This window comes from Acinetobacter sp. AYS6 (assembly GCF_025630795.1).
GTDB lineage: Bacteria > Pseudomonadota > Gammaproteobacteria > Pseudomonadales > Moraxellaceae > Acinetobacter.
In genome coordinates this window covers 57,672-173,014 of sequence record NZ_JAOTNV010000011.1, presented here as the reverse complement: position 1 = coordinate 173,014, position 115,343 = coordinate 57,672, and the positions used below count along the sequence as shown (strand labels likewise).

Below are 115,343 nucleotides of genomic sequence, written 5' to 3'. Positions count from 1 at the left end.
GTAAAAGATTTCCGTCACCAATAGTCAAAGTAACAGGTTCTTCACGGTTACGTGTATTATCGATTTCTACACCATTTTCAATAGCGACAGAAAAGTGTAGATCGACTTTAGAGCCGTCTGTAATGCGAATTTCTTCGTTAGGTTGGATAATTTCGGTCATATTATGCATCCGAATTTTGGTTGCGTTGCTTCTCAAGGAAGAATGTATCGATGAGTAGCAAGATGGTACCTAAGGTAATGGCACTGTCCGCAATATTAAAAGCTGGAAAGTGATGATTTTGGTAATAAACATGAATGAAATCGACAACATAACCTAGGGTAATACGGTCAATTAAATTGCCTAAAGCTCCACCTAAAATTAAAGCGATGGCTACAGGTAGCACCACCATTTTTTTAGGCATACGAAGCAACCAAAATACAAAAAGGATTGAAACTAAGCCTGCTAAAGATGTGAAGAAATAGCGTTGCCATCCTCCTGCATCCGATAAAAAGCTAAAGGCTGCACCATAGTTATGTAATAGTGTCCAGTTTAAAAATGGAAGCACAGGCACAGGATCTGCGTAGTTCAGATGTGTACTTGCAATCCATTTTGTCCATTGATCCAAAACAATGGCAAGGACAGAAAGTCCAAGCCAAATGAGATTGTGGGGATAAAACTGGAATAAGCCTTTTTTAGCTTGTGAATTAGGCATATTTTCTCACTTCGCCACGACCAGTGACGTTCACAATACAACGACCACATAAACCAGGATGATCGGCATGTGTATTTACATCTGGAAGGACGTGCCAGCAACGTGCGCACTTTTCACCTTCAGCTGCAGATATTTGTACACGTAAGCCTTCCATTTCAGTTGCTTCACCTTGCTCAGCAAATGGATGTACTACTACTTCTGAAGTAATTAGAACAAAACGGAGTTCATCAGCCAGTTGGTTTAAAACTGTTTGTAATGATTCACTAGCCCAAAGTTCAACTTTGGCTGAAAGATTACTGCCGACAAGTTTAGCGTTACGAGCTGCTTCAATCTGTTTATTTACTGCAGATTTTACGCTAATCAATGTTTGCCAATCTTCTTCAGAAAGCAAGTTTGCTTTTGATGAAACAGGCAAGTCATACCATTCTGAAGTAAATACATACTTTTCAGTTTGTTCTGGAATCAGTGGCCATGCTTCTTGAGCGGTAAAGCTTAAGATTGGGCTCATCCAACGGATAAATGCTTGAACAATATGATAAAGCGCTGTTTGTGCAGAGCGACGTGCTTGTGAGTCAGCCTTAGTCGTATATTGGCGATCTTTAATAATGTCTAGGTAGAAACCACCTAAGTCATTAATACAGAAGCTTGTTAACGCGCTACACACTACATGGAAGTTCATTTCTTCGTAAGCAGTGATAATCGTTTGTTGTACTTCATTCGCGCGTTGCAAGATGTATTGATCAAGAGCGATGAGGTCATCTACTGCTAAAGCATCTGTGCTTGGTTTGAAACCATTTAGATTCGCAAGCAAGAAACGTAGCGTATTACGAATACGGCGGTAGCTATCACTTACACGGTTAAAGATTTCTTTAGATGCTGCAATTTCATAGCGATAGTCGCTAGAAGCTACATATAGACGTAAACCATCAGCACCAAGCTGTTTGATGATTTCTTCAAGCGGAATGTAGTTGCCTAAAGATTTTGACAACTTACGACCATTTTCATCCACTGTAAAACCATGTGTTAACAAGGCTTTATATGGTGCACGATTGTGAATTGCCATAGACGTTAATAAAGAAGATTGGAACCAACCACGGTGTTGGTCTGAACCTTCTAAATATAAATCAGCAGGGCTTTGTAATTCTTCACGTTGTTCAAGTACAGCGTAATGTGTTGTACCAGAGTCGAACCATACATCAAGCGTATCGCGAACGGCGTTGTATTGTTCAGCATCTTCACCTATGAAGTCTTTTGCTTCACGTTTGAACCATGCTTCGATACCTTCTTGTTCGATCAGTTGAGCAACTTCTTCGATGAGTTCAGGTGTACGAGGATGTAATTCATTCGTATCTTTATGAACGAAGAAAGGAATTGGAACACCCCAAGTACGTTGACGTGAGATACACCAGTCCGGACGACCTTCGATCATTGACTCAATACGGTTTTTACCCCAATTGGGTACAAACTCGATGTCATTTTCAATCGCGTTAAGCGCGCCTTCACGTAAACCTTTTTGGTCCATGCTAATGAACCATTGTGGTGTAGCACGGAAAATAATAGGAGTCTTATGGCGCCAGCAGTGTGGGTAACTGTGTTTAATTGGTTGATGAGCCCATAAACGGCCTACAGCACCCAAAGCTTCAATAATCTTTGGATTGGCTTTATAGATGTGTTCACCAGCATAGATTGGAGCAGTTGGTAAATAAACACCATTACCACCGACTGGATTGTCTACTTTAAGGTTGTATTGAAGACCTACTTTATAGTCGTCTGCACCATGGCCAGGCGCTGTATGTACTGCACCTGTACCGCTTGTTGCAATAACGTGTTCACCCAAAATCACTGGGACTTGACGATCGGTAAGTAAAGGGTGTTGTAAAGTAAGATTTTCAAGAGCTGAACCTGTAAAGTCAGCTAAAACAACTGGGTTTTCAAGCTTGTAACGCTCAATTGCTGAAGCAACTAAGTCTTTAGCAAGAATGAAGTTTTGCTTGCCACGCTCAGTAGTCACTTGTACCAATTGATATTCAATTTCGGCATGCAAAGCAACAGCTTGGTTAGCTGGTAATGTCCACGGCGTAGTCGTCCAGATCACGATATCTGTCGGGTCTTGAACTTCTACGTTTAAACGGGCACTTAAATCTTTTAGATCTACAACACCAAAACCAACGTCAATTGCGTCAGATTTTTTATCTTCATATTCAACTTCAGCTTCAGCAAGTGCTGAACCACAGTCCATACACCAGTTCACTGGCTTTAAGCCCGGCTGGATATGACCATTTTTTTGGATTAAGCCTAAAGTACGAACAATATCGGCTTCTTGTTTATAGTTCATGGTGAGATAAGGATTATCCCAATCACCTAAAATACCCAGACGTTTAAAGTCAGTACGCTGTAAATCAATTTGTTTTAGAGCATATTCACGGCAAAGTTTACGGAAAGTAGCTGCGTCAACTTTTTCGCCAACTTTACCCACTTTTTCTTCAACTTTTAGCTCGATTGGCAAGCCATGACAGTCCCAACCCGGAACATAAGGTGCATCAAAACCTGCCAAAGTACGGCTTTTTACAATCACGTCTTTGAGTACTTTATTAACTGCGTGACCTAAGTGAATTGTACCGTTCGCATATGGAGGGCCATCGTGCAAAATATATTTTTTCTTGCCAATACGCGATGCACGAATCTGCTGATAAATGTTGTCGGTATACCACTCTTCTAACCATTTCACTTCACGTACTGCCAAATTTGCTTTCATTGCAAATTGAGTATCCGGCAGGTTTAGCGTGGCTTTGTAGTCCACTGCATTCTCAGGAGTTTGCTTATCGCTCATGCAAGTTTTCATCCAGTTTAATCAGCTAGGGAGCCGACATGTTTTACAATCAAAATTCGAATTAAAAAGGAAATTGTGTCGTGTCGTTACGGTATTGTCGTAACTGCTGCACGTCATTATCAATTCCTGCCTTAAGTGCCTCAAGCGAAGGGTAGTTCAATTCACCATGAAGATAGTGAAGGAAAGTCACCCGCATAAATAAGCCATACAGATTAGCAGAAACATCAGGGAAATGTACTTCTAATCTCCACTCTGGATGTTCTTGCTGAATGGCTGGACGTGTACCGACATGTCCTGCGCCATATAGGCTGTTTTCATGATATCCGGCAATTCCCGGTTTTTCGGGTGTATCTTGACGCACTTTTTGAGTAAGTGAGGTTGTTTCACAAATGACTTCAACACCATAAATACCATTTAAACACGGCTTGTGGCGGTTGAGGCGAACGTTAATCGTTGGAAAATCCAGAGTTCGGCCAATCTGGTCGCCATATTGAACTCGTCCAGTAATACTGTAAGGACGACCTAATAATTTAGCAGCTAAGGCAAGATTTCCTACCTGAAGCACTTGGCGAATACGAGTTGAACTTACGCGTTCACCTTCAAGTTCAATTGTATGTAAATTTGTGACCCCAAATCCGTAATCTTTTAAAAATTCGCTGTTGCCTTGGCGGTCTTTGCCGAAATGAAAGTCATCTCCTAAAACCAAAGACTGCGCGTTTAATTTGTCTTTTAATAAATCAGCAAATTCAGTAGCACTCATGCTACGGAAGTGCTGATCAAATTTAGCAACCGCAATGTAATCTACTCCAAGTTCGGCTAGGTATTCGACTTTTTCCCGTAATGAATTAATACGAGGAGGGGCATCATAACCTTGAAAGAACTCAAGAGGTTGTGGCTCAAAAATCATGACCAATGTTTTTAAGCCTTGTGCTGCAGCAATTTTTTTGAGTTGAGCAATCATCGCTTGGTGACCTAAATGGACACCATCAAAATTACCAATAGTTACCGCTGTTTGAGGTAACTGAAAATTGGGCGATAACGCATTAAGACGAAGCAGTTTCATGAACTTAAAATATGGCTATTTTTGCAAGGGCTATATATTGCCATAATCTCACAGATTCGTCTTGTTGTTGTGTTTTTACTCAGTTATTTTTCAACATGAATATTTGTATATTTAAAATATTGATGAATTAAATAAAAATAAATCAATTTTTCTTATTAATAGTTTGCTCTACTATATCTTTATCCACTCTTTGATTAGAGAACCAAGATGAAAAAACCCTTTTACCAATTAAATCATAGCAAAGATGTTATACGCCATTTTACTCCAAATTGGTTTACAGCGACTATGGGTACTGGCGTGGTCAGTATGATTTTAATTCAGCTTCCATTTGCTCAATCATTTTTATTCACGCTAGCAACTTTGTTATGGCAATTTAATATTATTTTATTCAGCGTTTTTTCAGGTCTTTATTTATTGCGGTGGTTTCTTTTTCCTCATGAAGCGAAGCAAATATTTAACCATCCCAATATGAGCTTGTTTTTAGGGGCTATCCCGATGGGGCTCGCAACGATATTAAACGGGTTTCTAAGCTTTGGTGTGGGGCTTTACGGTGAAGTTGCAATTCATATTGCTCAGGCTTTATGGTACATCGATGTCTTTTTAGCATTCGCAATCGCATGGATCGTACCGTTTTGTATGTTTAGCCGTCAGAACCATCAGCTACATACCATGACCGCAATCTGGCTTTTACCTGTGGTTGCGTGCGAAGTAGCAGCAAGTTCTGCGGGCATGTTAGTCACTCATTTACCAGCAGATTTGCATAGCTTTCATTTATTAATGGCTGGCTACGTACTTTGGGGAATTTCTGTTTTACCCGCATTCGCTATTTTGACGATTTTAATGCTGCGTATGGCTTTACATCAGTTACCGGAAAAAGAAGTCGCAATTTCTAGCTGGTTGTCTTTAGGTCCAATTGGAACAGGTGCTTTAGGTCTCTTGTTGCTAGGAGAGCAGGCACAAAGAGTAGCGCCAAACGTAGGATTTCACCAATTTGCGAATGTCTTTCAAGCTTTAGGAGTTATAGGTAGTCTGGTGCTTTTAGGCTTCGGTTTATGGTGGCTCGGTCTTGCGATTTTAACAACGCTTCGTCACGCAAAGACAGGTATTCCATTCAATTTGGGTTGGTGGGGCTTAACCTTTCCATTAGGCGTATTTATTCTTGCACTGTTTAATTTAGGACATCAGGTTGAAATTGTATTTTTACAATACGTTGCTGTGGCATTGAGTCTTTTATTATTGACAATGTGGGGTGTGGTAATGAAGAAAACGCTAGCAGGCGCATATAGCGGCCAACTGTTCTTTTCTCCGTGTTTAATCGCCTTACAACAAAAAATGCAGTAGTGGTAAAAAGGTGCAAAAAAGCTTTTGCACCTGATTTATACTTATTTTCTAATTTATTTAATTTTGATCTGAGCTTTTTGAATGAACGCTGATATTGCTTTAATTATGGCACTTCCTAATGAATCTAAAGGTTTGTTTGAGCAGGCAGGTGTTGAAGTCCATTACAGCGGGATTGGTAAGATTAATGCTGCCTTTAAAGCATTTGAGGTTATTCAAAAAACTGGCTGTAAAACTTTAATTAATCTAGGTACGGCCGGAAGCTCTGCATTTAATCGACATGATTTAGTCGAGGTGAAGACTTTTGTACAACGGGATATGGATGTTTCACCGCTAGGGTTTGAAGTAGGTGTAACGCCGTTAGATGATCACTTGGCGGCAGAGATTCATCTTCAACCACATTTTGCTGATTTGCCAAAAGCAGTTTGCGGAACTGGAGATTCATTTGAAACGGGTCAGCCCAAAGTAGCTTGTGATGTGGTAGATATGGAAGGGTATGCCTTAGCCAAAGTCTGCCATAAGTTAGGTGTACGCCTGATTTCGGTGAAGTATATTACTGATGGGGCAGATGACACTGCACATGTGGATTGGGAAGAAAATTTATTATTAGGCGCCCAAAAACTTTTGGCGCTTTATCAAAATCATTTCTAAAAAAAGATCGGCAAATTTGCCGATCTTTTTTCGGTTTTAACGAGGCAATACGCCGTAGAGCATTAGGTGGACTGTATGCTCAATTGAGCGTTGGAACATGCTGCGGTTACGCAGTGTTTTCCCAGTCACCATTTCCATTTGGGTTGCAAAATCTGCATAGTTTTGCGTAAGACCCCAAATGTTTAAGATTAGTAATTCGGGGTCGATATCTGGTGAAATTTTCCCTTCTTCCTGCCACGTCTGAATGACTTTAGCTTTTCGTTTAAATAGTTTTTTTAATGGCCCTTTGAGAATAGGTAAAATATGTGGAGCGCCTTGAATTATTTCTAATGCAAATAATCTAGATGCTTTCGGTTGGCTACGAGACAGTTCGATTTTTTGTATTAAATAGTGAGATAAAGCTTCGGCTGGTTCTAATTCAGCTTCTAAAGTTTGTAAGGGAGCCAACCATTTTTGTAAAACAGTTGTGAGCACTTCTACATATAAAGACTCTTTATTTTCGTAGTAATAGAAAATATTCGACTTATGCATGTCGGCGAGTTGGGCAATTTCATCCAGACTTGCGCCAGTGAACCCATAGACTGAAAATACGTCAAGGGCGGCAGCAAGAAGCTGATTGCGCTTTTGGGTACTCTTTTTTTGTTCCATCTGCTGCATAATTAAAAAAATAATATTCCCATTGTAAGGGAAATTGTTTGATTTGTGCACAGGTGTCTTGCTTTTTTAATCAAAAAACGGCTAGTTATTTGCGTAATAGATATACTATTGTGCAAAAAATACAGAGATTCACTAGTTTATTGTTATTCTTAAAAATATTTTTTAAATTTCGCCCTAAAAAAGAGCAATAAAACAGCAGATTTATTGCTCGTAAATTGGGCATTTTTCGGTTGAACAGTTCTCATTACTCATCAGAACCTTAAGTTGCCAAAACCGCATCAAGTACTTGTTGCTCAAGTTGAGCAAAACTAATACTTTTTTTACGTGGGCGTGGCAAATTAACTTGGAAACTTTGAGCAATCTGGCCTTTATCTAATAAGATAATACGGTCAGCCAATTGCACTGCTTCACTTACGTCGTGTGTCACTAAAATGGCAGTAAAACCTTGCTCTTTCCACAAGCGCTCAATCAAGCTTTGCATTTCAAGACGGGTTAAAGCATCTAATGCACCCAAAGGCTCATCAAGCAGTAAAATGCGTGGCGTATGCGATAGGGCACGTGCTAAAGCAGTACGTTGGCGTTGTCCACCAGAGAGTTGTGAGGGCCATTGTCCCGATTTTTCTTTTAAACCAACTTTTTCCAGTAATTCTTCTGCTAAAGCATGTTGGGCTTTAGGTAAACCCAGTTGAACATTTTGAAGAATATTCCTCCAAGGAAGTAGGCGTGGGTCTTGGAACATTACTCGAATATCATCGTTAGTAATGCCCTCACGCAAATGTCGGGCAGATTTAAATTTAATTTCCCCAAAACTGGCTTTATCAAGTTGGGCAATTAAACGTAATAATGTACTTTTACCACAACCACTTCGACCAACAATTGCTAAAAATTCACCAGGCTGGATGTGTAGGTCAAGATCTTCAAGAACCTTGACCTCGCCATAGAATTTATAAAGTTGCTCAATCAGAATTTCTGCACCTAATATAGGTTCTTGAGATTCTTTTGGATCTTCCGGAATGAGCTGCACTTCATTCTGATTAATATTTAAATTCAGATTTGTCATGTTCTAAGCTCCCTTATTTCTGATATCCAGAGTGCCAACGTAGTAAATAGCGTTCTAAAAGCTGTGCTAAAACATCTGCCAGTTTGCCTAATAAGGCGTAAAGAAGAATACCGACCAGAACCACATCTGTTTGTAAAAACTCTCGTGCATTCATGGTCATATAACCAATACCTGCTTGAGCTGAAATGGTTTCAGCAACAATGAGCAATACCCAAACTAGACCTAGAGCAAAGCGTAAACCCACTAAAATAGAAGGCATTGCACCTGGCAAAATAATTTCTTTGTAAAGCTGCCAACGTGAAAGTCCGTAGCTTTTACCCATTTCAATAAGCTGTGGGTCAACCGAACGAATACCGTGATAGGTATTAATATAAATCGGGAAGAAAACACCTACTGCAACTAAAAATAATTTTGCTGTTTCATCAATGCCGAACCACAAGATGACGAGTGGGATAAGTGCTAATGCTGGGATGTTGCGAATCATTTGCAGCGTCGTATCGAGCAGGGTGGAGGCGAAGCGCGAAGAGCCATTCAGTAAACCTAATAGCAAACCTAAACCGCCACCAATCAAAAGCCCCAGCAAAGCACGACCAGCACTTACCTTAACGTGATGCCATAATTCTCCGCTAACGAGTAAGTGCCAAAAAGCAGAAACAACAGCAGTTGGTGCTGGTAAAATGCGGCTTTCTAAAAGACCCGAACTTGAGGCAATTTGCCAAACAACCAGTAGAACAATGGGGAAAATCCAAGGCAGCAAATGCTGCCCGAGTTGTTTTGTTCCACGTGAAACAATACTTTCACCTTTACTCATGCAGGCTCCTTGACGGAACTATTTTGCTTCTTCTCGTCTGGAACATAGTTATTGGCAATAATTTCACCGAATGGACCGGTTAAATTTGGCTGAGCAAGTTTAGCTCGGGTCTCGATTGGTAATAATGGGAAGACCAACTCTGCAAAGCGGATTGACTCTTCAAGATGTGGATAGCCTGAGAAAATAAAAGTATCGATACCTAAGTCAGCATATTCTTGAATGCGGGCAGCAACTGTTTCTGGGTCACCTACAAGTGCTGTACCCGCACCACCACGGACTAAGCCAATACCTGCCCAAAGGTTTGGAGATACTTCAAGCTTGTCTCGGTTGCCGCCGTGGAGAGCTGCCATACGCTGTTGACCTACCGAATCCATCTGCGCAAACTTTTTCTGTGCAGCTGCAATAGTCGCATCATCAAGATATTGAATAAGCTCGTTCGCTGCTGCCCACGCTTGTTCGTTGGTTTCACGCACAATTACATGTAAGCGAATACCATAAGTTAATTTACGACCTTTAGCCTCAGCTTTGGCACGAACGTGTTCGATCTTTTGTTTGACTGCTGCTGGTGGTTCACCCCAAGTGAGATAAGTATCGACTTGCTCAGCTGCAAGATCGACAGCGACATCTGAAGAACCGCCAAACCAAAGTGGTGGATAAGGCTTTTGAACAGGTGGGTAAAGTAGTTTTGCATCATCTACTTGTAAGCGTTCACCGTGGAATGTAAAAGCTTCACCCGTATGTGAGCGTGTCAAAATTTCACGCCAAATTTTTACATATTCATTAGCAGTTTGATAACGTGTTGAGTGATCCTCATATAAACCATCGCCGCGTAGTTCAGCTTCATCGCCACCAGTCACTAAGTTGAGTAACACACGGCCATTTGACAAGCGGTCAAATGTTGCAGCCATACGCGCAGCCAAAGCTGGTGTTGTTACACCCGGACGTAACGCAACTAAAAACTTAAGGTGTTGAGTTGCGTCAATGAGGCTAGCCGCTACAATCCATGGGTCTTCACATGAACGGCCCGTTGGAATAAGTACACCTTCATAACCCAAATTATCTACTGCCACAGCAATTTGCTTCATATAGGCATGGTCAACCTGACGAGCGCCTTTACTTGTACCTAAATAGCGACTATCACCGTGGGTAGGAATAAACCAGAAAATTTTCATGTGCATTACCTATATGTCTATTGAAATTACTTGGCAATCCAAACAGCTTGTTTGATGCTGATTGGTTTTGGAATGATGCCTTGTTGAGTAAAGATGTCTGCGAGTTGCTGCTGTTCAGCAATCACTTTGCTGTTTAGCGGAGCGGCTGATGAAGGGCGCGGGCGGCGTTTAATAAATAAGTCACTGGTTGCAGGCTTTAGTCCTGTGCTTTGGCCAATGGCTGTTGCCGTTTCTGCTTGATGGTTTTGAACCCATTTGTCAGCTTGATTGATTTGTTTGATGAGTCCAGAAACAGCTTTCGGATGTTGTTTAACAAAGTCTGGAGCGGCTAAATAAAATGTATAGTTCGGGCTTAAGCCTTTACCTGATGCAAGAACACGAGCTTGATCTTCTAGTTGTGCTGAAGCGAAGTAAGGGTCCCAAATGGCCCATGCATCAACGGCACCTTTTTGAAATGCTGCGCGAGCATCGGCTGGAGTAAGCCAGATTGGCGTAATGTCGCCCCAGTTTAGGCCTGCTTTGCGTACGGCTTGTACGAGCAAGTAATGCGAACTCGAACCCTTTTGCAGCGCGATACGTTTACCTTTAAGGTCTTTAAGTTGTTTTAGCTGCGAGCTCTTAGGAACTAAAATTGCTGATGCTAGTGGTTTAGCTGCTTCATAGGCAATGTAATATAAAGGCTTTCCAGCTGCTTGTGCGTAGACTGGAGGAGTGTCCCCAGTAACTCCGACATCAAGCGAACCGACAGCCAAAGCTTCTAAAATTTGTGGTCCAGCAGGGAACTCATTCCAAGTAACTTTGGCATTTGGAAATTCTTGTTCAAATAGTTTTTGCTGTTTTGCAATCGCAAAGTTAATTGAACTTTTTTGGAAACCAATACGAAGTTCTTTTACAGTTGGATCAATTGCCCAAGCTGGTGCTGCGATTGTTAAACCTAATACGGTGACTGCACTGATGCGTTTAGCGAATTGTGCCCACTGACTCTTATTAAATAATGACTGATGTTGCATATTGATATCCTTGTTCCCCTTGAGGTTAGGCACAGCATTTATATGATTATTTAAGCTGTGCCCAAGCTGGGTTTATTTCAGTTTTAAAATGGCATCTTGAATGGTGAGCTTGTTAGGAATGAGCTTTTGCGCATAAAAGGCATCAGCTACTTGTTGTTGTTCTTGTGCCACCTTGTCAGAGATTGGCTGAACTCCAAAACCCATACGTGAAATGGAAGTTTTCAGTACATCAAACTCAAGTGCTGTAGGTTTTTCGAGTAGTTTGGCAGCTTCATCCTGATGTGAACTCACCCATTCAGTTGTCTGGTTAAGGGTTTGCACAACTGTATTGAGAACTTTTGGATTATTTTCTGCAAATTTACGGTCAGCTAGATAGAACTGATGATTGCTTACTAAATTTTCACCTGTTGCTAAAACTCGAGCTTGAATTTGATGTTCAGCTGCTGCAAAGAACGGATCCCAAATGACCCATGCATCTACTGCACCTTTTTCAAAGGCAGCACGAGCGTCTGATGGCGGTAAATAAACAGGTTGAATATCACTTAAGCTTAAGTTGTTGGCCTCTAGAACTTTTAATAATAGGTAATGAACATTCGAACCTTTATTAAGAGCAACACGTTTGCCTTTTAAATCTTTAATAGAGTGGATTGGAGAGTCTTTTTGTACCAATAATGCTTCGGCTTTTGGCGCAGCAGGTTGGTTTGCGACATAGACTAAATTTGGATTGGCTGCTTGAGCAAAAATAGGTGGTGCTTCACCTGCTTCACCGAGTGAAACGCTCCCTACATTTAAGCCTTCAAGCAATTGAGGGCCAGCAGGAAACTCGACCCATTTTACTTGCACGCCTTGATCTTTTAGTACTTTTTCTAGGTCACCACGGGCTTTCAAAATGGGCAGAATGCCATATTTTTGATAGCCAATATTTAAAGTTGTGGTGGCGTGTTCTTCTTTTTTGGCACAACCACTTAGCATCATCACTCCTGCAAGGCTGGCTGCGATGACTGAATATTTTGCCCATGAAGTGGTGTTGAAAAGTGCCATGAGATTTCGTGCTCCCCGAAAGAGAAAAATAAAAAATAATTGGATGAGCAGATACCCTAAAGGGATTTTTATTTCAGAAAAAATAAGTATTCGGTCTTTATTTATGCAAAAAAAAGCTAAAAACAATAGGCTATAAACTTATGCAAAAAAGTGATTTATCTAAAAGAAATATATTTAATAAATTGTGATTAAGTTGATGTAAATAAAATAAAAAATATTGAAGTACTAAAAAATAGAGATTTAAAAAAAGTACAACCATAAATTAATAGCGTTTATGGGTGTACTTTTTTAACTAAGCTTATCTGAAATAAGAATATCTTAAAAAGAGCAAAGGCTAGGGAAGCAGTTTCTTAAAGACTAAAGAATTCCTTTGATAGTTATAGAGTGCTTGACGAGCATTCGGTAACTCATCAACACTGACCTGATGAAAACCATGTTCCAAAAACCAATGAGCGGTACGCGTTGTTAAAACGAATAACTGACGAATACCTTGTTCTTTAGCTTTTTCTTCAAGGAATTGCAAAATTTGGCTACCACGATTTGATTTACGATAACTTGGATGTACTGCAACACAAGCAATTTCTGCAGAACGAGTTTCGTTAAATTCGGTTGGAATTGGATAAAGCGCAGCACACGCTAGAATCATACCGTCACGTTCAATAACCGCAAACTGGCTGATTTCTTGCTCTAAGCGTTCACGTGAACGATAAACCAAGATGCCTTCTTCTTCTAAGGGGCGTAATAAATTCATTAAACCGCCCACATCTTTAATATGGGCTGTGCGAACTTCTTCATAATGCGCATCGGTAATCATGGTCCCTATACCATCTCGAGTAAATAACTCTTCGAGAAGGGCACCATCATAGGCGTATGAAATAAGATGAACGCGGTGTACGCCTGATAAAGACGCTTTTTTGGCTTGTTGCAAATGTAAGGTCAGTGTTGGACTAATGGTTTGGTATTGTTGGATATAGTAGTCCAGTTGATGTGGGCTCAACTCACGTAATATTTGTTCATCTTCATTAAGAAGACCTTGTTGCTCCCCAAGAAAAATGAGTTTATCTGCTTTTAAATAAGTTGCAGTTTTGGTGGCAACTTCTTCTGCTCGCAAGTTAAATACTTCGCCTGTAGTGGAATAACCTGTCGGCCCCAGTAGCACAATATTATGATTATCGAGGTGTCGTTCAATTGCATCGGTATCAATAGAACGAACTTCACCTGTAAGTTGGAAATCCATGCCATCACGAATGCCATAAGGTTTAGCAGTCACAAAATTACCTGATACGACATCTATTCGAGCGCCGTACATGGGGGAGTTCGCTAAGCCCATAGAAAGCAATGCTTCAATTTCTAGGCGAATAGAACCTACAGCACTCATGACACAGCTTAAAGATTCGCGTGTGGTAATACGGCTGTTATCATAAAAAGGGGTTTCAATTCCTTTCTCTTTAAGATTCTGATTAATTTGCGGACGTGCGCCGTGCACGAGAATTAAGCGAATACCAAGAGAGTGCAATAAAGCAATATCATGAATGATATGTTCGAAATTAGGATGACGGACTGCTTCACCACCAAACATCAATACGAGTGTTTTATCGCGGTGAGCATTAATGTAGGGCGCTGAGTGTCGAAACCAGTGTACATAATGCTGGGTGTTATTATGCGACTTTTCTAAAGATTTGCTTGGCATACCGATCTCGAATCAACAGCAAAAAGATATAAAGATGATTCTAAACAAAAAAGATTAAAGTCGCATGTTTTAGATAAAAAAACACCCAAAACTGAGTTTGGGCGTTTAAATTTTTTAAATTAGTGAACTACTCTAATAATTTTATGGCTTTGTTCATTCACCAGTACATAATTCCCGTTCACTTTGTACCATTTTTGGTAGCGACCCGGTTTAGTCAATTTTTGATGTTGACGGTAGTCAATCACATAACGTGAGTGTTGATATTCACGGGGTACAACTTGACCTGCTCGCCACACATTGTGGTGGTCATCTTTTTTAATCACTTTAACTGTTTTTACTTCATGTGTTCGATAGTTGTCATGATAGTTATGATCATTCGGTCCTGCCATTGCCGTTGTTGCAACTAAACCACTAAGTGAAAGAACAATTGCTGTTGTTAGTTTTTTCATTGTAAACCTCGAATGATGAATTAAATTTCAATAACTAAAGACTAGTGAACAATTACAGATAAATCGTGGAGGCTACGAAGAATAAATGTGAAAACTAACGATGAAATAAGAAGAAATTAAGAAAATATGAAATGTAAGAATATAAAAAAATCTTTTATTTTTAAAATATATACGTAATAAAAAAGGATAAAACCATGAGGCTTTATCCTTCTTGCTCAGCGATAGCGAGGTTCTAACGCTTTAAAAACCGCGAATACTAACAATACTATTAGAATCAGTATCGACTAAAATGTAGTCATTATTGATTTTGTACCATTGTTGGTTTCGGTCTGGTTTTGGCAAGTTACTGTCTTTATAGTCGACTTTATAGCCATTGCCACGATAGTGCTGTGGCATGACATAACCAGGCTGCCAGCGATGCTGTTTTAACCGTTCAAACCCACGTTCTTCGCGCATACGGCGCTCGTCACGGACACGATCTTCATCATGATCACGTCCAAATCCTGGCCCACGATCATTCCATTCACCACGTGGTCCTCCACCTTTAGGACCTTTGGGGCCATGGCCTCGGTCAAAAGGAGGATCAGCAAAGCTCGCCATACTTGTGGTTAATACGGCTATGGAAAGGGTTAAGATTGTGAACAACTTTTTCATGATGCATCCTCGTTTACATCTGATGTCTCTCATGTTGAATACTCTACGCGCAAAATGCAGAGAAACTGTGAAGATCATTTAATGGTTCAATTAAAATTACGGATAGATCAAGAGTTTTTATCAATAATAAAAAAGGCTTGAATATATCTTTTCAGGTATAGGCAAGCCAGATTTGATGATCGGCTGTAATTTCCTTTAGCTTTTCATCTTTAACTTTTAATCCTGTGCATCAATACTTTGACCATTGAGCGCCAAGCTATCTTCACCCATTAAATAGAGATAAGCAGGCAAGATTGACTCTGGTGTAGGTAGTGTTTTCGGATCTTCTTGCGGGTAGGCTTTAGCACGCATTGCGGTACGCGTTGCACCGGGATTAATGCAGTTAAAGCGGATATTCGGATAAGTATGTTCCGCTGCAAAAATTTTGCTCACCGCTTCAATTGCAATTTTTGAGACAGAATATGCGCCCCATAAAGCACGTGCTTCACGGCCTACACCCGAACTGGTAAATACAACAGAGGCATTTTCTGATTTTTGCAAAAGTGGTAATAACGCTTGAGTCAAAGCAAAAGGCGCACGTAAGTTAACCGCCATGACATCATCCCAAGTTTCGGTTGGATAATGTGCGAGCTCAACGCGTTCACCTAAAATACCGGCATTATGCAAAATACCGTCTAGGCGTCCAAACTGCTTTTCGAGCGTATCGACTAAAAAGTCATAATCACGGTCAGACGCACTCGAAAGTTGTAATGGTAAAATTGCTGGTTGCGGTGCACCCAGACTTTCAATTTCATCATAAATAACTTCAAGTTTATTTAAGGTTCTACCATGCAATACAACGGTTGCGCCATGTAGGGCGTAAGTCAGAGCCGCAGCTCGCCCAATTCCATCGCCAGCACCGGTAATTAAAATAATTCGATCTTTGAGTAGATCTGGACGAGGTTGGTATTCTGAATATTTCATTGGTAAACCTCCTTCTTTTTATATTGATAAAACGAATAACCGTTAAAAAAGCCTATAAAACTCTTATGTTAACTTATCATACGCTGATTTTCCTGTAGAGCAGGAAGCTTTTGACGTAACATATCGTGTAATTCTGTCACCGTATTTACAATCGAATCGGCTTGCCATGCAGCAAGATCATCACGATGTTCGATTGGTAAATAGCCATATGCAGCTAAAATAGTATACATATTGGCATTGCGGCCAGCATCAATATCACGTGGATGGTCACCCACATAAATAATTTCATTTGCTGGGATATTTAACTGTTTAGCCGCCAAATACATGGGTTCCGGATCTGGCTTAGTTTTACTAACATCTTCCGGGCACACTAAAACCGCACAGCGTTCGGTTAGATTTAGCTTTGCTAAAAGAGATTCACTTAATCCGCGTGGTTTGTTGGTCACAATACCCCACGGGATTTGTGCAGCTTCTAGCTCTTCTAAAAGCGGATACATACCTTCAAACAGATCTGTATCAACTACGATATTATTACCATACAGATCTAAAAAGTTTTGACGATGTGCCAAGAAAATTGGATTAGTCACATCCAGCTCTGGATAGACCAATTTCACCATCGCACGTGCACCTTCAGAAACCTGAGTGCGAATGAGGTCGGCATCAACAACCGAACGTCTAGCATCACGGCACATTTGCTGAATAATACGAATGAAGTCGGCAGCCGTATCGATAAGAGTACCGTCTAAATCAAATAAAACAGCTTTCATCATGCACCTGTATTTATCGTGTGAACCATATAATTAACATCAACATTTGGCGCTAACCAGTAATGCTTGGTCAGTGGGTTGTAGTGCAGTCCTGTCATTTCTTTTAAAGTAAGACCTGCATTACGAATGTCATGTGCCATTTCAGATGGTCGAATAAATTTATGATAATCATGTGTACCTTTTGGCAACATGCGTAGTACATATTCTGCACCAATAATGGCAAATAAATAAGATTTTGGGTTACGGTTAATGGTCGAAAAGAACACATGACCACCCGGTTTAACCAAAGCCTGACAAGCTTTGACAATAGATGCCGGATCTGGAACGTGTTCCATCATTTCCATGCAAGTCACCACATCGTATTGGCCTGCTTGTTCTTGTGCTAGTTCTTCTACAGGAATTTGGCGATATTCAATATTTTGAACATTGTCTTGTTGAGCATGCAAACGGCCTACGGCGAGCGGAGCTTCACCCATATCAATGCCCAGTACATCTGCGCCACGACGTGCCATGCTCTCGGCCAAGATACCGCCACCACAGCCGACATCAAGTACTTTTTTACCAGCAAGACCGCCTACACGTTCATCGATCCAGTTTAAACGTAGTGGATTAATTTGATGAAGTGGGCGAAATTCAGAATGTTGATCCCACCATTTGGCAGCAAGTGCTTCAAACTTTGCGATTTCTTGTAAATCAACATTCAATTGCGACATGGTGCTACCTCTAAACTTGAGTTATCTTTTTGGATATAGTTCGCCGTTAGTGTAGCGATTATTGGGAAAAAAGCGATAAACCCAATAAAAAACTTCACAGAAGCAAAACGAATTTAGCATATTTGTTTTATATTTAGGGCATAAGCTAATGCATAACAACTTAGAGGAAAAGCTGTAACAATGAAAAAATTGGTTTTGGGTGGTTTGAGTGCAGCAATTATGGCCGTATCGGGTGGTGCAATGGCAGCAGATTTTGTTGCTGGTAAAGACTACACCGTGATTGCCAATCCAGGCAAAGTGGAAGTTCCGGGGAAAATCGAAGTTCGAGAGTTCTTTTGGTATGGATGTCCACACTGTTTTAAACTTGAACCGCATATGCAAACGTGGTTAAAACAGATTCCTAACGATGTGCGTTTTGTACGTACACCAGCTGCAATGAATAAAATGTGGGAACAAGGGGCGCGTACCTATTATACATCTGAGGCATTAGGTGTACGTAAGCGCACGCATTTACCATTGTTCCATGCGATTCAGGTGAATGGTCAGCAAATTTTTGATCAGGCTTCTGCTGCGAAATTCTTTACTCGTTATGGCGTGCCTGAACAGAAATTTAATAGTACTTACAACTCTTTTGCTGTGACTGCAAAAGTTGCCGAGTCAAATAAACTTGCTCAACAGTACCAATTAACAGGTGTTCCTGCGGTTGTCGTTAATGGTAAATATGTCGTGCAGGGTGAAGATGGTAAAGTTACTCAAGTTCTTAACTATTTAATTGAGAAAGAACGTAAAGCAAAATAAGTTGTTTAAGCTTTACTTCAAAAATGGGCTTCATTTGAAGCCCATTTTTATTAAATTAAATCTATATTTACTTTTTTGTTAATTATCACGAAATATTTCAATTAATTTTGCGGGTTTTCATCTTCGATTTGAAAATTTAAAACATCAAAATTAACAGTTTGAGTTGGCAGCGATAACGCCTGATTAATATACAAATTAATTAATTTTTGGCGAGAACCAATAGAGCGCTGGTAATACGTAGAATTTAAAAGCAGTGATGCGCCATAAGTCAGCGACCAGATGTAAGACAAATAGTCACGAATCGACATATCATAATTCAATGATTTTAAATAATTTTCGGTAATATCTTTAATTGCTAAAATACGCTGTTGGCGAATTTCGTAAAGCTCTTCGAAAAGATGCTTCAACTTAGACTCTGTCATCGTCAGATTTTCTTCAAGTTGATGCAATAGAATCGTTTTTCCAGGCGTGAGCAAATGATGAAGCATATAATGAGGAGCGTATTCTTTGAAATCTGTATTATATTTTTTAGAAATTTCTAAAATTTGCTTTTCATTTTGAATAATGAGCTCAAGTAGAAGCTCATTTTTGCTTCTAAAATGCTTATAAAGTGTGCCTTTAGCAATATCTAGCTCGGCCACTAACTCATCTAGAGTAATTTCCTGATTGTTTTCTAGTAACAACTTTTCTGCCACGCTTAGAATTTTTTCTTTGCGCATCAAAAACTGTGTATGACGATCAAGATTCATAGGTATTCCCACACCAGTTTGGCCTAACTAATAATTTACTTCCTGTAAAAAGAAAAAGACTTTTCTCGAAATTTTTAGCCTTTTTCTTTCTCTCTTTACGTATTACCACATAACCTGTTTTTTGTCATTTGCCGCTTCTACCGTTCCCAGTTTGCAATCCCTCTAAAGAGTAAGCGAACTTGTGTAGAGGCATTTTCAATAAAGGCAGTTTGTTGCTGTTTGAGCTGCTCGTCTTGATATTGTTTAGATAGGTTGAGCCACGTCATTGCCCATGTAAAAGACATGTTGGTCAAAATGGTAGATAAGACATTTAAATCTTGAGGGTGCTGAATATGTTTAAAGTTTTCGAGTTTGATGAGATCTGTTGTCAAATCTTCAATCAGAAATTCGATTTCTCGGGCAATGGCTGCACGAACCGTTTCTGAACCACCCCAACGTTCGGAAATCATAAATTGCCACTGCTTAGGGCTATGATTTACCGCCTGGACAAATAGTTCAATGCTGGTCTGAGTTTTAGCAGATTTGTGTTGTAAATAACTTTGACCTAATTGATGTAAAACACTTTTTAAATGTAGCGCGACTTGGTCGACCAGTTCCTTACCGAGTTCATCCATGTCTTGAAAATGACGATAAAACGCTGTCGGTACCAAACCAACTTCACGTGCAACTTCACGCAAACTGATACTACTGAACGAACGTCCAGACGTGCTCAGATGCAAGGCTGCATCAAGGAGTGCCTGACGACTTTGCTGTTTTCGTTCATCCCGTATCGACATTAAAAGAACCTATTTAAACCGTGAGCCAGAGTCTAACAAAAAAGAGCAAACTTTCATAAAAAAAATAGTGAACAAGTGTTGACTGAGTGAACAGTTATAAATATAGTGTACATATGTTCACTATACGAACATGTGTTCACTCAAATAAATAGCCAGATACAAAAGAGGAACGTATGAACGCAACACTTAATTATCAGCCACATTGGGTTCGAGAAGATTTCGTTGATTTTGTTTTGCAAAAAATTAACGTAACTTGGGCTTGGAAACGGGTACTTGCAGAAGTTACCTCAGTTCAGTCTCTTCATACCGATATGGTGCTTCTCAAGCTCAAACCGAATCGTAATTTCAAATTCGATCAGGTACGTGCTGGGCAGAGTATTTTATTAACTCTACTGATAGATGGAGTTTACCAACAACGTAGTTATTCAATTATTGAAGTGACGAATGAAGGTGAAATATCTTTAGGTATTAAAGTACAAGGCTTGGTGTCTAGTGCAGCTCAACTATTACATGTGGGAGAGTGCATTGAGATTTCCCAGCCACAAGGTGATTTCATTTTGCACCAAGGCCAGCAACCTGCAATTTTAATTGCTTCGGGTAGCGGCATTACTGCAATTTATTCACTTTTGCAGCAAGCTTTGAAACAGCAGCTTGAACAGATTCATGTCATTTATTTTAATCGTGCTGAAGTTTTTCATGCTGATTTAAAAGCTTTGGCAGAAAAGCATCCAGAGCTTCAATATTATTTCTTTAATACCACTGAACAAAAGCAGCATTTAACGGAAGAGTTATTGCAAAAGTTGGTTCCTGATTACACGCAGACTGCAACGTATGTGTGTGGACACCACGGCATGATGCAACAGGCAAATGAAATTTATGCTCAGCAAGGTGCTCAGTCACAGCTTCATCAAGAATATTTCCAGCCGCTTCAGGTGACAGGAACACATACTGCCCAGCCAATTGTTTTCCGCCGTGCCCAACACGAGTTTTTTGCTGAAACGAATTTGCTGAGCAGTGCAGAGCAAGCAGGTCTACGTCCGCAACATGGTTGCCGTATGGGTGTCTGCAATAAATGTAGCTGTACTAAAGTCAGCGGAGTCACTCAAAACCTGTTAACGGGTGAAATCGAAGACCAACCAAACCGTCCAATTAAATTATGCGTGAACCAGGCATTAAGCCCAGTCACGATTGATCTATAAAAAGAATTACAGAGGATTAACCTTATGAATATGGCATTAGAATTTTCTACAGTATCTAAATCTGCACATCTCACTCCAGAACAGACTGAGGAGTTTGGACGTCGTGTTGAACAGATCCGCCAAGAGGTGATGCAAAGCCTAGGTGAGCAAGACGCAAAATATATCTACAAAGTGCGTAATTTTGTTCGTTACACAGAAGTGGCTTCTCGTGGCATGTTGATGTTTGGTGGTTGGATTCCACCTGTATGGCTACTAGGCACAGGCTTATTAGGTATCTCTAAAATTGTAGAGAACATGGAACTCGGTCATAACGTTATGCACGGTCAGTTTGACTGGTTAAATGAACCAAGTCTCAATGGTAATACTTATGATTGGGATACCATTGCATCGGGTGATGACTGGCGTGAAACACATAACTATGTGCATCACACCTATACCAATATTGTTGGTAAAGACCATGATGTCGGTTATGGTCTTTTGCGAGTAAGTGATCAACAGAAGTGGGAGCCTCGCCACCTGTTTAATATTCCATTGGGTCTACAGTTAATGTTTTTCTTTGAGTGGTATGTAGGCGTGCAAAACCTACATCTTGAAGATGCGTTAATTTATAAAACCAAGAGCTGGAAACAAGTTTGGAAAGATGCTTCTAAATTCCGTAAAAAAGCGACTCGTCAAGTTTTAAAAGACTATGTATTTTTTCCAGTCATCTCTGGTCCTATGTTTTTACCAGTTTTTGCAGGAAATGTAGTTGCTAATATTATTCGTAATTTGTGGTCATCTGCTGTGATTTTTAATGGCCATTTTACTGAAGATGCTGAAACTTTTGAGCCTGATAATACGGATACAGAGACCAAGGCTGAGTGGTATTTACGCCAGATCCGTGGTTCAAGTAATTTTAGTGGCACAGAGTGGATGCACTTTATGAGTGGTAACCTAAGCCATCAAATTGAGCATCATTTGTTCCCAGATATGCCAGCTAACCGTTATAAAGATGTAGCTCCAAAAATCAAAGCACTCTGTGCAGAATATGGTATTAACTACAATGAAGCGAGCTTTATGCGCCAGTTCTGGAGTGTGTGGGTACGTTTAGCGAAATGTTCACTGCCGAACCCTACCACTGGAAAAGTATTGCAAACCCTGCAAAAGTTAAAAACCAAATTTAAATTTGCCTAATTTAAGACATTCTAAATAGCTCCTTTTAAGGGGCTATTTTTGTTTTTGAGTAATGAAAAGTGCAGACTTACATTTGAAAGTAGGGAATAAACTCAACCTGTCAAAATCCTTTGCTATACTATGCCCAAGTTTGTATTTAAGAGAAGTTAGGAAGGATTATGCGTATTGACCAACGTGCATTAGACCAATTACGTGAAGTGAAAATTACACGAAACTATACCCGTTATGCTGAAGGTTCTGTGCTGGTCGAGTTTGGTCACACCAAAGTCCTTTGTACTGCAAGCATTGATAACTCAGTGCCACGCTTTTTAAAAGGTCAAGGCCAAGGTTGGGTAACGGCAGAATATGGCATGTTACCGCGTTCAACACACTCACGTTGTGATCGTGAAGCTGCTCGTGGTAAACAAACTGGTCGTACTCAGGAAATCCAACGTCTGATTGGCCGTAGCTTACGTGCTATGGTTGATTTGAAAAAGCTTGGTGAAAATACGATTACCATCGACTGTGATGTGATTCAGGCCGATGGCGGTACGCGTACCGCTTCAATCACTGGCGCGGCTGTAGCGTTAGTTGATGCGATGAATGTTTTATTATCTCAAAAGAAAATTAAGCATGATCCGCTTAAAGGATTAGTTGCTGCAATTTCTGTAGGTATTTATCAAGATGAAGTTTTACTTGATCTTTGCTATGAAGAAGACTCGAACTGTCAAACTGACTTAAACGTGGTGATGACACAAGCGGGTGAGTTCATTGAAATTCAAGGTACAGCTGAAGATAAACCTTTTACTCGTGCACAAAGCAATGCCATGTTAGAAATGGCTGAAAAAGGAATTGCCGAGCTCATTAAAAAGCAACAAGAAGCTTTAGGCTGGTAAGTTTAAGTTTTCTAAAAAACGCATCTTCGGATGCGTTTTTTTATGCCTTCATCAAATCGACATAAAAACATCACTTGCCTGTCACTTTTTCGCTTTATTAGTAGTTCGCATTTAAACCGTTTGGAAAAAACCGATGCGAAAACTTTCATTTTTATTAATTACATCTTTAGCACTTATGCTCAGTGCTTGTAACGATGATAACGATTCCGATAATTCATCGCCAACAACACCGCCGACCAGCAATTGTAAAATGCACTGTGCACCATAATAAGAACTCAGGATAAAACTAATGAATCGTCGCGAATTTCTTTTAAACTCTACAAAAACAATGTTTGGAACAGCTGCTTTAGCGAGTTTCCCACTGAGTATTCAAAAAGCGCTGGCTATTGATGCCAAAGTTGAAAGTGGAACAATTCAAGATGTGAAACACATTGTGATTTTGACTCAGGAAAACCGCTCATTCGATAATTATTTCGGTACGCTAAAGGGTGTGCGTGGTTTCGGTGATCGCTTTACTATTCCAATGACAGAGGGCAGGAAAGTATGGGAGCAATATGATGCCAAGAAAAATAAAGTATTGCCTTACCATTTAGACAGCCGCTTAGGAAACGCGCAGCGTGTTTCAGGCACTCCTCACTCTTGGTCTGATGGCCAAGCCGCTTGGGATAATGGTCGCATGAGTGATTGGGTCGCTTATAAAAAACCACAGTCGATGGGCTACTATAAAAAACAGGAAGTCGAATATCAGTTTGCTTTAGCGAATGCTTTTACCATTTGTGATGCTTACCACTGTGCCATGCATGCAGGGACCAACCCGAACCGTAAGTTTATCTGGACTGGAACGAATGGCCCTACAGGAGCAGGTGTTGCCAGTGTGGTAAATGAATTTGATGGGATTGGGCCATCAACAGAAGGTTATGAATGGGTGACTTATCCAGAACGCTTACAACAGGCTGGCGTGACGTGGAAAGTTTATCAAAACATGCCAGATAACTTTACCGATAACCCGCTTGCAGGTTTTAAGCAATATCGCCGTGCAAATGAGCAATCTGGTCAGCCTGTCAGTAACGATACGCTCACTTGTCCAGCATATGATGAAAAGATCGATACGACTCAACCACTTTATAAAGGTATTGCGAATACCATGCCAGACGGTGGTTTTTTAGGAACTTTTAAAGCAGATATTGCTCAAGGGAAATTACCGCAAGTGAGTTGGTTGGTTGCTCCAGCGACCTACAGTGAGCATCCGGGGCCTTCTAGTCCGGTACAAGGTGCTTGGTATATTCAGGAAGTATTAAATGCATTAACTGAGAATCCTGAACTGTGGAGCCAAACAGTTCTATTGGTGAACTTTGATGAGAATGATGGTTTCTTTGACCATATTCCTTCACCAAGTGCGCCGTCTAAAGATGTAAACGGTGTAGTTCAGGGGAAAACGACTTTAAGTGATCAGCAAGTATCTTATGAATATTTTAACCATCCAGCAGTAGCGACCTCAAAGTCCCAGCCTAAACCAGATGGCCGAGTGTATGGGCCGGGTGTACGCGTTCCTATGTATGTGATTTCACCGTGGAGCCGTGGTGGTTGGGTGAATTCTCAAGTCTTTGACCATACCTCTATTTTACAGTTCTTGGAAAAACGCTTTGGTGTGCAAGAACCTAACATTAGCCCGTACCGCCGTGCTGTATGTGGTGATTTAATGACGGCATTTAATTTTAAAACACCGAACCTTCTGCCTGTTGCTGAACTAGATGGGAAGAAAACAAAAGCCGAAGCTGATGCGATTCGTGTTGCTCAGGCTTTATTGCCACAAGTTCCTGTTCCAAGCCAACAGCAATTCCCTCAGCAGGAAATGGGAATTAGACCATCGCGTGCTTTACCTTATATTTTGCACACCAGTGCTAAAGTTGATGCAGCACAAAAGACTGTAAAGCTGATGTTCTCAAACACTGGTAAGCAGGCAGCCGTTTTCCATGTCTATAATCGATTAGATCTTACGGTAGCACCTCGTCGTTATATGGTTGAGGCGGGTAAACAGCTTGATGATGTGTGGAATGCTCCAACTGGGCAATATGACTTGTGGGTACTTGGACCAAATGGTTTCCATCGTGCGTTTAAAGGAGATCTAAACCAAACTAACCAGACTCAAGCATTACCAGAAATTAGAGTTTGTGTGGAAGAGTGTGATGCAAATTTGTATTTGAAAGTTCGTCACGATGGTAATAAGTCAGTCAAGCTCACAATCAAAGCAAATGCTTATCTTGCAAACAAGACATGGAATATAGAAACCGATCATTCTGAAAAAGAACTGGTTTGGGACATGTCTGAATTTGGTGGTTGGTATGATTTCACAGTGACTTTAGCTGATGATGCTACTTTCAGTCGTCGTTTTGCAGGACGTATAGAAACTCAAGAAGATTCAATTTCTGATCCGTATATGGGTTATCTAGAGTCTTAAATTACTGTAATGGATGAATGATTAAGCTGAAGTCTTAGGTTAATAAGTATTTTAAATTAGTTATCACGACGGAGTCTTATCATTTATTCATTCAGTGGAAGTAGCTAATTCGTTACTTTGGTTACGCCCAAAGTAACCAAATGCATTTGTCATCTACAAAACCTGTTCTCTTTCGGCATATATTTGATTTATTGCAAAAACAATATATTTATAGATTTTGGGCAGGTTGTAGATGACATCTCGCACAATCTAATGTTGGGAAATATAAATGAAGAGAGGTAATATCTTGTTGTATAGATGAATAATAAAAATAAAGACTTACCTTTTGTAACAGAATCTCCTAAGCCTGGTCATATTTATCTTTTACCTTGGAACCCTGATTTTTTAAAGTAATGGGGAAAATTTATGCTACAAGGTTTTATTGTATTATTAGCAGTAGTTACATTTGTTTTAATGGCTGCTGACCCACGTGATAGTGGGACACAAGCGACTCAGTCAGCATGGCAAAAAACACAAGCAGCAGACATGACCAAGTCGCAAAAACACACCAATAATGATAGCGATTTTATTTAAGCATTAAAACGCATTGATAAATCAACAGCTCTAACGTCTTTCGTCAGTACGCCCATAGAAATGTAGTCCACACCCGTAGTGGCAACTTCGCGCAAGTTTTCAATGGTGATATTGCCTGATGCTTCGAGCTTACAGCGGCCAGCAACATGTTTTACGGCATCAATCATTTGCTGTTGACTGAAGTTGTCGAGCATAACAATATCTGCACCCGCTTCAAGCGCTTGATTTAGCTCATCCCAAGTTTCAACTTCGACTTCAACAGGTTTACCCGGTGCAATTTGATGTGCTTTTTCAATTGCCTGAGCAATACCACCTGCCGCCATAATATGATTTTCTTTAATTAAGAATGCATCAAACAAACCGAGACGATGGTTCTGTCCGCCACCAATCGCTACTGCATATTTCTGTGCAATACGTAAGCCCGGTAAGGTTTTACGTGTATCGAGAAGTTTTGTGTTTAAACCTTCAAGATGTTGAACATAATCAGCTGTTTTTGTTGCAACCGCAGATAGAGTTTGAATAAAGTTTAAAGCAGGACGTTCTACAGTAAGTAAGCTGCGTGCAGAACCTGCAAGTTTTAAAAAGGCTTCGTTTGCAGCAACACGCTCGCCTTCTTGTTTCAACCAAGTCACCTGTACAGTATTGTCATAAGCTGAGATGAGTGCATTTACCCACGGTTGTCCAGCTAAAACCATATCTTCACGGCTAATAATGGTCGCGGTTGCTTGCTCATCTTCAGGGGTGAGCATAGCGGTAATGTCACCGTCCCCAATATCTTCTTGTAATGCTTGTTGAATATTGATTTGAATTGATTGTTCAAGCAAAGACTGAGGTATGCTCATACGGTTTCCATTCTGTAGATGACCCTAAAACTTGCGATATATTAGCACCGTCGACTTTAAAAATAAGCTGTTTTATAAGATTAATCGCGATAAACAATCGCATTTACTGGTTTGAAAAGTAGATAACTGTTTTAAACTAAAACAATTGGCAAGCAATTTATTGGCGTCTCAATGAAGCAAAACACACCGTATGAAGTTATAGATGGGCAATTAAAAGGGGCGAGACAAATCCCTTCTCCAAATTTTAACCAGCGTCCGACTGGCACCGAAATTCAAATGATTGTGGTTCATAATATTAGTTTGCCGCCGTCTCAATTTGGTGGCGGATATATTGAGCAGTTTTTTCAAAATAAGTTAGATTGGTCAGTGCATCCTTATTTCCAGACTATTGAAGGCATGCAAGTTTCTACGCATTTGCTGATTTTACGTAGTGGGGAAGTCTTACAGTTTGTTAATTTTAATGATCGGGCATGGCATGCAGGGCGTTCGAGTTATTTAGCTAAAGTAGAGTGCAATGATTATTCAATTGGTATTGAGCTTGAAGGAAGCGATGATTTAGCCTTTGAAGAAGTTCAATACGAAGTATTAACTGACGTGGTTACCGCTATTCGTCAGGCTTATCCTGAAATTAAAAACCATATAGCAGGGCATTCAGATGTTGCACCCGGCCGTAAAACTGATCCGGGACCTTATTTTAAATGGCAGCACTTTAGACAACTGTTAGTTCAGAAAAAAAGTTAAGTTCATTCATCATTTCACAACGAAAAGATTTTCTAGTTTCATTACAATAGCGTCTTTCGAATATAGCTGTAGGTGAGTACGATGGCATTGTGGCGATCGACTTTTATTGTCAGTGCAATGACGATGTTGTCACGAGTGTTAGGGCTCGTGCGTGACGTTGTATTGCTCAACGTGTTTGGTGCAGGTAAAGATTTTGATACCTTCGTCGTCGCTTTTCGTATTCCCAACTTCTTTCGACGATTGTTTGCCGAAGGTGCTTTTTCTCAGGCCTTTATTCCAGTATTAACTGAATATAAAACCAGTCGAGCACACGCTGAAGTGCAGATCCTGATTAGTCGGGTATTTGGCTGCTTATTAACAGTCATGACCTTACTGACTTTTGTGGCGATGGTTTTAGCACCTGCAATCATTTATATGTATGCACCCGGTTTCCATAGTGATCCTGAAAAGTTCGATCTAGCAGTCAGCATGTTCCGTCTGACCATCCCTTATTTATTGTTCATGTCACTGACTGCTTTTGCCAGCAGTATTTTAAATAGTTATGGTTCGTTTGCTTCACCAGCTTTTTCACCCGTTTTGCTGAATGTCGCGATGATTGCAGGTGCATGGTGGCTTACCCCGTATATGGCTGAACCGATCAAAGCATTAGGCTGGTCAGTGGTAGCAGCCGGGGTGCTGCAGTTAGCTTTGCAGATTCCAGAATTATGGCGTAAAAATCTACTTATACCGCCTAAAGTTGATTTTAAACATGAAGGTGTAGAGCGTATTTTAAAATTAATGCTTCCAGCATTATTTGGGGTATCTGTTACTCAGATTAACCTGTTATTAAATACGATTTGGGCTTCTTTCATGCAAGATGGCTCTGTGTCTTGGCTCTATAGTGCAGAGCGTATGACTGAATTACCGTTAGGGTTAATTGGTGTTGCGATTGGTACAGTGATTTTACCTTCACTTTCTGCCCGTCATGCAGAACAAGATCAAGCAAAGTTCCGCGGTATGATCGACTGGGCTGCAAAAATTATTGTATTAGTTGGCTTACCAGCAAGTATTGCCTTATTTATGCTTTCGACACCGATTATTCAGGCGTTATTCCAACGTGGCGAGTTTGACCTACATGATACCCAAATGACAGCGCTAGCATTGCAATGTATGAGTGCAGGCGTGATTGCATTTATGCTGATTAAAGTCTTCGCACCTGGTTTCTATGCACAGCAAGATACCAAAACGCCAGTACGTGTCGGTTTAATGTCGGTCGCAGCGAATGCTATTTTAAACGTTGTATTTATTGGTTTCTTTAAGCTGATTGATTGGCATGCAGAGCATATGGCACTTGCATTGGCATCTTCAGGCTCGGCTTTAGTGAACGCAGGTCTACTCTATTTCTATTTACATAAACGTAATATTTTCCGATTTGATTCGCATTGGAAAAAATTAGGACTTCAATATGGTTTGGCTAACCTTGCCATGATTGTAGCGCTATGGTTTGGACTCAATTGGTATAACGGTGAACTTTCACAGTGGTTACGTGTTGCTGAAGTAGTTGGATTATGTGTAGTGGGTGTAGTGGCTTATCTGGTTGCATTAATCATTACAGGGTTTCGTCCTAGAGACTTAAGACACTAAAATAAAAAAAGCGATCTTAAATGATCGCTTTTTTTATATCTAATAAATTTATTTAGGTAAAACTTGTAGTAATTCAATATCAAAAATTAAAGTACTATTGGGACCGATCGTGTCACCAGCACCGACCTCACCATAAGCAAGATTCGCAGGAATAAAGAAACGCGTTTTTCCGCCTTCTTTCATGGTTTGTAGACCTTCTGTCCAACCTGCAATCACTTGGCTAAGCTGAAACTCAACTGGATGATTACGTGCGATTGAGCTGTCAAATACAGTTCCATCAAGTAAACGACCTTCATAATTCACTTTAACACGAGAGGTGGCTTTTGGTTTTTGTCCATTACCTTCTTTTAACACTTGGTATTGGAGACCAGATTTAGTCGTGATTACACCAGATTTCTTTGCATTGTCAGCAAGAAATGCTGCGCCTGCTTGAGCATTTAGTCGACCTGTTTTTTGAAATTCGACGAGTTGTTTGGCTTCTAAGGTTTTCTTATAGTCATTAATCGCTTTCGCCATTTCTTCATCAGTTAAGCGTGCTGTTTTACTTTGAGCGCCTTCTTGGAGACCTTGGTAAAAAATATCAAGGTTCAAATCTGTTAGTGCATCCGTATTATTACGCCCCATTAAATAGCCATAACTATAACTAAATTGTTCTTTTGCTGGACTTTTATTCGTTATAGGAGTTGCAGCAAAAACAGATAAACTCATTGTTGATGTTGCAATAATTAAACCGATTTTTTTCATATCGTTTTCCAAAAAAAAGGAGAGCAGTGTTCTACTCTCCTGAATGTTTTTATTTCACTGAAATAAGTTCTACATCAAAAATCAGTGTACTGTTTGCTGGAATACCAGGAACTTCCTGAGGACCATAGGCAAGATTTGATGGAATGAAGAACGTTGCTTTACCACCTTCTTTCATCAATTGAAGCCCCTCAGTCCAACCTGGAATTACTTGATTGAGTGGAAACTCAACTGGTTCACCACGTTTGTAAGAACTATCAAAAACCTGACCGTTAATTAAACGGCCTTCGTAATGTACTTTAACAACTGACTGAGCTGTTGGCTGTTTGCCAGTACCTTCTTTAGTAATGATATATTGCAAGCCAGAAGCTGTCGTTTTTACACCCGCTTTTGATTTATTTTCTGCAAGGAACTGCGTATCTGCAGATTCAAGATTAGTACCAGCAGCTTGTTCTGGTTTATTTTGTTGCTGCATTTTTTGCTGCAATTCTTTTTCATAAGCTGCTACAGCAGCTTTTAACTCTTCTTGAGTATAAGCACTTGGTTGCTTGCTGCGAGCATCATGAATCCCTTTCACAAATGCTTTTGTATCTAGCTCAGGTGGAGTTTGCTGAGCAACTTCATATCCAAGAACATAACTAATTTTTTCAATTGGAGAGGCATTTTTATTTGCCTTGCTTCCGACTTCTGTGGTCGGATGTTGGCTTGCATAATATACTGGTACAAGTGCAGCACCGCCTAAAACTACAGCGACAGCAATGGGTAAGGCTTTACTCATAAAAGGTTCCAAAAATAATCATTTGAGTCTAAAAGGCTGCTTTTGATCTTAGCATGCTTAAGCATAGAATGTTTAAGAAAAAAAACGAGTGGTTTTTTATATATTTTAGTTAGTTTTGGTAGGGATATACTTAAAAAAATCTTAAATAAAAAACCGGATCATTTGATCCGGTTCTCTTATCACTTTACGATTAATCTTCTTTTTGTGCTTTATAAGCATAGGCATAGTTATAACCATAACCGTAGCCCGCGCTCGCACGTTGAATGTCATTGAGAATAAAGCCGTTAACTTTAACACCCGCTTGTTCAAAGCGATTAAGTGTTAATTCAAGCTCTTTCATTTGTGACTTAGCATAACGGGCAACAATTAAGTTCACACCAGTATATTGCGAAATAATAATACCATCAGTTACTGCCAACACTGGCGGAGTATCAATAATGATGTGGTCATATTGACTTTGTAACTGTTCAAGTAGTTCTTTAAATTGGTTAGAGCTTAAAATCTCTGAAGGATTCGTTGGACTCTTACCACGTGTAATCACATCAAGGTTAGCAACTTGAGTTTTGTGCAATACTTTTTGTAGATCAGCTTGTCCACTCAATAATTCAGAAAGACCTGGCTTCACATCAACATCAAAGTATTTATGCATATAACCACGACGCATATCGGCATCAATCAGTAACACACGTTTATCACCTTGAGCGAAAATCGTTGCAAGGTTGGTCGAAATAAACGATTTACCCACTTCTGGTGAAGGACCGGCAATCATAATGATATTATTTTTTGCATTTGTTAAGGCAAAATGAATAGCGGTACGAATGCTACGTAAGCTTTCAATGGCAATATCATCACTATTTTTAACTGCAAGAATAGGGATACTCTTCTTCTTCTTTAAAATCTTAACGCGACTTTCTTGAATTGGAGAGCGTGGTACTGTTGCATAAACGGGTAAATCTAGTTCATTTTCAATTTGGCCAGAATCTTTAATCCCCGTACGTAGCGTATTACGTAATAGGGCAATTAAAGTTCCAATAAAGCCACCTAAGAAAATAGATAAAATTAAAATTTGTAATTTTCTAGGTTTAATTGGCTCGACGGGTTCAATTGCAGTATCTACAATTCGTACATTGCCAATTTCACCGGCTTTTGCAATACGAAGCTGTTGGTAAGAGTTGAGCAGTGCTGTATAAAGCTGAGTTTTAACTTCAACCTCGCGATACAATTGTAAATATTGGCGTTGTATATCTGGTAGCTGTTTTAATGTAGTATTTAACTCACCGATTTGTTTATTAATGGCAGTAAGTTGCCCATTAATTTCGCGCATTGCCGGATGTTCAGGAGTATATTTTGCTGCCATTTCAGCTTGTTTTTGTTCAAGCGTTGCTTTTTGGGCTTCTAAAGTAACACTTTGAGTTAAATAAAGCTCAGACTCTTTAGTTACATCAACTGTATTATATTGTTGACGGAATTTATTAAATTGACGTTCTGCATCATCAAGTTGTTTCTTAAGGTCAGGAAGTTGTTCATCCAAAAACTTTAAAGTCTGAGCAGATTCTGCCGAGCGACGTTCAATATTTTGTGCACTATATGTCGCTAAGATTGCATTTAAAACTTTGGTAATATGTTCTTTATCTTGACCTTGATAGTTTAGGCCTAATACCCCCGTAAGCTTCCCTTGTTCTGCGACAGAGTAATTTGAACTTATTGCATTCACTGCAGCAGGTAAGGATAAGTTCCTGATATTATAAGTTGTATCAAAGGCATCTTTTGTAAAAATAGCAATTTTCCAAGAGCCATGCGGTCCTGTAATTTGGTTTAACTGATTTAAAGGAGCATTTAATACTACTTCTTCAGTTGTTGGGTCAGTTAAACGTAAAGATTGTTTATCAAAGTTAAGATGTAAGGTTCTATCCACATAATAAGCTGGAACTTCTAATGTATGAATTTCAAAACTTTTTAGACCATCCTTAAAGATGACTGATTTTTTATTATATTCAGTTTTATAGTCAGTATCGCTTAATAAACGATGACTAAGAGTATTTTCTGTGCTTGAAATTTGTATATTTAGATGCAGTTCTTTAATGACAGAACCCAAAACTAAACGAGACTTTAAAATTTCTATTTCAGCTTGAGCGGGGGACTTCTGCTCAATCATATTAGATAGATCGCCTAATAGAGCAGCAGAAGCTCCTTTACTGTCTTCTACTTGAACTAGTGCATCAACGGAGTAAGTATTTGGGGTGACACGTAAGTAAAGTAGAGCACATACAATACTTAAAATAACGCACAGAGCGATAAGCTTCCACTGCGCAATGAGTGAAAAAAACAATTCTTTTAAATCAATTGTATCTTCGGTATTCGTATTTTGGTTCATAAGCTTAAAATCTTGGCGTTAAATATAAGGTTTCCAGTCAGCAATACATTGTTGAATGAGCTGACAGGTTTCATCAAAAATAGCTTGGTCGTGCTGGTAGGGATCAGGCACATTTCTATTCTGCCAATGACCCAAGCGATAAGTTTTACCTTTTGCAAAGGGCCAAGTTTGCTCAATATGTTTTTGCTGGTTGTGACTCATGACCAAAATAAGGTCAGCTTTTTTAATATGTTCAGCATTTAACTTTCTTGCAATATGAGGCTGCATATCGATGCCTAGACGTTGCATACAAAGTTGAGCTTTATTGTCTGCTGAGTGACCTACAAGCCCGGAAATACCTGCAGATTCAATATTTAATTGGGGATATTTTTGTTTTAAAAAATATTCTGCCATCGGGCTACGGCAAATATTTCCAATACAGACCACTAAAATGTTTTTAAATTGCATAACAATTATTGCCCCAAACGGTCTATGTTATATAAAGCATTTGAGAAAGGAATAATCTGGTTAACCACACGCTGCCAGCGAGTTAAGCCAGTCGCATCTACATAGACAATATCGTTGCTACGTAGTTTAAATTGATTGGCTAAGCCAAAGTCACCAATGCTCATTAAGTTTAAATGATAAATTTCTGTTGTATGGTCATTAGGGTTGGTACGTACTACATAAATACGGCTTGCACTCGCCGAAATTGGATTAATTCCTAAGCTTTCACCTAATGCATCAGTTAATGTCATTCCTTGATCACGCATTGGTAAAGCTTGATTTTTTCCTGATTCGCCCATCACATAAATTTTCTGGTTTTCGCGTGTACTTACATAAATTGTATCGTTCGGTTGAACTAGGAGTTTATGTAGTGAATACCCCATTTTTTCTAGTTCAATCGTATTTAAATTATAGGTCTGGCCATTACGAATAAGCTGAATATACGTATTATCACCTTTATCACTAACGCCACCAGCAAGTCCTAAAGCTGTATATACACTCACAGGCTGATCACTTAAATAAAACTGTCCGCCTTTTATTACACTGCCTTGTACCGAAAAACGCTGACCCTCATAGGATAATACACGAACTGTAACATCCGGATTTTTTAAGAAACGGGCTAAATGACTACGTAACTCACGGTTAACTTGAGCCAAAGTTTTACCGGAAGCCTTATAGCGTCCTACTAACGGGAATTGAATATAACCACTCTGGTCAATTGGATAACCATTTGCCTGAACAGATTGCTCATTATTAACATTGTTTACAGGAGGCGTAATTTCAGGATAAGCCCATAGCTGAATTGAGAGCACATCACCTGAGCTTAAACGGTAAATCGGTTGCTGATTTTTAAATAGGGCTGCATAGTCGCGTTGGTAGTCAACCTGAGCAGGTTGTATTGCTGGTAGTGTTTCTTGAGAAATTTTTACAACATTAACGGTAGTTCCTAGGTCGGTTCTATAAACGCCTTCATTCGGAATATCGTAAGTTTGTAAACCGGAAGTAACTGCACAGCTAGCAGCACTTAAACTTAAAGCAAGAACAGAAAAAAACTGACAATACTTCACAAGCAACCCTTTGTGTATTTATCTTTAATTGATACTGTCTGTATCGTTAATCGTATAGCATTAAATGCTTATGTTAGACAGAGATGGTCCGATTCTAGCTGAAAAAAAAATAAAAAACATAGAAAAAAACGTAGAGCTTTGTATGTTTAATTTATATCAATCCACTTTAGTATATAAGAATTAACTTTTATTATTCAATTATAGGTCTGCTGAACAGACTAGTTAGGTTGTCTTAACACAAATTAAGAACTGTAAACACTTTTATACAATTGAATTACGGTTAATAAAAAAAAACTGATATAGTTACGCACGACGATATTCGGTCAACATGTATCATTATTTAATATATACAATTTGTAAGGAATAAGGCTAACTTTTATGCAACTTGCCGATTTAAGAATAGCGATTATAGGTTTAGGTTATGTAGGCTTGCCATTGGCGGTTGAGTTTGGAAAAAAAGGGCCAGTAATTGGATTTGATATTAATCAAAAACGTATTGATGAATTGAAAAGTGGCCAAGACCATACTCTAGAAGTTACATCTGAAGAGTTGCAACAATCACAACACTTAAGTTTTAGTGCAAATTTAGATGACTTAAAGCAAAGTAATTTTTTTATTGTAACTGTTCCAACACCTGTTGATCAGGTTAACCGACCAGATTTAACCCCTTTAAAAAAAGCGAGTGAGACTGTAGGTCAAGCTTTAAAGAAAGGCGGTATTGTTGTATATGAATCTACAGTATACCCAGGGGCAACAGAAGAAGTTTGTATTCCTATTTTAGAAAAAGTCTCTGGATTGAAGTTCAATCAAGATTTCTTTGCTGGTTATAGTCCTGAACGTATTAATCCAGGCGATAAAGTTAATACCTTAACTAAAATTAAAAAGATTACGAGTGGTAGCACACCTGAAGTAGCCAACATTGTAGATGCTGTTTATGCCAGTATTATTACTGCAGGTACTCACAAAGCAACTAGTATTAAAGTTGCAGAAGCTGCCAAAGTTATTGAAAACACACAACGTGATTTAAATATTGCTTTAGTAAATGAGCTTTCGGTTATTTTTGATCGTATTGGTATTGATACTTTAGATGTTTTAGAAGCTGCAGGTAGTAAGTGGAACTTCTTACCGTTCCGTCCAGGTTTAGTTGGTGGGCATTGTATTGGTGTTGATCCATACTATTTAACTCACAAAGCAGAAGAAGTTGGCTACCATCCACAAGTCATTCTTGCTGGTCGTCGTATTAACGATAATATGGCACGGTATGTTGCTCGTAACACAATTAAGCTTATGCTTCAAAATGGTATTGATGTTCCGAGAGCAAAAGTTGGTGTGCTTGGAGTAACTTTTAAAGAAAATTGTCCTGATATTCGTAATAGTAAGGTAGCTGATCTCATTAAAGAGTTAGAGTTTTGGGGAGCGCAGGTTGTAGTTGCAGATCCATGGGCAGATGCAGACGAAGTTAGAAATGAATATGGTATTGAGCTTGGAAAAGTTGATGCTCAAAATCCTGTCGATAGTGTCATTGTTGCCGTAGGTCACAATGAATTCCGTTCACTTTCTGCAAGTGAAATGCGTAGTTATATGAAATATGAGAAACCAGTGCTGGCTGATGTTAAGAGCCTTTTTGACCGTACTGAAATGTCAGATGCTGGTTTTACTATATTCCGTCTCTAATTTTATCTCATTATTAAATTGAAGTTTTGATTATGAAAAAATTTGCACTTATTGGTGCTGCTGGTTATATCGCACCACGTCATTTAAAAGCTATTAAAGAAACTGGTAATACCTTAGCAGTTGCTATGGACGTAAATGACTCGGTTGGGATTATGGATAGTCATTTTCCAGAAGCAGAGTTTTTTACCGAGTTTGAAGAATTTGAAGCTTATGTAGAAGACCAAAAACTAAAAGGTGAAAAGCTGGATTACGTGGCGATCTGCTCACCGAACTATCTTCATGCACCGCATATGAAATATGCCTTGAAAAATGGTATTGAGGTCATTTGCGAAAAACCATTAGTGCTTAATTCAGAAGACTTAAACATGCTTTCTGAATATGAAAAGCAATATGGTGCTAAAGTAAACTCAATTTTACAATTACGTTTACATCCTTCAATTATTGCACTACGCGATAAAGTTCAAGCTGCACCAGCCGATAAGATATTTGATGTTGATCTCACTTATTTAACTTCTCGTGGTAAATGGTATCTAAAATCATGGAAAGGGGTAGACAATAAATCAGGTGGTGTAGCAACGAATATTGGTGTGCATTTCTACGATATGCTGCATTTTATTTTTGGCAAAATTGTTAAAAATGAAGTGCATTTCCGCGATGAAAAAACCGCTTCAGGTTATTTGGAATATGAGCGTGCACGTGTACGTTGGTTCTTATCAATTGATGCGAATAACCTCCCAGAAAACGCGGTACAAGGTGAAAAGCTGACGTATCGTAGTATTACTATTGAGAATGAAGAGCTAGAATTCTCAGGTGGTTTTACTGACTTGCATACACAAAGTTATCAGCGTGTATTGGAAGGCAAAGGTTACGGTGTTGAAGAAAATCGTGCAGCGATTGAGACAGTTGAAGTAATTCGTGTTTCTCCAATTGTTGAAAACCCAGAAAACCCACATCCACTATTGGCAAAGGTGAAAAAAGCATGAGCTTTTATCAACATGAAACTGCCATAGTAGATGATGGCGCACAAATTGGTGATGATTCGCGTGTTTGGCATTTTGTTCATGTCTGCGGCGGGGCGAAAATTGGTAAAGGCGTATCTTTAGGTCAAAATGTATTTGTTGGTAACCGAGTTGTGATTGGCGACCACTGTAAAGTCCAAAATAATGTATCCGTTTACGATAATGTATTTTTGGAAGAGGGCGTATTTTGTGGCCCAAGCATGGTCTTTACGAATGTGTATAACCCGCGTTCTTTGATAGAGCGTAAAGATCAATATCGTGACACTTTAGTAAAAAAAGGTGCCACGCTAGGGGCAAATTGTACGATTGTTTGTGGTGTTACTATCGGGGCTTATGCTTTTGTTGGTGCTGGTGCGGTAGTGAATAAAGATGTACCAGCTTATGCACTAATGGTCGGTGTACCTGCTAAACAAATCGGCTGGATGAGTGAGTTTGGTGAGCAAATTGATTTGCCTTTGCAGGGACAAGCTCAAGCTATCTGTTCTCATACTGGAGCAGTTTATCAACTCGATGGAACGACACTGACAAAGCAGGGTTAATATGATTGACTTTATTGATTTAAAAGCACAACAAAATCGAATTAAAGATAAAATTGATGCGGGTATTCAAAATGTTTTGACTCATGGTCAATATATTTTAGGTCCAGAAGTAACTGAGTTGGAAGAAAAGCTAGCTGCCTATGTGGGGGCTAAGCACTGCATTACTTGCGCAAATGGTACAGATGCCTTACAAATCGCACAAATGGCATTTGGTATTGGTCCAGGTGATGAAGTAATTACTCCTGGATTTACATATATAGCAACGGCTGAAACAGTTGCACTTTTAGGTGCAAAACCTGTTTACGTTGATGTAAATCCGAAGACTTATAATTTAGATGCTGAAAAATTAGAAGCAGCAATTACCTCTCGGACCAAGGCTATTATTCCTGTAAGTTTATATGGTCAGTGTGCGGACTTTGATACAATCAATGCGATTGCTGCAAAATATGGCATTCCTGTAATTGAGGACGCTGCGCAAAGTTTTGGTGCAACCTACAAAGGCCGTAAAAGCTGTAATTTAAGTACAGTTGCTTGTACGAGCTTCTTCCCAAGTAAGCCATTAGGTTGCTATGGAGATGGCGGTGCTATTTTTACCAACGATGATGAGCTTGCTAAAGTAATCCGTCAGATTGCGCGACATGGTCAAGATAAGCGATACCACCATATTCGTGTGGGTGTGAATAGCCGATTAGACACCATTCAGGCTGCAATTTTATTACCAAAATTAGAAATTCTGGATGATGAAATGCAAGCACGTCAAAGAGTAGCTGAAACTTATAATCATTTATTTAATCAAGTAGGTGTTAATACTACTCCTTTCATAGATGTACACAATACGAGTGCTTGGGCACAATATACGATTCAGGTTGATAATCGTACAGAAGTTCAAGAAAATCTAAAAGCGCAAGGTGTTCCCACAGCCGTTCATTATCCAATTCCTTTGAATAAACAGCCGGCTGTGGCTGATGTAAGTGTGGAGTTGCCTGTAGGTGATGCAATTGCTGAAAGAGTTATGAGCTTACCGATGCATCCTTACTTAGATGAAGTCAAAATTATTAAAGTTGTAAATTGTTGGAAATAAAATGAAAATATTAATGCTTGCACCCTATTCTTCACCTATTGTTCAGCGTTTATCTAAAGCTTTAGAAAAATATAGTGAATGTGAGGTGTGGGTTGCAAGCTTTAATGTGGAAACTGATTTAGAAAAAAAAGTAATTAGTTTAGGTGAAATTAATAGTTTTATTGATTATTTCAAATTTTATAAAGTTAATAAATTAGTAAAAAAACTAAATCCTGACATAGTGCATGCTCATATTATTAATCATTATGGGATTATGGCTATATTCCAGAAAAAGCCATTAATAGTAGGTTTATGGGGTTCTGACGTTATGTTGGCACCTAATAAAGGCTCATTTTTAAAGAGAGAAATATTTAAGTTAATTAATGCAATAGTTATAAAAAGAGCAAATTTGATGCATACCTCTTCTAATCATATATTGGAGGAGCTGATAAAAAAACATGGAAAATATATTGAAAATAAAACTAATGTTTTTTACTGGGGGTTTCCCGTAGAAGAGCCTTCACATACTAATTATCAATTGATTCAAGCTATGTTGAATAAGGAATATAATATTGAAAAGGATAATCATTTAATAGTTTTTCCTAGAGGGCTATCAAAAGTATATGATCCAGATAATGTTGTAAAAGTTATTAAAAAACTCTTGAATATTAAAGAATTGAAGATTGTTGTTTTGCGTGGTTTTTCATCTGAGGAAGATGTTAAAAATTTTAAAGATAAATTAGGAGCAGAAGGAGATAAAATAATTTTTATTAATAGATTGCTAAATACAAATGAGTTATACGTTCTTTATAGTCAAACAAAATATCATGTATCTATTCCTATTTCTGATGCTTTAGGAGGAGGAGTGATTGAACCATTCTTAAGAGGAAGTTTTCCGATATTAAGTAATATAAAACCATATAAAAATTTTGTAGAGCAAAATTCAGGTTTTATCTTAGAAGATTATTCTGAATTTAGCTTAAATAATTTGGAGAATAAAATATTAAATGATCAACTTGAAGTAGGAGGCTTGGCATTAAAAAATACTGATTATTCGGCCCAAGCAATAGTAGAAAAATTTAAGAAACTTTATGAAATAGTTTTAAAATGAATATAAAGAAAATTTTACATTTTAGTATTGGGCCTATTGGAGCTGCTGTTTTAGGTATTGTAACAATACCTATGTTAGCTTGGCTGTTTTCTATTGAAGACATTGGTCGGTTTAGTATTTTACAAATTATTTTGAGTTTTTCTTGTATTTTATTTACTTTAGGTTTAGATCAAGCTTATATAAGAGAATATCATGAAACAGATAATCATGGTGTATTATTTAAAACAACATTAATAACATCAATTGCACTTTGTTTAATATGTGTATTTTTTTTCTTATTTAATGTTAAGCTAATAGCACAGTATGCTTATCATATTTCCTCTGCTTTATTGTCATGGATGACGATAATATGTGTGCTTTTAACAATATTTTTGAGATATATATCTTTAACAATAAGAATGCAAGAAAGAGGGTTATTATATTCTATTAGTCAGTTTTCTCCTAAACTAATATTGTTATTAGCAATTCTTTATTTGTATTTTTTTGGCCAAAGTACTTTTGATTTTAAAAAATTAATAATAATACAAAGTTTTTCTTTGTTTTTTGTTTTTTTAATATTTGTCTTTTTTACTAGAAAAGAATTTTTGCAGCTCTTTTATGCAAAATTTAATGTTTCTTTACTGAAAATAATGTTGGCTTTTGGATTACCTCTAGTTGTTAGTGGATTAGTTTTTTGGTTAATGCAATCCTCTTCTCGAATTCTTCTGCTAAAATTTTCTACATTAAAAGAAGTTGGTATTTTTGGAGTAGCAACTAGTGTAGCAGCAGGTTTTAGTGTTTTAACTTCCATTTTTAATACAATTTGGGCTCCATCAGTATTTAAGTTAATTAAAGAAGGAAAAGGTAGAAATGAGGTCGAAAAAGTTAGCGAGTATATTGCCTTATTAATTTCTATTGTTGTAATTTTTATTAGTATTTTAATGCCTATAATCCCTAAGTTTTTACCTAATAAATATTTAGGAATTGAATATATAGTGCTCTTATGCGTTATGCAACCGTTGTTTTATACCTTATCTGAAGCTACCGCAGTGGGTATTTTAGTAAAAAGAAAAACAAAATATTCTGTTCTAATCAGTATCTTAGGTTTGATAGTTAATTTAATTTTATTAGTTATTTTAGTACCATCTTATGGAGCATTAGGAGCAGCTATATCCATATCAGTATCTTTTTGGCTGTATTTTATTTTGCGCACTGAATTCTCTAAAATTGTATGGGAGAGTATTAATAGTAAGAAAATATATTTATCTACATTTTTATGTCTTATTTTTTCGCTAAGTGTAGGAATAATGCATTTAAATTATATTTATACTACTATTGGGGCTTTTCTTTTACTTATTTCAAATGTTGTTATATTTTTAAATATTTTAAAGATGAGTTTTACTTCTTTAATTAATATTTTGAAATGTAGGTAAGATTAATTATTTAAAGGTTTGGTATGAGTAAAGATGATATACTAATAAATCTGGCTTCTTTTGGTCTAGTTTCCTCATTAGTTTTCCCATTTTTTTCTTTTTTTGGTTTTGGTCTATATTTAACTAGTTTAATTTCTATTATTTTGCTTTTTTGTATTTTATTTTACAATGTGAAAGTAGGCTGGTTTACAATTCTTGTTTTTTTATTATGTTTAATTGTCTTTGTTAGTTCTTTATACTCAAATGCTTTTGGTTTTTCTGTTTATAATTTTTCTAATTATTTAGAGGCTTTTAAATATTTTCAATATATTCCGTATATTATAATTTTTCATAGTGTTAATAAATATATTTCATTTGATCTTTTTTTGAAATATATTTATTTTGCTGTATTTATATATTTGTTAATTTTCTTTTTACAATTAATTAATCCATTAAATTTAGGTTATTTAGTTAGTATTTTTTATTTGGGCGGAGCTAGCAGTCCTCATTTACTTGGTATTGAAACAGGTTTTAGGTTGCCAATAACTGGCTCAAATCCTAATGTAGGTGCGGTTATAGGGGTGTTTTTTACTTTATTTTTCTTAATATTATTTGCTTATAGAAAAAGTAAAATAGCTTTAATTATTTTTATATGCTGCTTTATTTCTGTTTTTTATACTCAGAGTCGTACAACTTTAGTTGCTTTAATTGTTTCTTTAGTATTTTATGCTTTTTTATCTAAAATTAGATTAATATATAAAATCTTAGTTCCTATATTTTTGGGGGCAGGAGTCTTTCTTATATTCAAATATCTTGATTTATCTTATATTGTGAATGGATATGAATATGCGAAAGAAGGTGATAATAGTAGTGTGAATGCTCGTTTAGATACATTGGATATGGCTATTAATGTGTTTTATAGTTCACCTATATTTGGTGTGGGTCCATCTAAGGAAGAATACACTACAAATTTTGACTCTGAATATATTCTTATATTAATGAGATATGGAATTTTAGGTTGTTTAGTTTTTTCCTCTTTGATTTTCTATCTCTTAATTAAGGGTTTTAAAAATAGAAATAATGTTGCTGGTTTAACACTGTTTCTATATACCATTGCAACGTTAATTATTATGTTGACTAATAATGCTTATAGTGGATATCAATTAATGTCTATAACTGTATTATTGTATATTATTATATATTGTGATTCTAAACAGAAGGTAAAGCTATGAAAGTTGCACATTTGACTTCTGCCCATCCTCGTTTTGATACGCGTATTTTTGTTAAGCAATGTTGTTCTCTTACCCAAAGCTACGATACTTATTTAGTTGTGGCTGATGGAAACGGGAATGAAGTCAAAAATCAGGTTAATATTCTTGATGTTGGTAAATTTAACGGTCGCAAAGACCGTATGCTTAATGCTCCTAATGCTGTATTTGAAAAAGCACTTGCTTTACAGGCGGAAATTTATCATCTCCATGATCCTGAACTTATTCCAATCGGTTTAAAACTAAAAAAAATGGGAAAAAAAGTTTTCTTTGATGCCCATGAAGATTTACCTAATCAGATCATGTCCAAGCATTATTTGAATCCTATATCTAAAAAGATCATTGCTTTTTTAGTCAAAACTTATGAAAAATATGCTTGTGCTAAATTAGATGGTATTGTGGCAGCCACCCCATTTATTCGAGATAAATTCCTTAAAATTAATAAAAATACAATCGATATTAATAATTACCCAAAATTAGAAGAGTTTAGCTCAATCCCCACAAATGCTTTAAAAGGTAATCAAGTTTGTTATATCGGTGGTTTAGCAGATGTACGTGGAATTGTTGAAATGGTTCAAGCAATTAATTCAACACAAAGTGAAGCAAAATTGGTACTTGCTGGAGATTTTTCAGATAAAAACCTAGAGCAATCTGTAATAGAAATGGAAGGATGGGAAAAAGTTAACTTTCTAGGCTATGTAGGCCGAAATGAAATAAAGAATACCTTAACTTCATCTGTTGCGGGTTTAGTTGTTTTACATCCAACACGAAGCTATTTAGATTCATTGCCTGTAAAAATGTTTGAATATATGTGTGCAGGAATACCTGTAATTGCTTCAGACTTTCCTTTATGGCGCTCTATTGTAAATGACGCGCAGTGTGGGATTTGTGTTGATCCTTTAAAACCTTATGAAATTGCTAAGGCTATCGATTATTTTATAAATAATCCTGATAAGGCTAGACTCCTTGGAGAACAGGGCCGAGCTGCAGTTTTAGAAAAGTATAATTGGAGCATTGAAGAAAATAAACTTTTGAATTTCTATTCAAGTATTTTGGATATTTGAAATGATGAAAAATAAAAAAACTTTTTGGTTTATTAACCAATATAGCTCAACTCCTGAAACAGCAATGGGTGGTCGACACTATTATTTAGCGCAAGAGTTAGCTAAAAAGGGTCATCAAGTTTATGTGATTGCTGGGCGTTATAGTCATTTGCTTCGTAATCCGAAGAAATTTGAGGAACAGTATCTCGTTGAGGAAATTATTCCTAATTTCTCATTTGTATGGGTGAATTTACCAGAATACGAAGAAGCACATAGCAAACAACGTGTATTAAACTGGTTTAAGTTTTCATGGCTCTTGCGTACTTTGGCAAATGTAATTCCAGTAAAACCTGATGTAATTTTATATTCTTCTCCTTCACTTATTGGTTATTTGGGGGCTAAATATTTAGCTAATAAATTTAATATTCCCTTTATCTTTGAAGTGCGGGATATTTGGCCTCTAACATTAATGGAATTAGGCGGTCATTCTCCAAGCCATCCATTTATAAAATTTATGCAATGGATTGAAGACAGGGCTTATAGAAAAGCTGATTACGTATTTTCAAATTTATATAATGCTATTGAACATATGCAAAGTCGGGGTTTAGATAGTAGTAAGTTTCACTGGATCCCTAATGGGATACCTTTAGATGAGGTGTCTCAAAAACAACCTCTAAGTACAGAAGCGTTTACTCAATTACCTCAAAATAAATTTATCGTTGGTTACACAGGAACAATTGGTGTTGCTAATGCTATAGATGACCTTATTGAAGCAGCACAGAGGCTATCAAATAATCCACATTTACATTTTGTTCTTGTAGGTTCGGGAAAGGAAAAAGATAATTTAATACAAAAAGTTAATTCTTTGGGCTTAAAGAATATTACTTTTATTGATGCGATTCCCAAGAAGCAGATTCAGTCAATGCTTGAGCAATTTGATGTTTGTTATATAGGTTGGCAAAAAAATCCACTTTATCGTTTTGGTATAGCACCCAATAAATTACCTGAATACCTATATGCAGGTAAGCCAATTATTCATGCCTTTTCTGGTAAGGGTGATATTGTTCAGCAAGCACAAGCGGGAATTACGATTGAAGCAGAAGATCCTCAAGCAATCGTAGGGGCGGTAGAACAATTATATGCACTTACTGCAGAGCAAAGGCAACAGCTAGGTGCCAATGGTAAACAGTTTGTATTACAAAACCTTGAATATGCCATGATTGCAGAAAAACTCGAAAATATTGTTTTTAAGGATAACTTATGAAACGTTTAGTCGATATTATTATTGCTTCTATAGCATTAATTCTGCTTTCACCTTTATATTTTTATGTTGCATATAAGGTGAAAAAAAACTTAGGTTCACCAGTTTTGTTCCGCCAAATTCGTCCTGGTTTACATGGTAAACCGTTTGAAATGATTAAATTTCGAACTATGAAAGATGCAACAGACCCTCAAGGCAATCTTCTGCCTGATAATGAGCGCTTAACTCCATTTGGCAAAATGCTCCGCGCTACCAGTTTGGATGAAATGCCTGAGCTTTGGAACGTCATTAAAGGTGATATGAGTATTGTAGGTCCAAGACCTTTACTAATGGAGTACTTGCCACTTTACAATAAAGAACAGGCGAAGCGTCATGATGTACGTCCAGGGATGACTGGTCATGCTCAAGTTAATGGACGTAATGCAATTGGCTGGGAAGAAAAATTCAAACTTGATACGTGGTACGTAGAGAACAGATCGCTTTGGTTAGATTTTAAAATTATGCTACAAACCGTAAAAAAAGTAATTGCTAAAGATGATATTAATGAAGTGGGTGAAGCGACGATGAGTAAATTCACTGGTTCAGTAGAGAAGGAGATAGAGAAGAAATGACAATAATTATTGGTGTTTATGGTGCTAGTGGTTTTGGTAAGGAAGTTATGCCTTTGGTGCGTCAGCAGTTCCCAACATTAAGTAAAGAGCAATTTGCTTTTATTGATGATAGCCAAGCTGGAACTATTTTAAATGGATATCCAGTACTAACTTATTTTGAATTTATTAGTAAACCAATTGATCACAAAGCTATAACAATTGCTATAGCAAATAGTGTTATTCGGGAAAAGTTAGTCAGTCTTTTAGAAAAGGATGGTATACGACATTTAGCGGTTCAAGCTACAAATACGGTAATTCTTGATGAGGTTGAGATAGGAGAAGGGAGTTTACTTTGCCCATTTACCTGCTTAACTTCTAATATAAAAATTGGAAAGTTTTTCCACGCTAATATTTATAGTTATGTGGCTCATGACTGCGTAATTGGAGATTATGTTACATTCGCCCCTGGCGTGAAGTGTAATGGCAATATTCATATTGAAGATCATGCATATATTGGTGCAGGAGCAATTATTAAGCAAGGTACACCCGACAAACCATTAGTGATTGGTAAAGGTGCTATTGTTGGTATGGGTGCTGTAGTGACTAAAAGCGTACCAGCTGGTGTAACAGTTGTTGGCAACCCAGCCAGAATTTTAGAAAGTAAGTAAGAAATATTTTTTATTAGGAAATCAAAATGTTAAACACTGCATTTGAACCATGGCCAAGTTTTACCATAGAAGAAGCTGACGCAGTCAAAAATGTATTACTATCAAATAAAGTAAATTATTGGACCGGTCAAGAATGTAGAATTTTTGAAAAAGAATTCGCAGATTTTTCTGATACAAAATATGCGGTAGCTTTGGCAAATGGTACCGTGGCATTAGATGTCGCATTAAAAGCTTTAGATATTGGTGCAGGTGATGATGTTATTGTGACGTCTCGTACCTTTTTAGCTTCAGCAAGTTCAATTGTAACCGCCGGTGCTAATCCTGTTTTTGCCGATGTAGAATTAGATTCTCAGAATATTTCACGACGTACGATTGAAGCTGTCATTACACCAAATACGAAAGCGATTATTTGTGTACATTTAGCTGGTTGGATGTGTGATATGGATCCGATTATGCAACTTGCTGCTGAGCGTGGTATCTATGTTATTGAAGATTGCGCACAGGCTCATGGTGCAAAATATAAAGGTAAAGCTGCAGGATCAATCGGTCATATTTCTGCTTGGTCTTTTTGCCAAGATAAAATTATGACAACTGGTGGTGAGGGCGGTATGGTCACCACAAATGATGAAGCACTTTGGAAAAAAATGTGGTCATATAAAGACCATGGGAAAAGCTACGATAGTATTTATAATAAACAACATCCTCCAGGTTTCCGCTGGTTGCATGACTCATTTGGTACTAACTGGCGCATGATGGAAATGCAAGCTGTTATTGGTCGAATTCAGTTAACACGTATGATTGAATGGACAAAAAAGCGTACTGAAAATGCCGGAAAGATTTTAAAAGCGTTTGAAAACTCTCCTTACTTTAACGTTCATGTCCCTTCTGATGACTATGTACATGCATATTATAAATGTTATGTACAAGTGAATTTAGAGACGTTACCAGAAGGTTGGACACGTGATCGTATAATGCAAGAAATTAATGCCAAAGATGTGCCTTGTTTTAGTGGCTCTTGTTCTGAAGTTTATTTAGAGCATGCTTTTGATGGTACTCCATGGCGTCCAGGAAAACGTTTGGAAAATGCACAGCAATTAGGTGACACAAGCTTGATGTTCTTGGTGCATCCGACTTTAAGCCAAGATAGTATAGCAAAGACAATTAGTGCAATTAATGCAGTTAGTAGAGCTATACAATCATAAAAATGTGAAGCTATTCACATAGCTTTCTTTTGAATTATGATCTGATTTAAAGTTATGTAACCGCTGCGTAAATTTTATTTCTAGTTATATGAGAAATGAGTATAAATACCGCACGGTTACTACAACGATTAGAAGAGTATTGTGAAAAAGATTATTTATCAGTTTGCGTCTGCCCCAAGACTTGCTAAACAATGTTTTTTGGTTCTTGTAGACCTTTTTGCATTTCCTGTTATTTTGTGGCTATGTTACGCCATTCGACTGTTTGATTTAGGCGCGGAAGTTATTCCTGGCATTAACTATGGAGTAGCCATCGTTACTATCGTTGCTATTTTAAGTTTAATGGTAACAGGGGTATATCGCTTTATTGTTCGTACTTTTAACGAAGCCTTTATCGCAAAATTAGCGATTGCTGTTGCATTGATGGTCATCGTTTTATATAGCCTAAATGCATTCTCCGCAGCGTTTGTTCCAACTTCAATTCCATTGATGTTTGGTTTCTTAATGTTTAGTTGGGTCTGGTGTAGTCGTGCATTTATTCGTTTTATTGTAAAGACTACATTACTCACAGGTGAAGAGAGAAAGCGTATCGCAATTTATGGTGCGGGTGATGCTGGTCAGCAAATTGCAGCTGTGCTTTATCGTTCTGACAACCATTTACCTGTTTTCTTCATTGATGATAATAGTTCTTTGCAAGACCATATGGTTGGTGGTTTAAAAGTTTATTCTGTTGAAAAGGCATTACAACGTTTTAGCAAAGATCGTATTGATGAAATTTTACTGGCATTGCCTTCTGTGGGGCGAGTTCGGAAAACAGAAATCATTCAGCAGTTTGAAATTGCCCGCTTAAAAATTACTGAATTGCCTGGTTTGACTCGTCTAGTGGATGGTGAAATTCAGGTCTCAGATATACAAGAAGTTGATATTATTGATTTATTGGGGCGTGATCCTGTTCCGCCAGTTGCTCATTTAATTGCTAAAAATATTCAAAATAAAATCGTGATGGTAACAGGGGCGGGAGGTTCAATTGGTTCAGAATTATGCCGTCAAATTATCAAGAATCAACCAAAAATGTTGGTGTTGTATGAGCTCACAGAATTCGCCTTATATGATATTGATAAAGAGTTAAGACAAACAGCAGCATGTGAAATTGTTCCAATTTTAGGTACTGTTCAAGATCAACAAAAATTAGAACGCATTATTGAACAATATCATATACAAACGGTTTACCATGCTGCAGCTTATAAGCATGTGCCTTTAGTAGAATGTAATCCAATTGCAGGATTAAAAAATAATGCGATTGGTACAGCAAATAGTTTAAATGCGGCAGTGAAGAAAGGGGTTGAAACCTTTGTTCTGATCTCAACAGATAAAGCGGTGAGACCAACCAATGTAATGGGTGCCTCAAAACGTATGGCCGAGCTCTATTGTCAGGCGGTGGCCGAAACCAAACCCACTACGCAAATCAGTATTGTTCGTTTTGGTAATGTGTTGGGATCTTCGGGTTCTGTTGTTCCTCTATTTAAACAACAGATCGCGAAAGGAGGCCCGATAACAGTGACCCATCCTGAAGTAACCCGTTATTTTATGACTATTCCTGAAGCCTCTCAATTGGTGATCCAAGCGGGTGCATTAGGTTCCGGTGGCGATGTGTTCTTGCTTGATATGGGGGAGCCAGTCCGAATTCAAGATTTGGCACGCCAAATGATTAAGCTTAGTGGTTTAAAAGTGAAAGAAACAGGATCATTGGATGGTGATATCGAAATTGCCTATAGTGGTTTGCGTCCTGGTGAAAAACTTTATGAAGAACTGCTTATTGATCAGGATAATACGGAATATACTGAACATACCCGTATCTTACGTTCATTTGAGAAGCATTTTCCATTACAAGAAATTGAGTGTGTATTTAGTAAAATCAATCAAATGACGGCAATTGATCATGATGTAGATTGGGCTTTAACTCAGCTTGAACACTATGTGGATGGGTACAAACGGAGCAGTGAAGTTAGAGTGAACTAAGAGTATTTTGTAGTAAGCAGTTTAATCTAAGTTTAAGCTTGGAGATCTAACATAGCATTGGGATAAGTAAAATTTAATCTATATTTAGAGATAGCAAGCTGTAAATTTAATTTAGCTATTAGAATTCAGCTTGCTTTTTTGTATGATAAAAGGCTAATAGACTGCAATAAAATAGGAAATGATGTTTCCTTCCCTAATTTTATATTTGTTTATTACCTATAAAAAAGAGACGCTACCATGAAAATAGTAAAAAAAAGAACTTATTTTTCATCTATTCTAACATTTTTGGTGGCTACTCTATTCGTATTAAATATAACTACAAATATTACTCATGCAGATACGGTCAATACTGCCAATAGTTGCGGTGGGCTGCATGATCAACAATCTTGGAGTTTATGGGATAGTTATGGCAAAAAACGTATCACAGATACATTAAATATTCGCCTCATAAAGCAAGGCGATACCTATGCACTTTACGATACACAAATTTTATTTAATAATTTATTTGATTTAGCTGTTCGTTGCCATTATCCAGATAGAATTCGAGAATTTGCCGATATTATCCAGATGACCTATCAAAAGTTAGAACCTTTACCTCAAATAGGAGGGCAGGCTGCTGTCTGGGTATGTCGTGGAGGCACTCGTTGTCAAAACGGAAATTTACTAGGGAAAGAAGTTCAGTTAAATAGTGTACAGTTTTTAGGTTTTGCTTCTGAAGTAGCTAATGAGCTAGATCGAGTTTATCCAAAGGATTCACATGCTCAGCAGTTCGTTGTGCAAACGGCAAAAATATCTGTAAATCGATTAAGTGAATGGTCTATGAATACGCTTCCAAATATTTCTAAAAGAATAACAGCAATACCAAATGATATACATAATGGATCTTCTAGTATGTTTACAGATAAAGACTTATGGCAGATCGTAATTTTTAGTAATATCGCAGGTATCGTAGATAGACATCCAGATTATCTTATAAAGATTTTTGGTAATCAGAGTAATTTTGATCAACAAAAAAACTATTTTTCAGCTCTATCTTCTTTAATGAAAGCTAGAGTAAGTAAAAATCCAATCCTATATAATAATAAAAAAATTAGTATTAATGATCTGGATCGAGGTTTTTGGAATTCTATTAATGATAATAAATATGCAGGCTATTCTAGTTTCGAAGTGCCAGTGGCTTGTGACCCTAATAATTCCCAAAAAACTATGGTTGTAGCTAATTTAGGTAATATCAAAAAACAACAAAATCTTGGGTGGGATTTTAGCCATGCACGTAGGTTAACTAATTTGTTCTTTGCCTTGGATAGAAATCGTATAGCAATCAAGAAAGTGTATGGTGACAATATTAGTAGCACTTTACCATCAGATGCTGATAAGGTAGGGTTTATTAACCAGTTAAAATCGAGTGTTTGGAATCAAGATAAGCAATATCCACTATTTTCGAATTATTATAATGGGGCGAATGGGTGGTATAGAGTAGGGTATCATAAGGGGGGGAAGACTTGTGATGAGGGTATTTCTCCTTATGGTTTGAGTAATTCTTATTTAGCTGGTGGTTATATTGTATGGGGAGAGAATGATCCCTTACTTTTACAACTTGGTGAAAATATATATAATTTAATATATTCTACTAATATTCAAGACCAAAAATTTATGAATAAATATTATGCTGGTTATTTACCAAATTCACCAGCATATAAAGTAAATGCTCTTAATTTTTTCCCAACTTTAGTTGTATCAAAATAAATTATTGGTGTAGTGTGGTAAGTGAAGAATATTTGAAATTATTATTAATATATTCTTAGATATAAAGGACCGTCTATCTCTGGAATAGCTTGTCATTTTATTTAATTGGAAAATTAATTATCTAGTGAACTCTTTTTTTATCTTCTGATAATACCGGTTAATAAATAATTAGATATCTATTGATGGTTTTATACATTAAACTTATACAAAGATAGCACCCATCTAATTCGATAGTTAAATTTATATATCAACTCATTCAATAACGCTAGTAGCTAGATATGACTATAGCAAAGAGAGTAATACAATACAGATCAGTACCAGCATCTGCATAGCGCATTAAAACGAAGTCATCAAGAAAGTCCTTGTACAAAAAATGATAGCTAAATGTGTACATTCTCCTGATGCAATTTTATTATTATGGGATAATGTTAAATTGGAACTAGAGATTAAAGGTGTAATTTAACTATACTCAACATAACTTTTAATTAACCACAAATTATTTAATTCTTATGATCAAGAAGGCAGTTTTACCAGTAGCTGGATTAGGTACACGTTTTTTACCAGCAAGTAAGTCAATTCCCAAAGAAATGGTCACAGTGGTTGATCGTCCTGCAATTGAATATGTAGTGCGTGAAGCCGTAGAGGCTGGAATTGAGCAAATTATTTTGGTAACTCATTCATCTAAGGCATCAATTGAAAATTATTTTGATCGAAACTTTGAACTAGAAACGACTCTAGAGCAAAAGAAAAAGTTCGATTTACTTGAAGAAATTACCCAGATTATTCCATCACATGTAAGTGTTGTAAGTATAAGACAGCCCCAACCTTTAGGTTTAGGGCATGCTGTTTTATGCGCAAAAAGTATTATTGGGCAAGATGATTTTGCTGTGTTATTGCCAGATGTATTGGTTCAAGATAACTCAGGACAAAATGATTTATCGCGTATGATTGCACGCTATGGATCAAGTCAAGCTGCTCAAATTATGGTTGAGGCAGTACCAGACCACCTTGTAGATCAATATGGGATCGTTGATGTAAAGCAGATCCCGAATGAGGGTGAAAGTATTGCTATGCAGGGAATTATCGAAAAGCCTGCTATAGGTTCTGCACCTTCTAATTTATCTGTGGTGGGGCGTTATATTCTACCAGCTAAGATTATGCAGCTTTTGGAAAATACACCGAAAGGTGCAGGCAATGAAATTCAGTTAACTGATGCGATCGCGATGCTTCAAGAAACTGATACCGTTGAAGCCTATCGTATGCAAGGCCAAACTTTTGATTGTGGCAGCAAGCTTGGTTATTTAAAAGCTGTACTACACTATGGTGTTGCACACCCTAAGTTAGGATTGGAATTTAAACAGCTGATTCAAGAACTTAAATTATAAAGTTTTGTAGTTCTGCTTAAGTATTTGTAAAAACTACTGAATATAGTAGCTGAGCAGTATATTCTCTTCCTGTAAAAGGAAGAGAAATCTATAAAATACGAAAAAATCAGGTGTGCAATGAAAATCGCAGTATTTGGAACAACGTTACATGCCGGCGTGATGGCAGCGTTATTAGCTGAATATGGTAATCAAATTTACTGGTGTACAAGTGTCACCTGTGAAGAAAATATTTCCGTACTTTCGTATCAAGATCAAGATGTAAATAACTATTTAAATAAGCAGCGGCAAGCTGGTTTCTTAAAAGAGAGTCCTTATTCTGAGATTCCTTTAGATATTGAAGTTTATCTATTCTGTTTTAGCCCCACACAAATTGAACTTGCATTAAAAACAGTTGAGAAGTTAAGTGAACGACCTATTATTCATCCGCGATTAATGATTAATGGCTCTACTTTTGGTTTGCATGGTACAGAGCAATTAAAACAGCATTTACCAAAGGATGAGTGGGTTTACTTTCCTGATGTAATTCAAGAAGGTAACGCCATCAATAGTGTATTGAATGTAAAACATGTCATTGTTGGTGTGGAATCTAGAGATGCAAGTGAAACTATGCAGGAGTTATTGCGTCCTTTTTTCCAATTTAGTTACCAATATTTATTTATGCCGATTTTAGATGCTGAGTTCACCAAACTTAGTATTTCAGGCATGTTGGCGACCCGCATTAGTTATATGAATGACTTGGCGATGGTTGCTGAAAAGTTAGGTATTGATATTGCGAATGTAAAGCATGGTATAGCTGCTGACACACGTATTGGCGCTGCCTATTTATCACCAGGTGTAGGATTTGGTGGTGAAAATTTTTCGCATGATATTTTAACACTTTCGAGTACTGTCTCTGAAACTGGAACAAAAAGTCGACTTTTGGAACAGGTTTGGGCAATTAATGAGCAGCAGAAAGAAATTTTATTTCGTAAGTTATGGAATTATTATCACTGTAGTCTAAATGGTAAAACAGTTGCGATTTGGGGTGCTTCTTTTAAAGAAAACACTTCGAATATACATAACTCACCCATTCATATTTTATTAGCTGCATTATGGGCACAGGGTGTAATAGTACGCCTGCACGACCCTCAAGCTTTAGAAGAAATAGCTGCAATTTATGGGCATCGTGAAGATTTAATTTTATGTACTGATCAATATGAGGCGGTACGAGACGCTCATGCATTATGTCTAGTCACGGCATGGAAGCAATATTGGAGTCCTGACTTTAAGCAACTACAACAGTTAATGAAGCATCCTTTAATTTTAGATGGGCGTAATATTTATGACCCAGCTTATGTAAAGGCGAAAGGTTTTGCTTATGAAGGAGTAGGTCGCTTATGAGTAAATCAATTGAGCAATTTCCAAAGGAATTAGTCTCACCTTTAGCCCAACTTCAAACTTTAGGTGAAAGAAACTCAAAATTACATATAAAAGAGCTATTTGCTTTAGAACCAGATCGTTTTCAAAATTATTCTGTTAAATTTGATCAATTATTTTTTGATTACAGTAAGCATCGAGTAACTAAGGATATTTTAGAACAGCTAGTAGCTCTCGCGAAGAATAAAAATTTAACCCAATGGATTAATCGTCTTTTTTCACAAGATAAAATTAACTGTACCGAACAACGTGAAGCAATGCACTGGGCATTGCGTTTACCAGCTGACTATTCAAAATTTCCAGATTTAACAGAACAAGTTCATAGTCAGTTAGAACGTATGTATGCCTTAGTGGAAAAAATCCACGCAGGACAATATCGTGGTGCTACTGGCGAAGTAATTCAAGATGTTGTCAATATTGGAGTGGGTGGTTCTGATTTAGGACCACAGATGGTGACTCATGCGTTATCTGATTTTAAGGTGAAAACGGCTAAGCCCCTTAACACTCATTTTGTTTCAACGATGGATGGTAGTCAGTTATCAGAACTACTCCATCAACTTCGCCCAGAAACTACTTTATTTATTATTTCTTCAAAATCTTTTGGGACGATTGATACCTTATCAAATGCCCAAACAGTGCGTCAGTGGTTAGAAAAAACGTTAGGGAAACATGCCCGCGTATTAAAAAGCCATTTTATTGGTGTATCTACAAAATCTGACAAAATGTCAGAATGGGGAATCGCGCCTGAAAATCAGTTATTACTGTGGGACTGGGTAGGGGGGCGTTATTCTCTATGGTCTTGTATCGGTTTACCTATTGCTTTGACGATTGGTGTGGAAGGCTTCCAGCAACTTTTGGCAGGAGGTCATGCCGTCGATGAGCATTTTCAAAATACGAGTTTTGATCAAAACATTCCAGTTTTGATGGCATTGTTAGGAATTTGGAATAATAACTTTTTAAATATTCAGACCCATGCGGTATTACCCTATGATGGGCGATTAAAGTATTTTGCAGCTTATTTGCAACAACTGGAAATGGAATCTAATGGTAAATCGGTACAGCGTGATGGTAAAAAAGTTGAACTCGATACGTGCCCAATTGTATGGGGTGAAGTAGGGCCAAATGCCCAGCATGCCTTCTATCAATTGCTACATCAAGGCTCCCAAGCAGTCAGCTGCGATTTTATTGCACCAATTCAACGTTATAATGCAGACCACTTTACCTATGCTGAAAACGCAGATGCCTTAGTTGAGCAACATCATCTCGCTCTCTCTAATTGCTTGGCGCAATCACGCTTATTGGCTTTCGGTAATGAAGCTCTAGACCCAGCTGAATTAGAGAATTTACCAATTTATAAGCAATATGAAGGCAATCAACCCAGTTCTACATTATTATTAGATGAGCTAAACCCGTATAATCTAGGAATGCTGATCGCTTTATATGAACATAAAGTATTTGTTCAGTCTGTGATTTGGAACATTAACCCATTTGATCAATGGGGTGTTGAAAAAGGTAAACAGATTGCTGATCAGTTACTTCCGATTTTAAATGGTATTCAAAGTGATTTTTCAACACTTGATGCCTCGACTCGGGGGTTAATTAAAATATTGTTAGGAAAGGTAGATGGCTAAAATTCTAGTCACTGGAGGGGCCGGTTATATAGGTTCCCATACTTGTATCGAGTTATTAGATGCAGGATATGAAGTCATTGTTTTTGATAATCTTTCGAATAGCTCAGAAGAATCTTTAAATAGAGTTCAAGATATCACTCAAAAAAGTTTAACCTTTGTGCAGGGTGATATCCGTAATGCGGATGAACTTGATCGTGTTTTCGAAAATCATTTAATTGATGCTGTTATTCACTTCGCAGGTTTAAAAGCGGTAGGTGAAAGCCAAGAAAAACCGCTCATTTATTTTGATAATAATATTGCAGGTAGCATTCAACTGGTTAAATCGATGGCAAAAGCTAAGGTTTATAGACTAGTGTTTAGCTCTTCCGCTGCTGTATACGATGAAGACAATATATCGCCTTTAAACGAACAAATGCCAACAGGTATGCCGAGTAATAACTATGGTTACACTAAGTTGATTGTTGAACAATTATTGCAAAAGTTGTCGGCATCTAATCCAGAGTGGTCAATCGCATTGCTACGTTATTTTAACCCAGTCGGTGCACATAAGAGTGGACGTATTGGTGAAGATCCACAAGGTATTCCAAATAATTTAATGCCTTATGTGACTCAAGTTGCTGTTGGTCGCCGTGAGAAATTATCTATTTATGGTAATGACTATGACACGGTAGATGGTACTGGTGTGCGGGACTATATTCATGTGGTTGACTTAGCGAATGCACATTTGTGTGCTTTAAATAACCGTTTACAGTCGAAAGGTTGCCGAGCATGGAATATCGGTACAGGCAATGGTTCATCTGTTTTGCAAGTTAAAGACACATTTGAACAAGTTAATGGCATACCTGTAGCTTTTGAATTTGTAGCACGTCGAGCTGGCGATGTTGCAACATCTTTTGCAGATAATAGCCGTGCAGTTGCTGAGTTAGGTTGGCAGCCGCAATATGGTTTAGAAGATATGCTTGCTGATAGCTGGAATTGGCAGAAGCAGAACCCTAATGGCTATAACTAAGTAAATAACAATAAAAAAGGAGCAAATTGCTCCTTTTTTATTTCTGATTAGCTTTGAATTAACCCAGTCAACTCATCTACATAATATTGCATTGGTTGGGCTTGACGATCTGCACGGCTTTCAATATTGAGACGCAGTAAAGGCTCAGTGTTTGAAGCACGTACATTGAAACGCCATGTGCCAAAGTCAAGGCTTACACCATCGGTACGGTCAATTTGTGGATTTTGATTAGCATAGAAATCGAAAATCTTTTGAATAGTGGTTTGTGTATTAGCTACTTTAAAGTTGATTTCACCACTACAAGGAAACTTGGTAATCATATTTTCAACGAGTGTTGAAAGAGTTTGTCCTGTTTCAGAAAGTAGGGCAACAGTGAGTAACCACGGAATCATGCCACTGTCGCAATAAGCAAAATCACGGAAATAGTGATGGGCACTCATTTCGCCACCATATACGGCATTATGTTCACGCATAACGTCTTTAATGAATGCATGTCCAGATTTTGACTGTACGGCAACACCGTTGTATTGATTAATGATATCAAACGTATTCCACACTAAACGTGGGTCATGAACAATTTTCTCACCTGACTGTTTGATCAAGAAAGCTTGAGCCAATAGACCAACAATATAATAGCCTTCAATGAACTGCCCCTTTTCATCAAACAAGAAACAGCGGTCAAAATCGCCATCCCATGCAATCCCCATATCTGCTTGATGCTCAATTACAGCATTTCGGGTGCTGTCACGGTTTTCAATTAAAATTGGGTTAGGAATCCCATTCGGGAACGTACCATCTGCTTCATGGTGAATTTTAATAAATTCAACAGGTACGTTAAGCGCTTTAAATTTTTCTTCAATGGCATCAATCACGTGACCAGCTGCACCATTACCTGCGTTTACCACCAATTTAAGGGGGCGGATTTTTGCAGGTTCGATATAGGTAATTAGGTGATCAACGAACTCAGGCAAAATGTTATAACTTTGCGTTGTACCTTTTTGGCTAACTTCTTCAAAGTTATTGGATTCTGCTAAAACCTGAATTTCTTTTAGACCTGTATCGGCACTAATTGGACGAGCATTTTCTCGAACCAATTTCATGCCGTTATAGTCCATTGGGTTATGACTTGCAGTAACTTCGATGCCACCTTGTACATCTAAATGGAAAGCGGCGAAGTAAACTTCTTCAGTTCCTGTCATACCTAAATCAAGCACATTCACACCCGCATCATTTAAACCGCGGATAGTCGCTTGTTTTAAATCCTCACTGCTTAGACGAATATCACAACCTACAACCACAGTCTTTGGTTTATAGATTTGTCCATAAGCACGACCAATTTTATAGGCAATTTCTTCATTCAATTCGGTGCCGAGTTTGCCTCGAATATCGTAGGCTTTAAAACACGTTAAAGTAGTCATTATTCAGTTCAGTACAAATGATTTAAGTTTTGAGCATTATTATACATTTCTCAATAAATGATTATGTTTATAGTTTTTATATTCAAGTTTTACGCTTCATTTCTGTAGCTCAGATTTAAATTTATAAGAAAGATTTTTACGACTTTAGTCTAATAAATAAAACCCTAAGTTCGAAGTGGCTTGATTTTAATTAGTACTATTGGTCATACCAATTATAATGGTTATTTAATGATTGATCTTGCGAATAACTATGTTTATGATGCGATCTGTAGTTTATGGAACAACATTTGCACTTAAATTTAAATTGGTAATACCAATTGTGTTAAATGTTTAAAATTTTAAGGTACAAAAAATTCGCCCCGGCATTTCAAGGAGATGACAATGCTCAATATGTGGCAACAACTTTATGACCCTTTAAATAATATTTGGCTGTCCAGTGCGGTTGCATTAATCCCAATTATTTTCTTCTTTTTGGCTTTAGCGGTTTTTCGTTTAAAAGGCAGTATTGCGGGTACGGGTACAGTCATTATTGCATTATTGATTGCTCTCTTTTTCTATCAAATGCCGGGTCCAATGGCCTTTGCGTCAATCATTTATGGTTTCTTCTACGGTCTATGGCCAATTTCATGGATTATTATTGGGGCAGTCTTTCTATATAAAATTTCGGTAAAAACAGGCCAGTTTGAAGTTATTCGTTCAAGCATTTTGTCGATCACCGAAGACCAACGTTTGCAAATGCTATTGGTTGGCTTTGCTTTTGGTACATTTCTTGAAGGGGCTGCCGGTTTTGGTGCTCCTGTTGCGATTACCGCTGCACTACTTGTCGGTTTAGGTTTCAAACCACTTTACGCTGCTGGTCTATGTTTGATTGTAAATACAGCGCCAGTTGCATTTGGTGCAATGGGTATTCCAATTATTGTGGCAGGGCAGGTTTCCGGTGTGGACACCATGGAAATTAGCCAAATGGTGGGCCGTCAGTTGCCGTTTTTAACGCTGATTGTGTTGTTCTGGATTATGGCTATTATGGACGGCTGGCGTGGTGTTAAAGAAACTTGGCCTGCTGTACTGGTGGGTGGGGGCGCTTTTGCGATTGCACAATATCTAACATCTAACTTTATTGGTCCTGAATTGCCGGACATTACGGCAGCAATCGCTTCATTGATTAGTCTGACTGTGTTGTTCCGTTTCTGGAAACCAAAACATATTTTTCGTTTTGAACCTGAAGCTGGCCAAACTCTAACTCAGCAACCTACAACGGTTCAACGTTACAGTATTGGGAAAATTGCTAAGGCATGGTCTCCATTTGCAATTTTAACAGTGATGGTCACTATCTGGAGTGTTAAGCCGTTTAAAGCATTATTTGCAAAAGATGGGGCACTGGAACATTTAATTTTTAAAATCGAAGTTCCGTATTTGCATAAATTGGTCGAAAAGATGCCACCGATTGTGTCAGAGATGAAACCATATGAAGCGATTTATAAGTTTGATTGGTTCTCTGCTACAGGGACTGCAATTTTTATTGCCGCAATCATCACTGCTATTTTCTTAAAAATGAAAGCGAGTGAAGCAGTAACGACGTTCGGTGAAACGCTCAATGAGTTAAAAACACCGATTTACTCCATTGGGATGGTGTTGGCTTTTGCTTTTATTGCGAACTACTCAGGTTTATCTGCAACTTTAGCTTTGGCGCTATCGCATACAGGTCATGCGTTTACTTTCTTCTCGCCGTTTTTGGGCTGGCTTGGTGTGTTCCTTACGGGTTCAGATACATCTTCAAATGCTTTGTTCTCGGCACTACAGGCGACCACAGCGCAGCAAATTGGTATTCCGGAAGTGTTATTGGTTGCTGCCAATACCAGTGGTGGTGTGACAGGTAAGATGATTTCTCCACAGTCGATTGCGATTGCGTGTGCAGCCGTAGGTTTGGTGGGAAAAGAATCTGACTTGTTCCGTTTCACGGTAAAACATAGCATCATATTCACTGTCTTTGTTGGCATCATTATTACGGTTCAGGCTTATCTGGTTCCGTGGATGATTCCATAACTCCAGTGAAGGAAACGCGATGAGAATCTCCGATCAAGTGGTCATGAAATTGCAGGCATTAATTGAAGAGCGGCACATGAAAAAAGGTGACCGTCTACCTGCCGAGCGCCAGCTTGCAACGAGCTTAGGGGTTTCTCGTCCGTCTTTACGTGAAGCGATTCAGCAGCTTAATAGTCAAGGTGTGCTCAGTAGCCGCCGTGGCGATGGGACTTATATTCAGCAGTTACCTGAACAGTGGCCACAGCAACTGATTGTGAACCCAATTAGTAACTTGATTGAAGAAGATCCGCTGTACCGTTTTGATGTGCAAGAGGCGCGGTTATTACTTGAAGGTGGCACGGCATGGTATGCCGCATTACGCTCAACGCCTGAAGATCGCGCCAAAATCCATCATTATTTTAATGAAATTAGTCGACATCAAAATGCAGGTGACTCAGCACAGGCCGCGGTGGCAGATGCCGAATTTCACTTAGCAATTGCCGAAGCATCTCACAATGTGGTGCTGATTCAAATGATGCGTAGTCTGTTTGATTTGCTGCAATACAACGTCTTGTTAGGGCGTAAAAAAGTTTATAACGACCCAGTCAATGGTGACTTGCTCAGCGAGCAGCATTTTCAGGTGATGGATGCTATTGATCGTAAAGATCCCGAGGCCGCACGCCAAGCTGTCTGCGGTCATATTGAATTTGTGATTAATCATGTGCGTTCTCTGGATGAAGACGAAGCTCGCCAGAAACGTGCAAACCGTTTAAATAGAGTTGATTCAAAATGATTATTTCTTCTGGCAATGATTATCGTGCTGCGGCACAACGTCGCTTACCTCCATTTTTATTTCATTACATTGATGGTGGGGCGTATTCGGAATATACCTTAAAGCATAACGTACAAGATTTGTCAGAAATTGCATTGCGTCAACGTGTGCTGAATGACATGTCAGCGTTAAGTTTAGAGACAAAACTGTTTAACGAAACCTTGTCTATGCCAGTTGCATTAGCGCCCGTAGGTTTAACAGGTATGTATGCACGCCGTGGTGAAGTGCAAGCCGCAATGGCAGCCGATAAAAAGGGTATTCCATTTACGCTTTCAACGGTTTCTGTTTGTCCGATTGAGGAAGTTGCACCTGCAATTAACCGTCCGATGTGGTTCCAGCTTTATGTATTACGCGATCGAGGTTTTATGCGTAATGCTTTGGAACGTGCAAAAGCGGCGGGTTGTTCAACACTGGTGTTTACCGTAGATATGCCTGTGCCGGGTGCACGTTACCGTGATGCCCATTCGGGTATGAGTGGGCCAAATGCTGCAATGCGTCGTTATATGCAGTCGATGTTCCATCCACATTGGTCGTGGAATGTCGGCTTAATGGGACGTCCGCACGACTTAGGTAATATCTCTAAATATTTGGGTAAACCGACTGGGCTTGAAGACTATATTGGCTGGTTAGGCTCGAACTTTGACCCATCAATTTCATGGAAAGACCTTGAGTGGATCCGTGAGTTTTGGGATGGCCCAATGGTGATTAAAGGTATTTTAGACCCTGAAGATGCCAAAGATGCTGTACGTTTTGGCGCAGATGGTATTGTGGTCTCGAATCACGGCGGTCGTCAGTTAGATGGCGTGATGTCTTCTGCTCGTGCATTGCCTGCAATTGCTGATGCGGTCAAAGGTGATTTGGCGATTTTGGCTGACTCAGGCATTCGTAATGGTTTAGATGTCGTGCGTATGTTGGCGCTTGGTGCTGATACCGTCTTACTTGGCCGTGCATTTGTTTATGCCTTGGCAGCAGCAGGTGGGCAAGGGGTGTCGAACTTGCTTGATTTGATTGATAAGGAAATGCGTGTTGCGATGACGCTCACAGGTGCGAAATCGATTTCGGATATTAATGCGGATTGTTTAGTACAGGCGATGAAGCTCTAATATTTTCGTATTAACTTTGATGATAACGGTACGGCGGAGTCTTATCGGAAAAGGTTCAATGTAAGTAGTTAATTGACGTTACTTTTTTAAAAAAGTAACCAAAAACCTTTGTTTCGATGACGGTACGTCCTTGCTACCGCATCGAAACAGCGGCATCCCTGCCGCCAACGCGTAGCCAATTTGAATTAAATCTAACGCCTAGAGATTAGTTGCTGGTGCTAAGCGTCACTTACAGCCTGCGTAGTATGAGCAAAGCTTTGTTTTTGCAATATAACTTGAAAAATGGATACACCGAACAGGCTCTGTAAGTGACAGTGCCTTTGGTCTTGCGTGACTTTAGTCGCCACTCAGGGCAAGACCAAAGTAACAGAATGAGCTGCTTACATCGAAGTTTTCCCTGTAAGACTCCGTCGTGTTTCTCTAAATTTAAAAAAGCAAAGTGATATGGATGACCAAAAGGAAACCATCATGCAAACATTTTCTCCTCAAGCAGTGATCGAACGCTTACAAAATATTGTAGGGCGTTCTTATGTTTTGACCGATGATCAAAGCACGCGTCAGTACCGTCAAGGTCGACGTTTTGGTGAGGGGAAAGTACTTGCTGTGGTGGTGCCGGGGAGCTTGCTAGAGCAATGGCAAGTGTTGCAGGCTGCCATTGATGCAGACTGTATTGTGATTATGCAGGCGGCCAACACGGGCCTCACAGGTGGTTCAACTCCATATGGCGATGACTATGATCGTCCTGTTTTGGTTATGAGTACCCGCCGTTTAAAGGGAATTCAAGTCATTCATGATGGTAAGCAAGTCATTTGTTTACCGGGTGCGACTTTAGATAATTTAGAGCAAATTTTAAAGGGTTATGACCGTGAACCGCATTCAGTAATTGGTTCATCCTGTATAGGTGCATCGGTACTTGGCGGCGTGTGTAATAACTCTGGTGGCGCCTTGGTACGCCGTGGTCCTGCGTATACCGAATTGGCGTTATATGCTCAGGTGAATGCTGCTGGTCAACTAGAGCTGGTGAATCATTTAGGGGTGAATTTAGGCTCGACTCCTGAAGAAATTTTGACTCGTTTAGAGAAACAGCAATACCAAGCAGTAGATATTTTAGATGATAGTGAAAAGCAGGCATCGGATCATCGCTATGCACATGATGTGACTCAGGTCGATGAAGATACACCCGCACGTTTTAATGCAGACCCGTCACGTTTGTTTGAGGCTTCGGGTTCGGCTGGTAAAGTCTGTGTGTTTGCGGTACGTCTTGATACTTATGAAAAAGTAGAAAGTAATGTCTTTTATATTGGTACTAATGATGCCGATGATTTAACAGCCATTCGCCGTTACTTATTAACCTCACTACCAAGCTTGCCGATTGCAGGTGAATATATTCACCGAGATGCTTATTTAATTGGTGAAAAGTACGGAAAAGACACATTCTTATTTATTGAAAAGTTCGGCACAGCCAATGTTCCAAAAGCTTTTGCCATGAAAGATAAAGTCGATGGCTTCTTAGAACGATTTAAAATTAAAGGCTTAACAGACCATATTTTACAGGCGATTACGTTTTTTTTACCGAGTCATTTGCCTAAGCGTATGACGGAATATCGAGACCGTTATGAGCACCATTTAGTTTTACGTGTTGAAAATAATTCAAAAGCTCAGACCGAGCAGTTTTTAAAAGAATATTTTGCAGTGCATCAGTCAGGTAGCTATTTCGTATGTAGCGAAGAGGAAGGACGAAAGGCCTTCTTACACCGTTTTGCGATTGCAGGAGCTGCAATTCGTTATCGTGATACGCACCGTAGTGAAGTTGAAGATATTGTGGCACTTGATATTGCTTTACGTCGTAATGACCGCGAGTGGGTGGAGCAACTGCCAGCTGAAATGGAAAATAAAATTCTCCATAAACTCTATTATGGGCATTTCTTTTGTCATGTATTCCATCAGGACTATATTCTTAAAAAGGGACATGACCCATTAGAAATGGAACATCAAATGTGGAAGTTACTCGATGCACGCCGTGCTGAATATCCGGCAGAGCATAATGTTGGGCATCTCTACATTGCTAAACCTGCCTTAGCCAATTTCTACCAAAAACTCGACCCAACCAATAGCTTTAATGTGGGGATTGGGCATACCTCAAAACTGAAATATTGGGGTAAAGCTAAATCTTAATATCGAGACATAAAAAAAGGCGCCGAAGCGCCTTTTTTTATAGATGTATTATGCCGCTTCTGTTGATTTAGCAAGCACTTCTGCAACTGCTTTAGCAACAGTGTAAACATTGTTCATGTTTAAACCAGCAACACAAATACGACCACTGCGTACTAAGTAGATTGCATATTCTTCACGCAAGATATCTACTTGCTCAGCAGTTAGACCAGTGTAACTGAACATACCTTTTTGGTTTACAAGGTAGCTAAAGTCACGGTCTGGTAATGCTTTAGTAAGTTCGTCTTTCAAGATGCTACGCATTTTAATAATACGCTCACGCATCTCTTTCACTTCACCTTGCCATTGTTGGTTAAGTTCAGCGTCATTTAACACTTCATCAACTAACCAAGCACCTGTTGTAGGAGGGCTAGAGTAAATACGGCGTACAGTCGCTTTTAACTGACCGAATGTGCACTGAGCAGCTTCTGCATCGTCACAAACGAAAGTTAAGCCGCCAACGCGCTCGCCATATAAAGAGAAGATTTTAGAGAACGAGTTGCTCACAATGAAGTTTAGACCCGCTTGGTCTAAAGCACGGATTGCATACGCATCTTCTTCCATACCATCACCAAAACCTTGGTAAGCGATGTCTAGGAATGGAATAAGGTTACGGTCTTTTAATACTGCAATCACTTGATCCCACTGCGCTGGGTTTAAGTCAGCACCAGTTGGGTTGTGGCAGCATGGGTGCAATAACACAATGCTTTGCTCCGGCAAAGTTTTAAGTGTTGAAAGCATACCGTCAAAATCTACACCACGCGTTTCGTTATCGAAATATGGGTAGAAATGAGTCTTGATGCCAGCGCCATTGAAAATCGCAACGTGGTTGTCCCAAGTTGGTTGGCTTACCCAAACGTCTGAATTTGGGAAATAAGTTTTTAAGAAATCCGCACCAACTTTTAATGCACCTGAACCACCAAGCGTTTGGATGGTTACAGCACGACCAGCTTTTACTGCTGGGCTGTTTGCACCAAATAAAAGTGCTTGAATTGCTTCACGGTAAGGTTTGAAGCCTTCCATTGGCAAATAAAGTTTGGTTTTACCGTTCTTAGGCTCGATACGCTTTTGCGCTTCAATAATGGTCTCTAACTGAGGAACAATACTGTCTTCGTTATAATAAAGACCAATACTCAAGTTCACTTTTCCAGAACGAGTATCAGCGTTGAACTGTTCCATTAAAGATAAAATTGGGTCGCCTGCGTATGGGGGGATATGTTGAAACATCAAAAAAGTCCTTTCATTCAACAATATGCATAGTGTTCGGTTTTTTCTGTCTCGAAAAATACGCCACAACTATGTCGATGCTCAATAATGTATCAATAAAGCTACCGTGAAGCACCTTATAATTTCACTAATATCGATATTTTCTGGATGAAAATGATAAAAAGATTTAAAAGAAATTACGGTAAATAGATACTAATTTCTAACTCATGCTTTCATTCAAGCAGATTGTCTACAATCTTGCTGTAATACATTGGTTGTAGACTAAAGTTTGAAACAAAAGATTAGCGGTCGAAAAACAACTAAAAAAGTGCCATAAATCTATAGGCAAAATAATATTAAGTAATTGTTTTATAAGTGCTAATTTGAAATTGGTGTAATGCTATAAATATAAGGTGAGAGAACAGGCCAAACGATAAAAATTGACCTGATGCGTTCTGTAAAGTGTCAACAATCACCTTGATTTTTTTCATTCATACCGCTATAAAACTCATAATTGATTAAAAATTGTCGACAATATGCAAGATTTGACCTTCGCACCAGAGCCATTACAAAGTCAGGGAAGAACACTGACCGAGAATGTATTTAAACAAATACAGACGGCGATTGTTTTGGGTCAAATTCCGGCAGGTAGCAAAATTTCTGAGCCTGAACTGGCGCGGACATATGGTATTAGCCGTGGGCCATTGCGCGAAGCGATTCACCGCCTTGAAGGGCAACGTTTGGTTGAGCGAACTGCTCATGTGGGTGCGCGCGTGGTTTCGCTCTCACTGCAACAGTTTAAAGAGCTTTACCAGATTCGCGCGTCATTAGAAGGTTTGGCCTGCAAACTTGCGGCACAGCATATTGATAAAAAGCAAATCTTGGCGCTGCGTGATGTATTGCGTATGCATGCCGAAGATGAAAACTTTAAAGCAGGTAAAGGATATTACTTGCAAGAAGGGCAGGACGATTTTCACTATTGCATTATCAAAAGTAGTGGCAATAAAACCCTAGAAAAAATGCTATGTGATGAGCTTTATCACCTCATCCGTATGTACCGAATTCAGTTTTCAAACACACCCGATCGACCGAGCAAAGCTTGGGACGAACACATCCGTATTTTAGATGCAATTGCAGAGGGCGATGGCGAACTTGCCGAGCTGCTCATGCATCGACATATCAATGCTTCTTACAAAATTATTGAGCAAACACTGCTACAAGCACAAGGAGAACATAACAATGGCTAAACAATCCGCAGGTCAGCTATTTCGCGATGCAGTAGCCCAAGAAAAGCCATTACAAGTGGTTGGAACCATCAACGCCAATCATGCACTTTTGGCAAAACGTGCAGGTTATAAAGCGATTTACTTATCAGGTGGTGGTGTAGCCGCTGGTTCTTTAGGCTTACCTGATTTGGGAATTAGTAACCTTGATGATGTGTTGACGGACGTACGCCGTATTACCGATGTATGTGATCTTCCATTATTAGTGGATGCTGACACAGGTTTTGGTGCTTCTGCATTTAACATTGCCCGTACTACAAAAGCACTTATCAAGTTTGGTGCGGCGGCAATGCACATTGAAGACCAAGTGGGCGCAAAACGTTGTGGTCACCGTCCGAACAAAGCCATTGTGACTCAAGAAGAAATGGTTGACCGTATTAAAGCTGCCGTTGATGCGCGTGGTGATGACAGCTTCGTGATTATGGCACGTACCGATGCATTGGCTGTAGATGGCTTACAAGCTGCCATTGACCGTGCAGGTGCCTACATTGAAGCGGGTGCAGACATGTTGTTCCCTGAAGCAATTACCGAGCTTGATATGTACAAGCAATTTGCTCAGAAGACAGGTGCACCCATTTTGGCAAACATTACCGAGTTTGGTTCTACACCACTGTTTACCACTGAAGAGTTGGCATCTGCCGATGTAAGCCTTGCGCTTTATCCGCTTTCTGCTTTCCGTGCGATGAACAAAGCAGCCGAAACTGTGTATGAAACCTTACGTAAAGAAGGTACGCAAAAGAACGTGGTTGATATTATGCAAACGCGTAAAGAGTTGTATGAACGCATTAACTACTATGCGTTTGAAGACTACTTAGACAACGCTTTTGCTAAAAAGAAGTAATAAATTAAAAAGTTGATTAATTGGAATCTGATACTCGGAGGCGTCATCTGCAACTGTTTGAGACAGGACTACATTTTTTAAAATTGGTTCTGCGATAGATAGGATATTCGATGGTTGTGGACGAGTTTTGCAGATGACAATGGTTTTGCCTATTTTTCCCGAAATGAGAAACATCGTTTCGTAAGGTAGGTCGAACGGAAGGTTAATCCTGAAATAAGAAGTGAAAATGGTACGACTCCGTCGTGCTTAATAAATAAATTCAGATAGATAGGAAAGGACAATCTTATGAGCTCAAATGAAACAACAACAGGCTTCAAACCAAAAAAATCAGTTGCACTGAGCGGACAAGTTGCAGGCAACACAGCACTTTGTACCGTAGGACGTAGCGGTAACGACTTGCACTATCGTGGCTATGACATTCTTGACCTTGCAGCAGGTAGCCAATTTGAAGAAGTTGCTCACTTGCTCGTACATGGCAAATTACCAAACAAAGCTGAACTCAAAGCGTATAAAGCAAAATTAAAAGCACTTCGTGGCTTACCGGCAGCACTGAAAACTGCACTTGAACAATTACCACCGTCTGCACACCCAATGGATGTGATGCGTACAGGTGTTTCAGTGCTAGGTTGCTTAACGCCAGAACACGAAGACCACAACGAAGCGGGCGCAAAAGACATTGCTGATAAATTAATGGCAAGCCTAGGCTCAATGCTGCTTTATTGGTACCACTTCAGCAACAACGGTCGTCGTATTGAAGTTGAAACTGATGACGACTCAATTGCAGCGCATTTCTTACATTTACTTCATGGCGAAAAACCATCTGAAGAATGGATTCAAGCAATGCATACATCTCTTATTTTGTATGCTGAGCATGAGTTCAACGCGTCTACATTTACCTCACGTGTGGTTGCAGGTACAGGCTCTGACATGTACTCAGCAATTACTGGTGGTATTGGCGCACTTCGTGGACCTAAGCACGGTGGTGCCAACGAAGTTGCATTTGTCATTCAACAACGTTACGACAACGCAGACGAAGCAGAAGCAGACATCCGTAAACGTGTTGAAAATAAAGAAGTCGTGATTGGTTTTGGTCACCCTGTCTATACAGTTTCTGACCCACGTAACGAAGTGATCAAGAAAGTGGCGCATGATTTAGCAGAAGCACAAGAGAACACCAAAATGTACCTCATCGCTGAGCGTTTAGAAGCAGTGATGAAAGAAGTGAAAAACATGTTCCCGAACCTCGACTGGTTCAGTGCGGTGAGCTATCACTTGATGGGCGTTCCAACTGCCATGTTCACACCGTTATTTGTGATTGCACGTACAGCAGGTTGGTCAGCGCACGTGATTGAACAACGCCAAGACGGCAAAATCATTCGTCCAAGCGCGAACTACACAGGCCCTGAAAACCTCGAATTTAAACCATTGGCGGAGCGTGGTTAATGAACACAAAATACCGTAAACCGCTGGCAGGCACCCAGCTTGAATATTACGACGTGCGTCAAGCCGTTGAAGATATTCAGCCAGGCGCATACGAAAAACTGCCTTATACTTCTAAAGTACTCGCAGAGCAATTGGTACGCCGTGCCGATGCCGAGAACTTAACTGCATATTTAACGCAGTTGATTGAACGCCGTCAGGACTTGGACTTTCCTTGGTATCCTGCACGCGTGGTGTGTCATGACATCTTGGGTCAAACAGCTTTGGTTGACCTTGCAGGCTTGCGTGATGCGATTGCCGACAAAGGCGGTGACCCATCTAAAGTTAACCCAGTTGTGCCAACACAGCTTATTGTCGACCACTCTTTAGCGGTGGAATATGGCGGTGCTGACCCAGACGCTTTTGCAAAAAACCGTGCTGTTGAAGACCGTCGTAACGAAGACCGTTTCCACTTTATTGAGTGGACCAAAACAGCATTTAAAAATGTTGATGTGATCCCTGCGGGGAACGGCATTATGCACCAGATTAACCTAGAGAAAATGTCTCCGGTGATTCAGGCGCGTGATGGCGTAGCATTCCCAGACACATGCGTAGGTACAGACTCGCACACACCACATACAGACGCTTTGGGCGTAATTTCTGTGGGTGTAGGTGGCTTAGAAGCTGAAAACGTAATGTTAGGCCGTGCATCTTGGATGCGTCTACCAGACATTATTGGTGTTGAGTTTGTAGGTCAGCGTCAGGCAGGCATTACTGCAACAGATATCGTACTTGCTTTAACCGAGTTCTTGCGTAAAGAGCGCGTAGTGGGTGCATACCTTGAGTTCTTTGGTGAAGGTGCTGACAGTATGTCTGTGGGCGACCGTGCAACCATTTCGAACATGACACCAGAATATGGCGCTACGGCTGCAATGTTCTACATCGACCAAAACACGATTGATTACTTACGCCTAACAGGCCGTGAAGATGCTCAAGTGGCGTTGGTTGAACAGTACGCAAAAGAAATCGGCCTTTGGGCATCTGACATGACCAAAGCAGAGTACCCACGTGTACTACGTTTTGACCTATCGACAGTCACACGTAATATTGCTGGTCCATCAAACCCACATGCACGTGTTTCAACCGCGGACCTAAAAGAAAAAGGTATTGCGGGTGTTGTTGAAAACCGTTCTGATGGCTTAATGCCTGATGGCGCAATCATTATTGCGGCAATTACTTCATGTACCAACACTTCTAACCCGCGTAACACTGTGGCAGCAGGTTTGTTGGCACGTAAGGCAAATGAGCTAGGTTTAGTTCGTAAACCTTGGGTGAAATCATCATTTGCACCGGGTTCAAAAGCAGCTGCACTTTACCTTGAAGAAGCAGGTGTTCTAAAAGACTTAGAGCAACTTGGTTTTGGTATTGTGGCTTACGCTTGTACAACGTGTAACGGTATGTCTGGTGCGTTAGATCCAGTCATTCAGCAAGAAATTATTGACCGTGATTTGTACGCAACCGCAGTACTGTCTGGTAACCGTAACTTCGATGGTCGTATCCATCCTTATGCAAAACAAGCATTCTTGGCATCTCCACCGCTTGTTGTGGCGTATGCAATTGCGGGTACGATTCGTTTTGATATCGAAAAAGATGCTTTGGGCCATGACAAAGAAGGTAACCCGATTTACCTCAAAGACATCTGGCCATCTGATGCTGAAATTGATGCCTTAGTTAAGCAAGCCGTGAAGCCTGAACAGTTCCGTAAAGTCTACATTCCAATGTTTGACTTGGGCGAAGTTGAGCAAGCGAAGAGCCCACTTTACGACTGGCGTCCGCAAAGTACTTACATTCGCCGTCCACCATATTGGGAAGGGGCGTTGGCTGCACCACGTACTTTAGCGAACATGCGTCCACTTGCAATTTTAGGTGACAACATCACCACCGACCACTTGTCGCCTTCAAACGCGATTTTGATGGACTCGGCTGCGGGTGAATACCTTCACAAAATGGGCGTACCAGAAGAAGACTTCAACTCATACGCAACGCACCGTGGTGACCACTTGACTGCACAACGTGCAACATTTGCTAACCCGAAACTCTATAACGAAATGGTGGTTCGTTCAGACGGTACCATTAAGCAAGGTTCAAAAGCGCGTGTAGAGCCAGAAGGTGAAGTGATGCGTATGTGGGAAGCGATTGAAACCTACATGAACCGTAAACAACCGTTAATTATTATCGCGGGTGCTGACTACGGTCAGGGTTCAAGTCGTGACTGGGCTGCAAAAGGTGTGCGCCTTGCAGGTGTTGAAGCGATTGTGGCCGAAGGTTTTGAGCGTATTCACCGTACTAACTTGGTGGGTATGGGTGTGTTACCACTTGAGTTTAAACCGGGTGTAAACCGTAAGACGTTAAAACTAGATGGTACAGAGCTTTACAGCGTGATTGGTAATATTGCACCGCGTTCGACTTTAACTTTGGTTATTGAGCGTGCCACAGCGGATGGTAAAGAAGAGATTCTTGAAGTACCTGTGACTTGCCGTTTAGATACAGAAGAAGAAGTTTCTGTATATGAAGCGGGCGGTGTATTACAGCGTTTTGCACAAGACTTTTTAGAAGGCCAAGTGGCTTGATACTTTAGTTAAATATTATTGATATTGTTTAAAAAAAGCCCTATCTTGATGATGGGGTTTTTACTATATATGCAGTGTAAAAAGAGTTGATGGCCTCATAAAAAATTGTATTTAAAATAGATGTTTTTAGAAAAATATCCATATAAAAAAGGATTAAAAATTGGAAACAACAAATAAATTAGATGATCAAGCTGAGAGGAAGTTACCAGTTAAAGCACATTTATTATGCGGCTGGCCACTCATACTTATGTTGGTTGGAGGTGCTATTGGCGGAGCTCTTGGAGCAAGTGCTTATGGTATAAATGTTAAGATCTATAAATCAAACTTATCAAATATCGCTAAAATACTACTCAATTTGTTGACAGGTTTAACAGCTATTATTTTTATGCTTATTGCGGCAAATTTGATTCGAATGTATTTTCTTTAAAGAAGTTGATCATATAAAAAAAGCCCGACATCCTGTCGGGCTTTTTCGTATTTGGTTGCTAGATATGACTCCTGTCGTATCTCACTCTCCTGGTGCATGAACCTATTATTGTTGTTTTATGTTCCGGAACATCCTGTTCCTGTATGAACTCATCTTAGGAAAAAAGCAGGGTGCAGCCAATCCGCAAAATCCCTAAAAGTTTGTAAGATAAATCGTACAAAATGAAGTTGTGGAAGTATTTGCGCTTGCCGTTTGGATACAGGAGAAGAAGTTTCTGTATATGAAGTGGGCAGTGTATTACAACGTTTTGCATAAGAATTTTTAGAAAGCCAAGTAGTTTGGTTAGCAAATTTCTCCTTTCTTTTATAGTAAAAAGAATGAAATAAAGGCTATTGATTATATTGTTAAAAGGACCTATTTTAAATAACGGTATTTATCTTTAATTGGCATTGTTGTGATAGATAGGAAAAGAGTTATTTTAAGCTCAGTTGAAGAGCTTTTTGATAAAGCTTCTTTAGATTATAAAAACTTATCTGTTGGATATTCTGATAATATAAACTTTAGAAAATATTTTGATCTTATTCCAGAAGATTATTTAAGTTTTGCTAAAAAAGATCTAAAACAAAGAGATGAACGAGGTCTTATTAATGCTCTATCTAATGCCAAAAGGGCAATAGATTGTTTGATTGAGAATACATTAAAAAATTTTGATATTAATATAAAAAAACTACCTAAAGTGGCTCTGAATTTTTGCGAGGAGGTTCTGAATGAGGAGGATAAACAAATAAGCCCTTTTTCATTACGTCTATTCTGTGCATTAGGACTTTCTCCAAGTATATTAATTAGTGAGGTCAGAAGTTTAAGAAATAAAGTAGAACACGAATTTAGTAATCCCCAAAAAAAAGATGTATTAAGGGCTTGTGAAGTTGCAGAATTATTAGTTAATAATCTAAAAGCAAAAGAGCTATATTCTTGTGCAATTGATATATCAGATACTAAGAAACATGAAGGACTGTCAGAAGGGAGTGTTACAGGGGTTAGATTTAATTATGTTTATAGTTTTCTAAATAAAAACGAAAGTTTTTATATATATTTTTATGATAAAAATGATACTTTTTATGAGTATTATTTTAGTCCAGAAGATAAAATATACTATTATTTTTTAAAAGCAATGTTTATTGCTGAGTTTGATACAGATGAACTAGAATTATGTATTAAAAGAATTATAAGAGAAATAAGCCCAAATTTAGAATTAGATGAAATAAATATAAGTTTAAGGGTTTAAAAATAGAATATTATTTATTAAAAAAAAGCCCGACATCCTGTCGGGCTTTTTCGTATTTGGTTGCTAGATATGACTCCTGTCGTATCTCACTCTCCTGGTGCATGAACCTATTATTGTTGTTTTATGTTCCGGAACATCCTGTTCCTGTATGAACTCATCTTAGGAAAAAAGCAGAGTGTAGCCAATCCGCAAAATCCCTAAAAGTTTGTAAGATAAATCGTACAAATAACATTTTTTGCATTTATGCCATCATCATCGGGCGAAATGGACAATTGACATTCACTTTAACTGGGTTATATTCCTGTTTAATATCTATACAATTATAGGAATACAATCATGGTAACAGCTGGCGAAAAACCCGGAACAGGCTTCTATTTCTGCGCTCAATGTGGCCAGAGAGTGTTTTTAGAAATTAATACAGATCGTTTACCACCATGCACTAAATGCTATTGCACTGAGTTTAAACGCTAAGAATAAAATAATATTTGCGTTCGCATTTAACAAAAAGCCCTGTCACCCGATGGGGCTTTTTGTTAATTTAAAAATAAGACTTACATAACAAGACCCGTGATGGGCATGAAAAAGGAAACCGTTATGGAAACTATATTAGGTTTATGTATTGGCGTGGGGCTGAGCGCTGCCTGCGGTTTTCGCGTGTTTGTGCCGTTATTGGTCATGAGCATTGCAACAATGATGGGCTGGTTTGAGCCATCGAAAGGTTTTGAATGGTTAGCTCTACCATCGGTTTGTTTAGCTTTAGCTGTGGCAACGGTGTGTGAAGTTGCGGCTTACTATATTCCGTGGGTCGATAATGCCTTAGACACAGTTGCAACTCCTGCGGCTATGATCGCGGGTACGCTAGCGACAATGGCGGTGAGTAGCGGAGAAATGTCTCAGTTTGCCAGTTGGGCGGCAGCGATTATTGTCGGTGGCGGTACGGCTGGTGTGGTGCAAATGAGTACCGTTGCTGCACGTGGTGTTTCAACTGCAACCACGGGTGGCTTGGGTAATTTTGTCGTTGCGACAGGAGAGTGGATTGGGGCAATCTTACTTTCGGTTTCAGCCATGTTGGTGCCTGCGCTTGTGGCAATTGTGGTGTTGATTGCGGTTATTTGGGTGGTGCGTTGGATCCGCCATAAAAAGCAAGAACAGGCGCATAGCCCGCTATAGGTGAGTGTAAATATCATTTTAAAATGAGCATAAAAAAAGCCCAACGTCCTGTTGGGCTTTTTTGTATTTGGGTACTAGATATGACTCCTGTCGTATCTCACGTTCCTGGTGCTTGAACCTATTATTGTTGTTTTGTGTTCCGGAACATCCTGTTCCTGTATGAGTTCATATTAGGAAAAAAGCAGGGAGTCGCCAATCCGCAAAATCCCTAAAAGTTTGTAGGTTAAAGCGTACATTCAGAAATGATTTAACTTTTCAAAGTGAATATGAATAATAACCACCTTGTTACTTTAAGAAAAAAATCAAATGCGTATTAGAAAATCTTCAAGACTATTAGTTCTTAATGAAAATCATCAAATTTTGTTATTTCAGTTTACTCATACAAATGATGCTTTGGCTGGACAATCACATTGGGCAACTGTCGGTGGTGGGCTTGAAGAAGGGGAAACCTTCGAGCAAGCAGCTTGCCGAGAGCTTTATGAAGAGTTAGGTGTAGTCAGGCAAAACGTAGGTGCTCATGTTGCAACACGCAATTTTGAAATGATGTTACCGAGTGCGGAAGTTGTAATTTCTAATGAAAGACTTTTTATTGTTTTTATTAAAAATGAAGAAGTGAATACGTCAAACTGGTCGGAACAAGAAAAACTTGTGATTAGTAAAAGCCGTTGGTGGACGTTTGATGAGCTAAGCCAAACAGCTGAAATTGTTTATCCAAACAACATTCCTAAAATTCTTGCAGAGAGTCTGCCTGAGATTTTTAAACTCTAAAATTTCCCAATATTCAGATATAAAAAAAGCCCAACATCCTGTTGGGCTTTTTCGTATTTGGTTGCTAGATATGACTCCTGTCGTATCTCACGCTCCTGGTGTATGAACCTATTATTGTTGTTTTGTGTTCCGGAACATCCTGTTCCTGTATGAACTCATCATAGGAAAAAAGCGGGAAGTCGCCAATCCGCAAAATCCCTAAAAGTTTGTAGGCTAAAACGTACAAGATCGCTTTTTATATCTCTTATTTTGAATTCGATTCTGGCCTCTGCGCCGCAACAGACTTTAATCTTTTGCGCTGATTTAAAGTAAAACACCATTGCAACACAGAGATAAAGAGCTAAGCCAAGCTTAGCCCAGACTACTTTGGTCACACCGCTGCATGGTGCTTAAAAAAGTAGGGGCAAAGTCCTGTGGGAGAACAGGACTTTGCAAACTGAAAAACCATAGCTATCTAGAACGAAACTTAAAGCCAAAATAGGTTTATAAATTGTCATATTATTCTCATAATAATTTATATCTATGAGTAGAATAAAAAATATAATTGGTTTTAAGGTTTTAAATAAATTTTAGGTAATAATTAATCCTCCTAAAAATATAGGAAAATAAAATAATTAAAATTTTAAAATAAAATTAATTTATAAATTTAAAAAATAGACAATAGAAAACCTAAAGTTTAAATAAATAAAATAGTTAAATAAGAGAGGAAATAAGTTTGAAAAGTGTCATGGCCAACTCCTTAAAAAATGGAGTCCTACCACCAGATTACCGCGAATTAATTTATGGTGGTAGAACGAAAGAGGGTTGACAGACTGGAAACAAAGGAACCAGCACACACAAAGGTGTCCCCCTTCCGCCCTACCATAGAGAAAAAGGGGGCGAACGAGTTCCCGACACACAAAATAAGAATTTTGCATATCGTCTTTGTTATTCGCGGTCTGTCATAACCGACTGGCAATGTAGGCCAGCAACGAGATAATAATAGGTGATTTTAATTACGTCAATTTAATATTTAAAATATTTTTAATTTAATAATAAATCTAAATGTATTTTTAAAATAATAGAGTTAATGTTTATATTTAATTAGAAAAAATAAAGAATAAAATAATTTGCAAGTGTAGTGTTTTTAATAATAGAGATTCATCATCTTATAAATAAAATATTATAGATATGGCTGCCTTATTCTAAACTTTTAAGCATTTCTTTCGCATCCGAATCGCCTGCGTTGGCAGCTTGCTGAAACCATTTCTTTGCCAGTTGTAGGTTTTTCGGTGTGCCTTCACCATTTAAATACATCTGAGCCAAGTTGTATTGAGCATCACTTTCGTCATGCTCGGCGGCTTTGGTGTACCACTTAAGGGCTTGCTCATCGCTTTGTGAAACCCCGTGACCTTTTTTATATAGCTGAGCTAAATTATATTCTGCGGGTGGATAGCCTTGCTCGGCAGCACGACTAAACCACTCAAACGCATGCACATAATTTTGCGCAGTTCCTTCACCTCTGTCATATAACACCCCTAAGTTATATTGCGCTTTAGCATGACCCTTGGCCGCAGCCTTAGTAAAATAATCAAAAGCGCGCTTGGCATCTTTTTCAACACCCGTGCCTGTGTAATACAGCATTCCTAAACTATATTTTGCCCCCACGCTTCCATTTTGGTCAGCCGCAGTTAGCCATTTAAACGCTTGTTCATAATTTTTAACCACACCTTGTTCGCCGCTTAAAAGCATCATGCCCAGATGATATTGAGCCACAGCTTGCCCTTGTTCTGCACGATATTGAATATCAGCCACACTCGGTTCAGCAAATGCTGGAGAATGAAGTGAGAAAATCACCATAAATATATAAAAAGCAGACTTTTTTATTTTCATATCTCATCCTGAGTTTTATTAATTTTAATATTTATTTTTCTTTAATAACTATTTGAATATAAAATAAAAACATTAAATATTTTTGGGTGGTTTATAGCACTTTAAAATGAGTAAATTTTACGGATTAAATACCCATTTAATAACAAATTAACGTAAAACCGCATATTTAGACTAGTTACATTTTGAAAATGAGTATAGATAGACAGATTAGTCTTTTTTTAATTAAAATGCGGCCTAAATATAAGTTTGATTGATAATAAAAATGCAGATGAGTGTGTCGAGTATATTGGAGCGTTTAGGCCTTGTTTCACAAAATCGCGCCGTCCATATCCAATTCTCAAATCAGTCTTTAAATCAGCAAGTCTTCTTGCAACGCATTGAGGGCGAACATACCCTTAACCAAGGTAGCGTTGCTGAGTTACTGTGTCTGTCGACGAACGCACATATTGCATTAAAACAATTTATTGGCTGTCAGGTTGCCGTCGATCAGGTGACGGATACAGGCCAGTTTTTTAGAACTACGGGCATTATTACAGAAGCGAGCCAAGGGCAAAGCGACGGCTCACTCACTATTTATAATCTCACCTTAAAAGACCCAACTGCACTCTGGCATAAACGCCGTAATAGCCGCGTGTTTATGAATAAAAGTGTGCGCGATATTAGCGAAATTTTATTTAAAGAATGGCAAGGGAAAAGCCCGCTGTTTGCTTCAAGCTTAACGCTCGATACATCTGGTTTAACGAAAGACTACGATGTGCGTCCATTTGTGATGCAGTCTAACGAAAGTGACTATGACTTTTTAACCCGTTTATGGCGTAGTGAAGGCATTAACTGGCTGGTCGATGAATCGCAACTTTTTGTCGCCGACCCGAATGCTTCCATTCAGCCACAAGTGCTACGTTTAATTGACGATAATCAAAATTATCAAGCGCTTGAACGTCGTAGCCTCCGCTACCAGCGCAGCAGTGCCACAGAACAGTTCGATACCATTACCCAAGTCAAGGCTGAGCGCCGCTTACAACCAACCTCGGTTCATGTGCAACGCTGGCAAGCCGATGCTTTGCAACAAGAAGAAGGCAGCGGTAGCGTACAAGGCACCCAAAAGCATAGCGAACACTATGACAATGCGAGCTTGAATCTTGAAGATGCATGGCATGTTAGCCCCGCTTGGATGCAAGACCTAAATGGTGAAGATCAGGCCACAGCATCAGGCAATAGCCAGATTGAACAGCTTAACCAGCATATTAATGCATACCATCACCTGAGTTCTAAGCAGTTTACGGTTTCAGGTAACGTCCGTGATGCACAGGTCGGTTATTGGTTTGAACTCAATGACCACCCTGAACTCGACCAACATGACAGTGCTGACAAAGAGTTCTTAATCTTAAGCAAGCACTACTATAACCAGAACAATTTACCGAAAGAATTACAACAGCAACTTGAGCGCTTATTAGCAAAAGACAAGCTCAAGGCAGCTCAACACGATAGCCAAAACCCTGAGCAGCGCCACTTTGCTGAACTCAATGTCGTTCGACGCAATGTTAAAGCTGTCCCTGAATATAATCCGCTAGAACACCGACCAGCAGCTTACCCGCAGCGCGCTAGAGTGGTGGGCTTGGAAGGTGAAAGCATCCACGTTGATCAGTGGGGACGTATTAAAGTTCGTTTTCTGTTTACCCGAACTGACGATCATAGCCATGACGGTGGAGCAGGCAGTAACGACAATGATACCGACTCGGCTTGGGTAGATGTACTCACCCCGTGGGCAGGCGCCGGTTATGGCGCACGCTTCTTGCCTCGCGTGGGTGAAATAGTTGTGATCGACTTCTTTGATGGTAATGTTGACCGTCCATTTGTGGTGGGACGTATTCACGAAGCTGAACGGCATCCAACCCAGTTCGACCAGAAAGGTCAGCTACCTGACACTAAAAAACTGAGTGGCATCCGCTCAGAAGAAGTCGACGGTAAAGGCTTTAACCAGCTACGTTTTGATGACACCACAGGGCAAATCAGTGCCCAGCTACAAAGTAGCCATGCGGCCAGCCAACTCAACTTGGGTAACTTAAGCCATCCAAAAGACAAGGCGGAAAGTGATGGACGAGGTGAAGGTTTCGAACTCAGAACTGACCAGTGGGGTGCGGTGCGAGCGGGAAGTGGGCTACTAATTAGTACTCATAAACAGGACCAAGCTCAAGGCGTACACCTTGATGCAAATGAGGCCGAACAACAAATAGAAGGCGGTCTGAACAATGCCAAGGCACTCAGCGAAGTTGCTAAAAATCAGCAAACTGATCCTTTAGAAAATTTAGAAAACCTAAAATCTTTTATTGAAAAACTTGAGCAGCAAGACAACGCAAAAGCTAAAACCTTTAAAGAGGCGATTATGTTGTTGGCGAGCCCAAATAGCATCGCGCTAAGCAGTAATGAAGATATTCATTTAAGCGCAGATGGGCAGTTAAACCAAACTGCTGGGGACAGCATAAATCTGTCTACCCAAAAGAACTTGATTGCGCATGCCCAAAATAAAATTAGCCTTTTTGCAGTGCAAGAAGGGGCAAGGCTCTATGCAGGCAAAGGCAAAGTCGAGATCCAAGCACAAGGTGACGGAGCAGATTTAATTGCCCGTAAAGCTGTTCAGGTGATTTCGACCGAAGAAAAAATCGAAGCGACAGCAGCCAAAGAAATTGTGCTCACCGCAGGCGGCTCTCAAGTCAAAATTACTGGTTCAGGTATTTTTATGACTACAGGCGGTAAGTTTGAGGTGAAGGCTGGGCAGCATTTGTTTATGGGGGGGGCTGAAGTAGGCATGAACCTCCAAGGTTTACCAGCTTATGAAACCTATAATGAGAGATTCAAGATGTTATTACCTTCAGGTGAACCACTTTCATTTGTTGATTACAAGATATCTTCTGAAGGTAAAGAAATTTTTGCTAACTCAGATAAGAAAGGTCAAACCAAAGAAATACATAGCCCTAAAGAACAGGGACTTAAGCTCGATTTGTTATGGTTGGATCTAGAAACAGTAGATGAAACGGAAGTTTGGGTAGATCCAGCGCAAGGAAGTGAAAATGTCTAACAGTTTAGATTGGAACAGTAAAACGAACATAAGTGAACATAGTTGTAAGGATGCTCACTGTGACTGTTTGACATTTTGGGAAATATATCAGCAAGAAGCGATCAAGAGATTATCTAACTTACAAAAAGCGAATAACTATAAACTTGAGCCAGGATATGAGGCAAGAGCAAGAAGAATTGCCTCTGTATATGCCAAAATATTTTTAGAAATAGAGCTCGGTGGGAATAAAAATCTTCTAGGACGATATTATTGGATGGGCTTAGGAGCTTTTGCCTCAAAAACAGTTGCAACTATATTCAAGCATTGGGGGAGTCTGCTTGGCTACAATGTCGGTGTACAAGAGGCTATAAATCTTTTTGCTCGTGGCAATTTGTGGTTGTTTATGGATATTGCTCCTTGGCATTTAGCTTGGAGTGCATCTTCAGAATCTTTTAAGAGTTGTAAAGGTACGCGAGATACTAGTACATTCAAATTTGTTAAGCCAGCATTAATGAATTTGCCATGGTCATCATGTTTGCCCAGTGTTAAAAATTTAAAGGTGACGAAAGAAATTAATGATGCTTTTACTCTATTACCTGCCATTGAGAAAGCTTTTTTGAATGGAGGTGATGAGAAAAGTAAATATAGAAAAGCTAGTCAAAATCTATTCGATCATTTGATGGCTATTGCGGTACAGGAACAACATAATATTCTTCAAGTTGTTGTTTGGGAAAATTGCTCAGTTAAATTCGGTGCGTGGATGCAACGTTGGTTTATAGGTATGCCAGATGCCACACTTGTTCTATCAAGTGATTATAGTGTAGACGCGGTAAAAAAGAATTGGTTTGGTAATTATACAGGTAGTAAAGCTAATCAATTAGTAGAGCTAAAAGAGGATGTTTACATTGCTCCTCTCAAGGATACGATTGCTGAAGATTATGATAGTCGTATGAAATGGATTGGTAAAGCAGCTGAAAAATATCACCGTTTAATGCTTGATGAAAAAGGTCGGCCATTTTTACAACAAGAATTGAAAACCATTTCTACATGGGGAAAAAGTAAAGCCGATTTTAAAATACATTCAAGTAGTAATGAAGGCAGGGTGTGATGCTAGACAAGGCTGGAAATTTATTATGAAAAACTATTTATCTTTATTTATCTGCATTATTACATGCATCTTTTTAACTTCTTGTAAGCCCGCAAATAATACTACCCAAGGAAATAAGTCGATGAACCAAAATCAAGATGTAATAGCCCTTCATTTTGGTGAACAAGGTATGCAGGATTTTAGTAAAAATAGTACTACACCAGTTGATCGTCAGCCTGCAGGGATGAATTTTTTATCATTAGATTGGACTCCACCAAAACTAGGTCGAGTACGTGTATTTAGTGAAAAGAGTAATTTAGAAATAGAAGATGTGATCAGTGTGCTAGGTACACAAGTAGCTCGACGAAGCAATGATGGTATTCAAATTATGGACATTAATGCCAGCTTGCATCCAAATGAATATACTACGAGCCAAGAAGCTTATACTGCCTATACTAAATTAGTGCATCAGATTAATGATAAACAATGGAAACAGTATTTTTTACCTTTTAGTGCTCGAATTGATAAACAAGATAATCTAAAGCATATGACTGAAACTATGGGTGAGGTTATCGATCCGACTTATATCTTAAGTTTTAAAGAATGGCAGGATGTTCTTTCGAAAACAAATAGGTTGGTATTTAATTTGTATAATGGGGATGTGGAGTTGGGTATTAGTCTTCGACGGACCTATAAAGATGATAGAAAAGAACAGTATATGGTGAGGTACAGCTTTGAAAACTTTAAATATGCAGGGCGAAATGCTATCTCTGATTCAGATAAGATGAATTCAGAGCAGTTAAAGCAAGCATTTGAAACTGAAGTTGCTAATAATAAGAAAGCCCGTAAAACTGAAGAAAATAATATGAAAAAAGAGGGTTACCATATAGATGAGACCTATATAGACCCAGACATTTGGCCTTATGTAAAATAAACTGTAAGAAGCGTAATTGATTACGCTTCTTCTCTCATAAAAAATAATTTAAGTAGCTTGAATGGCTTCTCCACAAAGAGAAACAGTTTCTTGTTCATGTTGATGTAAGTACCAGAACTGCTCCGCAACCGTTTCTGGATGGTCCGTATAGGTTTTATCTTTAGCTTCAGGTGTTCCATCTACGAAACCATTTACAATCCTTGGCTCACATAAACATTTGAGTCAGCAAGACTATGAGCCAGTAAGTTAGTAGCTTTGTATTGAGCAGCAGCGGTAGTTGCTAAGGATGAATATTCTTTGGCAACCAAGTCGATGCCCACTGCATCGAAAGCAAAATTCCGTTTGTTGATAAAATACTACCGTTATTCTTTTCTAAATCACCAGAGCAAATATTGCAAGCCGAATTAAAAAAGGTTCAAGTAAAATGAAATTTTTATCATGTATATGGATATTTTTATTATTTGGTTGTACTTCTAAAAACATAGATTCTCAATCTACCGATATTAATTTTGGAAAATTTAAATATTTCCAATCTATGTATAGTGGAGAAAAAACATACCAAGGTTTTGTTACAAGCTCTTCTTCTTTAAAAGAAATTTCTGAAAAAAATGCATTTCCTATTTCTAAGCTAAATTGTTTGGAAAATCAGTTTATGGTAAAAGGTGGAATAGACTTAGATTCAGAAGAAATTAATGATCAATTATATAAATATATGGCACATGTCGAAATATGTAAAAATGATGATTGCTCAGTCGATATTAAAAAAGCAAAAATTGATACTGAATGCAGAATTGAATTAAGAAAAAATTACTCAAATGATGCTTATCAATCAAATAAAGCAAAGTTGACGAATGCTAATTTTGAATAAAATGGATGTATAATATTTTTTAATAGTGCTCAGCCTTTATGGGGGTACAGGAAGAGATTATTATGTTGAGCCTAACCAAATTCCTGTAGGTACAGTAGCTAAGTTATATAATAAAAAAGTAGATATAAGTAGAGATGTAGTTATACCTTATACTGTATAAGTTACTACAGATTTTAAAGAAGATATGGGAGTTGTTTTTAAAACAATAAATCAAGGAGATTCTGATGCATATAATCATTTAGTTATTTGCGGAGTTCTAAAATATAGTGGTGATTTTAAAATTAAAATCTCTGGTGGAATATACTTACAAAGTTGATTCTAAATAAAAATGTTTTGCAGATTGATAAATAGTTTATGAGAAATATTGTAATAATTTTATCCATTTTATTGTCAGGTTGTAATCCTTTAGCCAAAAATGAGAAAGAAAATTTTAAGGATATAGCCCTTAAGAATTTAACTTATTCTCATATGGATGGTATGAGTGGTGATATTTTTAAATTTAATTTAGAAACAAATGATGATTTAAAGAATATTTATCAAAACGGGAATTATGAATATACACATTTTAAGTGCGATAATATTAAAAATTACTTTGTGACAGGTGCTATCTCAGTTGAAGGAGAAAAGTTAAAGAATGGAAAATATACTTCATCTGGATACTTCAAAGTCTGCGAAGATGAATCCATGAATGTATGTATCGATAAGAATCAATTGGAAAAATTGTTAACTAGCAATATGTCTTGTAGAGTAGTTTTTGGCGGCTTATTACAAAGCAGTAAAATTATGGTAGATAATATTCTGATATCAAAAGAATCTATAAGAAAATCCAATTTCCAATAGGGTTTTAAATGAAAAAATTTCTTTACCTATTAGGGCTAATTTTTTTAAGTGGATGTAGTGAAAAAATTTCAAATTTCACAATAGAACATACTAGGAAAAGTAATGAAAAGTTAAATTTTTCTATTAATTTTAAAGATAATAATGTTTTAGATAAAATAAGAGAGTCGTCATCAAAAAAAATTGTTTGTAAGAATACTTCTAATCACAACCAAATGTTAGATGCTTATATAAATAAGATTGAAAATAACAAAATTGATGTATCTGTAGAATTTTGCTCAAATAATGATAATAGAAGCTGCGAGCTTATAGATATAAGTTCAGTTAAAAAAATTAATTTAGAATGCCAAGCAGTTTTCTCTGCAATGATTGGTAATGTCTCTAAATCAGAAAAATTTCCAATTGTATGGGAAGAAAAATAATTAAATAATTTTGCGGTATATAAGCATAAATTTAAAAAGCAAGAGAAGCGTAATTAATTACGCTTCTTCTCTCATAAGAAAATTATTTAAGCAGCTTGAATTGCTTCTCCACAAAGAGAAACAGTTTCTTGTTTATGCTGGTGTAAGTACCAGAACTGCTCCGCAACCGTTTCTGGATGCACCGTGTAGGTTTTATCTTTCGCTTCAGGAGTTCCATCTACAAAACCATTTACAATCACTTGGCTCACGTAAACATTTGAGTCAGCGAGACTATGAGCAAGCAAGTTGGTGGCTTTGTATTGAGCGGCAGCGGTAGTTGCTAATGATGAATATTCTTTAGCAACTAAATCGATGCCCACTGCATCGAAAGCAAAAATTCCGTTTGTCGATAAAATGCTACCGTGGTTCTTCTCTAAATCATCTAAGCAAGCTTGCACTGTCGCAATATAGCTCGAAATACGAATATGAAAGCTTTTAGTAAGCTCTAGTGGAGGGGTTTCTAATATGTTGCCTTCAATATCATGGAAAGCATTCCAATGAATATTTTTAATCTCTCCGAAGTGGTGTTTAATACGTTTTACGAGATTTGGTATATCTTCCAGAACTGCTAAATCACATGTAAAAGCATGAGCTTCTATACCTTGTGTTTTAAGTTCTAGAATGGCCTTCTCGAGTTTTTCAGCATTACGTGCCACTAAACCGATTTTATAGCCTTGTTTACCAAACTTATGTGCTACGGCTTTGGAAATACCTGTTCCATAACCAAAAATTATAATATTGTTGTTCATTATAAAGTTCCAAAAAACCAATTATTTGGTTAGAAATAGTTTATAATATGTTTTTATAATGTATTCAAGCGGAAAAATTAAATCTCAAAATAATGCAGAAAGAACAAGACAAAAATATGAAAAATACTAATTAAGTCAGTTGGTTTTGAATGGTCCAGCTGGCATAGCTTTTATTAAATATTTTTAATTTTATAAAAAATATAGAGTCGCAATTTTCAAATTGAAAAAACTTTGCTGATAAAATAGTTTTTTAATTTGACTTCTCTATCTTCCTGTCATAAATTAATTGGAACGATCGTTCCTGATAAGTATGTTTTATGCGAACTAAAGAATTTGAAACTGATGAAATTGCTGATGCTGCAATGCAGGTTTTTTGGCGTCGTGGTTATGCTGCAACCTCAGTTCAAGACTTAGTTGATGGTACGGGACTATCTAGAAGTAGCCTTTACAGCACTTTTCAAAACAAACAAGGTCTTTATCAAAAAGCGTTACAACGCTATGAACTTTTAACTACACTAAATAATGTGAAGTTGTTGTCTGGTTCAGGTTCTCCGAAAGCACTTATTCGACAGTTACTTCTTAATATTGTTGAAGATGAGCTAAGTGATCCAGAACATAAAGGATGTCTTGTCGCAAATGCATGTTTAGAGCTGGCTGGCCATGATGAAGAAGTCGCTCAATTTGTTGTAAGTAACCTACAGAAACTACAACATGCTATAGAGAGTTTATTAATTAAAGCTCAACAGTCTGGTGAAATTTCTTCTACCCAAAACCCACGCGCGTTAGCAAGTTTTTTTGTAAATACTATTCAAGGATTACGTGTTTTGGGAAAAGGCAGCCCGCTTGAACAAAGAAAGCAATACTTAATGGATGTGGTCGAGGTTGCTTTAAACGTTTTATAAAACTCATTTAAACCTTAACTATTGTTGAGCTGAATAGTTAAGGTTTTTATTTAAATTAAATAGGAACGATCATTCCAATTTAATGATTTTAGATTACATGGAGAACAAATGCCTTCCCATCTTAACCTGATAAAACAAGCTTATAGCGATGCAGAGCAGAGTAAGTACCCTGCAAAAGAATTTGAGAGTAAAGCTTTATGAATATTAAGAGTAATGAAACATCTCATCAGTTAACTGAAGAGTTTTCTGCTCAATTACCGATTTGGAAACTGTTGGCTTTTACAGTTGCAGGCTTTCTGACCATCATGACAGAAACCATGCCAGCAGGAATTTTGCCCCAAATCAGTCAAGACTTACATATTTCGGAGGCTTATGCAGGGCAGCTTATAGCCGTGTATGCCTTAGGTTCTGTTTTAGCAGCAATACCGCTTATTAGCCTCACCCGTAGTTGGAATCGGAGACCTTTATTACTCAGTGCTATTGCAGGGTTACTTTTATTTAACGCGATTACTGCCTTATCAAATGACTATATTTTGACTTTGATTGCTCGTTTTATTGCAGGGATGGCAGCGGGTGTTATATGGGGGCTTTTAGCAGGTTATGTAAGACGTATGGTCTCTAGATCGTATCAAGGAAGAGCTTTAGCAATTGCTGGGGTTGGGCAACCCATTGCCTTATCAATTGGCGTTCCTTTGGGGGCGTGGTTGGGAACGTTGTTTGAGTGGCGTGGCGTATTTTGGATCATGTCTTTATTGGCATTGATTTTATTTGTTTGGATTCGTTTTTGTATTCCTGATTTTACGGGACAGTCAGCACAGAAAAAGTTGCCCATTTTAAAAGTTCTTTTAATGCCGGGCATTAGAGCTATTTTAGCAGTTGTCTTCCTTTGGATATTGGCTCATAGCATTCTTTATACTTATATTTCACCATTTTTGGTCTCAACAGGGCAGCCATACAACGTTGAGACTATCCTGTTTATATTCGGCATTTCTTCAATTGTAGGCATTCTCATTACAGGCATGTTTATCGATCGTTCATTAAGAAAAATAACGCTTTTAAGCTTATTTATCTTTGCAATCGCGACCGCGCTCTTGGGTGTTTATAGTTCTTCAAGTTTTGTCGTACTGGTGGGTGTGGTGTTATGGGGTGTCACTTTTGGTGGGGCTCCGACATTATTACAAACAGCCTTGGCAAATACTGCGGGTCACGAAGCAGATGTAGCACAGTCGATGTTGGTCACGGTCTTTAACCTTGCTATCGCATTTGGTGGAATGGTTGGTGGTGGATTGCTTGAAAGTTTTGGGGCAGCTTATTTTCCATGGTTTATGCTAGCTTTTGCTCTCATTGCGTTATGTACTGTTTACCATGCCCGTAAACATGGTTTTAGATCTTCATAAAAAGCTTTGCCCTTCATGATTAAAGACGTGAAGGGTGATTCAATTTTTATAGTGTGATGCACTGTCACCAAGAATTCTTGATATGAATGGTAAAATAAACCGTAAAATACGAATAAAGTGGAATTTAAATTTAATTAATTATTATGAAATGGGAATAAATTCTTTTTAATTTGCAATTTTGCGTAAAAATTCCCAAAAATGGTTAAAATTAGCTGTTCTTAGAAAAACAATCCCGCAGGGTGCTGGCTAAACTATATCTCAAGGGTGTGATAGGGATCGAAAAGAGTAGCATGCACCAAAACGTATAACGTTAGTGTGTACTCACCCAAAAGGTCTCGATTCGGCTTAGGACGCTATAGATCAAAAGTTTATAGGCATAAGGTTCTAACTTACAAAGTTATAATTGTTGAAGTAAACCATAGATGTTTTCCCTTGACACCCTAAAAAATTCTCTATAATAAAAACGATACTTTACAAGAATATAATTTATGAATAAGCCTTATCTTTCTGCCTTACCGCAAGACAGCCAAATCTCATCTCAATTGAACAATGCTTATTTCCACGATTCGTGGAGTATTGTGCTTGGTCAACCAGACCTGAATGTATTTCAGCAACTTATTAAACTGTTCGATCACACTCCTCAATGGATAGAGTGGAGCATGAATTTGCGTAATAAAATTACTTCAAAAATTGGTCTTAAAGATTTAGGAAGTTTTAAGCAGATTGATCCGCATAAAAAAGAAAATGACTATGTGGTAGGCGACCGAATTGGAATTTTTACCTTGCTACAACGTACGGAAAATGAGTTAGTTATTGGAGATGATGACAAGCATTTAAATGTGACTTTATCTATATACAAGAATGAAAAAACTCAAGAACTTACCGTAACCACAATAGTGCATATTAAAAACTTACTTGGGCGTATTTACATGTTGCCTGTAATTCCTGCCCATCGAAAAATAGTACCAGCGACTTTACAGATTTTAGGCTAGATTACTATTTTTATTTACGATGTGATCAGCCAAAATCATTTATATAATAATCTTATTATCATAATAATGAGCTGAATAATATGGAGAATAAAAATCAGTGCCGGCAATGCGCCGTTTGTGGAAAGAATTTTCCCTTAAAAGATCTTGTGTCTGGTGAAGTCATTCGTAATGTCATCAGTGATGAAATTTTAAAAGACTATCCAGACTGGACTTACTCAAGCTTTATTTGTCGGGCCGATCTGGCAGATTATCGAATTAAATATGTTCAGTCGCTATTACGTTCTGAAAAAGGTGAGTTATCTACCTTAGAAAATGAAGTGATTGGCAGCATGCAACGGCATGAGCTGATTAGTCGAAACACAGAAACAGATTTTGATCAAAAATGGACGTTGGGAGAAAAACTAGCAGATAAAATAGCCACTTTTGGGGGGAGTTGGGCATTTTTAATTTGTTTTGCTCTATTTTTAATAGGCTGGATTATTTTAAACACGGTCGTGATGGTCGTACGTCCTGTTGACCCATATCCTTTTATTTTGCTTAATTTGGTATTGTCATGCTTAGCTGCAATTCAGGCGCCTATTATTATGATGAGTCAAAACCGCCAAGAAGCCAAAGACCGCCTACGTTCCCAACATGATTATCAAATTAATTTAAAAGCCGAGCTTGAGATTCGACACCTACATGAAAAAATGGATCATCTTTTATCGCATCAGTGGGAAAGACTTGCGCATATTCAAGAAATTCAGCTCGATCTTTTGGCTGAAATGAATAAAAAACGATAAAAAATAAATCCGAGTTTCACGTGGAACATGGAGCGATGTATAGATTATTTTGCGGTAGATCTGAAATTTCTTTATGATCTGCCGCCATGCTCCATTGCTGTTTCTAAGACCATGCCTATAAACGACAACTTTGTTTACGCTCCTCCACAAGATCCACTTTCAATTTTATTTGAAGATGACGATTTAATTGTGGTTGATAAACCTGCGGGACTATTGTCGGTCATGGGTCGTTTACCTGAGCATCATGACAGTGCTTATTTACGCGTACTGGAAAAGTTTCCTTTAGCCAAAGTGACGCATCGTTTAGACATGGCAACATCGGGGCTACTTATGTTTGCCAAACATCGTGATGCAGAAGTTGCGGTAAGTAAAATGTTCCAGGCTCGGACCGTTAAAAAGCAGTATATTGCTTTGGTGCAAGGTCAAGTGATGCAAGAAGGGAGCGTTGAGGTTCCACTCATTACCGACTGGGAAAATCGTCCAAGACAAATTGTACATTTTGAACTAGGCAAACACGCTAAAACCTTGTTTCAGCCTTTGGTTTATGATGAAAAAACCAATCAAAGTCGAGTGTTGCTTGAACCAGTAACAGGGCGTTCGCATCAGCTACGTGTGCATATGATGCATATTGGGCATCCGATTATGGGCGACAAGCTTTATCATCCTGAACCTAAGCTTTTCCATTTAAATCGTATGGCATTACACGCAGCATATTTGGCTTTTCAACATCCATTAAATAGAACGAATGTGGTGATTGAATCGCAGGTGCCTTTTTAAAATTTATATACAATTAAAAATTTAATTTGATGCAATTGGGAACGGAATATATACCCAAACTGCAATAAAAGTCGGGTATTCTTGATGTCGAAAAATATTAATACTGCGACAACAACAAGGATCATTTTATGACTCGTGACTACGAACAATTTCCAGATGACGATAACGGTAATGTACTTTGGCAAATGGCTGAAGATGGGGATGATTTAACCGATTTGCATGAAATTGAATTTTCTATTGCATTCCAAGATCAGAAAAATGCAGAGCAATGTGCGCTCTATTTGCTTTATCAAGAACAAAAAGTTTCACTTTTTCAAGATGATTCTGTTGAGCCAAATGAATGGGTGATTACGGTCTTTGTCAATATGGAACCAGAGTATTCAGATATTGTTGACTTAGAGCAATGGTTTACTAGCATCGCTGAAAAATTTCAGGGCGAATATGATGGATGGGGCTGCATGGCCTATGTCTTTGATGAAGATGACGAAGAAGATGACCTGTTACAATAAGGTCTAAAATTAAGGGTAGGAGATAATCATGAACTTATCTCAAAAACAAATTGCTGTACGGTTTTTAGAGCTTGCCGCCGCTGGCGAAGTGGATGAAGCCTATAGCAATTATACCGCGCCCAATTTCAAGCACCACAACCCTTACTATGCGGGTGATGCGACTTCTTTGAAGGAAGGGATGCGTGAAAGTGCGGCTGAAACTCCAAACAAAGTCTTTGACGTTCAACATGTCATCGAAGATGGCGATTTGGTTGCTGTGCATTCTAAACTTGAAATGCAAATGAATGGGTTAACCACTTTGGCTGTGGTCCATATTTGTCGTTTTGAAAATGGAAAAATTGCTGAGTTTTGGGATGTCGGCCAAGTACAGCCCGACCCGCTCATCAATGAAAATGGCATGTTCTAATAAAAAAGCCCGAAATAATTCGGGCTTTTTTATTTATGTATGAATTAAAACTTCCACTGTGCCGAAATTGAAGCGTTGAGTGGTTCCCCTGGTTGAACCCATAAATCGCTATAGCTTGAGACATAGTAAGTTTTATCAAACAGGTTGTTTACGTTCAGCTGATAGCGTAAGCGGTCTGATGGGGCATAGTAGCCATTTAAATTGACAAGCGTATAGCTTGGTAAATTAAAGCCATTATCAAGATTATGTCCGCTGCGCTCGCCAACATAGGTGAGGTTAGCTCCTACACCTGCTTTTCTCGGACCTTTTTGTAGAAACTCATAATTGGTACTTACAGCGCCTTGGTGTTTTGGAACATTGCTTAGACGAGCGCCTTTTGCCAAGTCTTGGTCTTTTTCAATTTGAGCATCGGTATAACTATAGTTGGCATTGACGAACCAGCGGTCAGTGATTTGACTATTTAAGTCAAACTCAATTCCTTTACTGCTCACTTCACCTGCTGCGGTTTGAAAGTTACTGTCGATTGGATCTGTCGTCAGTACATTCTGCTTTTTCATTTTAAACAAAGCGAGACTAAGCACACTTTGGTCATTCATTTTATATTTGGTGCCGACCTCGTAGCTTTCGCCTTTTTCAGGAGCAAAAGTCTGGCCATTTCGGTTCATACCACTATTCATGGCAAATGAGCGGCCATAATTGCTATAAAATGCCCACTGGTCAGAGGCCTTAAAGTTTACTCCGAAACGCGGACTATTTTGATGAAGCGTCTGGTTGCTTTCAGTCTGTGTCAGGTGATTTTTAAAGTCTTGTTCGACCTGATCAAAACGATTGCCGAATAGCACACTCCACTGATCATTGAAAAAGATCTGGTCTTGTAAATTAAGCGCAAAGTAACGTTGCTGTTCTTTGGTGTTAGTAAACGGAGCTAAGTTCGGTAAATATTTGCCGTATTCAGGTTGGTAGATATCAATTGTGTTTGTTGAGCTTGTGCTGTGATTGCGACGAAGCTGGTTTTGCTTATAGTCGAGTTGACCAAGTTCAGTTGAAAGTAAAATTTCATGACGAGCCCACGACGTATCAACCTTGCCAAGTAACTCTGTCTGAGCCAGCACATCTTCACTCGTATAATCACGATAGCGACGTTGACGCTCTAAAGTACGTCCATCGGCTTGCATACGGCGAGGTTCGGTTGCAAAGCCGACCATTTTGGCGTCTTTATAGCTGACAGCACTATTTAGCTTCCAGTCCGGGTTAAATTCGTGACTCAGACGTAATTGGTAAAAGTAATCTTTTATTTTTAAATCGCCGTCGTCAGGTTCACCTGTAAAAGTTTTCGGGTCCATCACAAACTCATGATTGACGGTGCTTACACCACGGTCAAAGGTTCCTTTGTGCTCTGTAAATTCACTGTCAAAGTCGAGTTGCGTCTGGTCTGAAATTTTCCATGTGAGCTGTGGTGAAAAGAACCAGCGTTCACTACTGACATGATCACGAAAGCTTTGATTATCTTCGTGAGCGACTGCTACACGATAAGCCAGTTCATCGTTAATAGGGGCAGTATGCTCCAGACTTATTCGATATTGTTCTTGGGTATTGGCACGTAGGTTAACTTCACTTTCGCTTTCCCACTGTGGTTTTTTACTGTTGAGGTTAAGCAAACCTCCTGTTTCACCGCGACCATATAGCGCAGCCATCGGCCCTTTTAAAAACTCTAAAGATTCAATATTCACGACATCTTTTGGAGTACTAATCCCTCGGTTGACACTCAAACCGTTACGGATCATAGAGGCACCTAAATTGGGGTCGGTACTAAAACCACGGAAAGAGTAATTATCCCAAAACCCACCACCGAAACTATTTTGATGAAAAACCCCACTCACTAAGCTTAATGCGTCATCAATCCGTTGAACGTCTTGTTGTTCCATCATTTGTTTTGAAACATAAGCACGATTAAAAGGAACGTCTAAAACATCGTGAGAAAATTTAGTCGCCGAGCTATTTTGGCTCACATCTTCTTGGGTGCTTTCAGCCTGAATACGTATGGTCTCAAGTACCGTTGAGGTTTCTTCTGCCCAAGTAAATGTCGATATAAATGATAGACCCAACGAAGACAACAATCCTAATTTGTGTTGCATAAATAATCAGCCATGAAAGACAAAAGAAGTTTAATGTAATAGTATAACGTTACATTATTTTATTGATTACCGCTATGCCTTTAGAAAAGAATATTGAACGTTTACAGTCGATTGATGCATTGCGTGGTTTGGTAATCATCATTATGTTACTCGACCATGTAAGAGAAACTTTCTATTTACATAAACAGGTTACCGATCCAATGGACGTAACAGTAACAGAACCAGCATTATTTGGTAGTCGATTATTGGCACATATTTGCGCTCCGGTTTTTGTACTTTTAACCGGTATTTCTGCATTTTTATTTCAATCAAAAAAACAGGATTTACAACAAACGCGTGCCTTTCTATTAAAACGCGGCTTATTTTTAATTGTGTTAGAGCTCACGCTGGTGAACTTTGCATGGACAGTGACTTTTCCGCCTGAAGTCATTTATTTACAAGTGATCTGGGCGATTGGTATTAGCATGGTGGTCTTGGCTTGCTGTGTAAGTTTGCCTTTGCCAGTTCTTGCTGGTGTAGCGTTAGTCATTATTTTTGGGCACAACTTGCTAGATTCTGTGCACTTCTCACAAGGCATCCTACAGAATATATGGTTCGTTTTACACGAACGTGGTTGGATTGAATTTGCGGGTATCAAGCTTCGTACAAGTTACCCTGTTTTACCCTGGATTGGGGTGATTTTATTAGGCTACGTTTTAGGTCAGTTCTTTAGTTCAAAATATACAGCAAAGCAAAGAAGCCTCGCTTTACTTAGTCTTGGATTAGCAAGTATCGGGTTATTTGTTTTACTGCGTTTTATCAACGTCTATGGGGATCAGCCATGGCAACATTTTGAGTCATTACAACTGAGCCTCATGAGCTTTTTTAACCTCACCAAGTATCCGCCGTCGTTACTGTTTATTTTGCTAAATGTTGGAATTGGCTTGATTGTGCTGGTTGCTTTTGAACGTATGCAACAATACTCATTTTTAAAACCATTGGTCGTGTTTGGTTCGGTGCCGATGTTCTTTTATTTATTACACTTATATGTGCTGAAACTGATGTATGTGTTCGCACTCAGCGTGTGGGGGGCCAACTACGGGAATTATTTGTCGGTCAACCATGTATGGATGCTGTGGTTAATTACGATTGCGCTGTCTTTTGCGCTCTATCCAGCGGTTAAGTGGTTCTCGAAATTCAAACATCAAAATAAACATATTTCGATTTTAAAATATTTCTAATTTTCAAAACGTGAGTAAAGCGAATTCAATGAAGCTTCGCTTTACTTGCTCACATCTAAATATAGAGTTTCTTTGACTTCTTCCATGACCACATAACTATGTGAAGATGCCGAAGCGGGGAGTTTCTTTAACAGATCTCCCAATAAGCGGCGGTATGCGCTCATTTCTTTTAAACGTGCTTTTACAAGGTAGTCAAATTCACCTGAAATGAGGTGACATTCGAGTACTTCAGGAATCTCAACAAGGTCTCTGGCTACTTGGTCAAATACATCGCCTGATTTGGCAGATAACTTAATTTCTAAAAAGACGAGCAGGTTACGGTCCACAAAGGCTGGGTTTAGCCGAGCGTAATAACCCATGATAATACCATCGCGTTCAAGGCGTTTTACACGCTCTGAACAGGGGGTGGTAGAGAGGTTGACTCTCGATGCCAATTCACTGATCGCAATTCGTCCTTCACGCTGCAAAATATCCAGAATCATGCGATCTATACGATCTAAGGGGCGCATAGATATTTCCTCTTTTTTTTAAATTCTCGCGAGAAAAACATAAATTTACCTAGATTATAGCCTGAAAAACAGTGAAATAAACTATTTAAGCAGAAATATACTAGTTAAATAAACTGGTGTGCGTGAGGGGATGGAAATGCGCGTAATTGTATTAGGTAGCGGCGTTATCGGAGTGGCAAGTGCCTATTATCTAGCTCAACAAGGAGCTGAGGTCACTGTTCTTGACCGTCAGTCAGGTCCTGCTGAAGAAACAAGCTTTGGTAATGCAGGTCAAATTTCACCAGGGTATTCAACCCCTTGGGCAGCACCAGGAATTCCTTTTAAAGCTGTGAAGTGGATGTTCCAACACCATGCACCGCTTGCGATTAATTTAGATGGCAGCATGTGGCAATTACAGTGGATGGCGCAAATGCTAAAAAACTGTAATCCACAAAGTTATGCTGTGAACAAAGAACGTATGATGCGTGTGGCTGAATATAGCCGTGATTGCTTACGTGAACTTAGAAAAGATACTGGTATTAATTACGAAAACCGTGCGAAGGGTACTTTGCAGCTATTTCGTAAAGAAGCACAAATGGAAGCAGTTCAACGCGACATTAGCGTGCTACAAGAATGCGGCGTAAGCTACGAATTATTAAATGGCAACGAACTTGGTCGTGTAGAACCAGCTTTGGCAAATGCGCAAGATAAACTCGTTGGTGGTTTACACTTACCAAATGACGAGACAGGTGACTGTTATTTATTTACCAATGCTTTAGCGCAAATTGCTAAAGAGTTGGGTGTTAACTTCCAGTTCAATCAGAACGTAGAAAAATTGATTGTAGAAGGCGATGAAATTAAGGGCGTTCAGGTCAATGGTAAGGTCTTAACCGCAGATCGTTATGTCTTAGCATTTGGTAGCTATTCACGCGATTTCTTGAAACCACTTGATCTACAGTTACCTGTATATCCAGTGAAAGGTTACTCGTTGACAATTCCAATTGTTGACCCTGCTTTTGCTCCGCAATCTACAGTGCTTGATGAAACCTACAAAATTGCGATTACTCGTTTTGACCAACGTATTCGCGTAGGTGGAATGGCAGAGCTAAGTGGTTTCAATTTAGGTCTGAATGAAGACCGCCGTGCAACCTTGCAAATGGTCACTCAGGACTTGTTCCCGGGCGGTGATATGGCACAGGCATCTTTCTGGACGGGTCTACGTCCAATGACACCAGACAGTACCCCAATTATTGGAGCGACTCGCTTTAAAAATCTGTTCTTGAATACAGGTCACGGTACTTTAGGTTGGACCATGGCATGTGGTTCAGGAAAATTAATCAGTGACATCGTATTGAATCATAAGACTGATATCAGTACAGATGGCCTTTCAATTCAGCGTTATTCACACGCGCATGCTGCATAACGGACGTTAGGAAAGTAATCATGCCTCGTCCTATTACCGCAGTCATCCACCGTCAAGCCTTACAAAATAACTTGGCGGTGGTACGCAAGGCTATGCCAAACAGTAAGGTCTTTGCCGTTGTAAAAGCCAATGCTTATGGACACGGAATTGAACGTGTTTATGAAGCGTTTAAAGCAGCAGATGGCTTTGCCTTACTTGATCTTGATGAAGCAAAACGAATTCGTGCTTTAGGTTGGACAGGTCCAATTTTATTGCTTGAAGGAATTTTCTCTCCTCAAGATTTATTTGATTGTGTGCAATATCAACTCAGTTTCACCATTCATAGTGAAGCACAAATCGAGTGGGTAGAAAAGCATCCTTATCCTGCTCAATTTGATGTTTGCTTAAAAATGAACAGTGGTATGAACCGTCTTGGTTTTAAACCACAGCACTATGTTCAGGCTTGGGAACGTTTAAATAACTTGGCAACTGTATCCAAGATTACGCACATGATGCATTTTTCAGATGCAGATGGCGAGCGTTTTGGCCAGCAAGGTATTGATTATCAAATCACTGCATTTGAAGAAATTATTAAAGATTTACCGGGTGAAAGGTCGGTAAGTAATAGCGCGGCAATTCTGCGCTATCAAGACCAGCTCAAATCAGATTATGCACGTAGCGGCATCATGCTCTATGGCAGCTCGCCAGACTACCCGACGCATAGTATTGCGGATTGGGGCTTACAACCGACCATGAGCTTACGTAGTGAAATTATTTCTGTTCAGCATTTAGAACCGAAAGAAAGCGTAGGTTATGGCTCAAACTTTGTCGCAGAGCAGCCCATGACCATTGGGATTGTCGCTTGTGGTTATGCCGATGGTTATCAACGTCTTTCACCAACAGGTACTCCGGTTTTAGTGGACTCTGTCCTCACTCGTACAGTCGGCCGCGTCAGCATGGATATGTTGGCAGTCGATTTAACGGGCATTGAGAGTGCCAAAGTCGGCAGCGAAGTTGTGCTTTGGGGCCAATCAAGTACTGGTGTCATTTTACCTATTGATGATGTCGCAGTTTCATCTGGTACGGTGGGTTACGAGCTGATGTGTGCAGTTACCGCCCGTGTTCAATTTATTAATCAGGTATAAGGAAATCCGAATGTCTAATTCAGATATACAGAAAATTAACAGTAACGAAGTCATGAGCGCCGTGACTGTTTTTAACAAAGTGGTTTATCTGTCAGGTCAGGTACCTAAAAATACCGAGCAAGATGTGGCAGGCCAAACTCGTGAAATTCTTGCAACGATTGATGAACTTTTGGCATTAGCCAATACCGACAAATCTCGCTTGCTCTCTGCACAGCTCTATTTGAAAAATCTTTCTGACTTTTCAACCGTAAATGCAATTTGGGTTGACTGGTTAAAAGAGTGTGTTGCTCCATCACGTGCCACAATTCAGGCCGATTTGGTCAATCCAGATTGGCTCATTGAAATTGCCGTGACGGCAGCACAAAAGTAATTCGTTTTTACTCCAAAAATGATGATGTATCTAACAGAAGGAAGATAGATACGGTCTAACCAGTCATTTTTGGTGAACAGATTCAGTGACCTATGGCATACGGTTCGATTTTCGCCATAGGTTGCTGATCTTAACAAAGGAATTCAAAAAGGAATTTTAATATGACAACGGCTCGTCATTCAGATACGGAAAATTCTCCTGATCATCTGCAACGAAAACTGTCTAACCGTCATTTACAACTGATTGCTATTGGCGGTGCAATTGGAACCGGCCTATTTATGGGTTCGGGCAAAACCATCTCCCTCGCAGGTCCTTCAATTCTTTTAATCTATATGATTATTGGAGGAATGTTCTTTTTCATGATGCGTGCAATGGGCGAGTTGCTTCTTGCAAATCTGCATTACAAATCTTTTGTTGATATGGCTCATGACTTGATCGGTCCTTGGGCCGGTTACTATTTGGGTTGGACCTATTGGTTAGGCTGGGTGCTGGTCGGTATTGCGGACCTTTCAGCGGTCATTAACTATTTAGGTTTCTGGCTGCCCGATGGCACGAGCTTCTCTCCAACTCAACAGGCCATGATTAGCGCAGGCTGTGTATTGTTTGTGATGGGTCTTAACCTACTGACAGTGAAGCTATTTGGTGAAATTGAATTTTGGTTTGCACTCATTAAGATTTTGGCGATTATTGGCCTGATCGGAGTGGGTGGTTATATGATTTTCAGTCATTTCCAAGCTCCGCAAGGCGCTGTTGCAAGCATTAGTAATGTTTGGTCGCATGGTGGTTTATTCCCGAAAGGTACAGAAGGCTTCTTGGCTGGTTTCCAAATTGCCGTGTTTGCTTTTGTCGGGGTTGAACTGGTTGGTACAACAGCTGCTGAAACCAAAGACCCAGAGAAGAATTTACCGAAAGCAATTAACGCGATTCCTGTACGTATTATTTTGTTCTATGTACTAGCACTCTTTATTGTGATGTCAGTAACGCCGTGGGACCATATTCGCGCAGACAAAAGTCCGTTTGTTGAGTTGTTCTTAAATGCGGGTATTCCTGTTTCAGCCATCATCATGAACTTGGTGGTGCTGTCTTCGGTGATGTCTTCAATGAACAGCGGTGTGTTTTCAACCAGCCGTATGCTGTTCGGTTTATCGAAAGATGGTCAGGCACCGGGTGCATTTGGTCGCTTATCAAAACGTGCTGTACCTTCAAATGGTTTGATCTTCTCATGTATTTTCATTATGGGTGGGGCAGTACTTCAGTACTTTGTTCCAAACACCATGGAAGCATTTACGTTGGCAAGTTCACTCTGTGTGATTCTATTCATTAGTGTCTGGAGTCTTATCATGGTGTGCTATTTACGCTATCGTAAATTACGTCCTGAATTACATGAAAAATCGACTTTCAAAATGCCAGGCGGCATTTGGATGAGTTATATCGTTTTGGCATTTATGCTTTTCACTTTAGTCATCTTGGCACTTGAGCCTGATACTTTAAAAGCACTCTATGTCAGTCCAGTATGGTTGATCATCTTAGGTGTTACCTATCATGTGCTCTATAAACCACGTATGAAAAAACTAGGACGTGAACTCGTCAACGATCATTAAGTGTTATTAAAAGCCAATCAATCATGATTGGCTTTTTTTATTTTCTTTCTATTTTTTATCGGAATAATATTGTTTATTTTTGGATCAATAGAGCCGTTTGGAGGGTGCTGGAAAAGTACATCTAGCATGAACACATGCTACACTCCGGCTAATCTGGAGAATCCAGATATGTTAATTAAAATTGCCGTGAAGGCATTACATAAATAATGTGACTTAAAAAAACAGGACAAACGATTTATCAATTAAGGAAAAAATATACTTGAACATCTTGTCCTGAGGTATAGACTCAGCAACCCACGATATACGGTTCGTTTTTCTCCCTATAGGTTGCTGATTTTAAGTTAAGCAAAATATAAAAAGGACTTCTAATATGACAATGGTTCATCATCCAGATGAGGCAAGCTCCCCTGATCATTTACAACGGAAATTAAATAATCGCCATCTACAAATGATTGCAATTGGCGGTGCAATTGGAACGGGTCTATTTATGGGCTCGGGCAAAACCATCTCCCTCGCTGGTCCTTCAATTCTCGTGATTTACATGTTAATTGGTGGCATGTTTTTTTTCTTAATGCGCGCATTAGGTGAATTACTACTCGCTAATTTGCATTACAAGTCATTTGTCGATATGGCATATGATTTGATTGGCCCATGGGCTGGTTACTATATAGGCTGGACCTATTGGTTAGGCTGGGTACTGGTTGGTATTGCGGACCTTTCAGCGGTCATTAACTATTTAAGTTTCTGGCTGCCCGAAGGCGCCAGTTTCTCACCAATGCAACAGGCCATGATTAGTGCAGGCTGTGTACTATTCATTTTAGGGCTTAACCTTCTTACGGTGAAGTTGTTTGGTGAAGTTGAATTCTGGTTCGCACTCATTAAGATTTTAGCCATTATTGGCCTGATCGGAGTGGGTGGCTACATGATCCTTACTCATTTTCAAGCTCCGCATGGTGAGGTTGTGAGTGTAAGTAATGTGTGGTCGCATGGCGGCATATTTCCAAAAGGTGTAAGCGGATTTTTGGCAGGTTTCCAGATTGCCGTATTTGCCTTTATTGGCGTCGAATTGATTGGTACAACAGCCGCTGAAACGAAAGATCCAGAGAAAAATCTACCGAAGGCAATTAACGCGATTCCTGTACGTATTATTTTATTCTATGTGTTGGCACTCTTTGTGGTGATGTCAGTAACACCTTGGGATCACATTCGTGCAGACAAAAGTCCGTTTGTTGAGTTGTTCTTAAATGCGGGTATTCCTGTTTCAGCTATCATCATGAACTTGGTGGTACTGTCTTCAGTGATGTCTTCAATGAACAGTGGTGTGTTTTCAACCAGTCGTATGCTGTTTGGTTTATCAAAAGATGGTCAGGCGCCAAGTGCCTTGGGGCGTTTATCAAAACGTGCCGTACCTTCAAATGGTTTAATCTTCTCATGTATTTTCATTATGGGTGGGGCAGTGCTTCAGTACTTTGTTCCAAACACCATGGAAGCATTTACTTTGGCAAGTTCACTCTGTGTGATTCTCTTTATTAGCGTATGGCTTCTGATCATGGCATGCTATTTACGTTACCGTAAGTTGAGTCCAGAGTTACATGCTAAATCGACCTTTAAAATGCCGGGCGGGGTGTTGATGGCGTATGTGGTCATCGCATTCTTCTTGTTTACTTTGGTGATTTTGGCACTAGAGCCAGATACTTTGAAAGCACTCTATGTTAGTCCATTATGGCTAGTTGTTTTAGGCGTTAGCTATCATGTGTTTTATAAACCCCGCATGAAAAAACTAGGCCAAGAAAGTTTTGATTAATTATTCATAATTTCAAAAAAGCCAATCATCCGTGATTGGCTTTTTTATTTACACTTTCTAATCAACCAACAAATGCTGATATTTATCGGCTTGTTTACGCAAATAGTCCCAAACTAACTTAATGCGTGGTTCATGTTGTAAATCAACAAAAGTCAGCATCCAGAAGGTATGAGTAAAGCGAACTTGCTGCTCTAAAACGACGTCAAGTTCTGGTTTATCATCTGCTAAAAACTTGGGCAAAATCGCAAGTCCTGCGCCTGCACTCACTGCAATTTGTTGGGCCAAAATACTGCTGCTACGGAAGTTGGCATTAAGCTTCAAAGGTAAACGTTCTAAACAGTACAGTTCAGGGCTATAGACCAGATCATCAATATAGTTCACAAAGCGGTGTTGGGTTAAATCTTCTAAACCACGAATGGGTGGGTTTTGCGCCAGATAGTTTTGGCTGCCATAAATTTTTAAGCAGTAGTCTGATAACCGCGTAATGATGTAGGGCCCAGACGTTGGACGATCAATCGACACCACAATGTCTGCCTCACGGTGTGAGAGTTTAATCATTTTCGGTACTGGAATCAGATCGATGGTGAGCAGTGGATATTGAATAGAGAACTCAGCCAGTAAACGGGCTAAAAACGCAGTACCAAAGCCTTCAGGTGTGCCAATACGCACACGGCCTTGCAAAGGTTGATGTGGTTTTTCAATTTGTAAGAAAGCTTGTTCCATTTGCTCAACTCGAGGAACAAGTGCCATCCCTTCAAGTGTCAACTCATAACCAGTCGCTTCACGCTTAAACAGCGTTGTACCCAAAGCAAGTTCTAGGGCCTGAATCCGTCTAGCCACTGTACTGTGCTCGACACCAATAATCCGCGCAGCGTTGGTCAGCGTTTTAGTCCGAGCTAAAACCAGAAAAAAATGTAGATGATCCCAATCCACTTTCATTTTTGTTGTAATCCTTGTGCATATTTGCACAACAATCGTGCATGAATTTTCGTTGGTGGTCAAAGTTTTCTTTGTTAGTCTCAATTGAAACTGAAATAAAGAAAATATGATCAAAAAGTATTTTCTAATAATTGAACACAATAAAAATACGGCCTACGGAGAGGTTATGAACACAATCCAAAAAATCGAATTGGAAACCGCTAAATTACTCATTAACGGAAATTTTATCGAATCTGAAACACAGGAATGGCAAGACATTATTAACCCTGCGACTCAGGAAGTGATTGGTCGTGTACCATTTGCAACGGTTAAAGAAGTTGACGCTGCCATTCAGGCTGCACAAGATGCTTTTGCTTCTTGGCGTCAGACCCCAATTCAGGCACGTATGCGCATCATGCTTAAGTTACAAGACTTGATCCGTGCCAACATGAAAGAAATTGCACAAGTACTAACGGCTGAACAAGGCAAAACCTTGGCCGACGCAGAAGGTGATATTCAACGTGGTTTAGAAGTGGTTGAACATGCTTGTTCGGTTGGCACCTTACAAATGGGTGAATATGTTGAAGGCGTAGCGCGTGGTGTAGACACGTATACCTTGCAACAACCTTTGGGTGTCTGTGCGGGTATTACGCCGTTTAACTTCCCTGCCATGATTCCACTTTGGATGTTCCCAATGGCAATCGTGTGCGGCAATACCTTTGTTTTAAAACCATCAGAACAAGATCCGTTATCGACCATGATGCTCGTTGAGCTTGCGATTCAAGCGGGTATTCCGGCAGGTGTGCTGAACGTTGTGCATGGCGGTAAAGAAGTGGTTGACCGTTTGTGTACGCACAAAGATATTAAAGCGATTTCATTTGTGGGCTCAACTGCTGTCGGAACGCATGTTTATAACCTTGCAGGACAACATGGTAAACGTGTGCAGTCGATGATGGGTGCAAAAAACCATGTGGCTGTGATGCCTGATGCCAATAAGGAGCAAACCTTAAATGCCTTGGTCGGTGCAGCATTTGGTGCAGCGGGGCAACGCTGTATGGCATTGTCGGTTGCAGTCATGGTGGGTGAGAGTAAACAGTGGATTCAAGAGTTAGTTGAAAAAGCGAAAACCTTAAAAGTAAACGCAGGCCATGAGCCAAATACTGACATTGGCCCAGTCATTTCAAAACGTGCTAAAGCGCGAGTGTTGGACTTAATTAATAGCGGTGTTGAGCAAGGGGCAGAGTTGCTACTCGATGGCCGCAATGTTCAAGTTCAAGGCTACGAGTCTGGTAACTTTGTCGGCGCGACGATTTTTAGCGGCGTAAATACCGACATGCGTATTTATCAAGAAGAAGTCTTTGGCCCTGTACTTTCCATTATTTGTGTAGACACCCTTGAGGAAGCGATTGGTCTTATCAATGCCAATCCATTTGGTAACGGTGTAGGTCTATTCACACAAAGTGGCGCGATTGCACGCACTTTCCAAAACTTAATTGATGTAGGTCAAGTTGGTATCAACATTCCAATTCCTGTGCCAGTGCCTTTCTTTAGTTTTACCGGTTCAAGAGGTTCAAAACTGGGTGATTTAGGGCCATACGGCAAACAAGCTGTGCAGTTCTATACCCAAACCAAAACTATTACCAGTCGCTGGTTTGAAGATAGCCATGAAGTTGGTGGTGTAAATACAACCATTAGTTTACGTTAAGGGGATCACGGATGAATATCGCCTTTATCGGTCTAGGCAATATGGGCGGCAGAATGGCCCATAACCTACTTAAAGCCGGAATCAAAGTTTACGGTTATGACCTCAGTGAAGTTGCTATTCAGCACTTCGCCGAGGCAGGTGGGGTGGTGTGTGATAGCCCACAGGATGCAGCAAAACAAGCTGATGTGGTCATTAGCATGTTGCCTGCGGCCAAGCATGTTAAAGACGTTTACTTGGGTGAAAATGGTGTATTGGAAGTGCTAAAAGCAGGTAGCTTATGCATTGATAGCAGTACCATTGACCCACAAACCATTAAAGACATTGCCGCTGTTGCAGAGAGCAAAAATATTAAAATCTGTGATGCGCCAGTTTCTGGTGGAACCATTGGGGCTCAAGCGGGAACTCTAACCTTTATGGTGGGTGCTGATGATCAAACCTTTAATGAAGTAAAACCTGTACTTAGCCACATGGGCAAAAATATTGTTCATTGTGGTGATGTCGGCGCAGGTCAAATTGCCAAAATCTGCAACAACCTGATTTTAGGTATTTCAATGGCTGCTGTTGCTGAAGGTATGGCACTCGGTGCGAAGTTGGGCATTGACCCGCATGCACTGGCAGGCGTTATTAACACCTCAAGTGGTCGTTGTTGGAGTTCGGACGTATGTAACCCATGGCCGCATATTAATGAAAATGCCCCAGCATCTCGAGGCTATCAAGATGGCTTTGCGACTCAGCTGATGCTAAAAGATTTAGGACTCGCTGTAGAGGCTGCGGGCCAAGTCAAACAGCCAGTTGTATTAGGTGGCATGGTACAGCAGCTGTATCAGCAAATGTGCATGCGTGGTAATGCCAACCTCGATTTTTCGAGCATTATTCAGCAATACCTGCCACAAGAGGCATAACGATAAAGCCAAAGGATGGCTTTAAACACATTAAACCCTGTCGTGAATAACAACAAATCCGGACTGAGGGAAAAGATATGATGGATTATCAAAATGCTGCACAGACTTTCGATTTGGAAAGCGCTGCAAAACAGATGTTGTCAGGTTCACTTGATGCCTTAAATGCTTGTTATGAATGCTGTGATCGACACACAGATGGCGACAAAATTGCGCTATATTGGCAAGGAAAAGACGGACGAAAAGAGCAATATACCTTCCGTGAATTAAAAGAGTGGTCGAGTCAGTTTGCTAACTTTTTAAAATCACAAGGTGTGAAAGCAGGCGACCGTATTTCAGGTCTATTACCAAGAACACCTGAACTGATCGTGACTATTTTTGCAGCTTGGCGAATTGGTGCAGTCTATCAACCCTTATTTACTGCGTTTGGCCCAAAGGCGATTGAGCACCGTATTCAGCTTGCACAAAGTAAGCTGGTAGTGACCGATATGGGCAACCGTAGCAAGCTTGATGAAATTGAAAATTGCCCTGCAATTGTGACGGTGGCCGACGCACAAGGTACTCCGCTTAAAGCAGGCGATTTTAACTTTTGGAATGAAGTGAAGCAGCAGTCCGATCAATGCGATCTGATCATGCGTAGCATCCAAGATCCTTTCTTGCTCATGTTTACTTCAGGTACTACAGGTCCTGCCAAACCATTGGAAGTGCCTTTAAAAGCACTGATTGCTTTTGGTCGATATATGCAAGATGCCATTGGTTTAACCGAAGAAGATTCATTCTGGAATATTGCCGATCCGGGTTGGGCGTATGGTTTGTACTATGCGATTACTGGGCCGTTATTCTTGGGCCACGCTACTTTGTTCTATGAAGGTGGTTTCAGCACAGATAGCCTATGCCAAATTGTGAAAGATTATAAAATTAACAACTTGGCAGGTGCTCCGACTGCTTACCGCATGATGATGGCGGCTGATCCAGCACAAATGGCGCCGTTAAAAGGGCAGTTCCGTGTCGTGAGCAGTGCAGGTGAACCGCTGAATCCAGAAGTAATTCGCTGGTTTAAACAAGTACTTGATGCTCCGATTTATGATCACTATGGGCAAACTGAAGTGGGCATGGTGGTGTGTAATCATCATGGTTTAAAACATGAAATTCATGCTGGTTCAGCAGGTTTCCCAAGTCCGGGCTACCGTGTTGCGATTGTCAATGAACAAGGTGAAGAGCTTCCAGCGGACACCCCAGGAATTTTAGCAGTCGACATTAGCCAGTCTCCAATGATGTGGTTTGGTGGCTATAAAGAAAGCCGTAAATCGCCATTTGTTGGTCATTACTACTTAACGGGCGACACTGCCGAGTTACATGCCGATGGCAGCATGAGCTTTGTAGGGCGCAGTGATGATGTGATCACCACATCGGGTTATCGGATTGGGCCATTCGATGTGGAAAGCGCTTTACTCGAACATGATGCAGTGGTTGAGGCCGCAGTGATTGGTGTGCCTGACCCAGACCGTACCGAAGTAGTTAAGGCATTTGTAATTTTAGCTGCGGATGCTCAACCTTCAGATGCACTTGCTGAACAACTCAGCCAATTTGTTAAAAGACGACTTTCTGCACATGCGTACCCACGTTTAGTTGAATTTGTGAGTGAATTACCTAAAACTCCAAGTGGTAAAATTCAGCGCTTTTTATTGCGTAATCAAGAAATTGCTAAACAACAAGCTAAAGCAGGGTAAAGGAAATAACAATGCAATTTACCGAAGAACAATTACTCATTCGTGATATGGCGAAAAGTTTCGCCCAAGAACAAATTAAGCCTCATGCCAGCGATTGGGATCGAGACGGGACATTCCCGAAAGACACATTGACTCAAATGGGGCAACTCGGTTTTATGGGTATGCTTGTTTCAGAGCAATGGGGCGGTTCAGACACGGGTAACTTAGCTTATGTACTGGCACTCGAAGAAGTTGCGGCAGCAGATGGCGCAACTTCGACCATCATGAGTGTACATAACTCGGTTGGTTGTGTGCCTATTTTAAAATTTGGTACCGATGAGCAAAAAGAGCGTTTTTTAAAACCTCTGGCACAAGGTGAAATGATCGGTGCTTTTGCTTTAACCGAACCACATACAGGTTCAGATGCGGCAGCTCTTAAAACCCGAGCAGTGAAAGATGGCGATGAGTACATTTTAAATGGCGCCAAGCAGTTTATTACCTCGGGTAATAATGCAGGCGTGATTATTGTGTTTGCAGTGACCGATCCGAGCGCAGGTAAAAAGGGTATTAGCGCATTTTTAGTCCCACGCGAGACACCGGGTTATGAAGTGATTCGTGTTGAAGAAAAACTAGGTCTGCATGCTTCAGATACGTGTCAGATTGCGCTGACCGATGTGCGTATTCATAAAAGCCTGATGCTTGGCAAAGAAGGTGAGGGCTTGAAAATCGCTCTTGCCAATTTAGAAGGTGGACGTATTGGTATTGCTGCACAAGCAGTTGGTCTAGCACGTGCGGCGCTCGAAGAAGCGACTCGCTATGCCAAAGAGCGTATTACTTTTGGAAAACCAATTTTTGAGCATCAAACCATCGCTTTTCGCCTTGCTAGCATGGCAACTGAAATTGAAGCAGCGAGACAACTGGTTCACTACGCTGCGCGTTTAAAAGAAGCAGGTCAACCGTGTCTCAACGAAGCTTCAATGGCCAAGTTATTTGCTTCAGAAATGACTGAGCGTGTGTGCTCGAGTGCGCTACAAGTGTTTGGTGGCTATGGCTATCTCAGAGATTTCCCAATTGAACGTATTTATCGTGATGCGCGTATTTGTCAAATTTATGAAGGCACAAGTGATATCCAGCGTTTAGTCATCGCACGTAGTCTATAAAATCAGAACAAGGAATAAATAATGCAGTGGCAAAGTATTTTATTAGAAAAGCGTAATGGGGTTGGACTGATTACATTAAATCGCCCTCAAGCGCTCAATGCTTTAAACAGTGAATTAATTAGTGAAATTAATCAGGCATTAGATCAGCTCGAAAAAGACCGCGAAATTGGTTGCATCGTATTGGCAGGTTCTGAAAAAGCTTTTGCCGCAGGTGCAGACATTAAAGAAATGGCTGATTTAGCATTTCCTGATATTTATTTAGATGACTTTTTTCATCTTGCAGACCGTATTGCACAGCGCCGTAAACCTCTAATTGCTGCGGTCAGCGGCTATGCATTAGGTGGTGGCTGTGAATTGGCGCTGATGTGTGACTTTATTTATTGTGCTGACAACGCCAAGTTTGGCTTACCTGAAGTCACCTTAGGGGTAATTCCGGGTATTGGTGGCACACAACGCTTAACCCATGCTATTGGTAAGGCCAAAGCAATGGAAATGTGTTTTACCGCTCGTCAAATGGGCGCTGTAGAAGCAGAGCAAAGTGGTTTAGTCGCACGTGTGTTTAGCAAAGAAGAATTACTTGAACAAACCTTGCAAGCAGCTGAAAAAATTGCGGCACGATCTTTAACTGCAAACATGATGCTCAAAGAAACTATTAACCGTGCTTTTGAAGTAAACCTCACAGAAGGCTTACGTTTTGAAAGACGTATGTTCCATTCAATTTTTGCAACATCTGACCAAAAAGAAGGAATGCAGGCGTTCGTTGAAAAACGAAAACCAAATTTTAAAAATCAATAAGAGATCAATAAAATGAATACAGAAAATCACTTAATGATTGAGCGACAAGGTAAGCTTGGCGTGATTACCTTAGACCGTGTGTCTCATCTCAATGCATTGTCGCTAGATATGATCAAAAGTATTGGTGCCCAATTAGAACTGTGGCGAAATGATGATGCTGTTGAGGCTATCTTAATCAAATCAAATAGTCCAAAAGCCTTCTGTGCAGGTGGCGATATTCGCTATCTCTACGACAGTTATAAAAATGGCACGGCCGACTACAAAGGGTACTTTAGTGCCGAATATAAAATGCTAAATGTACTGCGTGAATATGCAAAGCCAGTCATTGTTATGCTTGATGGCTATGTATTAGGTGGCGGTTTTGGCTTGGCTCAGGCTTGTCACATTGTGGTAAGCAGCGAAAAGTCTAGATTTGCCATGCCTGAAACAGCGATTGGTTTTTTCCCAGACGTTGGCGCAACGCATTTCTTGTCTCGCCTTGATGATATTGGTGTTTATATGGCCATTACGGGTGAGCAGATCAGCAGTAGCGATGCACTTTACCTCGATTTAATTGACTACCATGTCCCAAGCGAGCAGTTACAAGCTTTGCAAGATGCTCTTGTTGAAGCACCAAGTTTAACTAAAGAGGGAATTGAGCACATCATTACCCGATTTATTACCCGTCCTGCTGAAAGTGAGCTCAAACAGTTGGCGGAAGGTATTCGTAAACACTTCGGATATCAGCATTTAGATGAAATCGAGCAAAGTCTTGAAAATGAAAAAGATGAAAGCTTAAAAACTTGGGCAAACAAGATGCTCAGTATTTTGCAGCAGCGTTCGTTTATTGCTAAACAAACCAGTTTAAAACTGCAACATTTAGGCCGTGGGCTTTCTTTACCGCAGTGTATGCAGCTTGAACGTGATTTACAGGATATCTGGTTTGAGCATGGTGACTTTATTGAAGGTGTCCGCGCTCTCATTGTCGATAAAGACAAACAACCACAGTGGCAAGAACGTAATTCGAAATTTGAGCCAATTTTAGAAAAATTGAGCTAAACCGAATTACAAAAATATAAAAAGCTTAAGGAGATAAAGCGTGACCTGAAAATGCTTATGGTCAGGGCTGGTCATAAGCATAAAAAAGACAAAACAAGAAAATCTAAAAAGGATATTACGATGCAAACAGTACATGGAAACGGTTCAACTACTAAAAAGTCGTCACATCGATTAGCAGGCATCTCTAGCATGGTCGGCACCACCATTGAGTGGTATGACTTTTTTATTTACGGTGCGGCGGCGGCACTGATTTTTAATAAATTATTTTTCCCAAATCTAGATGCCCTTACGGGTGTGCTTGCTGCATTTGCCACCTATGCCGTTGGGTTTATTGGGCGACCACTAGGAGGGCTAGTCTTTGGTCATTTTGGTGACAAGATTGGTCGTAAATCGATGTTGCTGCTAACTCTAATGCTCATGGGAATCCCAACAGTACTGATTGGCTTATTACCGACTTACGAATCAATTGGTTACTGGGCTGCCATTTGTTTGGTTGTCTTGCGATTCATTCAAGGGATGGCAATGGGCGGTGAATGGGGCGGTGCTGTGCTCATGGCCGTTGAACATGCGCCCGAAGGCGGTAAGGGTTTTTGGGGAAGTTTGCCTCAAGCCAGTACCGGTGGCGGTTTAATGCTAGCTTCAATCGCACTAGGACTGGTCTCGTTATTACCTGAACAAGCACTGTTTAGCTGGGGTTGGCGTTTACCGTTTCTTGCCAGCATTATTTTACTGGCAGTGGGTTGGTACATTCGAGTGAAAGTGCCTGAATCACCAGATTTTGAAAAAGTAAAACAGCAGTCCGAAGAAGTCAAAGTTCCTGCTTTACAAGTTTTTAAAAATCATCCGAAGCAACTTATCACCATTATTTTAGCGCGTGCTGCCGAAAACGCATGGTTCTATATTGCTTCAACCTTTACATTGGCTTATACCACTGCACAACTTGGCATCGCACGCCAAGACATTTTGTTCGCTACCATTTGCGGTGCAATAGTCATTCTATTTATGACACCATTATGTGGGCATTTGTCAGATAAAGTCGGTCAACGCAATATGTTCATGTTTGGCCTATGCATATTGGCACTTTACTGCTATCCATTTTTCACCATGCTCAACACAAAAGACCCAGTATTAGTCTGGACAGCAATTGTTTTAGCAATTGGCGTGGTCTTTCCAATTATGTACGCACCACAAGCTCAGCTTTTTGCCCGTCAATTTCCGGCAGAAATTCGATATAGCGGAATCTCAATTTCGGTACAGTTGGCTGGGGTACTTGGTGGTGGTTTAGCACCGTTAATTGCGACCAAACTTTTAAGTATCGGGCAGGGTAATCCTTATTTAATTATGATTTATATTGGATCTATGGCTATTGTTGCGATTATATCGACCTCATTTATGCCGCGTGATTGGCAGATTAAAACTGATGAGGCTTACCATAAGAAATCAGAATTAAATTTGAAAACCAAAATTACTAAGCAGTCTTAATAATAAGTTTGATTCTTTCAAATAGAGAAAAGCCCTAATCTTTTGACTAGGGCTTTTAAAATTGAGCGAGTGAATTGATTTAACCCACTACACTTCAATCAAGCATGCAAACATAGCATATCCATCGATAACCATTGGCGGTCCTGCACGATGGGCGCGAAAACCCGCGGCACGTAATAACCGCTCTACCCCAAGAGGTGAGGTGGTAATAAGTTGTTTTGCACCTTGTTCTCTCGCGAAGTTGATCGCTTCTTGCAGAATTGCAATAGAAACTGGGGATGACACGGCTTGATTAGCGGAGGCCGGCGGATTCGAGAAATCTACGGCTGAAAATCTTGATAATTCCCAAATTTCTGGTGAGCAAGGAATAGGCATTCCATTCATTAATTGAGGAAATATTTCACCCAGTAAATAGGGTTGAGTCGTGGGTAGTAGTCTGGCACAGCCAATAATATTGGATTCTCTATCTTGAGCGACGACGTAAGCTGTATCGACTTTATCAAATTGATCTAGTTCTTCATTATTTGGACAGTTCAACTCCCAACCCAAATGTTCAACAAATACCTTGTAGCGGTAACTTTTAAATTTGGTATATAGGCCTTCTGAAAAATTGTTTTGGAATCCAGCAATAATATTCATTACAAGTGCTTCCACTTATTTTTCAGGCGACTTTACTCGACAGCTGAAAAGGTGGTAACTGTAAGAATTTACAGGTTTCTACGAGAAAATTGGACTTAATTTAGTCTTTGTTTGCGTTGTATTGATTTGAGCATAAATGAACTGTTCCCAAAACAAAGAATCTATCTTTTTTTCGATTAATGTTTCAGTAACATCAAATCCAATATCTGTACCAGATAAATCAACAATCATGATATTGCTTCGAGGTAGCCCAATTCGTTTTAAGCTAGCAATTCCATTGTTCTCAATAAATTCCCAGTCCCATCCGGTACTTAAAGCTGGGCTTCGTGCTGTTGCCCATTCAGTAAACCCACAATATAGAATTTGGGAGTCTTCAATTTGTGTAGTTTCAACAATAGATATGAGGTGTTGGAGGGGGTAATTCATAAGCTGGATTTCATTCATCCGAATAAAACCATCTGTTGAGATTGAAAAATCAGGGGGGATTGTGACCATACTACCTATTCAAGTGACTTGAATTACAGTTCTATAGATAAATAACATAAATTATTGCTAACAAAATACTGTTAGGTTTTACAGGTTAGCCGTAATCTGATGGTACACAACGTTAAGCTGTTCTTTAGAAAGTACTTCGAGCGGGGAGTTTTTCTTACGCAGAAATTAAGCCATCTATAGCCTCAATAGGCAAGTTGCTTGTTTCAAGATTATCAATAGGTTAAGTTCCTTATATATATTGTAGATAATATCTATCCTATTATTAAAATAATATTTTCGAAATCATTTTCATTATTATACGTTTCATTGAATAATAAATAAAAAATCTATACTGCTAGTATCAATAGTAGACGTTATTCTTTAGTTAAATTAATAGAAATATACAAATAAGAAGAAATAACAGGCTCCTTTTTAAAATAAAAAATACTCATTTTTGGAATAAAATGCATCGTGTAAATTTGAGGCTTTCAAGCATAATTCGCCTATGCAATATAACAACCTTAAAAAGCTTTCTGAAACCAGTTTATCCGGAAAATTTACCACCCTCTCAGGCTCAAAAATGTTGTTAATTGGATTATGAATTCACTATATGCAACTAAATAAAAATGATTTAGACATGAGGTTTAATGAGAGTAAATGGAAAATTGGCAAGAAGATCTACTATCAGCATCTCTGATGGTAAAAAATGAATATCAGCTATTTGAGGTGGTCAAATCTACAGCTTCAAAGCTTGGATTTGATTATTGTGCTTATGGTATGCAGTCGCCATTATCTATTGCTGAACCCAAAACGATTATGCTGAATAATTATCCCGAAGCATGGCAGAAGCGTTATGTTAAACAGCAATATGTGAGGGTAGATCCAACCGTACAGCATTGTATGCTATCACTTCAGCCTCTTGTCTGGTCGAGCCAATCTGCGAACACACAATCTCAAAAAGATTTTTGGGAGGAGGCGCGTTCTTATGGTTTAAACGTCGGTTGGGCACAGTCAAGCCGTGACTTTATTGGTACAAGGGGAATGCTAACTCTAGCAAGATCCACTGACCAATTATCAGAAAAAGAGCAGAAAGCTCAATATACCAATATGTTTTGGTTGTCTCAGACAGTCCATTCCAGTATTGCTAAAATTGTGAATGAAGCAGAATTTGCTCAGTTTAATCTTTATTTAACGAATCGGGAAAAAGAGGTTCTACGTTGGACTGCGGAAGGAAAAACATCAGCAGAGATTGCTCAGATTCTCGGGGTAACTGAAAGAACAGTAAATTTTCATCTCGGAAATTCAATGCAGAAGCTGAATGTGAATAATAAAATTTCAGCAGCGATTAGAGCTGTAATGTTAGGGATTTTATAGCGATAGATATATAAACAATAGAAAATTTTAATATTGGATTTTAATAAGATAAATTATTATTGGATGCATTTTAAAAATAAAATTAATTTATTTAAATGGTTTTTAATTAAGAGTGTTGAAATTAAAATTAAAGTTATATAGGAAATCTTATTTATAAAGATTTTTTTTGTTTTAAAAATTAATTTGATAGAATAATTTAATTTAAAATATTTTTTACTTAATGATAAAATAACAAATAAATGAATTTTATGAATAAAAATATTTTTAATGGATATTCTTATATTAAAAATAGGTATTTACGTTTTATTGATTTTCGTAATTTAAAATTTATTGATTTATAGGGATGTATATCAGTCAAGATGCTGTAAATAATTTTAAGCTACTCAAATGCAAATTAAAGTATTTTTCTTTGGGAGCTTTATCCTTACAAATAAAGGCTATGAGGGGATCTTACCAGAATCACTTATTGCCCTTAAGAAAAGCAAATAAACAGTATATTAGATTCTAACGACATGTTCTTCAATCAAGAGACTCACAAAATAAGAATATGTACAGACCATATCGTTGGCATGCTAAAAACCTTTAAAAATACTATTAAATATTAACGAAATAAGGCTAAAAGATTGGGTTAGGGATTTAATGTAAGTGCCATTCTTCACAATATTGAACTGAATAAAAATAATTTATGAAAATATCTAATTTCTTAATTTTTAATAAAAACAGGCCAACCTGTAAACCCTTACAGGTGTAATAAAAAACACTCGCACATAAAATATAATGTGAATTTATATTTTAAACAAAAAGTATATTCATTTTTTATTAAAAGCCCCAGCTAGAAGTGTCATTTCTGAATTAGCGAGTTTAAAGGGTGAATTATAATTAATCGGAGTAAGTTATGGCTGTAATGGATACGGATAATATCATTGCAACATTGGAATCCCACGCAAATTTAAATGGAACTAAGGTTGCTTTCGAATATTTAGGACGGCAATCCGGTGGTATTCAGTCTCTGACGTATGAAGATTTGAACGTGCGGATTCAACGTCAAGCCCAAATATTAATGAATCTTGTAGACAATGGCGATCGTGCCGTGTTGCTGTTCGAGCCTGGGCTAGATTTTATTGTATCGTTCTTTGCCTGTCTAAAAGCTAAAATTATCGCTGTACCAGTCAGTTTGCCGTTTAATCGCAATGGTTTTTCTAATATTTTGAATATTATGAATGACTGTGAACCAAAGATAGTACTCACAACAAAAAAGATTCTTGAGCTATCAGGACTGATCACATTAAAAGCTCAAAATGAAAGTTTAATACTGCATGCTGTTGATGCTGAATTGCAGCGTGATTTGGTAGAAAAGGATTTTCCTTATATTGATGAAGATGATGTTTGCTTCCTTCAATATACTTCTGGGTCAACAGGTTGGCCTAAAGGTGTGATCGTCACACATAAAAATATCATGGCAAACGAGGTCATGATTGCTGAAGCTTTTGGCACAAAACCTGATGATATCGGACTTACATGGCTACCTGTCTATCACGACATGGGCTTGATCGGCTCAGTTTTGCAGACCGTGTACGTGGGTCTAACCTGCTATGTGATGTCACCGCTAGATTTTATCCGTAAACCCCTTAAGTGGCTGCAATTCATTAGCGAAAAAGGTGTCACGATTAGTGGTGGACCAAACTTTGCCTATGAATTGTGTCTGCATCGCATCACTGATGAGCAGGCTGCATCGCTTGATCTGAGCCGTGTGCGTGTGATGTTTAACGGTGCCGAGCCAATCAAAGCTCATGTTATGCAGAGCTTCATGAAGAAGTTCAATACTCAGTCGAAATTGAGACTGGATACTTTCTTACCGTGCTATGGCTTGGCAGAAGGGACGCTCTTGGTCAGTGGGGT

Annotated in this window: 101 protein-coding genes and 4 pseudogenes (2 of these 105 cut by a window edge); 70 read left to right on the top strand and 35 right to left on the bottom strand. The window is 39.0% G+C overall.

Going from position 1 to position 115,343, the window contains the following annotated elements:
- From OD757_RS17505 to ribF, 4 genes are all read right to left on the bottom strand, one after another.
- A protein-coding gene (locus tag OD757_RS17505) for a peptidylprolyl isomerase (protein ID WP_004640310.1) crosses the window boundary here: on the bottom strand, positions 1-160 show its beginning. It extends 323 nt beyond the left edge of the window; only the first 160 of its 483 coding nucleotides appear in the window; it begins with the start codon at positions 158-160; its stop codon lies beyond the left edge, outside the window.
- 1 nt (position 161) lies between these two features.
- On the bottom strand, positions 162-692 hold the full coding sequence (gene lspA / locus OD757_RS17500; protein WP_003655819.1) for a signal peptidase II: 531 nt from the start codon (positions 690-692) through the stop codon (positions 162-164).
- A complete protein-coding gene (gene ileS / locus OD757_RS17495) occupies positions 685-3,522 on the bottom strand; it encodes an isoleucine--tRNA ligase (RefSeq protein ID WP_263032660.1) in 2,838 nt (945 codons plus the stop codon). Before ileS ends, lspA begins: the two co-directional genes overlap by 8 nt.
- Positions 3,523-3,583: 61 nt before the next feature.
- Entirely contained in the window at positions 3,584-4,585 is a 1,002-nt protein-coding gene (gene ribF / locus OD757_RS17490; protein WP_263032659.1) for a bifunctional riboflavin kinase/FAD synthetase, read from the bottom strand.
- A gap of 207 nt (positions 4,586-4,792) precedes the next feature.
- Between ribF and OD757_RS17485 the strand changes: the two genes are divergently transcribed.
- Both OD757_RS17485 and OD757_RS17480 read left to right on the top strand, forming a co-directional pair.
- Positions 4,793-5,926 (top strand): TDT family transporter, encoded by a 1,134-nt coding sequence (locus OD757_RS17485; protein WP_263032658.1) that lies wholly within the window; start codon positions 4,793-4,795, stop codon positions 5,924-5,926.
- A gap of 81 nt (positions 5,927-6,007) precedes the next feature.
- The gene (locus OD757_RS17480) at positions 6,008-6,574 is read left to right on the top strand and encodes a 5'-nucleosidase (protein ID WP_263032657.1); all 567 of its coding nucleotides are present in this window, start codon (positions 6,008-6,010) and stop codon (positions 6,572-6,574) included.
- Positions 6,575-6,610: 36 nt separating this feature from the next.
- On the opposite strand, the gene OD757_RS17475 is transcribed toward OD757_RS17480, so the two are convergent.
- From OD757_RS17475 to ubiG, 12 genes are all read right to left on the bottom strand, one after another.
- Positions 6,611-7,231 (bottom strand): TetR family transcriptional regulator C-terminal domain-containing protein, encoded by a 621-nt coding sequence (locus OD757_RS17475; protein ID WP_013199284.1) that lies wholly within the window; start codon positions 7,229-7,231, stop codon positions 6,611-6,613.
- 259 nt (positions 7,232-7,490) lie between these two features.
- Complete coding sequence (locus OD757_RS17470) at positions 7,491-8,291, bottom strand: ABC transporter ATP-binding protein (RefSeq protein WP_263032656.1); 801 nt, start codon at positions 8,289-8,291, stop codon at positions 7,491-7,493.
- Between the two features lie 13 nt (positions 8,292-8,304).
- Complete coding sequence (ssuC, locus tag OD757_RS17465) at positions 8,305-9,102, bottom strand: aliphatic sulfonate ABC transporter permease SsuC (protein ID WP_263032655.1); 798 nt, start codon at positions 9,100-9,102, stop codon at positions 8,305-8,307.
- Complete coding sequence (gene ssuD, locus OD757_RS17460; RefSeq protein ID WP_056484188.1) at positions 9,099-10,274, bottom strand: FMNH2-dependent alkanesulfonate monooxygenase; 1,176 nt, start codon at positions 10,272-10,274, stop codon at positions 9,099-9,101. The genes ssuC and ssuD overlap by 4 nt, the downstream gene beginning before the upstream one ends.
- 26 nt (positions 10,275-10,300) lie before the next feature.
- A complete protein-coding gene (locus OD757_RS17455) occupies positions 10,301-11,284 on the bottom strand; it encodes a sulfonate ABC transporter substrate-binding protein (RefSeq protein WP_263032654.1) in 984 nt (327 codons plus the stop codon).
- Positions 11,285-11,356: 72 nt separating this feature from the next.
- Complete coding sequence (locus tag OD757_RS17450; RefSeq protein ID WP_204388797.1) at positions 11,357-12,325, bottom strand: sulfonate ABC transporter substrate-binding protein; 969 nt, start codon at positions 12,323-12,325, stop codon at positions 11,357-11,359.
- A 334-nt stretch (positions 12,326-12,659) separates the two neighbouring features.
- Positions 12,660-14,015, bottom strand: a complete 1,356-nt coding sequence (gene argA / locus OD757_RS17445; RefSeq protein ID WP_204388798.1) for an amino-acid N-acetyltransferase — start codon at positions 14,013-14,015, stop codon at positions 12,660-12,662.
- Between the two features lie 119 nt (positions 14,016-14,134).
- Positions 14,135-14,464, bottom strand: a complete 330-nt coding sequence (locus OD757_RS17440; protein WP_204388799.1) for an RcnB family protein — start codon at positions 14,462-14,464, stop codon at positions 14,135-14,137.
- A gap of 240 nt (positions 14,465-14,704) precedes the next feature.
- Positions 14,705-15,118 carry an RcnB family protein gene (locus OD757_RS17435; RefSeq protein WP_004795500.1) on the bottom strand — a complete coding sequence of 138 codons (414 nt, stop codon included), beginning with the start codon at positions 15,116-15,118 and terminating at the stop codon, positions 14,705-14,707.
- 216 nt (positions 15,119-15,334) lie between these two features.
- Positions 15,335-16,081: a YciK family oxidoreductase gene (locus OD757_RS17430; protein ID WP_004795498.1), complete on the bottom strand. Its 747-nt coding sequence runs from the start codon at positions 16,079-16,081 to the stop codon at positions 15,335-15,337.
- Positions 16,082-16,149: 68 nt separating this feature from the next.
- The gene (locus tag OD757_RS17425) at positions 16,150-16,851 is read right to left on the bottom strand and encodes an HAD family hydrolase (RefSeq protein ID WP_204388800.1); all 702 of its coding nucleotides are present in this window, start codon (positions 16,849-16,851) and stop codon (positions 16,150-16,152) included.
- Positions 16,848-17,561: a bifunctional 2-polyprenyl-6-hydroxyphenol methylase/3-demethylubiquinol 3-O-methyltransferase UbiG gene (ubiG, locus tag OD757_RS17420; RefSeq protein ID WP_032033329.1), complete on the bottom strand. Its 714-nt coding sequence runs from the start codon at positions 17,559-17,561 to the stop codon at positions 16,848-16,850. Before ubiG ends, OD757_RS17425 begins: the two co-directional genes overlap by 4 nt.
- Before the next feature lie 180 nt (positions 17,562-17,741).
- Here ubiG and OD757_RS17415 point away from each other — a divergent pair, with 180 nt between their 5' ends.
- Positions 17,742-18,359, top strand: coding sequence for a thiol:disulfide interchange protein DsbA/DsbL (locus OD757_RS17415; protein WP_016139684.1), 618 nt, complete (start codon positions 17,742-17,744; stop codon positions 18,357-18,359).
- 101 nt (positions 18,360-18,460) lie between these two features.
- On the opposite strand, the gene OD757_RS17410 is transcribed toward OD757_RS17415, so the two are convergent.
- Both OD757_RS17410 and OD757_RS17405 read right to left on the bottom strand, forming a co-directional pair.
- Positions 18,461-19,108, bottom strand: a complete 648-nt coding sequence (locus OD757_RS17410; protein WP_263032653.1) for a TetR/AcrR family transcriptional regulator — start codon at positions 19,106-19,108, stop codon at positions 18,461-18,463.
- A 137-nt stretch (positions 19,109-19,245) separates the two neighbouring features.
- A complete protein-coding gene (locus OD757_RS17405; protein WP_204388804.1) occupies positions 19,246-19,884 on the bottom strand; it encodes a TetR family transcriptional regulator in 639 nt (212 codons plus the stop codon).
- 173 nt (positions 19,885-20,057) lie between these two features.
- Between OD757_RS17405 and OD757_RS17400 the strand changes: the two genes are divergently transcribed.
- From OD757_RS17400 to OD757_RS17380, 5 genes are all read left to right on the top strand, one after another.
- The gene (locus OD757_RS17400; protein WP_263032652.1) at positions 20,058-21,083 is read left to right on the top strand and encodes a ferredoxin reductase; all 1,026 of its coding nucleotides are present in this window, start codon (positions 20,058-20,060) and stop codon (positions 21,081-21,083) included.
- A 30-nt stretch (positions 21,084-21,113) separates the two neighbouring features.
- Complete coding sequence (locus tag OD757_RS17395) at positions 21,114-22,256, top strand: fatty acid desaturase family protein (protein WP_263032664.1); 1,143 nt, start codon at positions 21,114-21,116, stop codon at positions 22,254-22,256.
- 158 nt (positions 22,257-22,414) lie between these two features.
- Positions 22,415-23,131 carry a ribonuclease PH gene (gene rph / locus OD757_RS17390; protein WP_199967796.1) on the top strand — a complete coding sequence of 239 codons (717 nt, stop codon included), beginning with the start codon at positions 22,415-22,417 and terminating at the stop codon, positions 23,129-23,131.
- A gap of 289 nt (positions 23,132-23,420) precedes the next feature.
- Positions 23,421-25,589: a phosphocholine-specific phospholipase C gene (locus OD757_RS17385; protein WP_263032651.1), complete on the top strand. Its 2,169-nt coding sequence runs from the start codon at positions 23,421-23,423 to the stop codon at positions 25,587-25,589.
- A 405-nt stretch (positions 25,590-25,994) separates the two neighbouring features.
- Positions 25,995-26,162 (top strand): hypothetical protein, encoded by a 168-nt coding sequence (locus OD757_RS17380; RefSeq protein WP_263032650.1) that lies wholly within the window; start codon positions 25,995-25,997, stop codon positions 26,160-26,162.
- Here the strand turns inward: OD757_RS17380 and nadC are convergent.
- Positions 26,159-27,004: a carboxylating nicotinate-nucleotide diphosphorylase gene (gene nadC, locus OD757_RS17375; RefSeq protein WP_263032649.1), complete on the bottom strand. Its 846-nt coding sequence runs from the start codon at positions 27,002-27,004 to the stop codon at positions 26,159-26,161. The genes OD757_RS17380 and nadC overlap by 4 nt on opposite strands.
- 171 nt (positions 27,005-27,175) lie before the next feature.
- Between nadC and ampD the strand changes: the two genes are divergently transcribed.
- Both ampD and murJ read left to right on the top strand, forming a co-directional pair.
- Complete coding sequence (gene ampD, locus OD757_RS17370; protein WP_263032648.1) at positions 27,176-27,745, top strand: 1,6-anhydro-N-acetylmuramyl-L-alanine amidase AmpD; 570 nt, start codon at positions 27,176-27,178, stop codon at positions 27,743-27,745.
- Positions 27,746-27,817: 72 nt separating this feature from the next.
- Positions 27,818-29,368 carry a murein biosynthesis integral membrane protein MurJ gene (gene murJ / locus OD757_RS17365; protein WP_263032647.1) on the top strand — a complete coding sequence of 517 codons (1,551 nt, stop codon included), beginning with the start codon at positions 27,818-27,820 and terminating at the stop codon, positions 29,366-29,368.
- Positions 29,369-29,416: 48 nt separating this feature from the next.
- On the opposite strand, the gene OD757_RS17360 is transcribed toward murJ, so the two are convergent.
- From OD757_RS17360 to OD757_RS17340, 5 genes are all read right to left on the bottom strand, one after another.
- A complete protein-coding gene (locus tag OD757_RS17360) occupies positions 29,417-30,112 on the bottom strand; it encodes an FKBP-type peptidyl-prolyl cis-trans isomerase (protein WP_263032646.1) in 696 nt (231 codons plus the stop codon).
- 49 nt (positions 30,113-30,161) lie between these two features.
- Positions 30,162-30,887 carry an FKBP-type peptidyl-prolyl cis-trans isomerase gene (locus OD757_RS17355; RefSeq protein ID WP_263032645.1) on the bottom strand — a complete coding sequence of 242 codons (726 nt, stop codon included), beginning with the start codon at positions 30,885-30,887 and terminating at the stop codon, positions 30,162-30,164.
- Between the two features lie 190 nt (positions 30,888-31,077).
- A complete protein-coding gene (locus OD757_RS17350; RefSeq protein WP_263032644.1) occupies positions 31,078-33,261 on the bottom strand; it encodes a polysaccharide biosynthesis tyrosine autokinase in 2,184 nt (727 codons plus the stop codon).
- A gap of 18 nt (positions 33,262-33,279) precedes the next feature.
- On the bottom strand, positions 33,280-33,708 hold the full coding sequence (locus OD757_RS17345; RefSeq protein WP_263032643.1) for a low molecular weight protein-tyrosine-phosphatase: 429 nt from the start codon (positions 33,706-33,708) through the stop codon (positions 33,280-33,282).
- Between the two features lie 5 nt (positions 33,709-33,713).
- On the bottom strand, positions 33,714-34,814 hold the full coding sequence (locus OD757_RS17340) for a polysaccharide biosynthesis/export family protein (RefSeq protein WP_263032642.1): 1,101 nt from the start codon (positions 34,812-34,814) through the stop codon (positions 33,714-33,716).
- A 378-nt stretch (positions 34,815-35,192) separates the two neighbouring features.
- On the opposite strand from OD757_RS17340, the gene tviB reads away from it, so the two are divergent.
- The 18 genes from tviB (at position 35,193) to galE (ending at position 56,843) form a co-directional block, all read left to right on the top strand.
- Positions 35,193-36,488, top strand: coding sequence for a Vi polysaccharide biosynthesis UDP-N-acetylglucosamine C-6 dehydrogenase TviB (tviB, locus tag OD757_RS17335; RefSeq protein ID WP_263032641.1), 1,296 nt, complete (start codon positions 35,193-35,195; stop codon positions 36,486-36,488).
- Between the two features lie 32 nt (positions 36,489-36,520).
- The gene (locus OD757_RS17330) at positions 36,521-37,471 is read left to right on the top strand and encodes a Gfo/Idh/MocA family protein (RefSeq protein ID WP_263032640.1); all 951 of its coding nucleotides are present in this window, start codon (positions 36,521-36,523) and stop codon (positions 37,469-37,471) included.
- A complete protein-coding gene (wbpD, locus tag OD757_RS17325; protein ID WP_151828241.1) occupies positions 37,468-38,046 on the top strand; it encodes a UDP-2-acetamido-3-amino-2,3-dideoxy-D-glucuronate N-acetyltransferase in 579 nt (192 codons plus the stop codon). The genes OD757_RS17330 and wbpD overlap by 4 nt, the downstream gene beginning before the upstream one ends.
- Before the next feature lies 1 nt (position 38,047).
- Positions 38,048-39,127, top strand: coding sequence for a DegT/DnrJ/EryC1/StrS family aminotransferase (locus OD757_RS17320; protein WP_263032639.1), 1,080 nt, complete (start codon positions 38,048-38,050; stop codon positions 39,125-39,127).
- A 1-nt stretch (position 39,128) separates the two neighbouring features.
- On the top strand, positions 39,129-40,217 hold the full coding sequence (locus tag OD757_RS17315) for a glycosyltransferase (protein WP_263032638.1): 1,089 nt from the start codon (positions 39,129-39,131) through the stop codon (positions 40,215-40,217).
- Positions 40,214-41,629 carry a lipopolysaccharide biosynthesis protein gene (locus OD757_RS17310; protein ID WP_263032637.1) on the top strand — a complete coding sequence of 472 codons (1,416 nt, stop codon included), beginning with the start codon at positions 40,214-40,216 and terminating at the stop codon, positions 41,627-41,629. The genes OD757_RS17315 and OD757_RS17310 overlap by 4 nt, the downstream gene beginning before the upstream one ends.
- Positions 41,630-41,652: 23 nt before the next feature.
- Entirely contained in the window at positions 41,653-42,840 is a 1,188-nt protein-coding gene (locus OD757_RS17305) for an O-antigen ligase family protein (RefSeq protein WP_263032636.1), read from the top strand.
- Positions 42,837-43,940 carry a glycosyltransferase family 4 protein gene (locus OD757_RS17300; protein WP_263032635.1) on the top strand — a complete coding sequence of 368 codons (1,104 nt, stop codon included), beginning with the start codon at positions 42,837-42,839 and terminating at the stop codon, positions 43,938-43,940. Before OD757_RS17305 ends, OD757_RS17300 begins: the two co-directional genes overlap by 4 nt.
- A 1-nt stretch (position 43,941) precedes the next feature.
- Positions 43,942-45,183, top strand: coding sequence for a glycosyltransferase family 4 protein (locus tag OD757_RS17295; protein ID WP_263032634.1), 1,242 nt, complete (start codon positions 43,942-43,944; stop codon positions 45,181-45,183).
- Complete coding sequence (locus tag OD757_RS17290; protein WP_263032633.1) at positions 45,180-45,791, top strand: sugar transferase; 612 nt, start codon at positions 45,180-45,182, stop codon at positions 45,789-45,791. Before OD757_RS17295 ends, OD757_RS17290 begins: the two co-directional genes overlap by 4 nt.
- The gene (locus tag OD757_RS17285; RefSeq protein ID WP_263032632.1) at positions 45,788-46,438 is read left to right on the top strand and encodes an acetyltransferase; all 651 of its coding nucleotides are present in this window, start codon (positions 45,788-45,790) and stop codon (positions 46,436-46,438) included. The genes OD757_RS17290 and OD757_RS17285 overlap by 4 nt, the downstream gene beginning before the upstream one ends.
- Positions 46,439-46,464: 26 nt before the next feature.
- On the top strand, positions 46,465-47,640 hold the full coding sequence (locus OD757_RS17280) for a DegT/DnrJ/EryC1/StrS family aminotransferase (protein ID WP_263032631.1): 1,176 nt from the start codon (positions 46,465-46,467) through the stop codon (positions 47,638-47,640).
- Between the two features lie 141 nt (positions 47,641-47,781).
- On the top strand, positions 47,782-49,656 hold the full coding sequence (locus tag OD757_RS17275) for a polysaccharide biosynthesis protein (RefSeq protein WP_263032630.1): 1,875 nt from the start codon (positions 47,782-47,784) through the stop codon (positions 49,654-49,656).
- 237 nt (positions 49,657-49,893) lie between these two features.
- Positions 49,894-51,402 carry a hypothetical protein gene (locus OD757_RS17270; protein WP_263032629.1) on the top strand — a complete coding sequence of 503 codons (1,509 nt, stop codon included), beginning with the start codon at positions 49,894-49,896 and terminating at the stop codon, positions 51,400-51,402.
- Between the two features lie 509 nt (positions 51,403-51,911).
- Entirely contained in the window at positions 51,912-52,787 is an 876-nt protein-coding gene (gene galU / locus OD757_RS17265; RefSeq protein ID WP_263032628.1) for a UTP--glucose-1-phosphate uridylyltransferase GalU, read from the top strand.
- 117 nt (positions 52,788-52,904) lie between these two features.
- A complete protein-coding gene (locus OD757_RS17260) occupies positions 52,905-54,167 on the top strand; it encodes a nucleotide sugar dehydrogenase (RefSeq protein WP_263032627.1) in 1,263 nt (420 codons plus the stop codon).
- On the top strand, positions 54,164-55,834 hold the full coding sequence (pgi, locus tag OD757_RS17255; protein WP_263032626.1) for a glucose-6-phosphate isomerase: 1,671 nt from the start codon (positions 54,164-54,166) through the stop codon (positions 55,832-55,834). Before OD757_RS17260 ends, pgi begins: the two co-directional genes overlap by 4 nt.
- Positions 55,827-56,843, top strand: coding sequence for a UDP-glucose 4-epimerase GalE (gene galE / locus OD757_RS17250; protein ID WP_263032625.1), 1,017 nt, complete (start codon positions 55,827-55,829; stop codon positions 56,841-56,843). Before pgi ends, galE begins: the two co-directional genes overlap by 8 nt.
- 47 nt (positions 56,844-56,890) lie before the next feature.
- Here galE and OD757_RS17245 read toward each other — a convergent pair whose 3' ends face one another.
- A complete protein-coding gene (locus OD757_RS17245) occupies positions 56,891-58,261 on the bottom strand; it encodes a phosphomannomutase CpsG (RefSeq protein WP_263032624.1) in 1,371 nt (456 codons plus the stop codon).
- Positions 58,262-58,636: 375 nt separating this feature from the next.
- Between OD757_RS17245 and lldP the strand changes: the two genes are divergently transcribed.
- From lldP to dld, 4 genes are all read left to right on the top strand, one after another.
- Positions 58,637-60,304, top strand: coding sequence for an L-lactate permease (lldP, locus tag OD757_RS17240; protein ID WP_263032623.1), 1,668 nt, complete (start codon positions 58,637-58,639; stop codon positions 60,302-60,304).
- A gap of 19 nt (positions 60,305-60,323) precedes the next feature.
- A complete protein-coding gene (lldR, locus tag OD757_RS17235; protein ID WP_002120807.1) occupies positions 60,324-61,076 on the top strand; it encodes a transcriptional regulator LldR in 753 nt (250 codons plus the stop codon).
- Positions 61,073-62,218: an FMN-dependent L-lactate dehydrogenase LldD gene (gene lldD / locus OD757_RS17230; RefSeq protein WP_263032622.1), complete on the top strand. Its 1,146-nt coding sequence runs from the start codon at positions 61,073-61,075 to the stop codon at positions 62,216-62,218. Before lldR ends, lldD begins: the two co-directional genes overlap by 4 nt.
- Before the next feature lie 468 nt (positions 62,219-62,686).
- On the top strand, positions 62,687-64,393 hold the full coding sequence (gene dld / locus OD757_RS17225) for a D-lactate dehydrogenase (RefSeq protein WP_263032621.1): 1,707 nt from the start codon (positions 62,687-62,689) through the stop codon (positions 64,391-64,393).
- A 48-nt stretch (positions 64,394-64,441) separates the two neighbouring features.
- On the opposite strand, the gene OD757_RS17220 is transcribed toward dld, so the two are convergent.
- Complete coding sequence (locus OD757_RS17220) at positions 64,442-65,656, bottom strand: aromatic amino acid transaminase (RefSeq protein WP_013199242.1); 1,215 nt, start codon at positions 65,654-65,656, stop codon at positions 64,442-64,444.
- A 515-nt stretch (positions 65,657-66,171) separates the two neighbouring features.
- Between OD757_RS17220 and OD757_RS17215 the strand changes: the two genes are divergently transcribed.
- The 10 genes and pseudogenes from OD757_RS17215 to OD757_RS17175 all read left to right on the top strand — a co-directional run bounded on the left by OD757_RS17215 (position 66,172) and on the right by OD757_RS17175 (position 75,458).
- Positions 66,172-66,882 carry a GntR family transcriptional regulator gene (locus OD757_RS17215; RefSeq protein WP_001153627.1) on the top strand — a complete coding sequence of 237 codons (711 nt, stop codon included), beginning with the start codon at positions 66,172-66,174 and terminating at the stop codon, positions 66,880-66,882.
- Positions 66,875-67,759, top strand: a complete 885-nt coding sequence (gene prpB / locus OD757_RS17210) for a methylisocitrate lyase (protein WP_004706036.1) — start codon at positions 66,875-66,877, stop codon at positions 67,757-67,759. Before OD757_RS17215 ends, prpB begins: the two co-directional genes overlap by 8 nt.
- 285 nt (positions 67,760-68,044) lie before the next feature.
- Positions 68,045-69,202, top strand: a complete 1,158-nt coding sequence (prpC, locus tag OD757_RS17205; RefSeq protein WP_004795430.1) for a 2-methylcitrate synthase — start codon at positions 68,045-68,047, stop codon at positions 69,200-69,202.
- On the top strand, positions 69,202-71,808 hold the full coding sequence (acnD, locus tag OD757_RS17200; RefSeq protein ID WP_263032620.1) for a Fe/S-dependent 2-methylisocitrate dehydratase AcnD: 2,607 nt from the start codon (positions 69,202-69,204) through the stop codon (positions 71,806-71,808). Before prpC ends, acnD begins: the two co-directional genes overlap by 1 nt.
- A 160-nt stretch (positions 71,809-71,968) precedes the next feature.
- On the top strand, positions 71,969-72,235 hold the full coding sequence (locus OD757_RS17195) for a hypothetical protein (protein ID WP_263032619.1): 267 nt from the start codon (positions 71,969-71,971) through the stop codon (positions 72,233-72,235).
- Between the two features lie 246 nt (positions 72,236-72,481).
- A pseudogene (locus OD757_RS18350) lies at positions 72,482-72,550 on the top strand (hypothetical protein); the annotation flags it as partial.
- Between the two features lie 139 nt (positions 72,551-72,689).
- Positions 72,690-73,520, top strand: coding sequence for a hypothetical protein (locus tag OD757_RS17190; protein WP_263032618.1), 831 nt, complete (start codon positions 72,690-72,692; stop codon positions 73,518-73,520).
- A gap of 336 nt (positions 73,521-73,856) precedes the next feature.
- Positions 73,857-73,991: a zinc ribbon-containing protein gene (locus tag OD757_RS17185; protein ID WP_004640417.1), complete on the top strand. Its 135-nt coding sequence runs from the start codon at positions 73,857-73,859 to the stop codon at positions 73,989-73,991.
- A 123-nt stretch (positions 73,992-74,114) separates the two neighbouring features.
- Positions 74,115-74,690 carry a DUF4126 domain-containing protein gene (locus OD757_RS17180; protein WP_263032617.1) on the top strand — a complete coding sequence of 192 codons (576 nt, stop codon included), beginning with the start codon at positions 74,115-74,117 and terminating at the stop codon, positions 74,688-74,690.
- 266 nt (positions 74,691-74,956) lie between these two features.
- Positions 74,957-75,458: pseudogene (locus tag OD757_RS17175) on the top strand (NUDIX hydrolase).
- Positions 75,459-75,809: 351 nt separating this feature from the next.
- Here the strand turns inward: OD757_RS17175 and OD757_RS18345 are convergent.
- Both OD757_RS18345 and OD757_RS17170 read right to left on the bottom strand, forming a co-directional pair.
- Positions 75,810-75,896: pseudogene (locus OD757_RS18345) on the bottom strand (hypothetical protein); the annotation flags it as partial.
- A 741-nt stretch (positions 75,897-76,637) separates the two neighbouring features.
- A complete protein-coding gene (locus OD757_RS17170; protein ID WP_263032616.1) occupies positions 76,638-77,330 on the bottom strand; it encodes a tetratricopeptide repeat protein in 693 nt (230 codons plus the stop codon).
- A gap of 262 nt (positions 77,331-77,592) precedes the next feature.
- On the opposite strand from OD757_RS17170, the gene OD757_RS17165 reads away from it, so the two are divergent.
- The 3 genes from OD757_RS17165 to OD757_RS17155 are packed head-to-tail and all read left to right on the top strand — an operon-like array spanning position 77,593 to position 82,406.
- Positions 77,593-80,406, top strand: a complete 2,814-nt coding sequence (locus OD757_RS17165; protein ID WP_263032615.1) for a type VI secretion system Vgr family protein — start codon at positions 77,593-77,595, stop codon at positions 80,404-80,406.
- Positions 80,399-81,493: a DUF2515 family protein gene (locus OD757_RS17160; RefSeq protein ID WP_263032614.1), complete on the top strand. Its 1,095-nt coding sequence runs from the start codon at positions 80,399-80,401 to the stop codon at positions 81,491-81,493. The genes OD757_RS17165 and OD757_RS17160 overlap by 8 nt, the downstream gene beginning before the upstream one ends.
- 25 nt (positions 81,494-81,518) lie before the next feature.
- A complete protein-coding gene (locus OD757_RS17155) occupies positions 81,519-82,406 on the top strand; it encodes a hypothetical protein (RefSeq protein ID WP_317619808.1) in 888 nt (295 codons plus the stop codon).
- A gap of 48 nt (positions 82,407-82,454) precedes the next feature.
- Here the strand turns inward: OD757_RS17155 and OD757_RS17150 are convergent.
- Positions 82,455-82,794: pseudogene (locus OD757_RS17150) on the bottom strand (short-chain dehydrogenase); the annotation flags it as partial.
- A 36-nt stretch (positions 82,795-82,830) separates the two neighbouring features.
- On the opposite strand from OD757_RS17150, the gene OD757_RS17145 reads away from it, so the two are divergent.
- The 3 genes from OD757_RS17145 to OD757_RS17135 all read left to right on the top strand — a co-directional run bounded on the left by OD757_RS17145 (position 82,831) and on the right by OD757_RS17135 (position 84,533).
- Positions 82,831-83,274, top strand: coding sequence for a hypothetical protein (locus tag OD757_RS17145; protein WP_263032612.1), 444 nt, complete (start codon positions 82,831-82,833; stop codon positions 83,272-83,274).
- A 354-nt stretch (positions 83,275-83,628) separates the two neighbouring features.
- A complete protein-coding gene (locus OD757_RS17140) occupies positions 83,629-84,114 on the top strand; it encodes a hypothetical protein (RefSeq protein ID WP_263032611.1) in 486 nt (161 codons plus the stop codon).
- An 8-nt stretch (positions 84,115-84,122) separates the two neighbouring features.
- Positions 84,123-84,533, top strand: a complete 411-nt coding sequence (locus tag OD757_RS17135; protein WP_263032610.1) for a hypothetical protein — start codon at positions 84,123-84,125, stop codon at positions 84,531-84,533.
- An 86-nt stretch (positions 84,534-84,619) separates the two neighbouring features.
- On the opposite strand, the gene OD757_RS17130 is transcribed toward OD757_RS17135, so the two are convergent.
- The gene (locus OD757_RS17130; RefSeq protein WP_263032609.1) at positions 84,620-85,321 is read right to left on the bottom strand and encodes an SDR family NAD(P)-dependent oxidoreductase; all 702 of its coding nucleotides are present in this window, start codon (positions 85,319-85,321) and stop codon (positions 84,620-84,622) included.
- A 317-nt stretch (positions 85,322-85,638) separates the two neighbouring features.
- Between OD757_RS17130 and OD757_RS17125 the strand changes: the two genes are divergently transcribed.
- From OD757_RS17125 to OD757_RS17095, 7 genes are all read left to right on the top strand, one after another.
- Complete coding sequence (locus OD757_RS17125; RefSeq protein WP_263032608.1) at positions 85,639-86,223, top strand: TetR/AcrR family transcriptional regulator; 585 nt, start codon at positions 85,639-85,641, stop codon at positions 86,221-86,223.
- A gap of 197 nt (positions 86,224-86,420) precedes the next feature.
- On the top strand, positions 86,421-87,620 hold the full coding sequence (locus OD757_RS17120) for an MFS transporter (RefSeq protein WP_263032607.1): 1,200 nt from the start codon (positions 86,421-86,423) through the stop codon (positions 87,618-87,620).
- A gap of 488 nt (positions 87,621-88,108) precedes the next feature.
- Positions 88,109-88,612 (top strand): DUF2867 domain-containing protein, encoded by a 504-nt coding sequence (locus tag OD757_RS17115; protein WP_263032606.1) that lies wholly within the window; start codon positions 88,109-88,111, stop codon positions 88,610-88,612.
- A gap of 80 nt (positions 88,613-88,692) precedes the next feature.
- Positions 88,693-89,394: a DUF1003 domain-containing protein gene (locus tag OD757_RS17110; RefSeq protein WP_263032605.1), complete on the top strand. Its 702-nt coding sequence runs from the start codon at positions 88,693-88,695 to the stop codon at positions 89,392-89,394.
- Between the two features lie 111 nt (positions 89,395-89,505).
- Positions 89,506-90,171 carry an RluA family pseudouridine synthase gene (locus OD757_RS17105; protein ID WP_263032604.1) on the top strand — a complete coding sequence of 222 codons (666 nt, stop codon included), beginning with the start codon at positions 89,506-89,508 and terminating at the stop codon, positions 90,169-90,171.
- A gap of 128 nt (positions 90,172-90,299) precedes the next feature.
- Positions 90,300-90,680, top strand: coding sequence for a ribonuclease E inhibitor RraB (locus OD757_RS17100; protein ID WP_151743783.1), 381 nt, complete (start codon positions 90,300-90,302; stop codon positions 90,678-90,680).
- A 28-nt stretch (positions 90,681-90,708) separates the two neighbouring features.
- Positions 90,709-91,086, top strand: a complete 378-nt coding sequence (locus OD757_RS17095; protein WP_263032603.1) for an ester cyclase — start codon at positions 90,709-90,711, stop codon at positions 91,084-91,086.
- Positions 91,087-91,130: 44 nt separating this feature from the next.
- On the opposite strand, the gene OD757_RS17090 is transcribed toward OD757_RS17095, so the two are convergent.
- Positions 91,131-93,221 (bottom strand): TonB-dependent receptor, encoded by a 2,091-nt coding sequence (locus tag OD757_RS17090; RefSeq protein ID WP_263032602.1) that lies wholly within the window; start codon positions 93,219-93,221, stop codon positions 91,131-91,133.
- A gap of 74 nt (positions 93,222-93,295) precedes the next feature.
- Between OD757_RS17090 and OD757_RS17085 the strand changes: the two genes are divergently transcribed.
- The gene (locus OD757_RS17085; RefSeq protein ID WP_263032601.1) at positions 93,296-94,441 is read left to right on the top strand and encodes a DUF1624 domain-containing protein; all 1,146 of its coding nucleotides are present in this window, start codon (positions 93,296-93,298) and stop codon (positions 94,439-94,441) included.
- 41 nt (positions 94,442-94,482) lie between these two features.
- Here the strand turns inward: OD757_RS17085 and OD757_RS17080 are convergent, their stop codons facing one another.
- Positions 94,483-94,950, bottom strand: a complete 468-nt coding sequence (locus OD757_RS17080) for an Lrp/AsnC ligand binding domain-containing protein (RefSeq protein WP_005804788.1) — start codon at positions 94,948-94,950, stop codon at positions 94,483-94,485.
- Positions 94,951-95,086: 136 nt separating this feature from the next.
- Here OD757_RS17080 and OD757_RS17075 point away from each other — a divergent pair, with 136 nt between their 5' ends.
- The 5 genes from OD757_RS17075 (at position 95,087) to OD757_RS17055 (ending at position 101,251) form a co-directional block, all read left to right on the top strand.
- On the top strand, positions 95,087-96,352 hold the full coding sequence (locus tag OD757_RS17075; RefSeq protein WP_002118025.1) for a D-amino acid dehydrogenase: 1,266 nt from the start codon (positions 95,087-95,089) through the stop codon (positions 96,350-96,352).
- 20 nt (positions 96,353-96,372) lie between these two features.
- The gene (alr, locus tag OD757_RS17070; RefSeq protein ID WP_263032600.1) at positions 96,373-97,476 is read left to right on the top strand and encodes an alanine racemase; all 1,104 of its coding nucleotides are present in this window, start codon (positions 96,373-96,375) and stop codon (positions 97,474-97,476) included.
- A gap of 10 nt (positions 97,477-97,486) precedes the next feature.
- Positions 97,487-97,846, top strand: a complete 360-nt coding sequence (locus OD757_RS17065; RefSeq protein ID WP_263032599.1) for a RidA family protein — start codon at positions 97,487-97,489, stop codon at positions 97,844-97,846.
- A gap of 161 nt (positions 97,847-98,007) precedes the next feature.
- Entirely contained in the window at positions 98,008-99,447 is a 1,440-nt protein-coding gene (locus tag OD757_RS17060) for an amino acid permease (RefSeq protein ID WP_263032598.1), read from the top strand.
- A gap of 376 nt (positions 99,448-99,823) precedes the next feature.
- On the top strand, positions 99,824-101,251 hold the full coding sequence (locus OD757_RS17055) for an amino acid permease (RefSeq protein WP_151989289.1): 1,428 nt from the start codon (positions 99,824-99,826) through the stop codon (positions 101,249-101,251).
- Positions 101,252-101,308: 57 nt separating this feature from the next.
- On the opposite strand, the gene OD757_RS17050 is transcribed toward OD757_RS17055, so the two are convergent.
- Positions 101,309-102,190 (bottom strand): LysR family transcriptional regulator, encoded by an 882-nt coding sequence (locus tag OD757_RS17050; RefSeq protein ID WP_004640467.1) that lies wholly within the window; start codon positions 102,188-102,190, stop codon positions 101,309-101,311.
- 166 nt (positions 102,191-102,356) lie between these two features.
- Here OD757_RS17050 and OD757_RS17045 point away from each other — a divergent pair, with 166 nt between their 5' ends.
- The 7 genes from OD757_RS17045 to OD757_RS17015 all read left to right on the top strand — a co-directional run bounded on the left by OD757_RS17045 (position 102,357) and on the right by OD757_RS17015 (position 110,957).
- Positions 102,357-103,874 (top strand): CoA-acylating methylmalonate-semialdehyde dehydrogenase, encoded by a 1,518-nt coding sequence (locus OD757_RS17045; RefSeq protein ID WP_263032597.1) that lies wholly within the window; start codon positions 102,357-102,359, stop codon positions 103,872-103,874.
- Positions 103,875-103,885: 11 nt separating this feature from the next.
- Positions 103,886-104,776 (top strand): 3-hydroxyisobutyrate dehydrogenase, encoded by an 891-nt coding sequence (gene mmsB, locus OD757_RS17040; RefSeq protein WP_263032596.1) that lies wholly within the window; start codon positions 103,886-103,888, stop codon positions 104,774-104,776.
- Between the two features lie 77 nt (positions 104,777-104,853).
- A complete protein-coding gene (locus OD757_RS17035; protein ID WP_263032595.1) occupies positions 104,854-106,503 on the top strand; it encodes an AMP-binding protein in 1,650 nt (549 codons plus the stop codon).
- An 11-nt stretch (positions 106,504-106,514) separates the two neighbouring features.
- The gene (locus OD757_RS17030; RefSeq protein WP_263032594.1) at positions 106,515-107,642 is read left to right on the top strand and encodes an acyl-CoA dehydrogenase family protein; all 1,128 of its coding nucleotides are present in this window, start codon (positions 106,515-106,517) and stop codon (positions 107,640-107,642) included.
- Between the two features lie 21 nt (positions 107,643-107,663).
- A complete protein-coding gene (locus OD757_RS17025) occupies positions 107,664-108,437 on the top strand; it encodes an enoyl-CoA hydratase (RefSeq protein WP_263032593.1) in 774 nt (257 codons plus the stop codon).
- Positions 108,438-108,449: 12 nt separating this feature from the next.
- Entirely contained in the window at positions 108,450-109,475 is a 1,026-nt protein-coding gene (locus OD757_RS17020) for an enoyl-CoA hydratase/isomerase family protein (protein WP_263032592.1), read from the top strand.
- A 120-nt stretch (positions 109,476-109,595) separates the two neighbouring features.
- Positions 109,596-110,957 carry an MFS transporter gene (locus OD757_RS17015; protein ID WP_204388924.1) on the top strand — a complete coding sequence of 454 codons (1,362 nt, stop codon included), beginning with the start codon at positions 109,596-109,598 and terminating at the stop codon, positions 110,955-110,957.
- Positions 110,958-111,044: 87 nt separating this feature from the next.
- On the opposite strand, the gene abaI is transcribed toward OD757_RS17015, so the two are convergent.
- Together abaI and OD757_RS17005 are read right to left on the bottom strand one after the other, a co-directional pair.
- The gene (gene abaI / locus OD757_RS17010; protein ID WP_204388926.1) at positions 111,045-111,611 is read right to left on the bottom strand and encodes an acyl-homoserine-lactone synthase AbaI; all 567 of its coding nucleotides are present in this window, start codon (positions 111,609-111,611) and stop codon (positions 111,045-111,047) included.
- 63 nt (positions 111,612-111,674) lie between these two features.
- Positions 111,675-112,091, bottom strand: a complete 417-nt coding sequence (locus tag OD757_RS17005; RefSeq protein ID WP_263032591.1) for a DUF4902 domain-containing protein — start codon at positions 112,089-112,091, stop codon at positions 111,675-111,677.
- A gap of 636 nt (positions 112,092-112,727) precedes the next feature.
- On the opposite strand from OD757_RS17005, the gene abaR reads away from it, so the two are divergent.
- Entirely contained in the window at positions 112,728-113,444 is a 717-nt protein-coding gene (gene abaR, locus OD757_RS17000) for a LuxR family transcriptional regulator AbaR (RefSeq protein WP_263032590.1), read from the top strand.
- Between the two features lie 895 nt (positions 113,445-114,339).
- Positions 114,340-115,343 carry the 5' portion of a fatty acyl-AMP ligase gene (locus OD757_RS16995; RefSeq protein ID WP_263032589.1) on the top strand. The gene runs 886 nt beyond the window's last position, so 1,004 of the gene's 1,890 nt are visible here — the first part of the coding sequence; it begins with the start codon at positions 114,340-114,342; its stop codon lies beyond the right edge, outside the window.

Coding starts and splice junctions, on each gene's coding strand:
- OD757_RS17395 (WP_263032664.1), top strand. CDS start 21,114: ATGGCATTAGAATTTTCTACAGTATCTAAATCTGCACATCTCACTCCA.
- OD757_RS17065 (WP_263032599.1), top strand. CDS start 97,487: ATGTCTAATTCAGATATACAGAAAATTAACAGTAACGAAGTCATGAGC.
- OD757_RS17410 (WP_263032653.1), bottom strand. CDS start 19,108: ATGAATCTTGATCGTCATACACAGTTTTTGATGCGCAAAGAAAAAATT.
- ssuD (WP_056484188.1), bottom strand. CDS start 10,274: ATGAAAATTTTCTGGTTTATTCCTACCCACGGTGATAGTCGCTATTTA.
- OD757_RS17145 (WP_263032612.1), top strand. CDS start 82,831: ATGAAATTTTTATCATGTATATGGATATTTTTATTATTTGGTTGTACT.
- OD757_RS17055 (WP_151989289.1), top strand. CDS start 99,824: ATGGTTCATCATCCAGATGAGGCAAGCTCCCCTGATCATTTACAACGG.
- pgi (WP_263032626.1), top strand. CDS start 54,164: ATGAGTAAATCAATTGAGCAATTTCCAAAGGAATTAGTCTCACCTTTA.
- OD757_RS17110 (WP_263032605.1), top strand. CDS start 88,693: ATGGAGAATAAAAATCAGTGCCGGCAATGCGCCGTTTGTGGAAAGAAT.
- OD757_RS17155 (WP_317619808.1), top strand. CDS start 81,519: ATGAAAAACTATTTATCTTTATTTATCTGCATTATTACATGCATCTTT.
- rph (WP_199967796.1), top strand. CDS start 22,415: ATGCGTATTGACCAACGTGCATTAGACCAATTACGTGAAGTGAAAATT.
- OD757_RS17405 (WP_204388804.1), bottom strand. CDS start 19,884: ATGTCGATACGGGATGAACGAAAACAGCAAAGTCGTCAGGCACTCCTT.
- OD757_RS17095 (WP_263032603.1), top strand. CDS start 90,709: ATGAACTTATCTCAAAAACAAATTGCTGTACGGTTTTTAGAGCTTGCC.
- acnD (WP_263032620.1), top strand. CDS start 69,202: ATGAACACAAAATACCGTAAACCGCTGGCAGGCACCCAGCTTGAATAT.
- OD757_RS17350 (WP_263032644.1), bottom strand. CDS start 33,261: ATGAACCAAAATACGAATACCGAAGATACAATTGATTTAAAAGAATTG.
- OD757_RS17355 (WP_263032645.1), bottom strand. CDS start 30,887: ATGAGTAAAGCCTTACCCATTGCTGTCGCTGTAGTTTTAGGCGGTGCT.
- OD757_RS17440 (WP_204388799.1), bottom strand. CDS start 14,464: ATGAAAAAACTAACAACAGCAATTGTTCTTTCACTTAGTGGTTTAGTT.
- OD757_RS17435 (WP_004795500.1), bottom strand. CDS start 15,118: ATGAAAAAGTTGTTCACAATCTTAACCCTTTCCATAGCCGTATTAACC.
- ssuC (WP_263032655.1), bottom strand. CDS start 9,102: ATGAGTAAAGGTGAAAGTATTGTTTCACGTGGAACAAAACAACTCGGG.
- OD757_RS17165 (WP_263032615.1), top strand. CDS start 77,593: ATGCAGATGAGTGTGTCGAGTATATTGGAGCGTTTAGGCCTTGTTTCA.
- OD757_RS17430 (WP_004795498.1), bottom strand. CDS start 16,081: ATGAAATATTCAGAATACCAACCTCGTCCAGATCTACTCAAAGATCGA.
- OD757_RS17075 (WP_002118025.1), top strand. CDS start 95,087: ATGCGCGTAATTGTATTAGGTAGCGGCGTTATCGGAGTGGCAAGTGCC.
- OD757_RS17035 (WP_263032595.1), top strand. CDS start 104,854: ATGATGGATTATCAAAATGCTGCACAGACTTTCGATTTGGAAAGCGCT.
- OD757_RS17140 (WP_263032611.1), top strand. CDS start 83,629: ATGAGAAATATTGTAATAATTTTATCCATTTTATTGTCAGGTTGTAAT.
- OD757_RS17360 (WP_263032646.1), bottom strand. CDS start 30,112: ATGAAAAAAATCGGTTTAATTATTGCAACATCAACAATGAGTTTATCT.
- OD757_RS17270 (WP_263032629.1), top strand. CDS start 49,894: ATGAAAATAGTAAAAAAAAGAACTTATTTTTCATCTATTCTAACATTT.
- OD757_RS17125 (WP_263032608.1), top strand. CDS start 85,639: ATGCGAACTAAAGAATTTGAAACTGATGAAATTGCTGATGCTGCAATG.
- OD757_RS17245 (WP_263032624.1), bottom strand. CDS start 58,261: ATGACTACTTTAACGTGTTTTAAAGCCTACGATATTCGAGGCAAACTC.
- OD757_RS17015 (WP_204388924.1), top strand. CDS start 109,596: ATGCAAACAGTACATGGAAACGGTTCAACTACTAAAAAGTCGTCACAT.
- OD757_RS17280 (WP_263032631.1), top strand. CDS start 46,465: ATGTTAAACACTGCATTTGAACCATGGCCAAGTTTTACCATAGAAGAA.
- OD757_RS17105 (WP_263032604.1), top strand. CDS start 89,506: ATGCCTATAAACGACAACTTTGTTTACGCTCCTCCACAAGATCCACTT.
- OD757_RS17385 (WP_263032651.1), top strand. CDS start 23,421: ATGAATCGTCGCGAATTTCTTTTAAACTCTACAAAAACAATGTTTGGA.
- prpB (WP_004706036.1), top strand. CDS start 66,875: ATGGCTAAACAATCCGCAGGTCAGCTATTTCGCGATGCAGTAGCCCAA.
- nadC (WP_263032649.1), bottom strand. CDS start 27,004: ATGAGCATACCTCAGTCTTTGCTTGAACAATCAATTCAAATCAATATT.
- ampD (WP_263032648.1), top strand. CDS start 27,176: ATGAAGCAAAACACACCGTATGAAGTTATAGATGGGCAATTAAAAGGG.
- OD757_RS17290 (WP_263032633.1), top strand. CDS start 45,180: ATGAAACGTTTAGTCGATATTATTATTGCTTCTATAGCATTAATTCTG.
- OD757_RS17220 (WP_013199242.1), bottom strand. CDS start 65,656: ATGTTTCAACATATCCCCCCATACGCAGGCGACCCAATTTTATCTTTA.
- OD757_RS17480 (WP_263032657.1), top strand. CDS start 6,008: ATGAACGCTGATATTGCTTTAATTATGGCACTTCCTAATGAATCTAAA.
- OD757_RS17060 (WP_263032598.1), top strand. CDS start 98,008: ATGACAACGGCTCGTCATTCAGATACGGAAAATTCTCCTGATCATCTG.
- wbpD (WP_151828241.1), top strand. CDS start 37,468: ATGAGCTTTTATCAACATGAAACTGCCATAGTAGATGATGGCGCACAA.
- alr (WP_263032600.1), top strand. CDS start 96,373: ATGCCTCGTCCTATTACCGCAGTCATCCACCGTCAAGCCTTACAAAAT.
- ileS (WP_263032660.1), bottom strand. CDS start 3,522: ATGAGCGATAAGCAAACTCCTGAGAATGCAGTGGACTACAAAGCCACG.
- prpC (WP_004795430.1), top strand. CDS start 68,045: ATGAGCTCAAATGAAACAACAACAGGCTTCAAACCAAAAAAATCAGTT.
- OD757_RS17485 (WP_263032658.1), top strand. CDS start 4,793: ATGAAAAAACCCTTTTACCAATTAAATCATAGCAAAGATGTTATACGC.
- OD757_RS17380 (WP_263032650.1), top strand. CDS start 25,995: ATGCTACAAGGTTTTATTGTATTATTAGCAGTAGTTACATTTGTTTTA.
- OD757_RS17130 (WP_263032609.1), bottom strand. CDS start 85,321: ATGAACAACAATATTATAATTTTTGGTTATGGAACAGGTATTTCCAAA.
- OD757_RS17215 (WP_001153627.1), top strand. CDS start 66,172: ATGCAAGATTTGACCTTCGCACCAGAGCCATTACAAAGTCAGGGAAGA.
- lldD (WP_263032622.1), top strand. CDS start 61,073: ATGATTATTTCTTCTGGCAATGATTATCGTGCTGCGGCACAACGTCGC.
- lspA (WP_003655819.1), bottom strand. CDS start 692: ATGCCTAATTCACAAGCTAAAAAAGGCTTATTCCAGTTTTATCCCCAC.
- argA (WP_204388798.1), bottom strand. CDS start 14,015: ATGCCAAGCAAATCTTTAGAAAAGTCGCATAATAACACCCAGCATTAT.
- OD757_RS17025 (WP_263032593.1), top strand. CDS start 107,664: ATGCAGTGGCAAAGTATTTTATTAGAAAAGCGTAATGGGGTTGGACTG.
- dld (WP_263032621.1), top strand. CDS start 62,687: ATGCAAACATTTTCTCCTCAAGCAGTGATCGAACGCTTACAAAATATT.
- OD757_RS17115 (WP_263032606.1), top strand. CDS start 88,109: ATGAATAAGCCTTATCTTTCTGCCTTACCGCAAGACAGCCAAATCTCA.
- OD757_RS17185 (WP_004640417.1), top strand. CDS start 73,857: ATGGTAACAGCTGGCGAAAAACCCGGAACAGGCTTCTATTTCTGCGCT.
- OD757_RS17050 (WP_004640467.1), bottom strand. CDS start 102,190: ATGAAAGTGGATTGGGATCATCTACATTTTTTTCTGGTTTTAGCTCGG.
- OD757_RS17415 (WP_016139684.1), top strand. CDS start 17,742: ATGAAAAAATTGGTTTTGGGTGGTTTGAGTGCAGCAATTATGGCCGTA.
- OD757_RS17455 (WP_263032654.1), bottom strand. CDS start 11,284: ATGCAACATCAGTCATTATTTAATAAGAGTCAGTGGGCACAATTCGCT.
- OD757_RS17345 (WP_263032643.1), bottom strand. CDS start 33,708: ATGCAATTTAAAAACATTTTAGTGGTCTGTATTGGAAATATTTGCCGT.
- OD757_RS17170 (WP_263032616.1), bottom strand. CDS start 77,330: ATGAAAATAAAAAAGTCTGCTTTTTATATATTTATGGTGATTTTCTCA.
- OD757_RS17295 (WP_263032634.1), top strand. CDS start 43,942: ATGATGAAAAATAAAAAAACTTTTTGGTTTATTAACCAATATAGCTCA.
- OD757_RS17315 (WP_263032638.1), top strand. CDS start 39,129: ATGAAAATATTAATGCTTGCACCCTATTCTTCACCTATTGTTCAGCGT.
- OD757_RS17310 (WP_263032637.1), top strand. CDS start 40,214: ATGAATATAAAGAAAATTTTACATTTTAGTATTGGGCCTATTGGAGCT.
- OD757_RS17090 (WP_263032602.1), bottom strand. CDS start 93,221: ATGCAACACAAATTAGGATTGTTGTCTTCGTTGGGTCTATCATTTATA.
- OD757_RS17330 (WP_263032640.1), top strand. CDS start 36,521: ATGAAAAAATTTGCACTTATTGGTGCTGCTGGTTATATCGCACCACGT.
- OD757_RS17100 (WP_151743783.1), top strand. CDS start 90,300: ATGACTCGTGACTACGAACAATTTCCAGATGACGATAACGGTAATGTA.
- ribF (WP_263032659.1), bottom strand. CDS start 4,585: ATGAAACTGCTTCGTCTTAATGCGTTATCGCCCAATTTTCAGTTACCT.
- OD757_RS17085 (WP_263032601.1), top strand. CDS start 93,296: ATGCCTTTAGAAAAGAATATTGAACGTTTACAGTCGATTGATGCATTG.
- OD757_RS17260 (WP_263032627.1), top strand. CDS start 52,905: ATGAAAATCGCAGTATTTGGAACAACGTTACATGCCGGCGTGATGGCA.
- lldP (WP_263032623.1), top strand. CDS start 58,637: ATGACAATGCTCAATATGTGGCAACAACTTTATGACCCTTTAAATAAT.
- OD757_RS17045 (WP_263032597.1), top strand. CDS start 102,357: ATGAACACAATCCAAAAAATCGAATTGGAAACCGCTAAATTACTCATT.
- OD757_RS17005 (WP_263032591.1), bottom strand. CDS start 112,091: ATGGTCACAATCCCCCCTGATTTTTCAATCTCAACAGATGGTTTTATT.
- lldR (WP_002120807.1), top strand. CDS start 60,324: ATGAGAATCTCCGATCAAGTGGTCATGAAATTGCAGGCATTAATTGAA.
- OD757_RS17305 (WP_263032636.1), top strand. CDS start 41,653: ATGAGTAAAGATGATATACTAATAAATCTGGCTTCTTTTGGTCTAGTT.
- OD757_RS17450 (WP_204388797.1), bottom strand. CDS start 12,325: ATGGCACTTTTCAACACCACTTCATGGGCAAAATATTCAGTCATCGCA.
- OD757_RS17300 (WP_263032635.1), top strand. CDS start 42,837: ATGAAAGTTGCACATTTGACTTCTGCCCATCCTCGTTTTGATACGCGT.
- ubiG (WP_032033329.1), bottom strand. CDS start 17,561: ATGTCGCAATTGAATGTTGATTTACAAGAAATCGCAAAGTTTGAAGCA.
- OD757_RS17400 (WP_263032652.1), top strand. CDS start 20,058: ATGAACGCAACACTTAATTATCAGCCACATTGGGTTCGAGAAGATTTC.
- OD757_RS17285 (WP_263032632.1), top strand. CDS start 45,788: ATGACAATAATTATTGGTGTTTATGGTGCTAGTGGTTTTGGTAAGGAA.
- OD757_RS17425 (WP_204388800.1), bottom strand. CDS start 16,851: ATGATGAAAGCTGTTTTATTTGATTTAGACGGTACTCTTATCGATACG.
- OD757_RS17030 (WP_263032594.1), top strand. CDS start 106,515: ATGCAATTTACCGAAGAACAATTACTCATTCGTGATATGGCGAAAAGT.
- OD757_RS17080 (WP_005804788.1), bottom strand. CDS start 94,950: ATGCGCCCCTTAGATCGTATAGATCGCATGATTCTGGATATTTTGCAG.
- OD757_RS17120 (WP_263032607.1), top strand. CDS start 86,421: ATGAATATTAAGAGTAATGAAACATCTCATCAGTTAACTGAAGAGTTT.
- mmsB (WP_263032596.1), top strand. CDS start 103,886: ATGAATATCGCCTTTATCGGTCTAGGCAATATGGGCGGCAGAATGGCC.
- OD757_RS17020 (WP_263032592.1), top strand. CDS start 108,450: ATGAATACAGAAAATCACTTAATGATTGAGCGACAAGGTAAGCTTGGC.
- OD757_RS17160 (WP_263032614.1), top strand. CDS start 80,399: ATGTCTAACAGTTTAGATTGGAACAGTAAAACGAACATAAGTGAACAT.
- galU (WP_263032628.1), top strand. CDS start 51,912: ATGATCAAGAAGGCAGTTTTACCAGTAGCTGGATTAGGTACACGTTTT.
- OD757_RS17320 (WP_263032639.1), top strand. CDS start 38,048: ATGATTGACTTTATTGATTTAAAAGCACAACAAAATCGAATTAAAGAT.
- tviB (WP_263032641.1), top strand. CDS start 35,193: ATGCAACTTGCCGATTTAAGAATAGCGATTATAGGTTTAGGTTATGTA.
- galE (WP_263032625.1), top strand. CDS start 55,827: ATGGCTAAAATTCTAGTCACTGGAGGGGCCGGTTATATAGGTTCCCAT.
- OD757_RS17475 (WP_013199284.1), bottom strand. CDS start 7,231: ATGCAGCAGATGGAACAAAAAAAGAGTACCCAAAAGCGCAATCAGCTT.
- OD757_RS17135 (WP_263032610.1), top strand. CDS start 84,123: ATGAAAAAATTTCTTTACCTATTAGGGCTAATTTTTTTAAGTGGATGT.
- OD757_RS17180 (WP_263032617.1), top strand. CDS start 74,115: ATGGAAACTATATTAGGTTTATGTATTGGCGTGGGGCTGAGCGCTGCC.
- OD757_RS17470 (WP_263032656.1), bottom strand. CDS start 8,291: ATGACAAATCTGAATTTAAATATTAATCAGAATGAAGTGCAGCTCATT.
- abaR (WP_263032590.1), top strand. CDS start 112,728: ATGGAAAATTGGCAAGAAGATCTACTATCAGCATCTCTGATGGTAAAA.